At 53.9% G+C, this 114877-nt stretch carries 116 protein-coding genes, 3 tRNA genes and 1 pseudogene (2 of these 120 only partly in view); 45 read left to right on the plus strand and 75 right to left on the minus strand.

The annotated features are described in order from the left end of the window. A protein-coding gene (gene pyk / locus QMG44_RS09790; protein WP_020883399.1) for a pyruvate kinase crosses the window boundary here: on the plus strand, positions 1–1306 show its 3' portion. The gene continues 137 nt to the left of window position 1, outside the view; the window shows 1306 of its 1443 coding nt (coding positions 138–1443); its start codon lies beyond the left edge, outside the window; it ends in the stop codon at positions 1304–1306. A 55-nt stretch (positions 1307–1361) separates the two neighbouring features. Here pyk and lpxM read toward each other — a convergent pair whose 3' ends face one another. The 3 genes from lpxM to znuA all read right to left on the minus strand — a co-directional run bounded on the left by lpxM (position 1362) and on the right by znuA (position 4732). Next, on the minus strand, positions 1362–2333 hold the full coding sequence (lpxM, locus tag QMG44_RS09795) for a lauroyl-Kdo(2)-lipid IV(A) myristoyltransferase (protein WP_086532363.1): 972 nt from the start codon (positions 2331–2333) through the stop codon (positions 1362–1364). Positions 2334–2452: 119 nt separating this feature from the next. Then, positions 2453–3772: a murein DD-endopeptidase MepM gene (gene mepM, locus QMG44_RS09800; RefSeq protein WP_086532362.1), complete on the minus strand. Its 1320-nt coding sequence runs from the start codon at positions 3770–3772 to the stop codon at positions 2453–2455. Positions 3773–3787: 15 nt separating this feature from the next. Continuing rightward, positions 3788–4732: a zinc ABC transporter substrate-binding protein ZnuA gene (gene znuA, locus QMG44_RS09805; protein WP_123266850.1), complete on the minus strand. Its 945-nt coding sequence runs from the start codon at positions 4730–4732 to the stop codon at positions 3788–3790. A 77-nt stretch (positions 4733–4809) separates the two neighbouring features. Between znuA and znuC the strand changes: the two genes are divergently transcribed. Both znuC and znuB read left to right on the plus strand, forming a co-directional pair. Next, positions 4810–5565 (plus strand): zinc ABC transporter ATP-binding protein ZnuC, encoded by a 756-nt coding sequence (gene znuC / locus QMG44_RS09810; RefSeq protein ID WP_014170638.1) that lies wholly within the window; start codon positions 4810–4812, stop codon positions 5563–5565. Continuing rightward, positions 5562–6347, plus strand: a complete 786-nt coding sequence (gene znuB / locus QMG44_RS09815; protein WP_014170639.1) for a zinc ABC transporter permease subunit ZnuB — start codon at positions 5562–5564, stop codon at positions 6345–6347. The genes znuC and znuB overlap by 4 nt, the downstream gene beginning before the upstream one ends. 39 nt (positions 6348–6386) lie before the next feature. Here znuB and ruvB read toward each other — a convergent pair whose 3' ends face one another. The 6 genes from ruvB to aspS form a co-directional block, all read right to left on the minus strand. Beyond that, positions 6387–7397 carry a Holliday junction branch migration DNA helicase RuvB gene (gene ruvB / locus QMG44_RS09820; RefSeq protein ID WP_014170640.1) on the minus strand — a complete coding sequence of 337 codons (1011 nt, stop codon included), beginning with the start codon at positions 7395–7397 and terminating at the stop codon, positions 6387–6389. A gap of 8 nt (positions 7398–7405) precedes the next feature. Then, positions 7406–8017, minus strand: coding sequence for a Holliday junction branch migration protein RuvA (gene ruvA / locus QMG44_RS09825; protein WP_020883395.1), 612 nt, complete (start codon positions 8015–8017; stop codon positions 7406–7408). An 80-nt stretch (positions 8018–8097) separates the two neighbouring features. After that, positions 8098–8619, minus strand: coding sequence for a crossover junction endodeoxyribonuclease RuvC (gene ruvC, locus QMG44_RS09830; RefSeq protein ID WP_025203848.1), 522 nt, complete (start codon positions 8617–8619; stop codon positions 8098–8100). Between the two features lie 34 nt (positions 8620–8653). Then, positions 8654–9394, minus strand: a complete 741-nt coding sequence (locus QMG44_RS09835; RefSeq protein ID WP_014170643.1) for a YebC/PmpR family DNA-binding transcriptional regulator — start codon at positions 9392–9394, stop codon at positions 8654–8656. Positions 9395–9421: 27 nt separating this feature from the next. Beyond that, a complete protein-coding gene (gene nudB, locus QMG44_RS09840; RefSeq protein ID WP_014170644.1) occupies positions 9422–9865 on the minus strand; it encodes a dihydroneopterin triphosphate diphosphatase in 444 nt (147 codons plus the stop codon). 1 nt (position 9866) lies between these two features. Beyond that, a complete protein-coding gene (gene aspS / locus QMG44_RS09845; protein WP_086532360.1) occupies positions 9867–11654 on the minus strand; it encodes an aspartate--tRNA ligase in 1788 nt (595 codons plus the stop codon). Between the two features lie 264 nt (positions 11655–11918). On the opposite strand from aspS, the gene QMG44_RS09850 reads away from it, so the two are divergent. Genes QMG44_RS09850 through cmoB form a run of 5 tightly spaced genes read left to right on the plus strand, consistent with a single transcriptional unit; the run spans position 11919 to position 15499 of the window. After that, a complete protein-coding gene (locus QMG44_RS09850; protein ID WP_032678431.1) occupies positions 11919–12485 on the plus strand; it encodes a hydrolase in 567 nt (188 codons plus the stop codon). Further along, complete coding sequence (locus QMG44_RS09855) at positions 12482–13300, plus strand: DUF72 domain-containing protein (protein WP_040017790.1); 819 nt, start codon at positions 12482–12484, stop codon at positions 13298–13300. Before QMG44_RS09850 ends, QMG44_RS09855 begins: the two co-directional genes overlap by 4 nt. Positions 13301–13351: 51 nt before the next feature. After that, positions 13352–13747 carry an MAPEG family protein gene (locus QMG44_RS09860; RefSeq protein ID WP_020883391.1) on the plus strand — a complete coding sequence of 132 codons (396 nt, stop codon included), beginning with the start codon at positions 13352–13354 and terminating at the stop codon, positions 13745–13747. A gap of 40 nt (positions 13748–13787) precedes the next feature. After that, positions 13788–14531 carry a carboxy-S-adenosyl-L-methionine synthase CmoA gene (gene cmoA, locus QMG44_RS09865; RefSeq protein ID WP_020883390.1) on the plus strand — a complete coding sequence of 248 codons (744 nt, stop codon included), beginning with the start codon at positions 13788–13790 and terminating at the stop codon, positions 14529–14531. Beyond that, positions 14528–15499: a tRNA 5-methoxyuridine(34)/uridine 5-oxyacetic acid(34) synthase CmoB gene (gene cmoB / locus QMG44_RS09870; protein WP_020883389.1), complete on the plus strand. Its 972-nt coding sequence runs from the start codon at positions 14528–14530 to the stop codon at positions 15497–15499. The genes cmoA and cmoB overlap by 4 nt, the downstream gene beginning before the upstream one ends. Positions 15500–15684: 185 nt before the next feature. On the opposite strand, the gene cutC is transcribed toward cmoB, so the two are convergent. Together cutC and QMG44_RS09880 are read right to left on the minus strand one after the other, a co-directional pair. Continuing rightward, positions 15685–16428 (minus strand): copper homeostasis protein CutC, encoded by a 744-nt coding sequence (cutC, locus tag QMG44_RS09875; RefSeq protein WP_032680773.1) that lies wholly within the window; start codon positions 16426–16428, stop codon positions 15685–15687. A 76-nt stretch (positions 16429–16504) separates the two neighbouring features. Then, complete coding sequence (locus QMG44_RS09880; protein WP_086532359.1) at positions 16505–17065, minus strand: VOC family protein; 561 nt, start codon at positions 17063–17065, stop codon at positions 16505–16507. A 239-nt stretch (positions 17066–17304) separates the two neighbouring features. Here QMG44_RS09880 and argS point away from each other — a divergent pair, with 239 nt between their 5' ends. Next, entirely contained in the window at positions 17305–19038 is a 1734-nt protein-coding gene (gene argS / locus QMG44_RS09885) for an arginine--tRNA ligase (RefSeq protein WP_014170653.1), read from the plus strand. A 34-nt stretch (positions 19039–19072) separates the two neighbouring features. Here argS and QMG44_RS09890 read toward each other — a convergent pair whose 3' ends face one another. From QMG44_RS09890 to QMG44_RS09965, 16 genes are all read right to left on the minus strand, one after another. Further along, the gene (locus QMG44_RS09890) at positions 19073–20212 is read right to left on the minus strand and encodes a glycoside hydrolase family 105 protein (RefSeq protein WP_086532358.1); all 1140 of its coding nucleotides are present in this window, start codon (positions 20210–20212) and stop codon (positions 19073–19075) included. A gap of 4 nt (positions 20213–20216) precedes the next feature. Further along, positions 20217–21800, minus strand: a complete 1584-nt coding sequence (locus QMG44_RS09895) for an MFS transporter (protein ID WP_025203842.1) — start codon at positions 21798–21800, stop codon at positions 20217–20219. 264 nt (positions 21801–22064) lie between these two features. Further along, on the minus strand, positions 22065–22460 hold the full coding sequence (locus tag QMG44_RS09900; RefSeq protein WP_123266835.1) for a flagellar protein FlhE: 396 nt from the start codon (positions 22458–22460) through the stop codon (positions 22065–22067). Continuing rightward, positions 22457–24535 (minus strand): flagellar biosynthesis protein FlhA, encoded by a 2079-nt coding sequence (flhA, locus tag QMG44_RS09905; RefSeq protein ID WP_014170658.1) that lies wholly within the window; start codon positions 24533–24535, stop codon positions 22457–22459. Before flhA ends, QMG44_RS09900 begins: the two co-directional genes overlap by 4 nt. Continuing rightward, positions 24528–25676, minus strand: a complete 1149-nt coding sequence (gene flhB / locus QMG44_RS09910) for a flagellar biosynthesis protein FlhB (protein WP_014170659.1) — start codon at positions 25674–25676, stop codon at positions 24528–24530. The genes flhA and flhB overlap by 8 nt, the downstream gene beginning before the upstream one ends. 276 nt (positions 25677–25952) lie before the next feature. Further along, positions 25953–26597 (minus strand): protein phosphatase CheZ, encoded by a 645-nt coding sequence (gene cheZ, locus QMG44_RS09915; RefSeq protein WP_013096065.1) that lies wholly within the window; start codon positions 26595–26597, stop codon positions 25953–25955. Between the two features lie 13 nt (positions 26598–26610). Then, positions 26611–27000, minus strand: a complete 390-nt coding sequence (cheY, locus tag QMG44_RS09920; protein WP_000763862.1) for a chemotaxis response regulator CheY — start codon at positions 26998–27000, stop codon at positions 26611–26613. Positions 27001–27017: 17 nt separating this feature from the next. Beyond that, positions 27018–28067 carry a chemotaxis response regulator protein-glutamate methylesterase gene (locus QMG44_RS09925; protein WP_014170663.1) on the minus strand — a complete coding sequence of 350 codons (1050 nt, stop codon included), beginning with the start codon at positions 28065–28067 and terminating at the stop codon, positions 27018–27020. Beyond that, positions 28064–28930, minus strand: a complete 867-nt coding sequence (gene cheR, locus QMG44_RS09930) for a protein-glutamate O-methyltransferase CheR (protein ID WP_014170664.1) — start codon at positions 28928–28930, stop codon at positions 28064–28066. The genes QMG44_RS09925 and cheR overlap by 4 nt, the downstream gene beginning before the upstream one ends. A 19-nt stretch (positions 28931–28949) precedes the next feature. Further along, entirely contained in the window at positions 28950–30551 is a 1602-nt protein-coding gene (tap, locus tag QMG44_RS09935; protein ID WP_086532357.1) for a methyl-accepting chemotaxis protein IV, read from the minus strand. Between the two features lie 44 nt (positions 30552–30595). Then, positions 30596–32260, minus strand: coding sequence for a methyl-accepting chemotaxis protein II (tar, locus tag QMG44_RS09940; RefSeq protein ID WP_020883382.1), 1665 nt, complete (start codon positions 32258–32260; stop codon positions 30596–30598). A gap of 84 nt (positions 32261–32344) precedes the next feature. Beyond that, a complete protein-coding gene (locus tag QMG44_RS09945) occupies positions 32345–33307 on the minus strand; it encodes a spore coat U domain-containing protein (protein ID WP_032680768.1) in 963 nt (320 codons plus the stop codon). Next, the gene (locus QMG44_RS09950) at positions 33304–35688 is read right to left on the minus strand and encodes a fimbria/pilus outer membrane usher protein (RefSeq protein ID WP_086532356.1); all 2385 of its coding nucleotides are present in this window, start codon (positions 35686–35688) and stop codon (positions 33304–33306) included. Before QMG44_RS09950 ends, QMG44_RS09945 begins: the two co-directional genes overlap by 4 nt. Continuing rightward, positions 35664–36425 (minus strand): molecular chaperone, encoded by a 762-nt coding sequence (locus QMG44_RS09955; RefSeq protein ID WP_047356872.1) that lies wholly within the window; start codon positions 36423–36425, stop codon positions 35664–35666. The genes QMG44_RS09950 and QMG44_RS09955 overlap by 25 nt, the downstream gene beginning before the upstream one ends. A gap of 16 nt (positions 36426–36441) precedes the next feature. Next, positions 36442–36990 (minus strand): spore coat U domain-containing protein, encoded by a 549-nt coding sequence (locus tag QMG44_RS09960; protein ID WP_059306609.1) that lies wholly within the window; start codon positions 36988–36990, stop codon positions 36442–36444. A gap of 12 nt (positions 36991–37002) precedes the next feature. Further along, complete coding sequence (locus tag QMG44_RS09965; RefSeq protein WP_020883378.1) at positions 37003–37575, minus strand: spore coat protein U domain-containing protein; 573 nt, start codon at positions 37573–37575, stop codon at positions 37003–37005. Positions 37576–38005: 430 nt separating this feature from the next. Between QMG44_RS09965 and QMG44_RS09970 the strand changes: the two genes are divergently transcribed. Continuing rightward, positions 38006–39265: a dicarboxylate/amino acid:cation symporter gene (locus tag QMG44_RS09970; RefSeq protein WP_086532355.1), complete on the plus strand. Its 1260-nt coding sequence runs from the start codon at positions 38006–38008 to the stop codon at positions 39263–39265. Positions 39266–39454: 189 nt separating this feature from the next. On the opposite strand, the gene cheW is transcribed toward QMG44_RS09970, so the two are convergent. The 6 genes from cheW to flhD all read right to left on the minus strand — a co-directional run bounded on the left by cheW (position 39455) and on the right by flhD (position 44884). Continuing rightward, the gene (cheW, locus tag QMG44_RS09975; protein WP_020883376.1) at positions 39455–39958 is read right to left on the minus strand and encodes a chemotaxis protein CheW; all 504 of its coding nucleotides are present in this window, start codon (positions 39956–39958) and stop codon (positions 39455–39457) included. Between the two features lie 19 nt (positions 39959–39977). Then, positions 39978–42011, minus strand: a complete 2034-nt coding sequence (cheA, locus tag QMG44_RS09980) for a chemotaxis protein CheA (protein WP_014170675.1) — start codon at positions 42009–42011, stop codon at positions 39978–39980. Between the two features lie 4 nt (positions 42012–42015). Then, a complete protein-coding gene (motB, locus tag QMG44_RS09985) occupies positions 42016–42945 on the minus strand; it encodes a flagellar motor protein MotB (RefSeq protein WP_014170676.1) in 930 nt (309 codons plus the stop codon). Then, positions 42942–43829: a flagellar motor stator protein MotA gene (motA, locus tag QMG44_RS09990; RefSeq protein ID WP_008500417.1), complete on the minus strand. Its 888-nt coding sequence runs from the start codon at positions 43827–43829 to the stop codon at positions 42942–42944. The genes motB and motA overlap by 4 nt, the downstream gene beginning before the upstream one ends. Before the next feature lie 123 nt (positions 43830–43952). Next, positions 43953–44531, minus strand: coding sequence for a flagellar transcriptional regulator FlhC (gene flhC, locus QMG44_RS09995; RefSeq protein WP_014170677.1), 579 nt, complete (start codon positions 44529–44531; stop codon positions 43953–43955). A gap of 2 nt (positions 44532–44533) precedes the next feature. Continuing rightward, positions 44534–44884 (minus strand): flagellar transcriptional regulator FlhD, encoded by a 351-nt coding sequence (gene flhD / locus QMG44_RS10000; RefSeq protein ID WP_020883374.1) that lies wholly within the window; start codon positions 44882–44884, stop codon positions 44534–44536. A 796-nt stretch (positions 44885–45680) separates the two neighbouring features. Here flhD and uspC point away from each other — a divergent pair. Further along, positions 45681–46109 carry a universal stress protein UspC gene (gene uspC, locus QMG44_RS10005; protein WP_014170679.1) on the plus strand — a complete coding sequence of 143 codons (429 nt, stop codon included), beginning with the start codon at positions 45681–45683 and terminating at the stop codon, positions 46107–46109. A gap of 15 nt (positions 46110–46124) precedes the next feature. On the opposite strand, the gene otsA is transcribed toward uspC, so the two are convergent. The 6 genes from otsA to QMG44_RS10035 form a co-directional block, all read right to left on the minus strand. Continuing rightward, positions 46125–47549 carry an alpha,alpha-trehalose-phosphate synthase gene (otsA, locus tag QMG44_RS10010; RefSeq protein ID WP_014170680.1) on the minus strand — a complete coding sequence of 475 codons (1425 nt, stop codon included), beginning with the start codon at positions 47547–47549 and terminating at the stop codon, positions 46125–46127. Further along, on the minus strand, positions 47524–48327 hold the full coding sequence (gene otsB, locus QMG44_RS10015; RefSeq protein WP_014170681.1) for a trehalose-phosphatase: 804 nt from the start codon (positions 48325–48327) through the stop codon (positions 47524–47526). Before otsB ends, otsA begins: the two co-directional genes overlap by 26 nt. A 176-nt stretch (positions 48328–48503) precedes the next feature. Further along, positions 48504–49484 carry an arabinose ABC transporter permease AraH gene (gene araH / locus QMG44_RS10020; protein ID WP_014884358.1) on the minus strand — a complete coding sequence of 327 codons (981 nt, stop codon included), beginning with the start codon at positions 49482–49484 and terminating at the stop codon, positions 48504–48506. Between the two features lie 14 nt (positions 49485–49498). Then, positions 49499–51013, minus strand: a complete 1515-nt coding sequence (gene araG, locus QMG44_RS10025) for an L-arabinose ABC transporter ATP-binding protein AraG (protein ID WP_020883372.1) — start codon at positions 51011–51013, stop codon at positions 49499–49501. 71 nt (positions 51014–51084) lie between these two features. Next, a complete protein-coding gene (gene araF / locus QMG44_RS10030; protein ID WP_020883371.1) occupies positions 51085–52074 on the minus strand; it encodes an arabinose ABC transporter substrate-binding protein AraF in 990 nt (329 codons plus the stop codon). Between the two features lie 316 nt (positions 52075–52390). Continuing rightward, positions 52391–52948, minus strand: coding sequence for a DJ-1 family glyoxalase III (locus QMG44_RS10035; protein ID WP_032679709.1), 558 nt, complete (start codon positions 52946–52948; stop codon positions 52391–52393). Positions 52949–53454: 506 nt separating this feature from the next. Here QMG44_RS10035 and QMG44_RS10040 point away from each other — a divergent pair. Continuing rightward, complete coding sequence (locus QMG44_RS10040) at positions 53455–53958, plus strand: non-heme ferritin-like protein (protein ID WP_020883369.1); 504 nt, start codon at positions 53455–53457, stop codon at positions 53956–53958. A gap of 176 nt (positions 53959–54134) precedes the next feature. Continuing rightward, the gene (locus tag QMG44_RS10045; RefSeq protein WP_020883368.1) at positions 54135–55478 is read left to right on the plus strand and encodes an anaerobic C4-dicarboxylate transporter; all 1344 of its coding nucleotides are present in this window, start codon (positions 54135–54137) and stop codon (positions 55476–55478) included. A 49-nt stretch (positions 55479–55527) separates the two neighbouring features. On the opposite strand, the gene QMG44_RS10050 is transcribed toward QMG44_RS10045, so the two are convergent. The 3 genes from QMG44_RS10050 to QMG44_RS10060 all read right to left on the minus strand — a co-directional run bounded on the left by QMG44_RS10050 (position 55528) and on the right by QMG44_RS10060 (position 56761). Further along, positions 55528–55779, minus strand: coding sequence for a DUF2766 family protein (locus QMG44_RS10050; protein WP_014170688.1), 252 nt, complete (start codon positions 55777–55779; stop codon positions 55528–55530). Positions 55780–55888: 109 nt separating this feature from the next. After that, entirely contained in the window at positions 55889–55972 is an 84-nt protein-coding gene (gene azuC / locus QMG44_RS10055; protein ID WP_014832437.1) for a stress response protein AzuC, read from the minus strand. 150 nt (positions 55973–56122) lie between these two features. Continuing rightward, positions 56123–56761: an RpiB/LacA/LacB family sugar-phosphate isomerase gene (locus QMG44_RS10060; protein WP_020883367.1), complete on the minus strand. Its 639-nt coding sequence runs from the start codon at positions 56759–56761 to the stop codon at positions 56123–56125. Between the two features lie 248 nt (positions 56762–57009). Between QMG44_RS10060 and QMG44_RS10065 the strand changes: the two genes are divergently transcribed. The 3 genes from QMG44_RS10065 (at position 57010) to ftnA (ending at position 60304) form a co-directional block, all read left to right on the plus strand. Further along, on the plus strand, positions 57010–59163 hold the full coding sequence (locus QMG44_RS10065; protein ID WP_232937560.1) for an HD domain-containing phosphohydrolase: 2154 nt from the start codon (positions 57010–57012) through the stop codon (positions 59161–59163). Between the two features lie 103 nt (positions 59164–59266). Continuing rightward, the gene (gene yecR, locus QMG44_RS10070; RefSeq protein WP_086532353.1) at positions 59267–59605 is read left to right on the plus strand and encodes a YecR family lipoprotein; all 339 of its coding nucleotides are present in this window, start codon (positions 59267–59269) and stop codon (positions 59603–59605) included. Positions 59606–59806: 201 nt separating this feature from the next. Continuing rightward, positions 59807–60304, plus strand: coding sequence for a non-heme ferritin (gene ftnA / locus QMG44_RS10075; RefSeq protein ID WP_014170693.1), 498 nt, complete (start codon positions 59807–59809; stop codon positions 60302–60304). Between the two features lie 53 nt (positions 60305–60357). On the opposite strand, the gene QMG44_RS10080 is transcribed toward ftnA, so the two are convergent. Beyond that, positions 60358–60699, minus strand: a complete 342-nt coding sequence (locus QMG44_RS10080) for a hypothetical protein (RefSeq protein WP_025203830.1) — start codon at positions 60697–60699, stop codon at positions 60358–60360. Between the two features lie 247 nt (positions 60700–60946). Here QMG44_RS10080 and tyrP point away from each other — a divergent pair, with 247 nt between their 5' ends. After that, positions 60947–62158, plus strand: coding sequence for a tyrosine transporter TyrP (gene tyrP / locus QMG44_RS10085; protein ID WP_086532352.1), 1212 nt, complete (start codon positions 60947–60949; stop codon positions 62156–62158). A gap of 31 nt (positions 62159–62189) precedes the next feature. On the opposite strand, the gene QMG44_RS10090 is transcribed toward tyrP, so the two are convergent. Further along, positions 62190–62858, minus strand: a complete 669-nt coding sequence (locus QMG44_RS10090; protein ID WP_020883362.1) for a YecA family protein — start codon at positions 62856–62858, stop codon at positions 62190–62192. 424 nt (positions 62859–63282) lie between these two features. Here QMG44_RS10090 and QMG44_RS10095 point away from each other — a divergent pair, with 424 nt between their 5' ends. From QMG44_RS10095 to QMG44_RS10115, 5 genes are all read left to right on the plus strand, one after another. Further along, entirely contained in the window at positions 63283–64422 is a 1140-nt protein-coding gene (locus tag QMG44_RS10095) for a branched-chain amino acid ABC transporter substrate-binding protein (protein ID WP_281853078.1), read from the plus strand. Positions 64423–64522: 100 nt separating this feature from the next. After that, a complete protein-coding gene (locus QMG44_RS10100; RefSeq protein WP_025203827.1) occupies positions 64523–65437 on the plus strand; it encodes an ABC transporter permease subunit in 915 nt (304 codons plus the stop codon). An 11-nt stretch (positions 65438–65448) separates the two neighbouring features. Continuing rightward, positions 65449–66723: a high-affinity branched-chain amino acid ABC transporter permease LivM gene (gene livM, locus QMG44_RS10105; RefSeq protein ID WP_020883360.1), complete on the plus strand. Its 1275-nt coding sequence runs from the start codon at positions 65449–65451 to the stop codon at positions 66721–66723. Further along, on the plus strand, positions 66720–67595 hold the full coding sequence (locus QMG44_RS10110; RefSeq protein ID WP_014170700.1) for an ABC transporter ATP-binding protein: 876 nt from the start codon (positions 66720–66722) through the stop codon (positions 67593–67595). Before livM ends, QMG44_RS10110 begins: the two co-directional genes overlap by 4 nt. Continuing rightward, positions 67592–68308 carry an ABC transporter ATP-binding protein gene (locus QMG44_RS10115; RefSeq protein ID WP_014170701.1) on the plus strand — a complete coding sequence of 239 codons (717 nt, stop codon included), beginning with the start codon at positions 67592–67594 and terminating at the stop codon, positions 68306–68308. The genes QMG44_RS10110 and QMG44_RS10115 overlap by 4 nt, the downstream gene beginning before the upstream one ends. Positions 68309–68411: 103 nt before the next feature. On the opposite strand, the gene cspF is transcribed toward QMG44_RS10115, so the two are convergent. Then, positions 68412–68624: a cold shock-like protein CspF gene (gene cspF, locus QMG44_RS10120; RefSeq protein ID WP_025203826.1), complete on the minus strand. Its 213-nt coding sequence runs from the start codon at positions 68622–68624 to the stop codon at positions 68412–68414. Between the two features lie 285 nt (positions 68625–68909). Here cspF and QMG44_RS10125 point away from each other — a divergent pair, with 285 nt between their 5' ends. Next, the gene (locus QMG44_RS10125; RefSeq protein ID WP_014170702.1) at positions 68910–69128 is read left to right on the plus strand and encodes a cold shock domain-containing protein; all 219 of its coding nucleotides are present in this window, start codon (positions 68910–68912) and stop codon (positions 69126–69128) included. Positions 69129–69425: 297 nt separating this feature from the next. Here the strand turns inward: QMG44_RS10125 and QMG44_RS10130 are convergent, their stop codons facing one another. Then, positions 69426–69596 (minus strand): YnfU family zinc-binding protein, encoded by a 171-nt coding sequence (locus tag QMG44_RS10130; protein ID WP_305961753.1) that lies wholly within the window; start codon positions 69594–69596, stop codon positions 69426–69428. Between the two features lie 125 nt (positions 69597–69721). On the opposite strand from QMG44_RS10130, the gene QMG44_RS10135 reads away from it, so the two are divergent. Together QMG44_RS10135 and QMG44_RS10140 are read left to right on the plus strand one after the other, a co-directional pair. Then, positions 69722–69916 (plus strand): cold-shock protein, encoded by a 195-nt coding sequence (locus QMG44_RS10135; RefSeq protein ID WP_086532351.1) that lies wholly within the window; start codon positions 69722–69724, stop codon positions 69914–69916. Positions 69917–69973: 57 nt separating this feature from the next. Further along, positions 69974–70201, plus strand: a complete 228-nt coding sequence (locus QMG44_RS10140; protein ID WP_014170703.1) for a hypothetical protein — start codon at positions 69974–69976, stop codon at positions 70199–70201. Between the two features lie 195 nt (positions 70202–70396). On the opposite strand, the gene fucR is transcribed toward QMG44_RS10140, so the two are convergent. From fucR to fucP, 5 genes are all read right to left on the minus strand, one after another. Then, positions 70397–71125, minus strand: coding sequence for an L-fucose operon activator (gene fucR / locus QMG44_RS10145; protein WP_032678450.1), 729 nt, complete (start codon positions 71123–71125; stop codon positions 70397–70399). A 56-nt stretch (positions 71126–71181) separates the two neighbouring features. After that, positions 71182–71604, minus strand: coding sequence for an L-fucose mutarotase (gene fucU / locus QMG44_RS10150; RefSeq protein ID WP_086532350.1), 423 nt, complete (start codon positions 71602–71604; stop codon positions 71182–71184). Between the two features lies 1 nt (position 71605). After that, a complete protein-coding gene (fucK, locus tag QMG44_RS10155; RefSeq protein ID WP_086532349.1) occupies positions 71606–73024 on the minus strand; it encodes an L-fuculokinase in 1419 nt (472 codons plus the stop codon). Positions 73025–73125: 101 nt separating this feature from the next. After that, positions 73126–74901 (minus strand): L-fucose isomerase, encoded by a 1776-nt coding sequence (gene fucI / locus QMG44_RS10160; protein WP_020883355.1) that lies wholly within the window; start codon positions 74899–74901, stop codon positions 73126–73128. Positions 74902–74931: 30 nt separating this feature from the next. Further along, complete coding sequence (gene fucP, locus QMG44_RS10165; protein WP_044867021.1) at positions 74932–76242, minus strand: L-fucose:H+ symporter permease; 1311 nt, start codon at positions 76240–76242, stop codon at positions 74932–74934. 543 nt (positions 76243–76785) lie between these two features. Between fucP and fucA the strand changes: the two genes are divergently transcribed. Both fucA and fucO read left to right on the plus strand, forming a co-directional pair. Continuing rightward, positions 76786–77433, plus strand: coding sequence for an L-fuculose-phosphate aldolase (gene fucA / locus QMG44_RS10170; RefSeq protein ID WP_020883353.1), 648 nt, complete (start codon positions 76786–76788; stop codon positions 77431–77433). A gap of 27 nt (positions 77434–77460) precedes the next feature. Further along, a complete protein-coding gene (gene fucO, locus QMG44_RS10175; RefSeq protein WP_232937558.1) occupies positions 77461–78609 on the plus strand; it encodes a lactaldehyde reductase in 1149 nt (382 codons plus the stop codon). A 269-nt stretch (positions 78610–78878) separates the two neighbouring features. Here the strand turns inward: fucO and QMG44_RS10180 are convergent. The 6 genes from QMG44_RS10180 to uvrY form a co-directional block, all read right to left on the minus strand. After that, positions 78879–78965, minus strand: a tRNA-Leu gene (locus QMG44_RS10180). An 11-nt stretch (positions 78966–78976) separates the two neighbouring features. Continuing rightward, positions 78977–79050: transfer RNA gene (locus QMG44_RS10185), tRNA-Cys, on the minus strand. 46 nt (positions 79051–79096) lie between these two features. Next, positions 79097–79172, minus strand: a tRNA-Gly gene (locus QMG44_RS10190). A 152-nt stretch (positions 79173–79324) separates the two neighbouring features. Next, positions 79325–79873: a CDP-diacylglycerol--glycerol-3-phosphate 3-phosphatidyltransferase gene (gene pgsA, locus QMG44_RS10195; protein ID WP_014170706.1), complete on the minus strand. Its 549-nt coding sequence runs from the start codon at positions 79871–79873 to the stop codon at positions 79325–79327. A 56-nt stretch (positions 79874–79929) separates the two neighbouring features. Beyond that, positions 79930–81762 (minus strand): excinuclease ABC subunit UvrC, encoded by a 1833-nt coding sequence (gene uvrC / locus QMG44_RS10200; RefSeq protein ID WP_014170707.1) that lies wholly within the window; start codon positions 81760–81762, stop codon positions 79930–79932. After that, entirely contained in the window at positions 81759–82415 is a 657-nt protein-coding gene (uvrY, locus tag QMG44_RS10205; RefSeq protein WP_013096026.1) for a UvrY/SirA/GacA family response regulator transcription factor, read from the minus strand. The genes uvrC and uvrY overlap by 4 nt, the downstream gene beginning before the upstream one ends. A gap of 466 nt (positions 82416–82881) precedes the next feature. Here uvrY and QMG44_RS10210 point away from each other — a divergent pair, with 466 nt between their 5' ends. After that, positions 82882–83106 carry a DUF2594 family protein gene (locus QMG44_RS10210; RefSeq protein ID WP_003859644.1) on the plus strand — a complete coding sequence of 75 codons (225 nt, stop codon included), beginning with the start codon at positions 82882–82884 and terminating at the stop codon, positions 83104–83106. A 66-nt stretch (positions 83107–83172) separates the two neighbouring features. Here the strand turns inward: QMG44_RS10210 and sdiA are convergent, their stop codons facing one another. The 16 genes from sdiA to QMG44_RS10290 all read right to left on the minus strand — a co-directional run bounded on the left by sdiA (position 83173) and on the right by QMG44_RS10290 (position 99766). Next, positions 83173–83895 (minus strand): transcriptional regulator SdiA, encoded by a 723-nt coding sequence (sdiA, locus tag QMG44_RS10215; protein WP_014170708.1) that lies wholly within the window; start codon positions 83893–83895, stop codon positions 83173–83175. A 221-nt stretch (positions 83896–84116) separates the two neighbouring features. Continuing rightward, on the minus strand, positions 84117–84869 hold the full coding sequence (gene tcyN / locus QMG44_RS10220; RefSeq protein ID WP_014170709.1) for an L-cystine ABC transporter ATP-binding protein TcyN: 753 nt from the start codon (positions 84867–84869) through the stop codon (positions 84117–84119). Further along, positions 84866–85534, minus strand: coding sequence for a cystine ABC transporter permease (gene tcyL / locus QMG44_RS10225; RefSeq protein ID WP_014170710.1), 669 nt, complete (start codon positions 85532–85534; stop codon positions 84866–84868). Before tcyL ends, tcyN begins: the two co-directional genes overlap by 4 nt. A gap of 20 nt (positions 85535–85554) precedes the next feature. Next, on the minus strand, positions 85555–86541 hold the full coding sequence (gene dcyD / locus QMG44_RS10230) for a D-cysteine desulfhydrase (protein ID WP_086532347.1): 987 nt from the start codon (positions 86539–86541) through the stop codon (positions 85555–85557). A gap of 107 nt (positions 86542–86648) precedes the next feature. After that, positions 86649–87449: a cystine ABC transporter substrate-binding protein gene (gene tcyJ / locus QMG44_RS10235; RefSeq protein ID WP_020883350.1), complete on the minus strand. Its 801-nt coding sequence runs from the start codon at positions 87447–87449 to the stop codon at positions 86649–86651. Between the two features lie 86 nt (positions 87450–87535). Next, positions 87536–88087, minus strand: a complete 552-nt coding sequence (gene fliZ / locus QMG44_RS10240; RefSeq protein ID WP_014170713.1) for a flagella biosynthesis regulatory protein FliZ — start codon at positions 88085–88087, stop codon at positions 87536–87538. A 54-nt stretch (positions 88088–88141) separates the two neighbouring features. Further along, a complete protein-coding gene (locus tag QMG44_RS10245; RefSeq protein ID WP_014170714.1) occupies positions 88142–88861 on the minus strand; it encodes an RNA polymerase sigma factor FliA in 720 nt (239 codons plus the stop codon). 148 nt (positions 88862–89009) lie between these two features. Next, on the minus strand, positions 89010–89747 hold the full coding sequence (locus QMG44_RS10250) for a bifunctional 2-polyprenyl-6-hydroxyphenol methylase/3-demethylubiquinol 3-O-methyltransferase UbiG (protein ID WP_032680753.1): 738 nt from the start codon (positions 89745–89747) through the stop codon (positions 89010–89012). Continuing rightward, the gene (locus tag QMG44_RS10255; protein ID WP_086532346.1) at positions 89744–90196 is read right to left on the minus strand and encodes an N-acetyltransferase; all 453 of its coding nucleotides are present in this window, start codon (positions 90194–90196) and stop codon (positions 89744–89746) included. The genes QMG44_RS10250 and QMG44_RS10255 overlap by 4 nt, the downstream gene beginning before the upstream one ends. Next, positions 90193–91158: a hypothetical protein gene (locus QMG44_RS10260; RefSeq protein WP_040017822.1), complete on the minus strand. Its 966-nt coding sequence runs from the start codon at positions 91156–91158 to the stop codon at positions 90193–90195. Before QMG44_RS10260 ends, QMG44_RS10255 begins: the two co-directional genes overlap by 4 nt. After that, on the minus strand, positions 91152–92114 hold the full coding sequence (locus QMG44_RS10265) for a glycosylase (protein WP_032680750.1): 963 nt from the start codon (positions 92112–92114) through the stop codon (positions 91152–91154). Before QMG44_RS10265 ends, QMG44_RS10260 begins: the two co-directional genes overlap by 7 nt. A gap of 1 nt (position 92115) precedes the next feature. Then, positions 92116–92814, minus strand: coding sequence for a WbqC family protein (locus QMG44_RS10270; RefSeq protein WP_032680749.1), 699 nt, complete (start codon positions 92812–92814; stop codon positions 92116–92118). Between the two features lie 12 nt (positions 92815–92826). Further along, on the minus strand, positions 92827–93981 hold the full coding sequence (locus tag QMG44_RS10275) for a DegT/DnrJ/EryC1/StrS aminotransferase family protein (protein ID WP_032680748.1): 1155 nt from the start codon (positions 93979–93981) through the stop codon (positions 92827–92829). Positions 93982–93984: 3 nt separating this feature from the next. After that, positions 93985–97320, minus strand: a complete 3336-nt coding sequence (locus QMG44_RS10280; RefSeq protein WP_086532345.1) for a bifunctional class I SAM-dependent methyltransferase/glycosyltransferase — start codon at positions 97318–97320, stop codon at positions 93985–93987. 27 nt (positions 97321–97347) lie between these two features. Continuing rightward, positions 97348–98766, minus strand: coding sequence for a hypothetical protein (locus QMG44_RS10285; RefSeq protein ID WP_086532344.1), 1419 nt, complete (start codon positions 98764–98766; stop codon positions 97348–97350). A 163-nt stretch (positions 98767–98929) separates the two neighbouring features. Next, positions 98930–99766 (minus strand): flagellin, encoded by an 837-nt coding sequence (locus QMG44_RS10290; protein WP_028013689.1) that lies wholly within the window; start codon positions 99764–99766, stop codon positions 98930–98932. Between the two features lie 365 nt (positions 99767–100131). Here QMG44_RS10290 and fliD point away from each other — a divergent pair, with 365 nt between their 5' ends. The 4 genes from fliD to amyA all read left to right on the plus strand — a co-directional run bounded on the left by fliD (position 100132) and on the right by amyA (position 103888). Continuing rightward, a complete protein-coding gene (gene fliD / locus QMG44_RS10295; RefSeq protein ID WP_086532343.1) occupies positions 100132–101550 on the plus strand; it encodes a flagellar filament capping protein FliD in 1419 nt (472 codons plus the stop codon). Positions 101551–101563: 13 nt separating this feature from the next. Continuing rightward, entirely contained in the window at positions 101564–101968 is a 405-nt protein-coding gene (fliS, locus tag QMG44_RS10300) for a flagellar export chaperone FliS (protein ID WP_014170724.1), read from the plus strand. A gap of 5 nt (positions 101969–101973) precedes the next feature. Then, positions 101974–102336 (plus strand): flagella biosynthesis regulatory protein FliT, encoded by a 363-nt coding sequence (gene fliT, locus QMG44_RS10305; protein WP_014170725.1) that lies wholly within the window; start codon positions 101974–101976, stop codon positions 102334–102336. A 64-nt stretch (positions 102337–102400) separates the two neighbouring features. After that, a complete protein-coding gene (gene amyA / locus QMG44_RS10310; RefSeq protein WP_020883341.1) occupies positions 102401–103888 on the plus strand; it encodes an alpha-amylase in 1488 nt (495 codons plus the stop codon). A gap of 64 nt (positions 103889–103952) precedes the next feature. Here the strand turns inward: amyA and yedD are convergent, their stop codons facing one another. Further along, positions 103953–104366, minus strand: a complete 414-nt coding sequence (yedD, locus tag QMG44_RS10315; protein ID WP_020883340.1) for a lipoprotein YedD — start codon at positions 104364–104366, stop codon at positions 103953–103955. A 74-nt stretch (positions 104367–104440) separates the two neighbouring features. After that, positions 104441–104752, minus strand: coding sequence for a flagellar hook-basal body complex protein FliE (gene fliE, locus QMG44_RS10320; RefSeq protein WP_014170728.1), 312 nt, complete (start codon positions 104750–104752; stop codon positions 104441–104443). Between the two features lie 228 nt (positions 104753–104980). Here fliE and fliF point away from each other — a divergent pair, with 228 nt between their 5' ends. The 13 genes and pseudogenes from fliF to fliR all read left to right on the plus strand — a co-directional run. Beyond that, positions 104981–106660, plus strand: a complete 1680-nt coding sequence (gene fliF / locus QMG44_RS10325) for a flagellar basal-body MS-ring/collar protein FliF (protein WP_086532342.1) — start codon at positions 104981–104983, stop codon at positions 106658–106660. Further along, on the plus strand, positions 106653–107651 hold the full coding sequence (gene fliG / locus QMG44_RS10330; RefSeq protein WP_014170730.1) for a flagellar motor switch protein FliG: 999 nt from the start codon (positions 106653–106655) through the stop codon (positions 107649–107651). Before fliF ends, fliG begins: the two co-directional genes overlap by 8 nt. After that, complete coding sequence (gene fliH / locus QMG44_RS10335) at positions 107644–108351, plus strand: flagellar assembly protein FliH (protein ID WP_079231917.1); 708 nt, start codon at positions 107644–107646, stop codon at positions 108349–108351. The genes fliG and fliH overlap by 8 nt, the downstream gene beginning before the upstream one ends. After that, positions 108351–109721, plus strand: a complete 1371-nt coding sequence (gene fliI, locus QMG44_RS10340) for a flagellar protein export ATPase FliI (protein WP_032680683.1) — start codon at positions 108351–108353, stop codon at positions 109719–109721. Before fliH ends, fliI begins: the two co-directional genes overlap by 1 nt. 21 nt (positions 109722–109742) lie before the next feature. Continuing rightward, entirely contained in the window at positions 109743–110186 is a 444-nt protein-coding gene (gene fliJ, locus QMG44_RS10345; RefSeq protein ID WP_014170734.1) for a flagellar export protein FliJ, read from the plus strand. Then, complete coding sequence (fliK, locus tag QMG44_RS10350) at positions 110183–111427, plus strand: flagellar hook length control protein FliK (RefSeq protein ID WP_086532340.1); 1245 nt, start codon at positions 110183–110185, stop codon at positions 111425–111427. The genes fliJ and fliK overlap by 4 nt, the downstream gene beginning before the upstream one ends. A 106-nt stretch (positions 111428–111533) precedes the next feature. After that, the gene (gene fliL / locus QMG44_RS10355) at positions 111534–112004 is read left to right on the plus strand and encodes a flagellar basal body-associated protein FliL (protein ID WP_020883336.1); all 471 of its coding nucleotides are present in this window, start codon (positions 111534–111536) and stop codon (positions 112002–112004) included. Positions 112005–112008: 4 nt separating this feature from the next. Next, on the plus strand, positions 112009–113013 hold the full coding sequence (gene fliM, locus QMG44_RS10360) for a flagellar motor switch protein FliM (protein WP_014170737.1): 1005 nt from the start codon (positions 112009–112011) through the stop codon (positions 113011–113013). After that, positions 113010–113423: a flagellar motor switch protein FliN gene (fliN, locus tag QMG44_RS10365; protein ID WP_014170738.1), complete on the plus strand. Its 414-nt coding sequence runs from the start codon at positions 113010–113012 to the stop codon at positions 113421–113423. The genes fliM and fliN overlap by 4 nt, the downstream gene beginning before the upstream one ends. 2 nt (positions 113424–113425) lie before the next feature. After that, positions 113426–113800, plus strand: coding sequence for a flagellar biosynthetic protein FliO (fliO, locus tag QMG44_RS10370; RefSeq protein ID WP_025203802.1), 375 nt, complete (start codon positions 113426–113428; stop codon positions 113798–113800). Beyond that, positions 113800–114537: a flagellar type III secretion system pore protein FliP gene (fliP, locus tag QMG44_RS10375; protein ID WP_008500316.1), complete on the plus strand. Its 738-nt coding sequence runs from the start codon at positions 113800–113802 to the stop codon at positions 114535–114537. The genes fliO and fliP overlap by 1 nt, the downstream gene beginning before the upstream one ends. Before the next feature lie 9 nt (positions 114538–114546). Then, on the plus strand, positions 114547–114816 hold the full coding sequence (gene fliQ, locus QMG44_RS10380) for a flagellar biosynthesis protein FliQ (RefSeq protein ID WP_008500315.1): 270 nt from the start codon (positions 114547–114549) through the stop codon (positions 114814–114816). Positions 114817–114823: 7 nt separating this feature from the next. After that, a pseudogene (gene fliR, locus QMG44_RS10385) lies at positions 114824–114877 on the plus strand (flagellar biosynthetic protein FliR) (it continues 748 nt past the right edge of the window).

Raw genomic sequence — 114877 nt, forward strand, 5'->3', positions numbered from 1 at the left:
CCATAAATTACGTGCCGACAAAGTGCGTGAAATTGCGGCCAAACTTGGCCGTCATGTTGCTATCCTCGGGGACCTGCAGGGTCCAAAAATTCGTGTTTCAACCTTCAAAGAAGGTAAAGTCTTCCTCAATATCGGCGACAAATTCCTGCTCGATGCCAACCTGGGTAAAGGCGAAGGCGATAAAGAAAAAGTTGGGATCGACTATAAAGGTCTGCCGGCTGACGTTGTGCCTGGCGATATCCTGCTGCTCGATGACGGTCGCGTTCAGCTGAAAGTGCTGGAAGTTCAGGGGATGAAAGTGTTCACCGAAGTCACCGTCGGCGGCCCGCTCTCAAACAACAAAGGCATTAACAAACTTGGCGGTGGCCTCTCAGCCGAAGCGCTGACCGATAAAGACAAAGCGGATATCGTGACCGCTGCGCTGATTGGCGTTGACTACCTGGCCGTCTCCTTCCCGCGCTGTGGCGAAGACCTGAACTACGCGCGCCGTCTGGCACGTGATGCGGGCTGTGATGCCAAAATCGTTGCTAAAGTGGAACGTGCGGAAGCCGTTTGCGATCAGGACGCGATGGATGACGTGATTCTGGCGTCTGACGTGGTGATGGTTGCTCGTGGCGATCTGGGCGTGGAAATTGGCGACCCTGAGCTGGTGGGGATCCAGAAAGCCCTGATCCGCCGTGCACGTCAGCTTAACCGCGCCGTGATCACCGCAACCCAGATGATGGAATCCATGATCACCAACCCAATGCCGACCCGTGCAGAGGTGATGGACGTGGCTAACGCCGTGCTGGACGGTACCGATGCCGTAATGCTTTCTGCAGAAACCGCAGCCGGCCAGTACCCTGCTGAAACCGTAGCCGCGATGGCACGCGTTTGCCTGGGTGCTGAAAAGATCCCAAGCATCAATGTCTCTAAACACCGTCTGGACGTGCAGTTCGACAACGTGGAAGAAGCGATTGCGATGTCTGCCATGTACGCCGCTAACCACCTGAAAGGCGTAACGGCGATTATCACCATGACCGAATCTGGCCGTACCGCGCTGATGACCTCCCGTATCAGTTCCGGTCTGCCCATCTTCGCCATGTCTCGCCACGAGCGTACGCTGAACCTGACGGCGCTGTATCGCGGTGTCACGCCGGTTCACTTCGACAGCACCAACGACGGTGTCGCAGCTGCCCACGACGCCGTGAACCTGCTGCGCGACAAAGGCTATCTGGTCTCCGGTGATATCGTGATTGTGACTCAGGGTGACGTGATGAGCACCATCGGCTCGACCAATACCACTCGCGTATTGACCGTCGAGTAAGCACGCCCCTGTTAAAAAGCCCGCTCTTTTCGGAGCGGGCTTTTTTTATTTCTGCTTATTTCTTCGGGAAAAGCTCTTTGCGTTTGTACGGCTCTGTTTCACCGGGCTTACGCGTTTTGAGCAACTTCAGTATCCACGTGTATTGCTCAGCATGCGGTCCCACCAGAATCTCGACCTCTTCGTTCATTCGACGCGCAATGGTGTGATCGTCCGCCGTCAGTAAATCATCCATCGGTGGACGCACTTCAATGCTCAGGCGATGGGTTTTCCCGTCGTATACCGGAAACAGCGGAATGACGCGCGCACGGCAGACTTTCATCAGGCGGCCAATCGCCGGCAACGTGGCTTTATACGTCGCGAAGAAATCCACAAACTCACTGTGCTCGGGGCCGTGGTCCTGATCCGGCAGATAGTAACCCCAGTAGCCCTGACGCACGGACTGTATAAACGGTTTAATGCCATCATTACGCGCATGCAGACGGCCACCAAAACGGCGACGCACGGTGTTCCAGACGTAATCAAAGATCTTATTGCCCTGGTTATGGAACATTGCCGCCATTTTCTGCCCCTGTGACGCCATCAGCATTGCAGGAATATCCACACCCCAGCCGTGAGGAACGAGGAAAATCACCTTCTCGTTGTTGCGGCGCATCTCTTCGATGATTTCCAGCCCTTTCCAGTCAACACGCGTCTGAACTTTCTCCGGCCCTTTGAGCGCCAGTTCGGCCATCATTGCCATGGCCTGAGGCGCGGTCGTATACATGTCGTCAATCAGCGTTTCGCGCTCGGCGTCACTCTTCTCCGGGAAACAGTACAGGAGGTTAATCTGCGCACGGCGACGGGCACTTTTACCAAACCGGCCCGCCAGGCGGCCTATTTTTCCCAGTACCGGATCGCGAACCGAGGCAGGTAACATCGCAATCCCCGCAAATGCGTAAACGCCAAGCCAGGCACTCCAGTTGCGCGGGTGGCGAAAAGATTTTTCAAACTCAGGAATGTACTCAATATTGTTTTTTTGGGTTTCCATGCTGGTTCCAGGGTCTGGTGACGCAAAATTTCATTCAGATAGTGTAGCGAGGCAGCCGCTCGCGCACAAAACAAAAAGCCGGCACATACTGAGGCCGGCTTTTTCACAAAACAGAGGGCTTAATCAAAGCGCAGCTGCGGAATCACCTCTTTCACCTGCGCCAGGTAATCGGAACGATCTTTACCTGTCAGGCCTTCGGTACGCGGCAGTTTCGCCGTAAGCGGGTTCACTGCCTGTTGGTTAATCCACACCTCATAGTGCAAATGCGGCCCGGTAGAGCGCCCGGTATTCCCGGAGAGCGCGATACGGTCGCCACGTTTCACTTTCTGTCCCGGCTTAACCAGCAGCTTACGCAGGTGCATATAGCGGGTGGTATAGGTACGACCATGACGCACCGCGACATAATACCCGGCTGCACCGCTACGTTTTGCAATAACCACTTCGCCATCACCCACAGCCAGCACAGGTGTCCCCTGCGGCATGGCAAAGTCAACGCCACGGTGCGGCGCAACACGCCCGGTGACCGGGTTCAGGCGGCGCGGGTTAAAGTTGGATGAAACACGGAATTGTTTAGCCGTCGGGAAGCGCAGGAAGCCCTTCGCAAGCCCGGTACCGCTGCGGTCGTAGAACTTACCGTCTTCAGCACGAATGGCGTAGTAATCTTTGCCATCAGAGCGCAGACGCACGCCCACCAGTTGGCTCTGCTCACGCTTGCCGTCAAGCATTTCACGGGACATGAGAACGGAGAATTCATCGCCTCTCTTCAGTTTGCGGAAGTCCATTTGCCACTGCATGGCTTTGATTACCGAGCTGATCTCGACGCTGGTCAGCCCCGCATCGCGCGCGCTGGAGACAAAGCTTGCGCCTACGGTCCCTTTCATCACGCTGTTCACCCAGTCGCCTTTCTGCATTTCACTGGTCATTTTGAAACCGTTTGCAGTGCGATCGTAGGTGCGGGTTTCGCGACGGGACATTTCCCAGGTCAGGCGTTGCAGATCGCCATCAGCGGTTAACGTCCAGGAGAGCTGTTGACCAATTTTCAGGTTACGAAGATCTTTATCCGCCGCCGCCAGCTGGCTGATGTTTCCCATGTCGATACCGTACTGGTTCAGAACGCTGCTTAACGTATCACCCGTCGAAACGACATATTCGTGGATCCCCGCTTCATTCTCGGTTTTATCGTCCAGCTCATCCTGCGGGATGGCTTCATCTTCCTGAGCCGCCTGGTCGATAGGTTCACTGGCCTCAGGGAGGAGAGAGCGGATCTCGCTCTTCTCAAGCTCGATGGTTTTGATGATTGGGGCAGAACTCGGATGGTAAACATAGGGCCGCCAAACGGCGACCGCTAACGTGAGAACTGTAAGAGACCCCAGCATAACGCGATGGGGTCGAGGCAGATTGTTAAATGCCAGGGCGACAGAGCGGGCTATCTGTTGCACGTATTCACTTCCTCGTTAATCTCCTTTCAGGCAGCTCGCATACTGGTTCGCCAGTTGGCTGAGAAACTGCGAATAGCTCGCTTTGCTCAACTGGATATTCGTTCCTAGCGGGTCAAGGGTTCCCATGCGCACGGATGTTCCCCTGGCCACGGCTTCTACGACCGCTGGCCTGAACTGTGGCTCAGCAAAAACGCATGTCGCTTTCTGCTCAACCAACTGTGTTCTGATTTCATGTAAACGCTGCGCACCAGGTTGAATTTCAGGGTTGACGGTAAAGTGCCCCAGCGGGGTCAGGCCGTAGTGTTTCTCGTAGTAGCCATAGGCGTCATGAAAAACGAAATACCCTTTTCCTTTCAACGGTGCGAGCTCATTACCCACCTGCTTATCGGTTGCGGCTAATTGTGCCTCAAAATCCTTCAGGTTGGCGTCTAGTTTGGCTCGACTTTGCGGCATAAGTTCCACTAATTTGTCATGGATTGCAACCGCCGAAAGCCGCGCTATCTCTGGGGATAGCCAAAGGTGCATGTTGTACTCGCCGTGATGGTGATCCCCATCACCTTTTTCGCCGTCGGCGTGTCCGGCATCATGTTCATCATCGTCGTCGTCAGCCCCTTTCATGAGCAACGGTTTCACGCCCGGGAGTTCGGCAATGGCAACCTGTTTTTCGCCCGGCACCTGTTTTGCCGACTTCTGCATAAACGCTTCCATCTCTGGACCAATCCAGACAACTAAGTCCGCGTTTTGTAAGCGTTTTACATCAGATGGACGCAGGGAATAATCATGCTCGGAAGCCCCATCAGGGAGCAGAACCTGGGTGTCAGTAACCCCATCTGCAATCGCGGAAGCAATGAAACCGAGCGGTTTAAGCGAAGCGACAACAGCAGCGTTAACATCTTGTGCTGTTGAACCCCAAAGGGCAGCGGATAATGCTGCGAAAAGAAGCGTATTTTTATGTAACATAATGCGACTAATCATCGTAATGAATGCGTGGGATGTGATATTATAACATTCGTTGACTTCTGCAAGCTTAAATTGACATGACGACTTTGGTTTCTCTCGACAATATTTCGGTCTCATTTGGCCAACGCCGCGTCCTCTCTGACGTGTCGCTGGATCTGAAACCCGGCAAAATTCTGACGCTGCTCGGCCCCAATGGCGCAGGGAAATCCACCCTGGTGCGCGTGGTGCTGGGTCTGGTAACACCTGACGAAGGGGTTATCCGCCGTGAGGAAAAATTACGCATCGGCTATGTGCCGCAAAAACTCCACCTCGACGCCACACTGCCGCTGACGGTTAGCCGCTTCCTGCGTCTGCGCCCCGGGACACATAAAGCCGATATTCTTCCGGCGCTGAAACGCGTGCAGGCAGGCCATCTGATTGATGCCCCGCTGCAGAAACTGTCCGGCGGTGAAACCCAGCGCGTATTGCTTGCCCGCGCCCTGTTGAGCAGCCCACAGCTTCTGGTGTTGGATGAGCCGACGCAGGGTGTGGACGTCAATGGTCAGGTCGCACTTTATGATTTAATCGACCAGCTACGCCGCGAACTCAACTGTGCGGTGCTGATGGTATCCCACGATCTCCATCTGGTGATGGCCAAGACCGACGAAGTCTTGTGCCTTAACCATCACATCTGCTGTTCCGGCACGCCGGAAGTGGTGTCAATGCACCCTGAATTCATCTCCATGTTCGGCCCTCGCGGCGCTGAGCAACTGGGAATTTATCGCCATCATCACAATCACCGCCATGATTTACAGGGACGAATTGTCCTGCGCCGGGGAAATGGACACTCATGATTGAACTTTTATTGCCCGGCTGGCTGGCCGGGATTATGCTTGCCTGTGCCGCGGGCCCACTGGGCTCGTTTGTGGTGTGGCGCAGAATGTCCTATTTTGGCGATACGCTGGCGCACGCGTCTCTGCTGGGCGTTGCCTTTGGCCTGTTACTGGACGTGAATCCCTTCTACGCGGTGATTGTGGTTACGCTGCTGCTGGCCGCAGGGCTGGTATGGCTGGAAAAACGCCCTCACCTCGCCATCGATACGCTGCTTGGTATTATGGCCCACAGCGCCCTGTCGCTGGGTCTGGTGGTCGTGAGCCTGATGTCGAACATTCGTGTTGATCTGATGGCCTACCTGTTCGGTGACCTGCTGGCCGTGACGCCTGAAGATCTGATCTCCATCGCCGCTGGTGTGGTGGTCGTGCTGGGTATTCTGCTCTGGCAGTGGCGTAATTTGCTGGCGATGACCGTCAGCCCGGATCTGGCGTTTGTCGACGGCGTGAAGCTGCAACGCGTGAAGCTGTTGCTGATGCTGGTGACGGCGTTAACCATTGGTGTGGCGATGAAATTCGTCGGCGCGCTGATCATCACTTCCCTGCTGATTATCCCCGCGGCCACTGCGCGTCGTTTTGCCCGTACGCCGGAGCAAATGGCCGGTGTCGCGGTTATCATCGGGATGATTGCGGTAACGGGAGGGTTAACCTTCTCGGCGTTCTACGATACCCCTGCCGGCCCGTCTGTGGTGCTGTGTGCGGCGCTACTGTTTATCTTCAGTATGATGAAGAAGCCTGCAAGCTGATCGCCTCTCCCCTCTCCCACCCGGGAGAGGGAACCTCTGCTACGGCATCGCTGGCGGGGTAATACCAAAATGGTTCCACGCCCGCACCGTTGCCATACGACCGCGCGGGGTACGTTGCAAGAAACCCTGCTGGATCAGATACGGCTCAAGCACATCTTCAATTGTCTCGCGCTCTTCACCAATCGCTGCCGCCAGGTTATCCAGTCCGACCGGACCGCCAAAGAACTTATCCAGTACCGCCAGCAACAGCTTACGGTCCATGTAGTCAAAGCCTTCAGCATCCACATTCAGCATATCCAGCGCCTGCGCTGCAATCTCAGCCGAGATCGTGCCATCGTGCTTTACTTCGGAAAAGTCACGTACGCGACGCAACAGGCGGTTCGCAATACGCGGCGTCCCCCGGGAGCGCTTCGCTACCTCAAACGCCCCTTCCTCGCTCATCTCCAGCCCCATATAGCGGGCACTGCGGCCAACGATATGCTGAAGATCCGCAACCTGATAGAACTCCAGACGCTGAACGATACCAAAACGATCGCGAAGCGGAGAGGTCAATGACCCGGCGCGCGTCGTCGCGCCAATCAGGGTAAACGGAGGCAGATCGATTTTGATGGAACGTGCTGCCGGACCTTCACCGATCATGATGTCCAGCTGGTAATCTTCCATCGCCGGATAGAGCACCTCTTCCACAACCGGCGACAGACGGTGGATCTCATCGATAAACAGCACGTCATGCGGCTCAAGGTTGGTCAACATTGCCGCCAGATCGCCCGCTTTTTCCAGCACCGGGCCAGAGGTTGTGCGCAGGTTAACGCCCATTTCATTGGCGACAATGTTCGCCAGCGTGGTTTTCCCCAGACCGGGGGGGCCAAAAATGAGCAGGTGATCGAGTGCATCGCCGCGCAGTTTTGCCGCCTGGATGAAGATCTCCATCTGAGAACGAACCTGCGGCTGGCCAATATACTCATCAAGCAGTTTCGGGCGGATGGCGCGATCCACCACGTCTTCTGCCTGAAGGGTGCCTGCCGATACCAGGCGATCTGCTTCAATCATCCTTTACCTCACAATGCCGCGCGTAGCGCTTCACGAATCAGGGTTTCACTGCTGGCATCCGGTTTGGCAATTTTGCTCACCATCCGGCTGGCCTCCTGAGGTTTATATCCCAGCGCCACCAGCGCAGCAACCGCTTCCTGTTCTGCATCGTCAGAGGCCTGTGCGCCCGGCGAGGTAAGCACCAGATCAGCGGCTGGCGTAAACAGATCGCCATGCAGACCTTTAAAGCGGTCTTTCATCTCGACAATCAGACGCTCCGCGGTTTTCTTGCCGATACCCGGGAGTTTAATCAGCGCAGCAGGATCTTCGCGCTCAACGGCATTGACGAACTGTGGAGCGGACATGCCGGACAAAATAGCCAGCGCCAGCTTCGGCCCGACGCCGTTGGTTTTGATCAGCTCGCGAAACAGCATCCGTTCCTGTTTGTTATTGAAGCCATACAGCAACTGGGCATCTTCACGCACCACAAACTGGGTAAAGACAATCGCCTCTTTGCCCGCGTCCGGCAACTCATAGAAGCAGGTCATCGGCATATGGACTTCATAGCCCACGCCACCGACTTCCAGCAGCACTAACGGGGGTTGTTTTTCAATGATGATGCCTCTGAGTCTGCCTATCACGTGACGCTCCTGCGTTCTGGAAGAAATTAACTGCCGACATAATAAAAAAAGGCTGGATAAACATCCAGCCTGATTTGTCATTATCGTAACCTGCCTCGCGCCAGATTAAGCCGCGATTCGCTCATCTGAACCGCGTTCTGGCTTATATGACAGTGGGTAATGGCTATCGCCAGCGCATCGGCGGCGTCTGCCTGCGGGTTCGCGGGAAGCTTCAGGAGCGTGCGCACCATATGCTGCACCTGACTTTTCTCCGCGCTACCAATCCCCACGACGGTCTGTTTGACCTGTCTGGCTGCGTATTCGAACACCGGAAGATCCTGATTCACCGCCGCCACAATGGCAACGCCCCGTGCCTGACCCAGTTTTAACGCTGAATCGGCGTTTTTCGCCATAAAGACCTGCTCGATGGCAAAAAAGTCGGGCTGAAACTGGGTGATGATCTCCGACACGCCAGCATAGATTAGCTTCAGGCGCGACGGCAGATCGTCCACTTTGGTCCGAATACAGCCGCTGCCAAGGTAGGTTAACTGGCGCCCTACCTGCCGGATGACGCCATAACCGGTGACGCGCGAGCCGGGGTCAATCCCGAGGATAATCGACATCACGCGTCTCCCGTAAACGGTTTATACGCTCTCATCAGAGAGTCGCTGCAACCTCATCAGAGATTTCACCGTTATGATACACTTCCTGCACGTCGTCGCAGTCTTCGAGCATGTCGATCAGACGCAGCAGTTTAGGTGCCGTTTCCGCATCCATGTCCGCTTTGGTTGACGGGATCATGGAGACTTCAGCGTTGTCTGCTTTCAGACCCGCCGCTTCCAGCGCGTCACGTACTGCGCCCATCTCTTCCCACGCGGTGTAGACGTCGATTGCGCCATCATCATAGGTCACAACGTCTTCTGCACCGGCTTCCAGCGCCGCTTCCATGATTACGTCTTCGTCTCCTTTCTCGAAGGAGATGACACCTTTTTTGCTGAACAGATAGGCCACTGAGCCGTCAGTGCCCAGGTTACCACCGCATTTGCTGAAGGCATGACGCACTTCCGCTACGGTACGGTTACGGTTGTCGGACAGACATTCAACCATCACCGCCGTACCGCCCGGACCGTAACCTTCATAAATGATGGTTTCCATGTTCGCGTCTTCATCACCGCCTACGCCACGTGCGATAGCACGGTTCAGGGTGTCACGCGTCATGTTGTTGGACAGGGCTTTATCCACTGCCGCGCGCAGACGCGGGTTAGACGCCGCATCGCCGCCGCCCAGACGTGCCGCTGTAACCAGCTCACGAATAATTTTGGTGAAGATCTTACCGCGCTTGGCATCCTGTGCCGCTTTGCGGTGTTTGGTGTTGGCCCACTTACTATGACCTGCCATAAAAATTTCCTCAAAGAGCGCGCCTTTTCAGGCTACGTTAATTACAAATTCTTCAATCGCCTGCCGGTTGCTCCACGATTTGGTCAGTGCAGCGGCATCCGCCGCATCCACCCAGCGGTAGGTCAGGTGTTCGGTAAACACGATCTCCCGTTCATGGGGGAGCGCGAGACAGAACCACGATTCCGTATTGCGCTCAATACCCGGCGCATAGCGATGACGTAAATGGCTAAAAATTTCAAACTCCACCGTGCGCTGACAGTCCTTCAGGGTCAGTTGCTCGCAAGCAACGTCAATGGTGACCTCTTCCTTTACTTCGCGCGCGGCGGCCTGCGACGCGGTCTCCCCCTCTTCCAGGCTGCCGGTAACCGACTGCCAGAAATCAGGGTCATCGCGCCGCTGCAACATCAGCACCCGTTTCGTATCTTCTGCATAAATGACAACCAGAACCGAAACGGGACGCTTATACTGCATATTATTCGTTCTCCGAAATCTCTTTTGAAGCTTTCGGAAGCACCTGAATGCCCAGCTCAGCCAGCGCGGCCGGGTTGGCAAAGCTTGGGGCTTCCGTCATCAGACAGGCCGCAGCCGTGGTTTTCGGGAAGGCGATAACATCACGAATGTTGTCGGTGCCGGTCAGCAGCATGGTCAAACGGTCAAGACCGAATGCCAGACCCGCGTGTGGCGGCGTACCGTATTTCAGGGCGTCCAGCAGGAAGCCGAATTTCTCGCGCTGTTCGTGCTCGTTGATTCCCAGAATACCAAACACGGTTTGCTGCATTTCGCCGCTGTGAATACGCACGGAACCGCCACCCACTTCGTAGCCGTTGATAACCATGTCATACGCGTTTGCTACCGCATCTTCCGGTGCCGCTTTCAGCTCTGCCGCCGTCATGTCTTTTGGCGAGGTGAACGGGTGGTGCATTGCGGTCAGGCCGCCTTCACCGTCGTCTTCGAACATTGGGAAGTCGATTACCCACAGCGGAGCCCATTTGCTCTCGTCCGTCAGGCTCAGGTCTTTACCCAGCTTCAGACGCAGCGCGCCCATCGCGTCAGCAACGATTTTCTTGTTGTCTGCGCCAAAGAAGATCATGTCGCCATCCTGTGCGCCGGTACGCTCGAGGATCGCTTCCACGATTTCCGCGTTCAGGAATTTCGCCACCGGGCTGGTAATGCCTTCCAGACCTTTCGCACGTTCGGTCACTTTAATATAGGCCAGACCTTTCGCGCCGTAGATCTTGATGAAGTTGCCGTAATCGTCAGTCTGCTTACGGCTCAGCGCCGCACCGCCCGGTACACGCAGGGCAGCCACGCGACCTTTTGGATCGTTAGCCGGGCCGGCAAATACCGCGAACTCAACGGATTTCACCAGGTCTGCAACGTCCACCAGCTCCATCGGGTTACGCAGGTCTGGTTTGTCAGAGCCGTAGCGACGTTCAGCTTCAGCGAAGGTCATGATGGGGAAATCACCCAGTTCCACGCCTTTCACGTCATTCCACAGACTGCGCACCAGGGCTTCCATCACTTCACGCACCTGCTCGGCCGTCATGAAGGAGGTTTCCACATCGATCTGGGTAAATTCTGGCTGACGGTCAGCACGCAGGTCTTCGTCGCGGAAGCATTTTACAATCTGATAGTAGCGATCGAAGCCGGACATCATCAGCAGCTGTTTGAACAGCTGAGGAGACTGTGGCAGCGCGTAGAATTTGCCTTTGTGTACACGGGATGGAACCAGGTAATCTCGCGCGCCTTCCGGCGTGGCTTTGGTCAGCATCGGGGTTTCGATGTCGAGGAAACCGTGGTCATCCATAAAGCGACGCACCAGGCTGGTGATTTTCGCACGGGTTTTCAGGCGCTGAGCCATTTCCGGACGACGCAGGTCCAGATAGCGGTATTTCAGACGCGCTTCTTCAGTGTTGACGTGGTTGGAGTCCAGCGGCAGCGCTTCAGCACGGTTGATGATAACCAGATCCGACGCCAGCACTTCAACTGCGCCGGTCGCCATGTCTGCGTTAACGTTTTTCTCGTCACGCGCACGTACGGTGCCGGTGACCTGAATGCAGAACTCATTACGCAGCTCAGAAGCCAGCTTCAACGCATCTGCGCGATCTGGGTCGAAGAACACCTGAACGATACCTTCGCGGTCGCGCATATCGATGAAGATAAGGCTCCCAAGATCACGACGACGATTGACCCAACCACACAGGGTTACCTGCTGTCCAACGTGGGACTGACGCAGCTGCCCGCAATATTCTGTACGCATGAGATATCCCTTAATTAGCCGCAGGCTAAATGTCGCCTGGAATGCAGGCTACTATGTCGCAGCTTTCTGTATGTCACAACTGGATGAAAAAAGGCGGCTATTATACTGGAAATTCCGCCGGACGATAAGAGCGAACCACGGCCAGACGGTCGTTTGCTGCGCGCTTATTGCGTATTCTCACAAAAATTAACAAAATTATCCGACCGATAACAGGTCATTACGTCGTAAGGTGTAGCGGAAGCGACTCATTTCACTGGAGTTACCATGTTAACACTTAATGCCCGCAAAACCGCGCTTGTGGTGATTGATTTACAGGAAGGGATCCTGCCGTTTGCTGGAGGCCCGCACAGCGCCGAAGATGTTGTCAGCCGCGCCGCGCGTCTGGCAGAAAAATGCCGTGCCAGCGGTGCCCCTGTGATCATGGTGCGCGTTGGCTGGTCAGCGGATTTCGCTGAGGCCTTAAAACAGCCTGTCGATGCTCAGGTTGCAGCACATTCACTACCTGAAAACTGGTGGACCTATCCGGTTTCGCTCGGCAAACGGGACAGCGATATCGAAGTGACCAAACGCCAGTGGGGCGCATTCTACGGCACCGATCTTGAGCTGCAGCTGCGTCGGCGCGGTATCGACACCCTGATTCTCTGTGGGATCTCCACCAACATTGGCGTGGAATCCACCGCCCGAAACGCCTGGGAACTGGGCTTTAACCTGGTGATTGCTGAAGATGCATGCAGCGCAGCGTCTGCGGAGCAGCACCAGGGCAGTATGACCCACATCTTCCCGCGCATTGGCCGCGTGCGTAGCACGGACGACATTATAAGCGCCCTATGATCTACCTTGGCCTGCCCCAGTGGTCGCACCCGAAATGGGTGCGCCTGGGTATTACCAGCCTTGAAGAATATGCCCGTCATTTCAACTGCGTCGAGGGCAATACCACCCTCTACGCGCTACCCAGAGCAGAGATTGTTGAGCGCTGGCGCGACCAGACGACCGATGATTTCCGCTTCTGCTTCAAGTTTCCGGCGACGATCTCCCACACCGCTGCGCTGCGAAACTGCGGTGATTTGACCCACGAGTTCTTTGGCCGGATGTCACCGCTGGCGAACCGCATCGGTCAGTACTGGTTGCAGCTTCCGGCCACCTTTAGCCCACGTGACCTGCCTGCGCTATGGCAGTTCCTTGATACCCTGCCCAAGGACTTTACCTATGGCGTTGAGGTGAGACATGCGGCGTTTTTTGCCAAGGGAGAGGCTGAAACGGCCCTTAACCGTGGCTTACATGCGCGCGGGGTGAACCGGGTGATTCTCGACAGCCGTCCCGTGCACAGCGCCATCCCACATAACGAGGCCATCATTGATGCCCAGCGTAAAAAGCCCAGAGTGCCTGTTCACGCCGTGGTCACCGCGCAAAACCCGATGGTCAGGTTTATCGGCAGCGATAATATGCAGCAAAACCAGGAGATGTTCGCCGTCTGGCTGCAAAAATTAGCGAAATGGGAGCAAACCACCACGCCGTATCTCTTTCTCCATACGCCGGATATCGCTCACGCCCCCGAACTGGTCGATGTTCTCTGGCAGGCCTTGCAGGCTGCGGTTCCGTCTGTAGGCAGCGCCCCTTCTATCCCACAACAATCTTCTCTTTTCTGATATCAGCCCCTATCATAGGAAGGTGCCATCTGCCAAAAACAGGGAGTTAGTATGGTCAGCGCGCTGTATGCGGTGTTAGGTGCATTACTGCTGATTAAGTTTTCATTTGATGTTGTGCGCCTGCGAATGCAGTACCGTGTTTCTTACGGTGACGGCGGTTTTTCGGAGTTACAGAGCGCTATCCGCATTCACGGTAACGCGGTTGAGTACATCCCCGTTGCGTTAATTTTGCTGCTGTTTATGGAAATGAACGGCGCGGAAACCTGGATGGTGCACGTCTGCGGCCTGCTTCTGATTGCCGGCCGGTTAATGCATTATTACGGCTTTCACCATCGCTTATTCCGCTGGCGCCGTTCCGGCATGAGCGCGACCTGGTGTTCGCTTTTGCTGATGGTGCTGGCTAACCTTTGGTATATGCCGTGGGAGTTGGTTTTCTCCTTCCATTAGCGCACAATACGCCACTTTATTTTTCCCGGATTTTTACGTTATGTCAGATCGCGACACGCTTTTTTCCGCGCCTATCGCCAGCCTGGGCGACTGGACCTTCGATGAACGGGTAGCCGAAGTCTTCCCGGATATGATCCAGCGCTCTGTTCCCGGTTATTCCAATATCATCTCTATGATCGGCATGCTGGCTGAGCGTTTCGTTCAACCCGGCACGCAGGTGTATGATCTGGGCTGCTCGCTCGGCGCGGCAACGCTGTCTGTTCGTCGTAACGTTCACCATGAAGGCTGCAAAATCATTGCCGTCGATAACTCCCCGGCCATGGTGGAACGCTGCCGTCGCCACATCGACGCGTATAAAGCCCCGACGCCAGTCGAGGTTGTGGAAGGTGATATCCGTGATATCGACATCAATAACGCGTCGCTGGTGGTTCTGAATTTTACTCTGCAGTTCCTGGTGCCTGAAGACCGTCAGCTGTTGCTGGACAAAATTTATAAAGGCCTGAAACCCGGTGGCGCGCTGGTGCTGTCCGAGAAATTCAGCTTTGAAGATGCCGAAGTGGGTGAGCTGCTGTTCAATATGCACCACGACTTCAAACGGGCCAACGGCTATAGCGAACTGGAAATTAGCCAGAAACGTAGCATGCTCGAAAACGTGATGCTGACGGACTCCGTCGAAACCCATAAAGCACGCCTGCGTCAGGCAGGCTTCGAGCACAGCGAACTGTGGTTCCAGTGCTTCAACTTCGGCTCGCTGGTGGCGCTGAAAGGTGGGGACATCGCATGATCGAGTTCAGTAATTTCTATCAGCTGATTGCCAAAAACCACCTCTCCCACTGGCTGGAGACACTGCCTGCACAAATTGCTGCCTGGCAGCGGGATCAGCAGCATGGTCTGTTAAAGCAGTGGTCCAACGCGGTGGAGTTTCTGCCGGAACTGACCCCACACCGTCTGGATCTGCTCCACAGCGTTACCGCACAAAGCGAAACGCCGCTTCCGCCCGGGCAGATAAACCGCATTGAAACGCTGATGCGTAACCTGATGCCGTGGCGCAAAGGTCCGTTCTCACTCTACGGCGTTAACATTAATACTGAATGGCGTTCTGACTGGAAATGGGATCGCGTGCTGCCTCACCTTTCCGACCTCACCGGGCGAACCATTCTGGATGTTGGCTGCGGCAGCGGGTACCACATGTGGCGCATGATTGGCGCAGGGGCACATCTGGCGGTGGGGATTGACCCTATGCAGCTGTTCCTGTGCCAGTTTGAAGCGGTGCGTAAATTGCTGGGTAACGACCAGCGCGCGCACCTGCTGCCGTTGGGTATTGAACAGCTCCCTGCCCTGAAGGCGTTTGACACCGTGTTTTCGATGGGTGTCCTGTACCACCGCCGCTCCCCACTCGAACATCTGTGGCAGTTGAAAGATCAGCTGGTCAGCGGCGGCGAACTGGTGCTGGAAACGCTGGTGGTAGAGGGTGATGAAAATACCGTTCTGGTGCCGGGCGATCGCTATGCGCAGATGCGGAACGTTTACTTTATTCCTTCCGCGCCGGCGCTGAAAAACTGGCTGGAGAAGTGCGGTTTTGTGGATGTCCGTATTGCCGATGTTTGCGTAACGTCAACTGAAGAACAGCGTCGCACCGACTGGATGATCACCGAATCGCTGGCGGAATTCCTCGACCCGGCAGACCACAGCAAGACTGTCGAAGGGTATCCTGCGCCAATGCGCGCGGTGTTGATCGCGACGAAACCGTAGATTCCCCCCCGGCCCTCTTCCCAAAGGGCGAGGGAGAAAAGACCGCACCGTACAGTTCCCTCTCCTCTTTGGGGAGAGGGTTAGGGTGAGGGGCATAAAAAAAGGCCCCTGTTGAAATTGCAGGGGCCTGGTACAAGCAAGCATCATATTGGGCGACATGATGCGCGGTAAAAATCGGTACGTTGCTACACGTGATGACGTTCAATCATCGATTTCATTACCGCAACCGACTCTCCCTCTACACCGTAGCGTGAGTACTCATCCGCTTCAGCATCCGTCGACATTGACAACCCTGTGTTGCGATAACGCATGGGCGATGGCATCCATTTGCCCGCAGAGCTGTGAAGCTCCTCTACCCCGGCGTTTAAAAACAGTTCCATATTGCTGGCACGCACTCCCGCACCCGCCATTATTATTGGAACACCGGAATGTGCTTTTAGTTCCGTAATTAATTGCAGTCCTTTTTCAGCAGAGGACTGCTGACCCGATGTCAGGACCCGCGCCACGCCAAGTTCAGCAAGAATATCAAAGGATTGCAGGGGATCTTTACACATATCAAACGCGCGATGAAAAGTGACCGCCATCCCTTTTGCCGCGTTCATGACCTGACGCATGCGCGGCAGATCGACATTGCCGTCTTCATCAAGCAACCCAATAACCAGGCCGGGGAATCCCAGATCGCGAACGAGAGTGATATCTTCAAGCATGGCACTGAACTCGCCCGGCGTGTAACAGAAATCGCCGCCGCGAGGACGAATAATCGGGTGTACCGGAACGGTGACAGCCTGACGGGCAGACTTCAGCATCCCGTATGAAGGCGTTAACCCACCCTCTTTGGGTGCGGCGCACAGTTCAATGCGGTCTGCCCCGTGCTGTTGCGCGGTGACGGCACACTCCACGCTGTAACAACAAATCTCCAGCAGCGCCATTACATCCTCCTTAATATCCACTTAACGCGCCATCATGACACGCAGGCTACGCCCGGTCTCAGCGTACGGTCACATCTTATGCTTCGCTGGCAACAATCTGTTCAATCGTCCAGGGATGGAACTTCACGGTAACCTGTCCGTCAGTGACGGCCAGAGTAGGATTAGGCAGACGCTCACGTTCGCCTTTCGGGGAACTTATTTTCACAAAAATGCCAGGCTTGCTCAGACCCTCATCAGACAACAGCGCCAGTGCACGGGCATTCAGCGTTTCGGGTTCACCCGGCAGGACAATTTCGATATGCTCCCAGCCTTCATGCGGATAGCGTTTCTCGCCCGGCCAGGGCAATTCGACCACACTGAACTGCCAGTGAGCCACGCACACCGGTTCATGCAGTTTGAACAGGCAGATGGGGCGACCGTTGATGATGTTCTCTGAGAGTAACTCGCCACACTGTTCAAACCCGCGACGCCAGCGCTCGGCGGTTGCGTTCTGATGACAGCGCAAGGAGATGTGATCGGCCTCAAGCGGCGCAATATCCAGACCAAGGCGGGTGGCAAGTTCTGTGAACGCCTGGGTGAAGCGCGGTAAATCTGCGGAAATATCATGCAGTTCGTCAATGGAGTGCCAGTTCGCCATACGTCAGTCTCTTATCGTGTCGCAAAGCCGCTAATTTACTCTGTTGCCCTCTTTCGACCAACCTCTGAATAGCGGTTTTTACGACTGCATGTTTATGCATGCTTTCTTAGCCTGGATTCTGAGCAATCTTCGGCCCCCGCAATGCTGACGCCAGAAGGCATTTGCAGTATACTCCCGCCCTAAATTCTTTAACTGGCGCGGGCGGTTATTTGCCCGCATCAAAAATGTAAGGTATCCAGGTGAATATTCAGGCTCTTCTCTCCGAAAAAGTCAGTCAGGCACTGATTGCCGCAGGTGCGCCTGCGGATTGCGAACCGCAGGTTCGTCAGTCAGCAAAAGTACAGTTTGGCGACTATCAGGCTAATGGCGTGATGGCAGTGGCTAAAAAACTGGGTATGCCGCCGCGACAACTCGCCGAGCAGGTGCTGACTCATCTGGATCTCACCGGTATTGCCAGCAAAACTGAAATCGCCGGCCCTGGATTTATCAACATCTTCCTTGAGCCTGCTTTCCTGGCACGCCACGTTGACGCGGCGCTGAAATCTGACCGTCTGGGTGTCTCCCAGCCAGAAGCGCAGACCGTGGTGATTGACTACTCAGCGCCAAACGTGGCGAAGGAGATGCACGTAGGGCACCTGCGTTCCACCATTATCGGTGACGCAGCCGTGCGTACCCTGGAGTTCCTCGGACACAAAGTGATCCGCGCGAACCACGTGGGCGACTGGGGTACCCAGTTCGGGATGCTGATTGCTTACCTGGAAAAACAGCAGCAGGAAAACGCGGGTGAGATGGCCCTGGCAGACCTGGAAGGGTTCTACCGCGAAGCTAAAAAACACTACGACGAAGACGACGCTTTTGCCGAGCGCGCGCGCAGTTACGTGGTAAAACTGCAGGGCGGTGACCCGTACTTCCTCGAGATGTGGCGTAAACTGGTTGACATCACCATGTCCCAGAACCAGCTCACCTATAATCGTCTGAACGTTACCCTGACCCGTGACGATGTGATGGGTGAAAGCCTCTATAACCCGATGCTGCCTGGCATTGTGGCCGACCTGAAAGCCAAAAACCTGGCGGTTGAGAGCGAAGGCGCTACGGTCGTGTTCCTTGATGAGTATAAAAACAAGGAAGGTGAACCGATGGGCGTGATCATCCAGAAAAAGGATGGCGGCTATCTCTACACCACCACCGATATCGCCTGTGCGAAATACCGTTACGAAACGCTGCATGCGGACCGCGTGCTGTACTACATCGACTCCCGTCAGCACCAGCACCTGATGCAGGCGTGGACTATCGTGCGCAAAGCAGGCTACGTGCCGGATTCCGTGCCGCTTGAACACCATATGTTCGGCATGATGCTGGGTAAAGACGGTAAGCCGTTCAAAACCCGTGCAGGCGGTACCGTGAAGCTGTCCGACCTGCTGGACGAAGCGCTGGAACGCGCCCGCCGTCTGGTGGCCGAGAAGAATCCGGATATGCCTGCCGATGAGCTGGAAAAACTCGCCAACGCCGTGGGTATCGGTGCAGTGAAGTACGCGGATCTCTCCAAGAACCGTACCACCGACTATATCTTCGACTGGGATAACATGCTGGCCTTTGAAGGTAATACTGCGCCGTATATGCAGTATGCCTACACCCGCGTGCTCTCCGTGTTCCGTAAAGCCAGTATCGATGAAAGCGCGCTGGCCAATGCTGAGGTGATCATTTCCGAAGATCGCGAAGCCCAGCTGGCGGCACGTCTGCTGCAGTTTGAAGAGACGCTGGCCGTTGTCGCACGTGACGGTACCCCGCACGTGATGTGCTCTTACCTGTACGATCTGGCAGGTCTGTTCTCCGGTTTCTACGAACACTGCCCTATCCTGTCTGCGGAAAGCGAAGCGGTCCGCAACAGCCGCCTGAAGCTGGCTCAGCTGACGGCGAAGACCCTGAAGCTGGGTCTGGATACCCTGGGTATCGAAACCGTAGAGCGCATGTAATAAACAAACCCGGCCATCGCCGGGTTTTTTATGTTCAAAAATATTTGCGCAGGTATTCCGTTAAACACAGGATTGCCATGGCCTGTCCATAGGGCATCGACGTGAGTGGGATCTGGCGATAGAACGCCAGATCGCTGCCCATCCCCGTACCGAACGACGTCTGCAGTAACTCCCCTTCCGGCGAGATATTTTCCACAATGCCGCGAATCGCTTTCTCCGCCACCTCAGCATATTCCGCGCCGACATAGCGTTTACGCACCGCTTTCAGAATACCGTAGGCAAAGCCTGCCGTGGCTGACGCCTCAAGGTAGGAATGCGGATCGTCGAGCAGCGTATGCCACAGGCCGCTATCGTCCTGACATTTGGCGAGGGCCGCAATCTGCGCGTTCAGCACCTGCACAAGGTAGCGACGAACGGCGTTATGTTCAGGCAAATCCACCAGTTCAAGGAAATCCGGGATCACGATGGTCAGCCAGCTGTTGCCTCGTGCCCAGCGTGCCTTCGCAAAGTTATGGTGGCCTTCGTAATTCCAGCCGTGGAACCACAGGCCGGTTTCGCGATCCATCAGGTTCTGCACGTGCAGCAGAAACTGATACACCGCCTCTTCAATGTACTCCGGTTTATTAAGGAGCTTGCCGATTTTCGCCAGCGGCAGAACCGTCATCATCAGCGTGTCATCCCACATCTGCTGAGAATTCTCTTCCGCCAGGGTGATGTGCTGCATGCCGCCATGGTCGGTGCGCGGCATCTCATTCATGGCCCACTCCGCCCAACTTTCCAGCCACGGCAGCCAGGCCGGGTTTCTGGTCTCTTCGTAACGATAAGCCAGCGTCAGGAACGGTGACATGGTATTCACGTTTTTGGTGGTCGCCCCTTCCCTGAAACGATCGGCAAACCAGCGGTCAATGATGTCACGCATCGCTTCGTCGCCCGTCTGGCAGTAATACTGCCAGATACCGTATAACCCCACGCCGTGGGTCCACTCCCAGCCTGCCCATCCTTTGGTGTCAATGACCCGCCCGTCGTCCAGGCGCAGTAAAAACTCACCTGTTGTATCGTGGATATTAACGAGGTTATGCGTCACCTTTTCAATCAGCGATTTTAGCTCGTCCCGGGCGATGAAATGCGCAGGCTGACGCAGGAGTGGACTGTGTTTGACCGGCCAAACTTTCATTATCTTAACCTCTGTTGTATGTCGAATTCAGTACCGCGCGCCCCTTCAGCGAAGGTGCCGCAGGCTTATTACGATTCAGATAACCGATGTTGTTATTGCCCCAAAGCGACGCATAAGGCATACCGGCCAGCATCTCCACGGTGGCGCGGGCTTCTGGTGTCGCACTCTCAGGAATGGCGCGACCAGACGCGCGCATTTTGGCGGTCTCTTCACGCAGCGTGGTGTGGGTGTGCAAATTGAGTTTGAAACGCAGCGAAACCAGGAAGCCGCAGAACAGCACCAGAAGCGTTCCCACGCTCAGGATCAGCAGAATGGTGTGGCTCACTTCCGCGGGCTGGGTCTTCTGTCCGCTGACAAAGCCAGACATCTGCATCACAATACCCACCAGCATTACCGCCCCTGCCTGCGAGGCTTTACGGGTCAGCGTCATGATGCCGGCGAAAATCCCTTCGCGGCGCTGGCCGGTGATCACTTCATCGACATCAGCAATGTAGGTGTAGGTATTCCACGGCACATAGTTGATCCCACCGCGTCCCAGACCGGCAACTGCAGAGACCAGCAATAACAGAGAGTAGATATCACTCAGGCCCGCGTAATACAGCACGGCGTAGGAAAGCGATGCCAGGCCAAACAGCACCACGACCATTCGATAGGACGGCGCGGGTCCGAAGCGAATGCACAGCGGGATCATGGCGATAACCGCAATAAACTGGAAGATGGCCATCGTGCCGAGCAGGCTGGAGGCCATGGATGCTTCCTGCATCAGCACGAAAACCACGTAGTAGGTAAACACGGCATTAAAGACGTCCTGGGCGATATACCCGCCAAGGTACATCCCCAGATGCTGACGGAAAATTCTCACGCGCAGCGTAGAGCTCAACTCCACAAACAGGCGGTTGAGGCTCTGCCCGAGCGACAGTTTCTTCTTCTCCTCTTCGGCACGCAGGGCGGCTTCGCTCCACTCTTCCCGCGGTCGCTCCCAGGTGAAGAACCAGACGAGCATCAGCATCAGCGCGCACAGCACGGAGAAGACCAGGCTTGCATAGAAAAAGGAGACCGCGTTGTCTTTGCCGAAATGCGTGAGCAGGATCCCCGGCAGGAATGAGGCCAGGATGGCAGACATTTGCGCCATCGAGATACGGGCACCTGAGAAGCGGGTTTTCTGTTTGAAGTCATCGGTCATTTCCGGCACCAGCGTTTCATACGGCACCAGAATCATGGTGTAGACGATATCGAACACCAGATAGGTCAGCAGGTAATACCAGAAACTCATCTCCCCCACCCACATCAGGGAGTAGCTGAACACGCACGGGATCCCCAGCAGAATAAAGAACTTACGCCGACCGAAGCGCTTACCGAGCCATGTCGTGCCAAAGTTATCGGTCAAAAAGCCCATCAAAGGGCTGACGACGGCATCCAGTACCCTTGCGGCGGCAAAGATGAAGGTTGCTTCAATCGGGGAGAGTCCACAGAACGTTGTATAAAAATACAAAAGCCAGGCCGCCGTCAGGGCGGTGGTTCCCGCCCCGAGGAAATCGCCTGACCCGTAAGCAAGATAATTTGCGAGTCCAATTTTTCGTGTTTTCATTGCCGTCAACCCTACTCAGTTTTGGGAGACTCCCTGTAAGCAAAATCTGATCCGGGAGTTATTACACGGCTACAGTAAGAGTATCGACCTGGTGATACCTTTCTGTTTTTGCCATCACCGGCAAGCGGCTGGCAAAAATGCAAAGAGTGTCGTTACGCGTGTCACTGATTTATAAAACAGCGTTTCTTTTACATCAAAAGAGGAGGTCATTTTTTGCGAGCCAGCCATCAGAAATGGCTGATGGCGGGCGTAGAAAGCGGGGTATTAGCGGTAGTTGACGATAACGGAATTACGCTGAACTTTCAGCGCAGGGATCAGGCGTCCGCCGCCCGGCACTTCCCAGATAAAGCGCAAAGGTTCGACAGCAGGCACGCCGTTGAAGGCCTGAGTGGTGCCATTCTCTCCGTCAATTTCCGTACAGCGTGTCTGGGAGCACAGCCGTACCCGAAGCCCGGCAGGCGTTGGGCCAATAAGCGTGTAGTTCCAGACCACCAGGGTCATCAGACCGGACACCGGCTCAGTCGGTGATAGCGGTCGCGAAGACATGGCGACACCGCGGTTGCTGAGGGTCACGCCAATGCTGCTGGCCTGCCAGGTCCCTTCCCCGGCGGCCTGGGCCACCAGCGGAAAAAGTAAGATCCATAACCACTTACGCATTATTTTCCTCCGATCGTCGCCGTCATACGGATATGACGGTTATCCGACAACTCCATATTCGACAGCACGACCAGCTGGTTCAGGCTACGGCGCAGGAAGCGCGACAGCAGCGGACGCAGCGCATGGTTCACCAGCAGAACCGGTGGCGCACCCAGCATCTCCTGACGCGCCAGCGCCTCTTGTGTTTGCTCCAGCAGACGGTCGGCCAGGCCAGGTTCCAGCCCTCCACCGCCCTGCAGAGCCTGCAGCAGCAGACGTTCAAGCGGCGTATCGAGGCCGATAACCTGCACTTCCCCGGTGCCCGGGAACCACTGCTGCGTGATCGCCCGTCCCAGTGCCACGCGCACCACCGCCGTGAGCTCGTGTGGATCGCTTTGCAACGGTGCATGCTCGGCGAGGGTTTCCAGAATGGTACGCATATCGCGGATCGGCACTTTTTCCTCGAGCAGATTTTGCAGCACCTTGTGCAGCGTGGTCAGCGTCACGACGCCTGGCACGAGATCTTCCGTCAGCTTCGGCATCTCCTGCGTGACGCGATCGAGCAGTTGCTGGGCTTCCTGACGACCAAACAACTCGGCCGAGAATTGTCCAATCAGATGGTTCAGATGAGTCGCCACCACGGTACTCGCCTCCACCACGGTGTAGCCCTGAATTTGCGCCTGCTCTTTCAGCGCGCTTTCAATCCAGATGGCAGCCAGGCCAAAGGCCGGGTCGATGGTTTGCTCGCCCGGCAGCGTACCCGCCGCGGTGCCCGGGTTAATAGCCAGCCAGCGGCCTGGATAAGCATCACCGCTGCCAATCTCTACGCCTTTCATCAGAATTCGATAGCGCGCAGGCGGCAGATCCATATTGTCGCGGATGTGAACCACCGGCGGCAGGAAGCCCATGTCCTGGGCGAATTTTTTACGGATGCTGCGGATTCGGCCCAACAGTTCGCCATCCTGCTGGAAATCGACCATCGGGATGAGGCGATACCCCACTTCCATTCCCAGCGAATCTTCCAGTTGAACGTCGTTCCAGGTCGCTTCCACGGCCTGCGTGTTCTCCGGCATTTTTACCGGAGCAGGTTCCGCTGCCGGGGTCATCTCACGGCCACGCATCCACCAGGCAAGGCCCAGCAATGCCGCAGTGAACAGCAGGAACACCAGGTTTGGCATTCCCGGCACCAGACCGAGCAGGCCCAGTACCGCGGCGGCCAGCAGCATCACGCGCGGGTTGCTGAAGAGCTGCCCGACCATCTGCTCGCCAACATCCTGATCGGTACTGACGCGGGTCACGATAACCCCCGCCGCCGTTGAGATGACCAGCGCCGGGATCTGAGCCACCAGACCGTCACCAATGGTCAGCAGCGTATAGCTTTCCGCCGCGTGGCCCATGTCCATGCCGTGCTGCAGCACGCCCACCAGCAGGCCGCCGACCACGTTAATCACCATGATCAGGATGCCCGCAATGGCATCACCGCGAACAAACTTACTCGCACCGTCCATTGAGCCATAGAAGTCAGCTTCCTGCGTCACTTCCGAGCGGCGCTTTTTGGCTTCATCTTCGGCAATAAGCCCGGCGTTCAGATCCGCGTCGATGGCCATCTGCTTGCCCGGCATCCCGTCAAGCACAAAACGCGCGCCCACTTCCGCGATACGTCCGGCACCTTTGGTGATAACCATAAAGTTAATGATGACGAGAATGACGAACACCACGATACCGATGGCAAAGTTACCGCCGACCAGGAAGTGGCCGAATGCCTCAACCACTTTACCCGCCGCGGCAGCACCGGTGTGGCCTTCCATCAGAATGATACGGGTTGACGCCACGTTCAGCGCCAGCCTTAACAAGGTGGTAAACAGCAGAATGGTCGGGAATGCGGCGAACTCAAGGGTGCGCTGGGTGAACATCGCCACCAGCAAAACCATAATGGACAACGCAATGTTGAATGTGAAAAGCAGGTCGAGGATGAACGCCGGAAGCGGCAAAACCATCATCGACAGAATTAGCAGGATGAGAATCGGTCCGGCAAGGATCTGCCATTGCGTCGATTTCAGGTTGCCGGGCAGGCGCAACATTGCCACCAGATTAGCCATCAGTGTCCTTCTCGTTCATAAAATCCAGCGCGTCAGGCACCGGAAGGTTCTCAGGTTTCACAGGCCGTTGACCGCCAGCCAGACGCCAGCGTTTCAACTGCCATACCCAGGCCAGCACTTCCGCCACCGCGGCGTAGAGTTGTCCTGGGATCTGTTGTCCAATTTCCGCATGGCGATACAGCGCTCGCGCCAGCGGAGGCGCTTCGAGTATGGGCACCCGGTTTTCGGTACCAATTTCACGAATACGCAGAGCGATGAGCCCCGCCCCTTTCGCCACCACTTTCGGCGCGCTCATTTTGTTTTCGTCGTACTGCAGCGCAACGGAATAGTGTGTCGGGTTAGTCACAATGACGTCGGCTTTTGGCACATCTTCCATCATCCGCCGACGGGCGGCAGCACGCTGCATCTGGCGGATACGCCCTTTCACGTGCGGGTCACCTTCCATCTGCTTATATTCATCCCGAATATCCTGACGAGACATGCGCAGTTTCTTGAAGTGGCTGTAAAGCTGGAAGATAACGTCAAAACCCACCATGGGAATAATGCTGAGCACCACCAGCAGGGCACAGAGCCCGGCCAGGTTCAGCGCATTGCTCATCGCGGTTAACGGCGATTCGCTGATAAGGCGCATCATTTCCGGCCAGTGGTGCCACAGAAAAAAACCGCCGGTACTGCCCATCAGGACCGATTTCAGAATCGCTTTAAGCAACTCCGCACCGGTTTGCGCCGAGAACATTTTCGCAATCCCCGGCAGCGGGTTCAGTTTCGAAAACTTGGGTTGCAGCGATTTCCCGCTAAACACCAGACCGCCCAGCATCACGGGCGAGACCAGCGCCACCAGCACGACGCCGGTAATCAGGGGCAACAGCGCAAGCATGGCATCTTTAACGAGCAGGATTATCTGGCTGAGGATCAGGTTAGGGTCGTTGACCATACTGTGGTCAAAACGTAGGCCAGCCGAGAGCATTCCCGCCAGTTTGCGGGCGAGCGCCTCCCCACCCCACCAGATAATGCACACGCCTACGATGAGGATCAGCAGGGATGTCAGTTCTCGGGATCGGGGGACCTGCCCTTCCTCACGCGCTTTTTCTAGTCGGTGGGGTGTGGGGGCTTCCGTTTTGTCGTCGTTCTCTTCTGCCACAGTGCCTGCTCGCAGCCCATTTAGTCACGGGTATCATGCCAGCCTGACCTTTCATCAATGGGTTGAAAAAACCCAATAACCGGGTTCTTTTAGCCAGTTCAGCGTCGGAGCAATCGGGTGATGAGTAAAAAACGGCAAAAAAAAATTTGAGATAGCGTTTGGCAACACTGTCAGCAAGCAGGGCGTGAGCAAGGGCCAGCCACCCCAGCGTTATGCACTCAAAATTAAGCGGCATACCCTCAGGTTGCGCACGCAACCTGAGGGTCATCACCTCAATCAGAAACCAAGGCTGTCCAGCAGATCGTCTACCTGATCCTGACTTGCCACAACGCCCGCTTTGGTGGCGTCGAGCTGTGGACCGTTGAGCAGGCTTTCGTTCTCGCGTTTTGGACGAGCGGCCGGTTCCGGAATGTTCTCCAGCAGCACCATCAGCAGCTGACGTTCAATTTCCTGAATCACATCCATCATGCGTTTGATAACCTGGCCCGTGAGGTCCTGGAAATCCTGCGCCATCATGATGTCCAGCAGCTGCGCGTTGGTAAAGCTGGTGTGGCCCGGCACATCGCCCAGGAACTGACGGGTATCCGTGACCAGCTCGCGGGCATCCGCCAGCTCGATTGGATTCTCAAACCACTCATCCCAGCGTTTGGTCAGCGCTTTCGCGCCTTTCTCCATCGCATCCTGATGCGGTTGTGACGCTTCAACGCTGTTCAGCGCACGTTCAGCCGCCTGAGCGGTCATCTGCACAACGTAGTCCAGACGATCGCGGGCATCCGGAATGGCTTCCGCCGCTTCGGCAATTGCCTGGTCCAGCCCCAGTTCACGCAAGCTGTCACGCAGCATGCGTGTCAGGCTGCCGATGCGGGCAATGATATCGCTGGGCGAGTGTTCTTCAACGGGTTTCATAGCAGGTTGCATCATCATAACCAACACCTCACATGCCGAGTTTCTCGAAGATCTTACCGAGCTTCTCTTCCAGGGTGGCCGCAGTGAACGGCTTCACGACATAGCCACTAGCGCCCGCCTGTGCTGCGGCAATAATGTTCTCTTTTTTCGCTTCTGCGGTCACCATCAAAACCGGCAATGACGCCATTCCCGCGTCCGCACGGATGGTTTTCAGCAGTTCCAGACCGTCCATGTTTGGCATGTTCCAGTCGGAGATAACAAAACCAAACCCGCCCGCCTGCAGTTTGTTCAGCGCATCAACGCCGTCTTCTGCTTCTTCAACGTTGTTGAAGCCCAGCTCTTTCAGCAGGTTGCGTACGATACGACGCATGGTGGAAAAGTCATCCACAACCAAAAACTTAAGCTCTTTATCCGCCATAAAATAATACTCCTGAGTCAAATACGTATTGCCTGTCCGGCACTGATTTTCGCCAGCATCTGCTGGCTTACCTGGCTAAGATCGACCACTTCGCTCACGCCACCCATATTGATGGCCTCGCGCGGCATGCCGAACACCACACAACTTGCTTCATTCTGCGCAATCGTCCAGGCGCCAGCCTGGTGCATTGCAAGCATTCCGGCGGCACCGTCGTTACCCATCCCCGTCAGGATCACCCCAACGGCGTTGCGCCCCGCATGTTTCGCCACCGAATGAAACAGCACATCCACCGACGGACGGTGCCGGTTTACCGGCGGCCCGTCATGAATTTTGATTTGATAGTTAGCGCCACTGCGCGCCAGCTCCATATGCTTGTCACCCGGTGCGATATACGCATGGCCGGGGAGTACGCGCTCACCGTCTTCCGCCTCTTTCACGCTGATCTGACACAGCTTGTTCAGACGCTCGGCGAACGAGCGGGTAAAGCCTGGCGGCATATGCTGCGTGATCAGAATACCCGGACTTGAAAGCGGCAATGGCTGGAGTACATGACGAATTGCCTCTGTTCCCCCGGTTGACGCCCCAATCACCAGCAGTTTTTCCGAACTGAGTAAAGGACCGGCCTTCAGCGTTACCGGTGCATCCATCGGTTTGTGCGCGGCAAGCTTCGCACGTGACGCGGTGCGGATCTTCTCGGCGATCATTTCGCTGTACGCCAGCATCCCTTCACGAATGCCAAGCTGAGGTTTGGTGACAAAATCCACCGCCCCTAACTCCAGCGCACGCAGGGTAATTTCAGATCCTTTTCCGGTCAGGGATGAGACCATCACCACTGGCATGGGCCGCAGGCGCATCAATTTTTCCAGGAAATCAATGCCATCCATGCGCGGCATTTCGACATCCAGCGTTAACACGTCGGGGTTATATTTTTTAATTAAATCCCGCGCTACCAGCGGATCAGGCGCTGTCGCCACCATCTCCATATCGCTGTGGCTATTGATAATTTCAGTCATGATCTGGCGCATCAGCGCAGAATCGTCGACAGACAACACCCTGATTTTACTCATGCTTTTTCCTTACTCAGCGCATATACCGTTTGCCCACGCAGGCTAAACTCACGCACGAGGTTGCTGAAGTTTTCCGAGTGCCCGGCAAACAGTAAACCGTCAGGCTTGAGCAACGGAACAAACCGACGCAGAATGTCCTGTTGCGTCGTTTTATCAAAATAGATCATGACGTTACGGCAAAAAATAGCGTCGAATGGCCCCGGCACGTTGTACTGCTTATCCAGCAGGTTAACGGGCGCGAATTCGACACAGTTCGCCAGCTCCTGGCGCACGCGCACCAGGCCTTCATGCGGGCCGGTTCCGCGCATGAAGTAACGCTGCAACTGCTGAGGTGACAGCGTTTTCAGTTCATCCTGGCGATACACGCCGTTGCGTGCCTTCTCCAGCACTTCGGTATCAATATCACTGGCGTAGACTTTCCAGCGTCCAGGCGCCATGCCCAGCGTGTCGGCAAGGGTGATCGCCAGCGAGTACGGCTCTTCCCCGGTTGAGGCGGCCGCACTCCAGACGCGATACTCCCCGCTGCGGCGACGCGCGTGCTCCGCCAGGACCGGGAAGTGGTGAGCTTCACGGAAAAATGCGGTCAGGTTGGTGGTTAACGAGTTAATAAAAGCCTGCCACTCTGCGCTGTTCTGGTTCGCTTCGAGCATGCTCAGATAGCGACCAAAATCGTCCAGCCCAAGCGTACGCAAGCGCCGCACCAGACGGTTGTAGACCATGTCTCGCTTATGATCGGCAAGCACAATCCCCGCACGCTGGTAGATTAACTGACATATCCGACGAAAATGCGCGTCGGACAGCGCGAGGCGCTGTGTCATCTGCAACAGTAATGACGTTTGCCCTGGGGGCATTGGTGATGTCATAGCGCCTTCTTAATTACATTCAGGATACAACTGGCACGGCCTGCGACCGCCCGACTTCTGTTACTGCTTCAACGTGCTCTTTCACATTAAATACCGCGACCAGCCCGGTCAGATGATCCGCCTGGCTGGCCAGCTGATCGGTTGCCGCTGCCGCTTCCTCAACTAACGAGGCGTTTTGTTGCGTGACCTGATCCATCTGGCTTACCGCCTGGGCCACCTGCTCAATTCCGCGACGCTGTTCATCGGACGCAGAAGCAATCTCGCCCATGATGTCGTTAACCCGCGTAACGGAGGTGACGATTTCGTGCATGGTTTTCGCCGCCGTGTCCACCAGGGCAGAACCTTGCTGGACGCGCGAGACGGACTCTTCAATCAGCCCTTTAATTTCTTTCGCGGCGTTGGCGCTGCGGCTCGCCAGATTACGGACTTCACCGGCCACAACCGCAAAACCACGCCCCTGTTCACCGGCTCGTGCCGCTTCAACGGCCGCGTTCAGCGCCAGAATGTTGGTCTGGAACGCAATACCGTCAATCACGCTGATGATGTCGCCAATTTTCTGTGAACTGGCGGCAATGTCCTGCATGGTACTGGCCACGTGAGAGGCCTGATCGCCCCCCTTCTTCGCCGTCATCGCCGCCTGTCTGGACAGGTCAGACGCCTGACGCGCGTTATCCGCGTTCTGGCTTACCGTCGCGGTGAGCTGCTCCATGCTGGCAGCCGTTTGCGCCAGCGAAGCTGCCTGCTGCTCGGTGCGCGATGAGAGATCGTTATTGCCTGCCGCAATCTCCGAGATCCCGGTGTGCATGGCATAACTGCCCTGTCGCACATCGGAGACCGTTTCCCGCAGGGCGCCCTGCATCGCCTTCAGGCTGGCAAAAATCGCCGAAATTTCGTTCTTGCCGTACACCGCCACCGGACGCGCCAGGTTACCCTTCGCAATACTGTCGAAGTGGCTGCTGACGATCGCCAGCGGTTGCACAATCATTCTGCGCGACCAGTACAGGGCACCGCCGGTCAGCAGCACCGCCAGAATCACCACCACGGCAAAAATCACGCCTGACATATGGTAGTTTTTACGGCTGTCATTCCCGGCGCGTTGGACAAACTGGTTAATGTTCTGCTGCCAGGCATTAAAGCTCGCGTCAAACGCCGCCTGGGACACCTGGACTGGCGCGGTCATAAAGTCCGAGAGCTGGTTGTTCTCAAGCCAGGTCGCCTGGTGATCCAGGTCGCTGTGCCACTGATCAAAACGCTTCTTCATCGCGACTTTCAGCGCCTTCACTTCCGCGCTGCCGGCGTCCTGTGCCGCGAAGGCGTTAAACTGCGCGTCAGCCTGCTTCAGGCTGTCGCGCGCGGTCACCATCAATGCCTTGATGTCATCCGGCGGATAACTCAGGGCGGTTAAGGTTCCCGCTTTGTTCAGCGCCGTGCTTGCCTGCAACAGTACGGCGCGCGTCTGTGCCACGGCGGCGCGCTGCTGGTTACTCGCCTCAACTTCCTGCAAATTCTGATAGCCATCGCGAAACGCCCAAAAAGACAACCCGTTACTGCCAACCTGCAACACACCGCAAAGGATCAGAATCAAAAACAGTGTGGTCGAGATACGAATACGATTTAACATCCACGCTCCCATCATGCGGCAAGCAGCCGCGGTTTAAATGTCAGTCAAAATGTTTCCCAGTTTTCATGTCCGGTCGTCGCTGCAGGTTTACGGGTCGCTGCCGCTGCTGCGGCAGGCGCGAGATACGTTGCTTGCGGGGTGACCGTGTTTCCAGCGAGTGAAGCGAGACGAAACGCCGAGACGGCCATCTTCAGACGGCTTGCCTGGTCTTCCAGCGCAGCGGCCGCCGCAGCGGACTCCTGCACCAGCGCGGCGTTTTGTTGTGTCACGCGATCCATTTCCGATACCGCCAGAGCAACCTGGTCGATACCACGACTCTGCTCATCCGACGCAGAGGCGATTTCACCCATGATGTCCGTTACGCGGGTAACGGCATTCACGATGTCATTCATGGTTTCCCCTGCGCTTTCTACCAGCACGGAGCCGGTATCGACGCGGGAAACGGAGTCTTCAATCAGGGCCTTGATCTCTTTCGCCGCGTTGGCACTGCGGCTGGCAAGGTTGCGCACTTCCCCGGCCACCACGGCAAACCCGCGCCCCTGCTCGCCCGCACGTGCGGCTTCGACGGCGGCGTTGAGGGCGAGGATATTGGTCTGGAAAGCGATGCCGTCGATAACGCTAATGATGTCGGCGATTTTCTTCGAACTGTCGGCGATTTCGTGCATGGTTTTCACCACGCCGTCCACCACGCGACCGCCTCGCTGCGCCGTTTCGGACGCGCTTTCCGCCAGCTGTGAGGCCTGACGGGCGTTGTCCGCGTTCTGCTTCACGGTCGCGGTAAGTTGCTCCATGCTGGCGGCGGTCTCTTCGAGCGCCGACGCCTGCTGTTCGGTGCGCGACGACAGATCGTTGTTGCCCATCGCAATTTCGCTGGTACCGGTATAAATGGCTTCCGATCCGTTACGCACGTTGGCGACGGTCTCAATTAGCGAGCGCTGCATATGATCAACGCTGTTTGCCAGCTCGGTAATTTCATTGCGCCCGGAGACGGTCAGCGTTTTGGTCAGGTCACCACCGGCAATCTCGCGAATGTGGGCAATGACGCGACCGAGAGGATTAAGCAGGATGTGGCGAATGCCGTACCACACGCCCACCAGCACGATGACCAGCGCCAGCGCCATGACGGCCATCTGCCATTTGGCAAAGCGGTAATCATTCTGGCTTTGCGTAAAGGCCGAGTGATACAGGTCGCCACTGGCTTTGGCATATTCCCCGAGTGCCGCACCGAGGGCGTTTTGCATCCCCTGGGTAGGCTGCGCGAAATACGCGTCCATGTTGCCGCTTTCCAGGAACTGAATAAGCTCCGTCAGACCGGCATAGTAGGCGTTGTACTTTTCATCGATATTCTGGCTCACCTGCGCCATGGCAGGCTGTGGCGTGATTTTCTTAAAGGCGTCGTAGTGTTTCGCGGCGTCAGCAAGGGTCGCCCGCGCATTTTTCAGCAGTTCCGTTTTCGCACTGCTCTGCTGATTATTCGGATCCATCATCATGCGGGCGGAAGAGCGGCTCAGGTTGATACGCGTTTGCAGCATCAGATCCCACGTCGACGTCAGTTCACTCTGCTGTACGCGGAGATCGTTCGAGGCGGCGAAACTGTCCTGGTTTTGTTTAAGTGACGAGAAAAAAAGCCCGCCGGAGGTAAGCTGAAGAAGTGCGAAAATGACCAGCACCATCATAAGCATTGTGACAACGCGGATACGGTTCAACATACAACACCTTCTCATAGATTTATTAACGGTGTTATCGGCACTGACTACAGGAACTTTACATTTGAGAAAGGGAAAAGCGCGGGGTTAAAACGCAACGTCAACGATCAGCGTATCGGTATAGGTGCCGGCAGGCGGCGTAGACTGGCTGGTAAGGACTTTGGCAGTGTAGTTGTAGGTTCGCAATAAACCGTCGGTACTGACCTGCGAGGAGGTTGCGCTGGTCCAGCGCTCGGTACCGCTGCCACCCCAGCGGTTGGTCGTGGCTTCTTTATAAATGTCGTAACTCATGTAGTTACTGCCGCTCACCATGCGGCGAACATTATTCAGCGCGTTGGCACCATTATTAATTCCGATAGTGTAAGTGCTTCCTTTGGTACAGGTGACGGCAATCGCCTGCGAGACGGTGGGGAAACTTTGCACCAGCGGCGCACTGTTGAAGTTGACGTCCGGCGTGGTCATGGCGCTGCAGTCGTTGGTAACGGTCATGTTGAGAAGAATACTGGTGGTCGCCGTGCCTGTCTGCGGAACGGTGCAAAGGCCCAGCACGCCCACGGAACAGACGCTGTAGTTGATGCTGAAGGTGAGCAGCACCTGATAGGGCCCGGCCGTGACGTTTTGTCCGGCAACGGTGCGGAAATAAAGCGGAATGCTGTACTGTTTTGACCCCAGTAATCCCAGCAGGGTGTTGCCGCTCCAGGTATAAGCTTTGCTGATTTGCACTTCGCTGTTCCCCGAACACCCCGTTAACCCGCACAACCGGGTGGGGATCACATCCGTGATGGCCGCATTGTCGGTGCGTTTCATCGTGGCACGGCTGTTGCCTGAAACCGACGCGGCGGTGTAGTTCAGCGTCACCGAGTCGTTGGTCAGAAGATTGAGCACGGCGTCGCATGCCACGATCAGCCTGCCGGTGGTTTCGACCTCCCCGGTTCCGCTGAGCGCGAACGAGGTGACGCTACCAAATGACGCATTTACCGTACTGACGGTACACGCCGCCCAGCCGCCGCCAGAAAACAGCAGCAGCATCAACAGCAGTAAGCGCTTCACCGTTCCTCCTGGCAAATCAGCGGTCCGTATGTCTGCAGCTTATGTTCCGGATTGGCCCCCACGGTCAGCGTGGCCGAGCAGTGTTTTCCGTCTGGTGTAATCACCTCAAGCGGGTTTACATCGTTGAGATTTTCCAGCCAGGCGATGCCGTCATACCCCACCACCGCATTGTTGCGCGAGGCGCGTCGAACCTGGCTTCCCACCGGAATAGCCTGCCCCTGCTTGTCATGCAGAATGACGCTTGCCACCCGCTCCTGCTCCATCGGGAAATCGACCAGATAACCGCTGTGGCGGCGAATAGCGATCCGCCGCTCTGTCTCTTTCAGCCGGGTATCCGCGGGCAGATTCAGGGTATCAATGCGATAACTGGCCGGGTAATAAGCCGATACCCCGCTGACCAGCAGGTAGCCGTTATTGTTCGTTTTGCCGACCGGCTGGTTCTCATAGCTGACGGGAACGTCCGGGTGACCGTCGGTGCTGATCACCACAAACGCATCGTTGATTTTGTTTGCCGCAAACAGCTCGCCGTCCATCAGCACAACCGCGCCCATCGCCTCTCCCCACCAGGTCATCATGTCCCTTTCGCCATAACCACCGCCCTGAAGTTCGATGTTGTTATTGCGCCAGCCCAGCGTTCCCTGCTGATAATCATTGGCTTTCGACTGGTTGGCCCATGCCATGTTCCAGCTAAATCCACCGTCGGAAGGCATGGAGTGGTTGTAGTTGATACGCTGCGTGCTGCCGGCATCTGGCGTGTTTTCATAGGTTACGGCGGCACTGTCACGCGCTCCCAGCGGCACCTGAAGCGACATGGCCACCGTCCAGTCTCCCCGCTGCTGATCGCGGCTTGCGGCCAGATAAATACTGCTCGCCCCCCACAGATTGCGGCTCCAGGAGAGATTCAGCAGTTCGGTTTTTTGGTTGTCAAAGCTCTCCACGCCGATCCAGGCAGCACCGAGACTGCCATATTCGCCCAGGTTAAAGGTGAGAGAGTACTGGTCGGTGTTGCGACTAAAACTGGCGATGGGCCGGTCATTTTCGTCATAGACCGTCGGTTGGTCGTAGAGGGCGAGGTTGCCAAAGTCGCGATCGCGCCGCGTATGCTGTGTCGCTACACTAAATTCACTGGTACTGTACTGATAGCCCCAGTTGATTTGCCCGCCATTATCTCCGCGCATGCGGCTTTGAGAGTACGCGGTATTCACGACGCCAAACCGACCCAATTTAACCACCGTCCCCATCCCGCCCAGCGCCAGCGTTTCTGCCCCTTCGGCATGGCCCTCCAGCGTCAGCCAGTCCGTAACGCCATAGCGATACGACCCACTACCCGCCGCCGGGCCGTAGTCAAAATTCTTGATGCCGTAATTACGCCGCAGGCTGCCGAGCGTCACCGCCCCGTCGCTCAGGCCTTGTTTCAGCAATTCGCTGGTGACGTAAAACGGCAGCGTGGTACTCACCTGGCGGCCCAGCGCATCGGTGGTGACCAGTACCGCGTCCCCTGCTCCGTTGATATAGGGCAGATTGGTCAGGGTGAACGGTCCCGGCTGAAGCTGGGTCGAGCCGGAACGATAGCCATTGATAAAGAGATCCACCGAGGTGGGAACCGCCGCTTCGCCCGAGAACTCTGGGAGTGGCCAGGTCACGAGGTCAGGACGCAGGGAGAAATCCCGCCCGTAGCTGATCCCGCCCATACGCACACTGGTGCTCCAGCTCAGGGCATCGCTGATCACATCCCCGACGGTCCAGGTCGTTGCCTCGTCCTCGTTCGTCATCAGAAGCGTCGTGTCATAGCGCACATACCCTTCCTGCTGACCGTCGTTTCCGGTGAAATTTTCCCGGGCATAGCCGGTTGAAGAAAAGGAGCCGTTCTCATTGAAGTAGCGGAATTCATGCCAGAGCGAGGCCTGTCCGCCGACATGTTCTGTATGGTTGGTGTAGAGATCGTAATTAAGCAGTGCTCCCCGCCCGAAGTGCGGTTTGCTTTGTGACATTTGTCCGCTGAAAGGGGTCACGCGTGAGGCGACCCAGTCGGCCGGAACGCCCAACAGCAGACGCTGCGCGGCGCTGTCGTACTCTACGCGCACCTGCGGCAGGGTAGAAAGGTTCACGTCTCCGGCAGGCACATGCTCCGGCGGAAGCCCTGCCCGCAGCAGGTCGGCGCTGGAAATAAAGAATGCCCCCTCGCGCTGCGTCACGGGCACCACCATACCGGTGTCGTAGTGATTCAACACAATCGAGAGCTGAAAGACCGCTTCGCCGTTCAACGCCTGAGCCTGCGGCGGCGGCGGTAAACTGTCATCGCCGGGCTCAGCCCAGGTGCTGGTACTGACGCAGAGCAGGATCATCATCGCCGGTTTCAGTTGACGGGCGTCGACTGCCATTGCGTATCCCTGGCATTAATCTGCGCGCTCAGCCGGTCTGGCTGACCTATTCCGGCCGGGATTGACCAGGTGCGGGTGCTGCCCGCAAGCACATACCCGAGTAATCCGTCTGCAACCGTCCGCTTCTGCCCGCCCTGCTCCAGCGCCACCTGGCTGAGTTTGACGTGCACATCCCCCTGATTACGGACCTCCAGGGCAGGATGTCCCTTCTCCTGCGTCACCCGCCAGCTCAGATTTTTGGTCTCCACCAGCGCATGATGCGCCCCCTCTTTTAGGGTCGGGATCCCCTGTCCATAAACGAACAAAGGAATGGAGTAGCGCATTTGCAATTTCAGGCCAATGGCCGGCTCGGCTTTGGCATCCGGCTGGGGGATTTCATCCACAATAATGCGGTAGGCCTGTTCGACGCCGAGCGGCACCGTACCCTGCTTAATCAGACGAATAAGCTGCTTACTGCCTTTGCCAATGGTGACGATGGGCGGGCTGGCCACCACGTCCTGCTGTGCGGAGTAGCGTTCATAACCGCCCTCCTGCTTCCAGCGCACAATGCGGACCTGCATTGTCGTTGCGCTGTTCCCCTGATTCTGGATCCATAATTCAGTGGCTTTGGCATCCGCTGACAGCCACGGATCGATGGGCCACAACAGAATGGTTGCCGCCGCCTGCACCTGGCCTGTCGCCGCAGCCATTCCCCCCAACAAACTCACCAGACAAAGGTGTCTGAAAAATGGCTTCATCGACTGTCTCCCTTTATCACCATGACAAGGTCACGGTGAGCTGATCAGAATACGTTCCTGCCGGGCTAAACCCGGTCAGCAGCGCCACGCCAAAAAGCGGCAGCGCAATGTTATTACTGTTGGTATAGGTCACCGGTATTGCCTGATTGACGCCAATTTCGCTGTTCGCCGCCAGCGAACTGCTGCTGTAAAGGCGATATCCCACCACTTCCGTTCCCCCTGAGCGCTTCATACGCCGAACGGAGGAGTAATTCTGTCCGCCGTTAATGCTCATACTCAGCGCCACGCCGGGCGTGCAGGCGATGGACAAGGCCCCGTTAGGCACAAAACTGGTGCTCACCGGGGCACTCTCCACCCCGTTGTGGGTACCGAAATCGAGCGTACCGAAAAGTCCTCCGCTGCCCGTGGATACCGCGCACCCGGGCACAATGGTCGCGCTGACCTTAAATGACTGTGACGTCACAGCCCCCGCCGCAGGCACCAGCATCAGGCAGACGATCAGCGCGTACAAAGGCTGCACGATCCCCTCCGCGCTGTTGCGCAGACGCAAAATGGATGCCTTCATGGCTGCGTGAAACTAGTAGGTGACGCTGACGTTAATCGTGTCGGTGTAGGTACCCGGAACGACCGTAACGCTGTTACCGCCCCCGGTAATGCGCCCGTAAAGTGTGTAACTGTCGATGCCCCCGGCGGTTGACGCTATTGGCAGTGCCGCGTTGTTGGCAACGACGTTGTTAAATCCGCTGTCGCTATACAGGCTGTAAGCCACACCCTGTGCAGCATTTGTGGTGTTGACCAGATAGCGCGCAGGCGTGCCTGGCGTCCCCACAACGGTACCCGGCGCGGTGGAGTTGGTATTCCCGGTGATCGCCACCGTATAGCTGGCGGTCGTACATTGAATGGTGAACGTGTTACCGCCGCTGGCACCGGTCAGCTGCGTCGTCAGGGTGGAAAACGTTGCGGGATGGGTGCCGAAATCCAGGGTCCCGAAGTTAATGCCATTTTGCGTGGGCGAGCCGTTTATCAGACAACCGTTCGTTAGGGTTAACGTCGCGCCAATAGTACCGCTGCTGGTCACCGCCAGCGCCTGTTGGGCTGTTGTCGCCGTCAGCAACGTGCCTGCACAGATCAAAAGGAGTTTTCTTTTCATTTACCACCCTCCAGAAGACATTTCCGTTCGCTTGCCACATTTTATTTTTGCTGTTCAAGATGTTAGCCCCACTTAACGTTCCTCTTCCGGGGGTTATTGAGAATTTAGTTTATGGATACCGCTTCGACCACCCGCGCCGCGGAGGGCAAGACTAATGGCTTATTGACTGAATATTTATTTATAAAACAGGATGTTAATACTTTGTAAATGCCTTATTTCTCGTATACGCAGAGGATATATCCATCGAAATGTGATCTGCATCACAATATATCGTCGAGGCGTTAACAACAAAATTAATAAAAATTAAAAACTAGTTGTATCTCCCTCCGCTTTACTTCAATTTATGTGCCGAATAATTTCCTGCGTCGTAATAAAAAATCTATATACATCGGCGCAGACGGCAACCAAAGCGCATAGAGGGTCTTTTTTCGTGGCAAGTGCAAACAAACTCACACTCTTCATCGTGATATTCATGCTGGCGGGTATTCTTTCAGGGGCGGCGATTCATGAGTACGCCTCTGCGGATGCCATCAAAGCATGGTCGGATAACATCACGCTGCTGACCGATATTTTCCTGCGTCTGATTAAAATGGTTATTGCGCCACTGGTCTTCAGCACGCTGACCGTGGGCATTATGAAACTGGGTGAAACCTCCACCATTGGTCGCGTGGGCGGCAAAGCGATGGTGTGGTTTATTAGCTCATCCGTGCTTTCCATTCTGGTGGGACTGTTTATCGTCACGCTGGAGCGCCCGGGCAGCGGCCTGAACCTGGCTATCCCGAAAGAGGCGGTAGACACCGGCCTTGCGGTGGGGGGGATGACGCTGAAAGCGTTCTTGTCCCATACCATTCCGACCAGTATCGCCGGTGCGATGGCGAACAATGAAATCCTGCAGATTGTGGTCTTCTCTATGTTCTTCGGCATCGCCGGCGCGTCGCTGGGGCAAAAATTCAATGCCCCGCTGGTGGCCGCGCTGGATGTGGTCTCCCATATCATGCTGAAGGTGACGGGTTACGTAATGTACGTCGCCCCGCTGGCCATTTTCGCCGCCATCTCCTCAGTTATTGCCACTCAGGGTCTGGGCATTCTGCTGAACTACGCCTCCTTTATTGGCGGCTACTACGTGGCAATCCTTCTCACCTGCATGGTGCTGCTGGCCGTCGGCTATATGGTGCTGAAGAAAGAGGTGTTCCGCCTGGTCAGCATGCTGAAGGACCCGGTGCTGGTGGCGTTTACCACCAGCAGTTCAGAAGCGGCGTATCCAAAAACGCTGGAGCAGCTTGAGCGTTTTGGTTGCTCGCGCAATATCGCCTCTTTCGTTCTGCCGATCGGTTACTCCTTTAACCTGGTGGGCTCTATGGTGTATTGCTCTTTCGCCTCGATGTTTATCGCCCAGGCGTATAATATTCACCTGAGCTTCACCGAAGTGACCGTGCTGATGCTGACGCTGATGCTGGCTTCAAAAGGGATTGCGGGGGTGCCTCGTTCGTCGCTGGTGGTGCTGGCGGCAACCGTCCCGAGTTTCAATATTCCGGTGGCGGGTATTTTGCTGCTGATGGGGATCGATCATTTCCTGGATATGGGACGTTCAGCGATTAACGTGCTGGGTAACGGTATTGCGACTGCGATGCTGTCACAAAATGAAGGGGCGCGCGAAGCGGAGACTGAGCTGGTAGAGCAGGAAGCGTAACGGGTTGGCGGCATGGTTTCGTTCACCTTAAGACCAGCAGAAAATACTACGTCTGCAGTAAGTGAATAAGATAAGGGGGCTGCAATAGCCCCCTTAATACGTTCACCGCAGCGGGCGAATCAGATAACCGAAATGCCCGACTGAACGAAACGGTTCCACGAAAGCCTCACAGAACCGTTTAGAGAAACATTACGCCACGTGATTCGTCGCGATATCCAGCAGCGCCATCTCATCACTGTTCAGCAGCTTCTCAATATTCACCAGAATCAGCATACGCTCACCCAGCGCTCCCAGCCCCGTCAGATACTCGGTAGACAGCGTGACCGCAAACTCCGGTGCCGGACGGATTTGATCGGACGTCAGGGACAGCACATCAGATACGCCATCCACCACGATCCCAACCACGCGCTGCCCCAGATTCAGGACAATCACCACGGTGTTCTCGTTATAGTCCACGTCGCCCTGGCTGAACTTCACGCGCAGGTCAACGATAGGCACAATCACACCGCGCAGGTTGGTGACACCTTTAATAAAGGCAGGCGTGTTCGCGATGCGGGTAACCTGGTCGTAACCACGAATTTCCTGCACTTTCAGGATATCGATGCCGTACTCCTCATCGCCTAAAGTGAATACCAGGAATTCCTGCCCTGATGGCTCGCCCGCCAGTTTCGTTACATTACTCATACCGGTCATGTTATTACCTTCTACTTAATCAGGCGGCTGTGTACGCCACACGTTGTTCACGATTTAATCCCTGAAGCGCCGACACATCAACGATCAGCGCCACGCTACCGTCACCCAGAATAGTGGCGGCAGAAATACCTGGCACTTTGCGGTAGTTGCTTTCGAGGTTCTTCACGACCACCTGGTGCTGGCCAATCAGCTGATCAACCAGCAGCGCGTAGCGGCGACCCGCACTTTGCAGGATCACCACGATCCCCTGCGTGGCCTCGGTTTTCGCGCCATCCACTTCGAACACTTTCCACAATTCGACCAGCGGCAGGTACTCACCGCGCACTTCAAGAACGCGCTCACCACCCGCCAGCGGATGCAGATCTTCTTCACGCGGCTGCAGCGATTCCATCACCGCGTTCAGCGGCAGAATAAAGACTTCGTCCGCCACTTTCACCGACATGCCGTCGAGGATTGCCAGCGTCAGCGGCAGCAGGATACGAATGGTGGTGCCGGAACCTTGCTTAGACTTGATCTCAACGTGGCCGCCCATCTCCTGAATGTTACGCTTCACCACGTCCATTCCCACGCCGCGGCCGGAAACGTCCGTCACCTGCTCTGCGGTCGAGAAGCCTGGCGCGAAGATCAGCATGCCCACTTCTTCGTCAGTCATGTTTTCGTTGACCGCCATTCCCTGCGAAATGGCTTTCGCCAGAATGCGCTCACGGTTCAGGCCCGCACCGTCATCGGTCACTTCGATGCAGATGTTCCCGCCCTGGTGTTCGGCGGAGAGGATCAGATTCCCGACCGGGGATTTTCCGGCGGCAATGCGGTTTTCCGGCAGCTCGATACCGTGGTCGAGGCTGTTACGCACCAGGTGCGTTAACGGGTCGATAATGCGTTCGATCAGGCTTTTATCCAGCTCGGTGGAGCTGCCCATCAGCGTCAGTTCAATCTGTTTATTCAGTTTACTGGCCAGGTCACGCACCAGACGCGGGAAGCGGCTGAAGACATATTCCATCGGCATCATACGGATGGACATCACCGATTCCTGCAGGTCGCGGGCATTACGTTGCAACTGCCCCATGCTGGTAATCAGATCGCCGTGGGTCACCGGATCCAGTTCGTTAGACCGCTGTGCCAGCATCGACTGGGTAATCACCAGTTCACCCACCAGGTTAATCAGTTGGTCAACTTTCTCGACGGCGACGCGGATGCTGGTGGATTCACTGGAGCGCGCGGCCGGTTTGTCACCACGGCCTGGCGCGGCGGCATCTTTTGGCACCGCTTTCAATACCGGCGCCGCAGGCGCAACGGCAGGCGCGGCCGCCTGAGGAACAACCGCCACCTCTTCCACTGCCGCTGGCACGTCCACCGCCGCCGTTTCGGTTTCAAACGCGATCTGGTCGGCTTCGATAACAAAGCACAGGACCGCCACGATATCGTCCTGGCTAATCCCCTCTTCCAGCGTCGCACTCAGGCTGTCTTTGCCTTTCACCACGTTGCTTAATTTCGCCAGGTTACTCAGCTCTTCTTCAAGCAGGTCAACTTCGTTCTCTTTGAGGCGAGACAGCACCACGCGCACTTTACTCGCAGCGGCGGCCGGGGCCGCCTCTTGTGCGGTAACGGCATCGACAACGCTCAGTTTGGCTGCCGGAACAACGGCTGCGGCTGCGTCACCTTTGGCTTCCAGCGCGAGCTGGCGCAGCGCATTGCAGATGTATTCAAAGCTGGCGGCATCAGGCTCTGCCGAGCTTTTATAGGCGTCGAGCTGTTCCTGCATAATATCTTTGGTTTCCAAAAACAGGTTGATAATGTCGGTATTGAGCTGCATCTCACCGCGTCGTGCTTCATCCAGCAGGTTTTCCATTAAATGGGTCGTTTCCTGCAGGATGGTAAATCCAAACGTTCCGGCTCCGCCTTTAATCGAGTGCGCCGCACGGAAGATGGCATTGAGCTGCTCGGAGTCCGGTGCTTCAGGCACCAAATCCAGCAAATGTTGCTCCATATCGGCCAACAATTCGTCGGCTTCATCAAAGAATGTCTGGTAAAAATCGCTAATATCCATGCTCACGCTATCACCTCGGATTGGCTGGTGGCGATGTTGGAACGGCAGCCGAAGGAACGGCCCCAGGCTGTTTTAAATCGTCCAGTGACTCATTCTGACTTTCGGCGTTTTCGTGCAGGATGGCCTGCTCCGCCTGCTGGTTCAGCACTAAAAGACTGATACGACGGTTGATGGCGTCATCCGGCCCGCGGTCAGTGACACGCATAGTTGATGCCATGCCGACCACGCGCAGTACCTTGCCATCATCAAGCCCACCTGCCACCAGCTCGCGACGCGAGGCGTTGGCACGATCGGCAGAAAGCTCCCAGTTGCTGTATCCCTTCTCACCCGTGGCGTACGGGAAGTCATCCGTGTGTCCAGACAGGCTGATACGGTTAGGAATACCGTTCAGCACTGGCGCAATGCCGCGCAAAATATCGCGCATGTATGGCTCAACTTCCGCGCTGCCCGTTTTGAACATCGGGCGGTTCTGGCTATCAATAATCTGTATACGTAAACCTTCCTGCACCAGATCGATCTTCAGGTGTGGTCGCAGGGCACGCAGTTTAGGATCCGCCTCAATCAGTTGATCGAGATCGCCGCGCAGTTTCTTCAGGCGCGCTTGCTCCATGCGTTTTTTCAGCTCATCGATGTTCGGCTCTTTCTTCACCTCACCCTTCTGCTGGGTGTAATCATCGCCGCCGCCAGGGATCGGGCTGTCGCTGTTAGAGATTCGCTGCCCACCGGTCACGGCGGTCGCCAGCGGCGTTCGGAAATACTCGGCAATTTGGATCAACTCTTTCGGGCTGGAGATGGAGATGAGCCACATCACCAGAAAGAATGCCATCATTGCGGTCATAAAATCGGCGTACGCGATTTTCCAGGAGCCATGCGCGCCGTGCCCATGCCCCTTGTGCTTGCGTTTTTTTACGATGACGATCGGATGGGACTGATTTTTCATGCGTCCTCAGTTGTCGTCTGTTGGTTTGGGTTTTTCACCGCACGCACGTGTTCTTCAAGCTCGATAAACGACGGGCGCTCGCTGGAATAAAGCGTTTTACGGCCGAATTCAACTGCGATAGGTGGCGCATAACCGTTGAGGTTAGAGAGCAGCGTGATCTTCACGCACTGCATCATTTTGGTCGTTTCCGCGCTCTTCTGACGCAGAACGCTGGCCAGCGGAGAGATAAAACCATACGCCAGCAAAATACCGAGGAAGGTGCCCACCATCGCATGCGCAATCAGCGCGCCCAGCTCTGCCGCAGGACGATCCGCCGAGGCCAGCGCGTGTACCACGCCCATCACCGCCGCGACGATACCGAACGCAGGGAGGGAATCGCCCACCAGCGCCAGGCTGTTTGCCGGCACTTCGGATTCGCTTTCATGCGTTTCAATCTCTTCGTCCATCAGCGCTTCGATTTCGAAGGTGTTCATGTTGCCGCTGATGATCAGTCGCAGGTAATCGACGATGAAATCCAGCATCATTGCGTCAGCGAGAATGCGCGGGTAGCTGGCAAAAATTTCGCTCTCTTTCGGGTTTTCAATATCCCGCTCAAGCGAGAACATACCCTGCTGACGCGACTTCGCCATCAGACGATAGAGCAGCGCAAGCAGATCCATATACATGCTTTTGGTGTATTTAGAGCGACGGAACAGCAGTGGAATAGCTTTCAGCGTGCCCTTGATCGATTTACCGTTATTACCAACGATAAAAGCCCCTACCCCTGCGCCGCCGATGATAATAAGTTCAGCCGGTTGATAGAGTGCTCCAAGGTGCCCGCCGGTCATCATGTAACCGCCGAAAACTGTACCGAGAACTACCAGGTAACCTAATAAGATAAGCACGACATCATCCTTCCGCTAGTGACTATGGCAAGGATGTTCAGCTCGCAGCGTTTACCGTTTGCGGGGTAAAAAAAAGCAGCGGTAATTGCTTACCGCTGCTGGAATCTTGCCCACACGTTCGGGTTAAACAGCTTGTTCGATCTGTTCATCCAGCAGTTGTGGAATAATATCGGCAGCTTCCCGGGAAAGTTTACGTCTTTTTACTGCTCGGGATGGAGGCTGGCATAAACTACAGGCGAAGCTGCCTGCAGGCTGATGCGCATGGGTAATAAAATTGCCATCGCAGCAGTTACAGCGCGACAGCTCAAGCATTCCGCTTTCAACAAAACGCACCAGCGTCCATGCGCGGGTGAGCGCCAGCAAAGGACCCTCGTCCTGCTGCGGGCATTGTTCAAGGTAAAGTTTATACGCTTTGATCACGGCATCAACGCCGCTACACAAACCGGTTTTGAGAAGATACTGCCAGGCATTACAGAACATGGAGGCATGAATGTTCTGTTCCCAGGTCATAAACCAGTCCGTTGAAAACGGCAGCATTCCTTTCGGCGGGGGACTACCACGTAACTCTTTATACAATTTGATGAGGCGACCACGACTCAGCTGAGTCTCGCTTTCCAGCATTTGTAAACGAGCACCGAGCGTAATCAGCTCCATTGCTAACTGTATGTCACGCGCTTCCTGAACAATGCTTTTCTCGCTCATTGCTAGGCCCTTTTCTTACGGGCTGCGTCATCAGGCTGGCTGATTTCGGTAAGCAAGCGAGTGGAAAGAAGAATACCGGTATGGATCTGTTGAAGATCGTCAACACGGGAATCCTGCGTCAGACGCGTGATAGTCTGAGGATTGTCAAAACGGAACTGGCAAACCAGTTGGTTTGTTTCCGCCAGTTTAACCATTTGAGGAAGGGTTAACCCACCCAGCATGGTTGCCATTTCTTCATTAATACCCAGACGAAACATCGCGGACGCCTTGTCCTGACTAATCAAACGCTGCGCGAGCAGTAAATACGACAAATTGATGTCATAGATATGTTTTAGCAACTCGGATGTATGCATTGTTCCCATCCCGAATAACCAACTATTATTTTTATGCGGAAAGACCGCACCCCGTGATGTCGCCGGGAAATCACCCGGTATAAAAAAGAAAAGGCTAAATGCATAGTCGAATTTAGGTTTGTATTCATTGAAACGCGCAACAGCTGAAACGCGGTTACGTCTCTTACACGTTTTATCATTTCTTACAAATAACTAAGATTTTTCCTAATTCGACGCAAACTCTACTCGTCAGTTTTGACACATACAATGCAGCCACCCCCAAATTTAAAAAAAATGTGATCTACGTCACACAATTTAAGTGAATATCTCCCATAAATCCATCAGTATGACTTGTAAATTGGTTGTTTTTTGAACGATCGACACTGTTTTCTATTCTTTATGGGCGAATACTCATGCAGGAGTATGAGCAGAAGTGGCATGACATGTGCTGTTCGAAACGTGTCAGCGACCGGATGCGCGTCACAGCGAATCCATCGTAAGGTCACATTTTCATTACCTATAAAAAACATGTAGTTATGCAAAACGTCCATAACAATTGTTTCACATGGTAATCATTAGAAATGTGTTTATAACGCATTAAAACGATTTAACACCGGAAACGTAAAAAAGTGTGATTCAGGTTAAGTTGTTAATTTTTTTCATTTAGGCACGTTTTCCCGTTATTCTTCTTATAAGAATAATTAATGAATAATTATGATTAGCTTCACACTTATGTCGTATTCACCTCTTGCAGATCCGGTGAAATCGCGGTAATGGTGACTAAGACGCTGTCTTTCAGACACCTAAGGAGTGCGTTATGAGTTACTCCCATCTTCTTGTTTCTGTTGCGGTTTCGCCCGAAAGCCATGAACTCATCGCCCGGGCGGTTTCCATTGCCAGACCGCATAATGCCCGTATCAGCCTGATCACCCTCGCGGCCGAGCCTGAGATGTATAATCAACTGGCTGCCCCCATGCTGGAAGATATTCGTGAGGTTTTACAGGAAGAAACGCAGCAATTTATGCGCGAGCTGGTAGAAAAGGCGCAATATCCTATATATGACACCATTATTGCGACCGGGGAGCTTAATGCGCATATTCTCAGCATATGCAGTAAGCAGAATATTGATTTAGTAATATGCGGGAATCATAACCACAGCTTTTTTTCTCGCGCAGCCTGTGCGGCGAAATCGATTGTGGCGTCAAGCCAGGTGGATGTGTTGTTAGTGCCTCTTGGGGGTCGTTAAACCCCCAGAGGAAAATCAGGCGAGTTTAGGGAATGTCGCGATCTTTTTTTGCAGATGGCCTTCATTACTCTGCGGCGCAATATCACGAAGATCGCGAATAAAACGCGCCTGCCAGTGGTTAATATCGTTCTTACGGATCGTTTCCATCATCTCGGCATGGCGGGAAATACGCTCCGTGAGCGGCATCGTCAGCGCACGGTTGAGGGCATTCGCCACGTCGTCACGATCGTAAGGGTTGACGATAAGCGCAGACGTCAATTCATTGGCGGCCCCGGCAAACTGGGAAAGCACCAGCACACCCGGATCGGCGGGGTCCTGGGCGGCGACGTACTCTTTCGCGACCAGGTTCATCCCGTCCCGCAATGGCGTAACCAGCCCGACATCCGCATAGCGGAACACTTTCATCAGGATCTTACGGTCAAAGTGTTGATTGAGATAAAAGAGCGGCGTCCAGCCCAACTGACCGTAGCGGCCATTAATGCGCCCTGCTTCCGTCTCCAGCTGGTGACGAATATCCTGATAAGCCTGCACTTCACCGCGCGAGGTGGGCGCTATCTGCGTATAGCGGATTTTACCGTGATGCTGCGGGTACTTTTCCAGCAGCGTTTCATACGCCAGGAAACGTTCCGGCAGCCCTTTGGAATAATCAAGACGTTCCACCGAGAAGATATTCTTCACGTGCTTGAGTTCATTCTTAAGCTGCGCCAGTTTGGGCGGCAGCGGACCGGAAGCCTGCTCGGCAATCTCTTCAGGTTCAATACCGATGGGATACACTTCAGTGTGGAATGTCTTGCCCCAGGCCGTATGGGTTTTCCCCCCTTTGGTTACCACTCGCGTTTTGCCGGACACAGAATCGAGGAACGCAAGTCGATCATTCTCGGTCTGGAAGCCCAGCAGATCGTAGTCACACAGCGCATCCAGCAACTCTTCATGCGGCGGCAGCGCGGTAAAGATTTCTGGCGTCGGGAACGGAATATGCAGGAAAAAACCAATCCGGTTATTCACTCCCCTTTTACGCAGCTCTCTGGCGAAGGGCAGCAGGTGATAATCGTGGATCCATAAAATATCGTCTTCCTCGATTAAAGGCAGCAGTTTATCCGCCAGCAGCGAATTCACCCGCGTGTAGCCTTCAAAGGACTCGCGCTGGAATTTAACCAGATCCAGACGATAGTGAAACGCTGGCCACAGCACAGCATTGGAGAACTGCGAGTAATACTCGTCATAATCTTTTTCGTTTAACGCAAACGACGCCCACGTAATATTTCCGCGCGTCACTTTCTTGAGCGGTTTCTGTTCTTCACTGATTTCACCATTCCAGCCAAACCACAGCCCACCGGCGGCTTTTAAGGCACCTAATACCCCAACCGCCAGGCCACCTGCACTGGATTTTTTATCATCAGGCGGTGCAATTCGGTTAGAGACGACGACTAAGCGACCCATAATGGTTTCCCCCTTTGTTTTGCGCTATTTGTTGTTGTTGCTGGTTAGCGATGTCAGATATCCACTGCCAGACGCTGGCGACATCCGCCAGACGCCATTCGGCGACAGTCTCACCAGGCCCGACCTTGATGGCGATCCCTCCGGCCTGATTCACCACACGAAACCCTGCCTCATCGGTCAGGTCATCCCCAATAAAAACGGGCGTCCTGCCGTTAAAAGGCGGTGTCGCCATAAACGCAGCAATCGCCGCGCCTTTATTGATCCCTTTAGGTTTAAGCTCCACCACACATTTACCCGGCTGCAGCGCCAGCTCCGGATGTGCATTTGCTATAGCGGTCGCAAGCGCAAGCACAGCCGCTTCATGCTGCGGCGCCTGGCGATAATGCAGGGCAAAGGCCATCCCTTTGGCTTCAAGCTCCGTACCGGGCAGTTCTGCCAGCGCAGACGAGAGTTGAACCTGTAGCGCCTGGATTAATGCGTCGGGGAGTGAAACGATATGCGTTTGATCATGGATGTCGCGGCGCTCCGCTCCGTGTACACCGGCCAGCGGAAAGCGATAAGGCCTGGCAAGCTGGTCCAGTTCGGCCATCGAGCGCCCTGATATCAATGCCACTGCTCCCTCAGTCATCTGCGAGAGCTGATGCAACTTCTGAAGAACCGTGGCGGGGATCGCCACCAGGTCAGGATGCGGCTTTATCTCGGCGAGCGTACCGTCGAGATCAAAAAAGAAAGCATAGTGTCCGGGCAGTACAGGCGGTGCAGTTAACAAGTCAGCCACCCTATTCCTCCTTACGGTTTACGAGAGGTAAACGCCTTTACCTCTTTCATAGCCATGTAAGTATAGACAGTGTGACGTCGCTCGCCATTTGACAACCGCCCCGCCAGCAAAACTGGCGAGGCGGTTCGGGGGTCAGCTAAGGTTATTAGTTGAGCAATATAAAGATAGGAAAAACCTCAAACGGTACGCTTCGCTTTTTGCTTGTAACGGTCGAATATCACCGCTGCCAGCAGGATCAGGCCACGAACGACGTACTGAGAGAACGGCGAAATATTGAGCAGGTTCATGGCGTTCTCTACCGTCCCCAGGATCAGGATACCGGCCACCACATATGAGATTTTTCCGATGCCGCCTTTCAGGGAAACGCCCCCCAAAACACAGGCTGAAATGACGATCAGCTCATAACCGATAGAGGTCATTGGCTGGCCACTGGTCATTCGCGACGCCAGAATAATCCCTGCGGCTGCAGAGACCAGCCCGGAAAGAACAAAGATAATAATCTTGGTACGCACCACCGGCACACCGGCCAGACGTGCGGCTTCTTCATTGCCCCCGATAGCCAGGGTATTACGGCCAAACGTGGTCCGGTTGAGCAGGAACCCGAACAGGATAAGACAGGCCACGGTCAGCCAGATTGGCGCTGGCAGCCCCAGCCAGTTAGCGTAACCGAGGGTAAAGAAGCGCTCGTCTTCAATCCCCACCGCTTTACCGTCAGAAATGATATAGGCAAGACCTCGCACAATTTGCATGGTCGCAAGCGTTGTGATCAGGGCGTTAATCTTCAGACGAGCAATGACAAAGCCGTTCACCAGACCGCTGAGCACGCCCAGTAACAGACCCGCCAGCACACCAATCCACAGGCTCTCCGTCATGTTGATTACCACAGCCGTGGTGACACCGGCACAGGCAATAACCGAGGCCACCGACAGGTCAAAATCGCCCGAGGCCAGACAGAACAGCATACCGCAGGCCACCATGCCGGACATGGAAATGGCCAGCCCCAGCCCTTTCATATTAATAAAGGTGGCAAAATTAGGAACGAAGATCGCACAGGCGACAAACAGGGCGGCAAAGACCACCAGCATGCCGTACTGATCCCAGATTCGGCCAAAACTGAACGCCGACTTTGGCGCTCCGGATGTAGTAACAGAGGACATCATTAACTCCTTACTCAGGCGACAGCCTGGCTGACTTTAGGCATGGCGAGATTCAACGCCTGTTGTTCATTCGCCTGTTCATGAAGCAATTCACCGGCAATTTCACCTTCACGCATGACGACAATGCGATCGGCGACGCCAAGCACTTCAGGCAGATCGCTGGAGGCGAAAAGCACCGCCACGCCGCGTTTTGCCAGTTCATAGATCACGTTATAAATCTCGTGTTTTGCCCCCACATCGATACCGCGCGTCGGTTCGTCCAGCAAAATGACCTTCATATCCTCCGACAGCCAGCGGCCCAGAATGGCCTTCTGCTGGTTGCCCCCGGAAAGATTCATGATCAGCTGTTCCGGTCCCGGCGTTTTGATATTGAGTGAACGAATGTGGTGATCGGCATTGCTCGATTCCCAGCTATCGTTGATCAGGCATCCTGCGCGGATAAATTTGCGACGGGCGGAGATATTGATGTTGTCACGCACCGAATGCACCGGAATAATCCCCTCCGCTTTGCGATCTTCCGGGCAGAGCATCATGCCTGCCTTAATCGCGTGGGCGGGCTTCTGAATATCCACCGCTGCGCCGTCAATAGACACCACGCCTTCGGTAATGCGCGTGCCGCCGAACAACCCTTTCATTAACTCGCTACGCCCTGCGCCCACCAGGCCGAACAGCCCGACGATTTCACCGCTGCGTACCGATAACGAAACCGGCATGCGTACTCCCGGCGCTTTTACATTATCCAGTCGCAGGCGTTCAGGGCCGTACTCACGCGGTTTCCAGTGGTAAATGTCCCCCAGATCGCGTCCGACCATCGCCTGGACAAGCTGGTCATGGTTCACCTGCGCCATATCGCTAAAGGTGCGCACATAGCGGCCATCTTTAAACACGGTGATGGCGTCGCTCAGGGCAAATATCTCTTCCATACGGTGCGAAACATACAAAATCGTGCGGCCTTCCTGGCGTAACTCCCGGATCACGCGGAACAGGTTTTCGATTTCACGTGCGGAAAGCGAACTGGTGGGTTCATCAAAGGCAATAATTCTGGCGTTACGCGCCAGAGCCTTGGCAATTTCAACCATCTGCCACTGGCCGATGGAGAGGTATTTCAGCGGCGTCTGAGGATCGACGTCCAGCCCAAGATGTTTAAGCTGCAGCCCTGCTTCATAATTAAGTAGCGAACGATTAACCACGCCGCTTTTGTGCGGGAGCTGTCCTAAATAGATGTTCTCGGCCACGGTCATCTCTGGGATCAGGTGCAGTTCCTGATAGATAATGGCCACCCCGGCATTAAGCGCCGCCGTGGTATCAGCAAAAGCCACCTCTTCGCCACGAATGGCCAGTGTGCCGGTCGTAGGGGAATAGTTGCCGCTGAGGATTTTCAACAGCGTGGATTTCCCCGCGCCGTTTTCACCCATCAGGGCATGAACCTGGCCGGCATAGCAGTCGAAACTGATATCGGTCAGCGCGTTAACACCGGGGAACGTTTTCCCGATGCCGCGAAATGAGAGATACGGATCAGACTGTCGCATAACGTCTCCGTGATTCCTGTAGTGTGTACGTCTGGCCCCTCATGGTGAATGAGGGGCGCAATCACAGCGTATTACTTACCGCCCAGTCCTTTTTTCGCCAGTTCCTCCTTGAAGTTGTCGCGGGTAATCAGCACCACGTCGGTCACTTCAGTAAATTTCGGCGGTTCAGCCCCTTTGGTCACCCAGTTGTAGAGCATTTCACTGGATTTGTAGCCGTGTACGTCCGGGCTTGGCAGCAGAGAGCCGTAGAAGCCGGTCGCCTGCGCTTTGGACAGTTCGCTGACGGCGTCAACGCCGTTGATGCCAATACCGATAACATCCGGAGCTTTAAAGCCCTGACCTTCTGTCGCACGCACGCCACCCAGCACGGTGTTGTCGTTCATACCGACCACCAGCCAGTGTTTAACTTCCGGGTGTTGAACCAGCATTGAGTTCGCGGCGTCGAACGCGCCGGGGATATCGTTGGATTTGGTAGGAACTTTATAGATCTGTTTTTCCGGGAAGCCGGCGGCTTTCAGAGCGTCCATGGAACCGGTAGTACGACGACGTGCAGTATCCAGCTCATCAGCCGTGATGGCCATGACGCCCGTCTCTTTTACATCCCAGCCGCGCTTTTGCATCTCTTTATAGAGTTCCTGACCCTGGCGCTCACCAATTTTGGTCGCGGCCATCATTACCAGCGGCACGGTGTCCATTGGCTTGCCTTTGGCATTGACGAACTGATCGTCAACGGCAATAACCTTCATGTCGTAACCGCGCGCTTTAGCCGCAATTGCCGATCCCAGTTTTGGATCGGGTGTACAGATAACGAAACCTTTCGCACCGCTGGCCGCCAGGCTGTCGATGGCGTTCAGGGTTTTTTCACCGTCAGGGACGGCGATTTTAATGACGTCAAAACCTAAATCTTTTCCGGCTTTATCGGCGAATTTCCACTCAGTCTGGAACCACGGCTCTTCTGGCTGTTTTACCAAAAAACCGAGTTTTAAATTCTCTGCGATAGCGGATTGTGACATAACAGCAGCCAGACCAACGGCCGCCAGCGCTTTAGTAAATTTGTGCATGGTAAACTCCAGCTTTAGCATTCTTTTCTGTAGGGAATATTTGCGTGCTTCTTATTTAATCGGACTTAAAACAAGGCATTAGCGCTTACCTCGTCATAAGCGTTATTGCTGGTGATAGTTTTAGCGGGAAATTAATCATCCATAAGAGAGCGCCATCACACCGCAGAATTACAGTAATTGCGTACATAAATTCAGCGGAAAATGACATAAAAACGGCAGGAATTGTCGGACAAATGAAACGGGGTTAAGCAGAATTATCCATAAGATCAGCTAAGAAGTCCCTGAGCGCCGGACGCTCTAGCATCCGGCGGGAAATTTACCAGGCGTAATAGATGTGGTCAGCGTGATCGCGAACGGGCGTTTCGTCACCCAACAGTCGAGCAGCCAGGGCCAGCGCAAAGTCAAACGCATGACCAAGACCTTTGCCGCTGAGCAGGTTTTTATCCTGAACGACCGGTGCATCCACATATTCACCGTCTTTTACCGTCTCCCATAAATCCCCGGAGCAGACGTAGCGACGCCCCCGAAGCAGCCCATTTCCCCCCAGCACGCGCGCCGCTGCTGAACAAATAGGGCAAATCAGTTTTCCGCGCGCGTCATGTGCAGAAATAAAACGGATAACCTGCGGATCCGCGGCCAGATTTGCGCTGCCCTGGGGTCCCCCGGGTAGAACAATCGCATCGTAAAGCGAATCGCTGCGTTCTGATAAGGTGCTGTCTGCCACCATGGGAATGTTATGGTAACTGACCACTGCACGCGACTGCGCGCAGGCCAGAGTTTCCACGTCGATGTTCAGCCGGCGCAAAATATCAATGGTGATAATCGCCTCTGCTTCCTCAAAACCGGGTGCCAACAGCACCGCAACCTTTGCCATCATAAACCTCAATGATTGAAACAAGATAAAACAGTGTTTCATTTTTACATAATCATTAAGAACAATCTTGCACGGCGATCACACACTCATCTTTTAGCGATAAATTGATTTAGCGCAATTTTATTCCTCAAAATATATCCTGATTGATTGATCTGTTTTTCACATCGTCACAGAAGATTCTGTTGCCTTAATATTTTCACTCTTGAAAAAACGAGACAAACAATACACAAACACATAAAAATCAATTAGTTATCAATATGTTAATTTATATCCACCTGTTTTCATTTCTGTACTATATTAAATTTTGTAATGTATGGTAAACACAGCCTAATTAAGAGTTTTCTTAGACAGAATACAAGGGTATGCTTATTTATATCGAACACAGGAAGTGAATATTCGATCGACTTTTGTCGCCGCAGAAATGCCATTTCTGCATTCCATTATATGTGCCTGCCGGGTCAGGTTAGCCGCGGACATCACGTCCCACAGTCAATAAGGATATGAGTATGACTACCCAAACGATGATGCAAAAACTCAATGCCCAGTTGAACCTCGAGTTCTATGCCTCGAATCTGCACCTGCATATCAGCTCGTGGTGTTCCGAAAACAGTCTCAATGGCTCTGCCACTTTTTTTCGCAGCCAGGCGCAAAGCAACGTTACCCATATGATGCGTGTTTTTAACTTCATGAAAGCCGCAGGGGCGAACCCAACCGTAAAAGCGCTTGATACGATCGACGATAACTACTCTTCTCTGGAAGAATTGTTTGAGAAAACGCTGGAACAGTACGAACAGCGTTGCAGCACGCTTAACAAGCTGGCCGATGAAGCCAGAGCACAACACGACACCAAAACCCTTAAATTCTTACGCGATATGGATAAAGCGCAACAGCAGGACGGCATGCTGCTCAAAACGCTGGCGGACGAAATCCATAACGCGCAGCAGGCGGGTTTATGTCCGGAACAAACCGACCGTCATCTGCTTGACCTTGTGACGGTACAGCACCACTGATCATTTTTCCTGCTCCCTGCCAGGCGCGCTTTTCGGCCTACCGGGAGCAGGTTCCCCCTCTCGTCGCCAACCTTCTGCTTTTGCTAAGATTTAACAAATCAGATCTCGCTCTCAATGATTAACCACACAACATGTAATGATTTATTTAATTACATTATCATTGACGAGGGAGCATCATGATCACCATTGAGTTTATTGTCATCCTCCTCTGCCTGCTGACAGGTACGCGTTTCGGCGGCATGGGGCTTGGGTTGATAAGCGGTATTGGCCTTTTTATTTTATGTTTTGTCTTTGGTCTGCAACCCGGCAAACCGCCGGTTGACGTGATGCTGACCATTCTCGCCGTCATTGGGTGTGCCGCAACGCTTCAGACCGCAGGCGGCCTGAACGTCATGATGCAATTTGCTGAGCGCCTGCTGCGCAAACATCCTCAACACATCACGCTTCTCGCCCCTTTTACCACCTGGATGCTGACCTTTCTCTGCGGGACCGGACACGTGGTGTACACCATGTTTCCCATCATTGCGGATATCGCCCTGAAAAAAGGGATCCGCCCGGAACGCCCAATGGCCGTGGCATCAGTGGCATCGCAGATGGCAATTACGGCCTCGCCGGTCTCCGTGGCCGTTGTGTCACTGGTCTCCATTCTGGGCGCGCAGCATGGGCTCGGCCACGCGTGGGGAATACTGGAAATTCTCGCCGTCTCGGTTCCTGCCTCACTGTTCGGTGTGGCGATTGCTGCGCTGTGGAGTTTGCGTCGTGGGAAAGCGTTAGCGGACGATAAGGAGTTTCAGGAAAAGCTCAAAGATCCGAAGCAGCGTGAATTCATCTACGGCGGGACGGAAACGTTAATGAATCAACGTTTTCCAAAACAGGCCTACTGGTCCACGTGGATTTTCTTCGCCGGCATTGCCGTGGTTGTCCTGCTGGGGGCATTCCCTGACCTGCGCCCTGCATTTGAGATAAAAGGAAAAATGACGGCGTTGTCGATGAACCTTGTCATCCAGATGATGATGTTAATTGCCGGTGCCGTAATGCTGATGGCCTGCAAGGTCAATGCGTCTGCCATTTCTAACGGCGCGGTGTTTAAGGCGGGTATGGTCGCGATCTTCTCGGTGTTCGGGGTGGCGTGGATGAGCGATACCTTTTTCCAGGCGCATCTTGATGAGTTAAAGCTGGCGCTGGAAGGCGTGGTGAAAAGCCATCCGTGGACCTACGCGATTGTGCTGTTCCTGGTATCAAAGCTGGTGAACAGCCAGGCGGCAGCCCTGACGGCCGTTGCGCCTATGGGGCTGATGCTGGGAATCGACCCGAAAATGCTGATCGCCTTTTTCCCGGCCTCTTACGGCTATTTTGTCCTGCCGACCTACCCAAGCGATTTAGCCTGCATCGGCTTTGACCGTTCGGGCACAACCCGCATCGGCAAATTTATCATTAACCACAGCTTTATTCTGCCGGGATTAATTGGCGTTAGCTGCGCGTGTGCGGCGAGCTATCTGCTGGTACAGACGTTCTTTTAAGGTGAGCGAAGGGCGACAAACGGTCGCCCTTTTTAGCGTCAGGCGGGCTTTAGTGAGACTCGCCCTGCGGCGTGAATCGCAGTTCAATCAGCGCGATAGCTTTCTGAATAGCGCGAAGCGTGACCGGGTCAGCCGCAGCGGGATGGCTGTTGAAATCGATATTTTTCAGCTGCGTGGACATCTTCTCGCGCACTTCAACCGGCGCAATAACGTCCAGGACATCAAGGATTTGTTTGATAACTAACTGACAGGCGACAACGTCAGACACCAGTTCCTGATCGGCGCTCAGGTTTTGTGACATGGGGCTTTCTCCTTATTTAAAGGCCGCCATAGTAACAAAACGCAGGCCCATTCATCTCCCTCTCGTCGCTTACGGGCACAAAAAAACCCGCCGAAGCAGGTTTTTTTCATCAGAACATTGCGCCCGGTGGCACATCTTTAAAAGTGTTGCAGTAGTTAGCCCACATACTTTTCAGGATTTTGCGAAGTTTCATCAGGTAGCTCCATTAACTTGTTATACAACTTTATCGTCAATGTGCTTATAATATGACCATCGTCACAAAAATCAATATTTTTGTGACGCGCATCACAATTTTATTCTTCGTGCCAAACCTGAAAAGTGGGGCTCACGGCACCTGAAAGCGTCAGCCTACGATCCCGCGAACAAAAGCTTCAATCTCTTTGTCCTGGCAATTCTCAAAGAAGCACTGCTGGAAACGTTGACCCGAAACGGCCGTCTTCACCAGCTCGGGATCGATTGCGCGCAGCGTATCCAGATAGTTTTCTTTCACGACCGCCGCTTTAACCTGGTTCAGAATACCGGCGTTACGCACCTGCGGCTCTTTGCGCTCGGGCGGATAACCTTCACCGTTTCGACCAGTGAACGCTTTTTCAAAGATAAACCGAACGTTCAGTTCAGCCCCCCAACCGAAGCCTTTGGCAAACGGCAGGGAGAGCGCGTTACCGTTGTTGATCTGAGCAAACAGGAACGCATCCGCAGGATCAATGCAATAGCCGCAGATGACGCCCGGGTGGATGTTCAGCGACATCAATGCTCCCTGCCCCGTACCGCAGCCGGTCACAACAAAATCAACGGCTTTCGCATTCAGTAAAATGCTCGCCATAATCCCCAGATGGATATAGGTCAGGTGATGGTCATTCTCGTCGCTCATGCCCACGTTATAAACCGGGAACCCTTTTTCATCGGCTACCGTTTTCAACTCTTTCAGTATCACTGGGTTTTTCGCGGCCTGGCTGTTTTCCATCATCAGTGCAATTTTCATTTCATCTCTCCTGAATGCGTGGCGGGAGATCCCGCTATGGATACCTTTACCTGTTCACCCTACTATCAAACAAACAACCTTTCAAATTAAATGAAAGGTTGTTTTAAAAAAACAAAGACAGGTTCACAATTTAGCGAGAATGAGACCGTACGCCAAACATGCATTAAAAAGTTAAAGCAAACCTGTTGCCGCTTCAGCCCGTTAGCTAGACTGCAAAAGTACACGCTAAAACCGTATGGGGTTGACCTGTGAATCAGCGCTGCCGGATGCTTCGCTCCCTCTTTCTACTCGCGTTGACGGGTCTGTTGCTTGTTTGCCCCCCTGCCCGGGCAGAAGAGCCTGTACCGGTCTGGATCTTTGATGCTAACAACTTCGAATTCTGGCGCACACCGCAAGGAGAGTGGCAGGGTTTTTATCCTGAATTGATTAAGGCCATCAATAAACAGGCGGGTACGCAGCTGCAGCTGCGGCCGCTCTCCGGAGCCGATATTAGCCAGCGTTTTGCACAAAATGAGTATGGCGTGTATGCCGGGGTATTGCGCACGGAGAAGCGAGCCAGAACCAAAATTCTCTCAGCACGTTTATTTGATAACGACGTGGTGGCCGCCAGTCCATCGATGACGGTGACAACCGCCGGGCAGCTCAGTCATGCCCGGGTGCTGTTCCGTAAAGACGACGCGACGCTCGACAGCGTGCAACAACGTTATCCCGACCTTAAATTTCGTTCTCTGCGCCTCGTCGCCACCAGCGACGAGGCTTTTCGCTTACTGAGCGACAACCAGGCTGATTTCTATATTAATGACGCTCCGGAGATGGAAAATACCCAGCGCTATTATCTGGTCTCCCGGCCCTTTCCTGAGCTACGCATTCCTGTCGTCCTCGCCTTCAGCCCTGACCTGCTTCCCCTGCGGGATAAAATCAATGCGCTAATTGGCACCTGGTATCGCAACGGCGAAATCAACACGATGCTGGAGGAGAGCAAGCGCAATTACCTGCTAAGCCGTATCACCCTGTCAGAGGAGGAGCGAACCTGGATCGCGCATAACCGCCTGCAGATCAACCTGCCCAAAAACGAGAATTTTGCCCCGCTTATCTGGCGGGACAGCAAGGGCTACCACGGCACAGCCATTGATATGATTAACGACATGCGCGATTTACTGGGCATGAAGGTTGATGTCAATTTTATCGATCACTATTCGAGTCTTCCGCGACAGCAGTGGGCGGTTCGATTGATTGATATCGTTGATCGAAGCGACAGTGCGCATGCACAGGGTCGTATCGGCCCCGACATCGCCTGGCACAACGCCTATTACAATCGCAGCAGTCAGCCCTTCTTGTGGAACGAAGAGAGTATTCGCAGCCAGCGCGTCGGCGTAATCGACGGTTCGTTTGCCGCAGCCTATTTACGCCAGCGTTTTGGCAGCGATGTGATCATCGTGACCCGGCCAACCATTGACGGTCTTATCGACGCGATTGAGAACGATGAGATTGACTATATTCTGGGCGACCTCAGTTCGCTGGAGTCCACGCTTCGCGGCAACGAGTTGTTTCGCGGGGTGCTGAAAGTCGCGGGGGTCACCCGCTCTGAGTTTATTATTGGCCCGTGGGTGGATCCGCAGCATCCGCTCTTTCATCTGCTGACTCAGGTTCATCGCCTGTCAGAATACCGCACGCAAATAGAACGTCAGGATGAGCAGAGTTACTTACCCGATTTTTCTAAAAACACGCTGAAGATTATCAGCGTGATTTTGCTGATCGTGGCCCTGTTCAGCATCGGTATGCTGATCATGATGCGTCGCCATTTACGCCAGAACCGGATGGTTAACCGCAATATGGTGCAGGCGCTGGAGAAGGTAAACCGCGCGCACGATGACGAGACCGGCAGCCATATTCAGCGCGTCGCCCGATATTGCGGCTTGATGGCGCGTGAGCTGGGGCTTTCGCGCAAAATGACCCGTGAGATAGAACATTTTGCCTCACTTCACGATGTCGGAAAAATTGCCGTGCCGGAGCGTATTCTGCGTAAGCAAGGCCCGCTGACCCAGGACGAGTTTGCCGAGATGAAACTTCATACCGTGAAAGGGTGGCGGATTATTCAGGGCTTAGAGCTGGGCGCAGTTGCGGAGAATATTATCCATTTCCATCATGAAAAATGGGATGGCAGCGGATATCCGCAGGGGCTGCGGGGAGAACAGATCCCGCTGGAAGCCCGCATTCTGGCGCTGGCCGATGTGTATGATGCCCTGAGGCAAAAGCGGGTCTATAAGCCGGGATTCACACACGAGCAAGCCTGCAAAATCATTCTGGAGGGTGACGGCCGCCATTTTGACCCGCAGCTTATTGCGCTGTTTCGCCTGCATCATCTTAAGTTTAAAACCATTTTTGACAGCCTGGCCGACTAAACGGCCCGTCGCAAAGAGAAAGCGCAGATTGCCCGGCTATTCCTCGCATTGCGACTCACATCTGCAGGTACGATAACGTATTTCCACTCACTCAGAGCGAACCATGAAAAGAGTCTTCGTCGCCGGTACGATCCTGCTGCTGGCGGGCTGTAGCATTAATCGCCAGGCTGAGGTCAGCACCCTGGACGCGCCAAACGGCATCGTCCGCCTCGACTACGGGCAAGCAATGCTGCAAAACGCCTATTCCGATGAGTATGTTAATAACGGCACCGCAGCTAAAGCGTGTCAGAGCATGGGGTATGCCACCGCCTCTGCCTATGGCCAGCCCATTAAAACCTGCACCCTGACCAGCGGCTCTCTGTGTCTCAATGAGAGCGTGACGATCCAGTATAAATGCATGGGCTTTGCCGTAAACCCTAAGGCAAATAACCCGTGGTATTAATCTGTGCTGCCAGTATTGACTGGCAGTGTATTTCACTACGAACAAAAACAATTCTCATTAATAAAATATAAATCGGCAATGCGTTTTATTCCCATTCGTATTTTAAATAAAGAAATAATTATTTTACGTTTTGCAAATAATTAAATAACAAATTATAGTGTCGCTCATTGTGAACCAGAATTAATAACCCGGAGCGTCACCATGCTGAAAACTGAAATGATCGACAAGCTCAATGCGCAAATGAACCTTGAGCTTTTTTCATCCCTTCTCTACCAGCAGATGAGCGCCTGGTGCAGCTACCACAGTTTTGAAGGCGCTGCCGCCTTCCTGCGCCGCCACGCGCAGGAAGAGATGACCCACATGCAGCGTCTGTTTGATTATCTGACTGACACGGGCAGCCTGCCGCGCATCGATAACGTTGCGTCCCCGTTTGCCGAGTATAATTCGCTTGATGAGCTCTTCCGTGCGACCTATGAGCACGAGCAGCTGATTACGCAAAAAATTAACGAACTTGTTCATGCGGCAATGATCGGCCAGGATTATCCGACCTTTAATTTCCTGCAGTGGTACGTGGCAGAGCAACACGAAGAAGAGAAACTGTTTAAATCCGTGCTGGATAAATTGTCTCTGGTGGGGAAAACAGGCGAAGGTCTTTACTTTATCGATAAAGAACTTTCTACCCTCGATACACAGAAATAATATTGCTGCGGTGCTGTTTTCAGCGCCGCACTTTTTATTCTCCGCGCACAGATTTACATACACCCCGCACAGCTTGTACACCGCCAGTCCTGCGTATTGACCGCCTGGTAAAAATACCGGTAGTTAGCCGTCTCCAGCGGAATACCGGCGTCAAAAAAAACATCTGTCAGCCAGTCTACGTTTTCGATGATCCACTCATCTTCTTTTAGCCCCTGCGCAAAGGTGTCGTCCTCAGGATCGATGATCGAATAAATGGCCCAGGTGCCCATATCCTTTTCACGACGCGATTCAGGAAGCTGCAGGGCCTGGTTCTGCCAGCTGATTATCCAGTGACCATGGCACAGTAAATTACCGCCCCGGCTCCACGCCGCGGTAAAGGGATTATTTCCCGCCATCTGACCTCACTTTATTTGAAAACTTATAGTTATTGTTTAAGTTACGCCTGATTTTTCGGCAAAAATAGTGCCCTTACGAAGTAGGTATCCCCTCCCAAAGGGGCAGGTCCGGGTAAATTACTTAAAGTCGAAAAATATCGTAAATAATTCATTACACCCACTGTAACGGTCATTTGACGAAGCGGGGCTTTTCCCTTACTCTGCGCCGCAGAATTTGTCGCGATTACGAATCGTTGTAGAGGAATGCGTGAAAAACAGAACCCTGGGAAGTATTTTTATCGTCGCCGGAACGACGATTGGCGCAGGAATGCTGGCGATGCCTCTGGCTGCCGCAGGCGTTGGATTTGGAATGACACTGCTGCTCCTTGGCACACTCTGGGCGTTGATGTGCTACACCGCCCTGCTGTTGCTTGAGGTTTATCAGCATGTGCCCGCGGATACCGGCCTGGGTTCTCTTGCGGCACGCTACCTGGGACGCTATGGCCAGTGGATAACCGGCTTTAGCATGATGTTTCTGATGTACGCCCTGACCGCGGCCTATATCAGCGGCGCCGGCGAGTTAATCGCCTCCAGCGTTAACGACTGGTTCGACGCTGATATCACGCCTTCAACGGGCGTTATCTTCTTTGCGCTTATTGGCGGGGGGGTGGTCTGTGTGGGGACTTCGCTGGTCGATCTGTTTAACCGTTTTCTGTTCAGCGCCAAAATACTGTTCCTGATTGTGATGCTGGTTTTGCTGGCACCGCATGTTCACAAGGTTAATCTGCTGACGCTGCCGCTGGAAAAAGGGCTTGCGCTGTCCGCGATCCCGGTTATTTTCACCTCGTTTGGCTTCCACGGTAGCGTACCCAGCATCGTGAGCTATATGAACGGCGATATCCGTAAGCTACGCCGCGTCTTTATGGTGGGGAGCGCTATCCCGTTGATTGCTTATATTTTCTGGCAACTGGTGACGCTGGGAAGCATTGACGCGTCGACCTTTACCGGGCTGATGGCGGAACACGCTGGCCTGAACGGCTTTCTGCTGGCACTGCGCGAGGTAGTCACCTCCCCGCACGTTGAGCTGGCGGTCCATCTGTTTGCCGACCTGGCGCTGGCCACCTCATTCCTGGGCGTGGCGCTCGGCCTGTTTGATTACCTGGCCGATCTGTTCCAGCGTCGTAATACTGCCGCAGGACGCTTACAGACGGGGGCAGTCACCTTCCTGCCTCCTCTCGCGTTCGCGCTGTTTTACCCGCGTGGGTTCGTGATGGCGCTGGGGTATGCAGGTGTGGCGTTATCCGTGCTGGCCCTGCTGCTCCCTTCCCTGCTGGCCTGGAAGAGCCGCCAGCAGCATCCTCAGCAAGGGTACCGCGTAATGGGCGGCAAACCGCTGCTCCTCATTGTGTTTGCCTGCGGAGTGATGATTATTCTGGTGCAGTGCTTGATTGCCGCAGGGATGCTACCGGAAGTGGGTTAACAAAAAAGGGGCTGAAATCAGCCCCTTTTTATTAGTGCAAACAGCAGCTCTTAAACTTCTTCCCGCTGCCGCACGGACACGGATCGTTACGCCCGACCTTTGTGCCGTTAACAATCGGTTTTTTTGCTTCCGGCTGCTGTGGGTTGTCCACCCAGTAATTGTACAAACGCAGAGCCGCAGGCTGAATGCTCTCAATGCTGGCTTTATATTCGTCTTCGCTCAGCTCATCCAGCTTCTCGCTGTTCTCGTCTGTACCGTGCAGCGCAATCGCATCAAGATCGGCCTTCAGTGCTTCCGGTAAGGCTGACCAGTCCGTCAGCGCCACACCGCGCATATAGCCATAACACCACTCTTCAACAACGGTATAGCTCTCGCCGTCGACATCGTTGTAACCAAACATCGGCTCAAACTGATCCGGGTATTCGCTCAGGCGCTCAGCAATGTCGTTCATATGCTTAAAGCAGAGATCGATAAAACGGTGCATTTCACGATCGTTTTTCCAGCGCGGAATGTATTTCTCGCCACCCCACACCGCCACCAGCCAGGTATCTGGCTCAACGACAACAGGGCCGGAAAGGACTGCGGTAAGCATGCCGTCCAGTTCGGACACGTCAATCACGGACGCATCGTCATGACCGTAAGACATTAATGTCTCTTCCAGCCACGCCATTTCGCTTTCATTCAATGGGCCTTCAGTCATCGCTGACACTCCTGATAAAAAAGGAAAAGATCCTGACACATATCTCACGGCTTTCCTATCTGAAGTTTAGGTCTTTATTGCTGCAAAAACGTGCAAATCGTGACCATTGCACAACTTATGGGCTTTGTTGTTAACGATATGTGATCTCCGCTGTAATTTCATCGCGTCCCACAAGGTGCCATATCACCGCACTCTATACTCAAACATGTCACAACCCGCTCAATGGGTTAACCATTCTGGCAACGATTTTGCTTAATGTTCTTCGCGCGAACCTGCGCAGGGAAACCTCGCCGTATTACGCAGGCGTTGTCTGGATCTTGTTCGTTTAGTGCATTTTGTTCTTGCTCGTGTTTTGGATTGGCTGCGCCGTCGGCGTCCGGGTTTACGCCGTGGTGCAAAAACCTCTTTGCTAAGGAACATAATAATGTCGCTGAAATTTATCAGAACTCCCCTTTCTCTCGTGCTGGCCGGTTGTCTGGTGACGGCATTTTCTGCGCATGCAGATATTGTCATTGGTGTGGCCGGGCCGTTTACTGGCCCAAACGCCACCTATGGCGATCAGTACTGGCACGGTGCAACGCAGGCCGCTGAAGACATTAACGCCGCAGGCGGCATTAACGGCGCAGGCGGCATTAACGGCGAGAAGATTAAGCTGGTTCAGGGGGATGATGCCTGCGAGCCGAAACAAGCCGTGGCCGTCGCCAACCGCCTGGTCGACCAGGATAAAGTCAACGCGGTGGTCGGCCATTTCTGCTCTTCTTCCACAATGCCCGCTTCCGAGGTGTACAGCGACGCGGGGATCCTTGCCATTACCCCCGGCTCCACCAACCCGCTCATTACCGAACGAGGCATGACCGACATGTTCCGCATGTGTGGTCGCGATGACCAGCAGGGCCAGGTCGCCAGCGATTTCATTATCGATAAGCTGAAAGCCAAACGTGTGGTCATCATCCATGACAAAGACACCTACGGTCAGGGGCTGGCAGACGCTACCAAAGCTGCGCTGGCGAAGCGCGGGGTTCAGGATGTGATGTATGAGGGCTTATCCCGTGGTGAGAAAGACTTTAACGCGCTGGTGACAAAAATCGGCGCGCAAAAGCCGGATGTGGTGTTCTTCGGCGGTTGTCACCCTGAAGCCGGCCCGCTGGTTCGCCAGATGCGTGAACAGGGCGTGCAGGCGAAATTCTTCTCCGGCGACTGTATCGTCAACGAAGAGATGGTGACCGCGGCGGGTGGGCCACAATATACCAAGGGGATTTATATGACCTTTGGTAAGGACCCGCGTCTGATCCCGGATGGGAAAGCGGTCATTGAGAAATTCCGCGCCGGAAAATTCGAGCCTGAAGGTTACACCCTCTACTCTTATGCCTCCGTTCAGGCCATTGCCACGGCCTTCAAGGCTACGGGCGGTAAAGACTCGGCCAAAGCCAGCGAATGGCTGAAAGCCAATGCCGTCGACACGGTTATGGGCAAAAAAGCCTGGGACAGCAAAGGCGATCTGAAAGTGTCTGACTACGTGGTGTATCAGTGGGACGATAACGGAAAATATAAGGAAGTTCAGTAACGGGACGGAGTCACGCTCAACGCCGGCAGGTTCGCCTGTCGGCGCGTAATAAACATCAGGCTGCGCGTGCCGCGCAGCTTAAAATAACGAGCGCGCTATGATGAGTACATTCTTCCTGCAACAGTTAATAAATGGCTTAACGCTGGGCTCCGTGTATGGATTAATCGCCATCGGCTACACCATGGTGTATGGCATCATTGGTATGATTAATTTCGCCCACGGCGAAGTGTATATGATCTCCGCCTACCTCTGCGCCATTGGCCTGGCGCTGCTCTCCTTCTTCGGCCTGCAGTCGTTCCCGTTGCTTATCCTCGGTACGCTGATCTTCACGATTGTGGTGACCGGTGTTTACGGCTGGACTATCGAGCGCATTGCCTATAAGCCGCTACGCAACTCTACCCGTCTGGCACCACTTATCTCCGCCATCGGGATGTCTCTGATTTTGCAAAACTACGCGCAGCTGAGCCAGGGGCCACGTCAGCAAGGGGTGCCCACGATGCTGGATGGCGTACTTCGTCTGCATATCGGTGAGGGGTTCGTTCAGATAACCTACACCAAAGTGTTTATTCTGGTTGCCTCGTTCGCCGGCATGCTGTTGCTGACATGGATAATCAACAATACCCGGCTTGGGCGGATGTGCCGCGCGGTGCAACAGGACCGCAAAATGGCCTCCATTCTGGGCATTAACACCGACAGAATCATTTCGCTGGTCTTTGTGATTGGCGCGGCGATGGCCGGTCTGGCGGGTGTGCTCATCACCATGAATTACGGCACCTTCGATTTCTACGTCGGATTTGTCATTGGCATCAAGGCGTTTACCGCAGCGGTGCTCGGCGGGATTGGCTCCCTGCCCGGTGCGATGCTCGGCGGGTTGATCCTGGGCGTCGCCGAGGCGCAATTTTCCGGCATGGTGAACTCAGATTATAAAGATGTGTTCTCGTTTGGCTTGCTGGTCTTGATCCTGATTTTTCGTCCTCAGGGTCTGCTTGGCCGCCCGATTGTCGCCAAAGTGTGAAGGAGAATACGATGACCTCTCACGGCTTTTCGCTTAAGCGCTGCATTCTGGACGCCATTTTTTCCGGGCTGATTGCGTTAATAATTTTTGGCCCGATTGCCGGCGTGGTGCTGGACGGATACAGCTTTAATTTCGCCGGACAGCGGCTCGCATGGATAGTCGGCATCGTGATGCTGGGCCGTTTTCTGCTGAGCGCTTTTTTAGGCACCGCTCCGGGTGCACGTTTCCAGGCACGTTTTGAAGCCGACAGCGCGGGGGTTTATGTCCGGCCGCCGGAATACAAAAGCCGCATGCGCTGGATAATCCCGCTGATTATCGCCCTTGCGATCTGCTTTCCCTTTGTTGCCACCAAGTACGTGCTCACCGTCGCCATTCTTGGGCTTATCTACGTGCTTCTCGGTCTCGGGCTGAATATTGTGGTCGGTCTGGCCGGGCTTCTGGATCTCGGTTATGTCGCTTTTTATGCCATCGGCGCTTACGGGCTGGCGCTGGGGTATCAGTATCTGGGATTAGGATTCTGGAGCATGCTGCCGCTGGCGGCAATTATGGCTGCCGCGGCCGGCGCCCTGCTCGGCTTTCCGGTGCTGCGCATGCACGGTGATTACCTGGCGATCGTCACGCTTGGCTTTGGGGAGATTATTCGCCTGATCCTCAACAACTGGCTGACCTTCACCGGTGGCCCGAACGGCGTTTCTGCCCCGCCTCCCACCTTTTTCGGACTGGAGTTTGGCCGCCGTGCCAAAGAAGGAGGCGTACCCTTTCACGAATTTTTCCATCTGACCTACAACCCGAACATGAAGTTTATCTTTATCTACACGGTCCTGTTCCTGGTGGTGATGCTGGTGCTGTATATCAAGCATCGTCTGACGCGGATGCCGATTGGTCGGGCATGGGAAGCCCTGCGGGAGGATGAAATCGCCTGTCGCTCAATGGGATTAAATCATGTGCTGGTCAAGCTCTCGGCCTTTACGCTGGGTGCGTCGACTGCCGGCATCGCCGGGGTGTTTTTTGCCACTTATCAGGGCTTTGTCAACCCGACATCGTTTACCTTTTTTGAATCGGCGCTGATCCTGGCGATTGTGGTGCTCGGCGGTATGGGCTCAACGCTTGGCGTGGTGCTGGCGGCGTTTGTGCTCACGGTGACGCCGGAGCTGCTGCGCAGTTTTGCCGAGTACCGGGTTTTACTGTTTGGCATGCTGATGGTGGTGATGATGATCTGGCGTCCACGCGGGTTGATCCGCATTAACCGCAGCGGGTTTGCCGTGCGTAAGGGCGTAGCGCCATGAACGGAACGATATTAAGCGTTGAACATCTGATGATGCATTTCGGCGGGATCAAGGCGTTAAACGACGTCAACCTGGACGTGCAGCGCGGTTCAATTACTGCGCTTATTGGCCCAAACGGCGCGGGAAAAACCACCGTCTTCAACTGCCTGACCGGTTTCTATAAGGCTTCCGGCGGCAATATTTTCTTCAATACGCGCAATAAGACGACCAACGTCATTCAGATCCTCGGGCAAAAATTCCAGCCAGGGGACTGGATCCACCCTGCGCAGTTTGGGCAACGCCTGTTCTACAAAATGTTCGGCGGCACTCACCTGGTGAACCGCGCCGGACTTGCGCGCACCTTTCAAAATATTCGTCTTTTTCGCGAGATGTCGGTCGTGGAAAACCTGCTCGTGGCACAGCACATGCGCGTCAATCGCAACCTGCTGGCCGGCGTATTCAATACGCCAGCGTACCGACGGGCGGAAAACGACGCGCTGGACAGGGCCTTTTACTGGCTGGAGGTGGTCGATCTTGTGGAGTGCGCCAACCGCCTGGCGGGCGAGATGTCGTACGGTCAACAACGGCGCCTGGAGATCGCGCGGGCCATGTGCACCGGCCCGGAAATGATCTGTCTGGATGAACCCGCCGCCGGGCTGAACCCGGTAGAGACACATAAGCTGAGTAACATTATTCGTTTTCTGCGCGACAACCACGGCATAACGGTATTACTGATTGAGCACGACATGGGGATGGTGATGGAAATATCGGACGACATTATTGTGCTCGACCATGGCGATGTGATTGCCCGGGGGAAACCTGAGCAGATCCAGCATGACGAAAAGGTGATTGCCGCCTATCTGGGCACCGATGAAAGCGAGGTCACCCTATGAATGAGCCGCTGCTGGCATTTCGCGAGGTGGATGTGTTCTATGGCGTGATCCAGGCGCTGAAGCAGGTATCCCTTGAAGTGCATAAAGGGGAAACGGTGGCGCTTATCGGCGCGAATGGCGCGGGTAAATCGACATTGCTGATGTCTATTTTTGGCCAACCGCGTATTCGTAACGGGCAGATCCTGTTTTGCGGCGAAGACATCAGCCATAAATCTACCCACTATGTGGCCTCCGGCGGCATAGCGCAGGCACCCGAGGGGCGGCGTATTTTTCCGGATATGACGGTTGAAGAGAACCTGCTGATGGGGACCATTCCTGTCGGCAATCAATTTGCCGCCGACGATATGCAGAGCATGTTTGAACTGTTCCCGCGCCTCAAAGAACGCCGTAAACAGCGAGCCATGACCATGTCCGGCGGAGAACAGCAAATGCTTGCCATCGCCCGCGCGCTAATGAGCCGCCCTAAACTGCTACTGCTGGATGAACCCAGCCTGGGTCTGGCGCCCATAGTGGTTAAGCAGATCTTCCAGACGCTGCGCGAGCTGGCTCGCAACGGCATGACCATTTTTCTGGTAGAGCAAAATGCGCATCATGCTCTGAAGCTTTCTGACCGTGGCTACGTCATGGTCAACGGGCAAATTCGCCTCAGCGGCAGCGGCGAGGAGTTGCTGGGAAACCAGGAGGTAAGAAAAGCCTATTTAGGCGGAGTGTAATTCATATGCGTGTCATACGCATGTCGCGCATAAATGTAACTATATGTCAGGCGATACGACGCGGGTGATTCAATTTACCGCTATTAACATCTTCGCTGATTATTTATGAAAGATAGACATTTGCGGCCATCGGTCCGCTGAGTCCGTTGATACGACAGAACTCAACGCGAATCCCGGGAAGGAGCGTTTCTTTTTCGTTGTTATTAAAGGCTGAAATGTGGAGAAAAACGTCCTTTCGACCATCTGAAGGGATGATTAGGCCTTTACCACTGTGCATATCAAAACTTTTGACAATTCCTGTCATTTTACGAGACAAATAAGATCCTCTTAGAAAACATGCATTAACTATACACACAAATTAATTTTAAGCTAATGCAGCGTGACACTTTTTATGTGAGCCTTCCGGAAGGCTAAAATAAAAATTGCTAATTCTCCCGCCTCATGCATTAATGAAGTCGTTGGTTTAATCCACACACGAGCGTAAAAAATTTTACCCGGCAGTCCTCATAACCAGGCGCTATCGCTGATATCCCCTCCTTTTGAGTCCATACGTTTAATATTATACGTTTCTTAGCATTTCAAATACTCACAAGGAGTCTGCATGTCTTCAAGAATTATAGGTTTGGTTAAGTGGTTTAACGAAGATAAAGGTTTCGGATTTATCTCTCCTGTCGATGGTAGCAAAGATGTGTTTGTGCATTTTTCTGCTCTGCAGGGCGATGATTTTAAAACTCTCTTTGAAGGCCAGAAGGTCGAATTTGCTATCCAGAGTGGCGAAAAAGGCCCTGCTGCTGCAAGCGTAATACTTTGCGATAGATAAAGTTATCACGGACCCGCGATCACGATGATGGATTTTTCCTGAGTAGACGGGTCCTGGATTAGAAGGCTTTTTCTGAGCAACAGGTCAGCATATTTTTCTCGTAGAAAGAGTGTGCTGACCGATGTGATGAAGTGCAGGTCTGCTGCACGAAGAGTCTTAAAGCAGAAGCGAGCTGCTTGTAAAATATCAAAGTGCGTAAGAGGTCAGGCAACCTCCAAAAGCATCACTTCTTCAATGTTGCTTTGCCAAATGAGATCGTCTTTAAAGACGCAAATTCATCATCTGGCAAATGCATTTTTAGAATTTTTGAGCGGTTTTGAAAAGAGTGCTGCAGTGTGGGCAGACAAGTTGAGCCCCTTTTTGTACACGGCTGAAACTATGCTCAGAGTCTTTTGAACAGTTTGGACATGGACATTTAACTAAGTAATTGCGACGGAATTGTGTATTTTTACGTCCTGACATAGGCATCTCCTGATTTAAACGACTGTCACCATACACGTTCACGAAGATGATTGCTTGCTTTTATTTCCGAATGATTGCAAAAACCAAAGAAAGTACAAATGCAACGCTTTTTCGAAAATTAAATACCGCTAATGTTAAAAAAGGTAAATGATATCAACTTAAATATTCACTTCAGATGCCCATGTTGTCATGGCTCCCAATACAGAACGTCGATTTTTGATGTGTCTGAAAAAAATCCTTATGGCGTTAAATGCATTTTCTGCAAATCGACGATGACATTCGCAGACAGACCTGACAGCCAGACAAAAATTTTCGCGCCGTCCTGATTCCCCTCACCTTCATAGAGAAGGTGCTTAAGCAGATAACGACCAACAAGGTGAGATATGAAGAAAGTCATCGTCTTTTTCAATGGTAAACCGAGCAATGTTGTCACCGTGCTTAAGGGTATTACATCCATACGGCAGGAATATCCGAATGGTGAAGCGATAAACCTGCAGATAATGTCCGCAGGTTTTCCTTCTCTGACCGGCGATCATGAAGTGGTTTATGTGGCGTCGGACAGGGAGCTGACTTCTCAGGAAATTCTGGATGCGGCTAAAAAATATTTATAATTATTCTGAATGTATGGCTGTTCTTGTAGATGCCCTTTTTCAAGGGTAATCCCCTTCTTATTTGTACTGCTAACATCTTTTGTTTACCCTCCCCCCCCACGTTAAAAACCTTATACGGAATGTATAATACGTTAACGCTATTGCCAATAAACACATCCCTAATTGACTTAATTGCGTCATAATATGTCAGGTGGCTTATTGTCTCAGCCCTGACTCATTCAGTTGTGTGTCAGACACAATATGCGTTACCTCATCCAGGTGCCCAATTCGGGCCTCCCCTGAACGGTTAAACTTACTCTTATCTATCAACAATAAAGACTGAGAAGCGCGCTTGAGTAGCAGCGATTTGAAGCCGGCGTTGACCCTGTTGGAATCCCACAACCCTCCATGACTGTCTATCCCTTCGCAGGAGAAGATAAACAGGTCGATGTCCAGCAGTTTGAGTTGTGAAATCAACGAGGGGTTAACGTAGCAGCCATACTTACGCTCGAGTTTACCGCCGGAGCTAATAAGTTGAATCTGTTCACGTTTGCCCAGTTCCAGGCAGATGGGGTGACTGTTAGTAAAGACCTGAATATCGATGTCAGGCAGTTGACGCGCAAGATACCAGCAGGTTGAGCTGGCATCCAGAGCAATGACCATCCCGGCTTCAATCCACTCCAGCGCTTCTCTGGCGATATCCGCTTTATGCGTGAAGTGGCTCTTAAGGCGAATATGAAAAGGATCACCGCTGTCCTGGTTTTCCCGGTGAATATATTTCGCCCGACCGTGGTTGCGCAGCACTTTTCCCTGCGCCTGCAGTTCGCTGAGATCCCGGCGAATGGTCTCTTTACTGACGTTAAGCTGGGTGGATAAAACGTCCGTCGTCAGACTATGATGCTGAATCAACAGGTCGATTATCGTTTGCTGACGTGCCTCTTTCATTTTTTCTCACCCATCATTCGATACACGCCCGCGCTGGCGGGCGCACCGGCATGAGATTACGGCGTTACCCCCTTTTTTAAAAGAATATTCCCGTATTTAGCACACTCCCCTGTGACAACGATCGCAAAGGATTTTTTGGCACGTGCGTAAAACGCATAGCGGTCAATGCGGGTAATTGCCGGACAGGGTGCCTGACGTGAAAGCGCATCGCGATAGCGAGCCTCAACACGGGGATCGAGGGAGTCACCCTCAACTGCAGCCATCATCACCAGTGGCGGCGCGTAGCTGTCGAGCTCAAACAGCGGGATAATTGCATGCAGCAATTCGCTGACCTTTAGCCCATCGGCGCGTATAACCTGCGGTCCCATACTGTGGGCGGGGAAATGGGCATCAGAAAAAATAATCTCATCGCCGTGGCCCATTTCGGCCATGACTTTCAGTAGTTCAGGTGATATTAACGGTGAAATCGTTTTTAACATCTCAAACTCCCTCGATCGGTGCAGATTCGGTTTCCGGAAAGAAGTAGCGGTACTGATAATGCATCTGCGCTCTGGCGTGTTCCGGGCTCGTAAATTCTCCGACCCCGTACCAGCCAAACAGGGCTGCCCCCGCGACAGTGGTTTCTGCATCATCAAGTACCTTGATGGGGATGCCGAGCATATTGGCTTTGATCTGGTTCCACAGCATGTTACGGCTGCCACCGCCGACCAGCAGCAGTTCAGTCGCATTGAAGTGACCGATCTTTTCCAGCGTGCGCAGATTCTGCGCCAGCTGCCCGGTGAGGCCCTCCAGCGCAGCGCGATAAAAATGACCGCGTGTGGTGTTGAGTGTGACGCCCTCCCAGCCTGCATGCTGACAGCCGAGGAGATCACAGTGCATTTTCACCCCTTCGGACCCCATGGGTATGCGGCGGGCTGTCTCAATCAGCGTTTGCCAGGGCGTCTCTTCGGTCCAAAGCAGTTTACGTACCCATTCAAGTACGCCCGATGCCAGCCACTGCATGCCAGGGTTATACAGCCCTGGCTGGCTGTCCAGTTCGCAGGTAGAGCCGACGTAGCGACTGAGCAGCGGCGTGTTGACCTGTGCACTGCGCACCATCAGGATCTCCCATGTTCCCGAGGAAAGGACGGGTTCATCCGGCGCGGCACCTGCACCAAACAGCGCAAACTGGGTATCGTGTCCGGTGGAAATCACCGGGATACCGGCGGGTAGATCAAGCCATTGGGCAGCATCAGACTGTAAATTACCGACGAGCTCACCGGCTTCCACCAGACGTGGGAAGAGCCGACGCGGCAAACCCGCCGCCTGCAAAATTTCATGGCTGAAATCGCGCTGTTGAATATCCAGCATCTGGCTGGTCCCTGCCATAGTAACGTCGGTGGTGAATTCGCCGGTCAGACGGTGGTTAATCAGCGACGAGATAAACAGCCAGGCGTGTGCCTGTTCCAACAGCTGCGGGTGATTTTCTTTTAGCCACACCAGCTTATACAGCGTATTGAAGCCAAATGCCCCCACGCCGGAAATGTCCTGAAGCCGCTGAGGTGACAGCAAGCGGTCAATATTTTTCATCACTTCGGTGGTGCGTGGGCATTTCCAGCTGATGATTGGGTAGAGCAGCCTGCCGTGCTCATCGACCAGCGCGCCATCAACGCCGAAGGTGGTCACCGTGACGCCGCGAACGCGACAGTTTGCCAGACTCGTCTTCAGCGAGCGGCAACAGTCCGCGAAGCGTTGCATAATGGCCTCGAGAGACCACTGGTGCCAGGCGCTATTTTCTATGGCGATGTCGCTGGCATTGGCCGTAGCGGCACGGGCGATAATTTTGCCCTGCCGGTCAACGGCAATGGCCCGGATATTGGTCGCTCCGCAGTCGAGAACCAGAATAACCTCTTGTTTCATAGCACCTCCTGAAACGTCGCCGGCTAACGTGTCGCTTATCGGGCCTGCAATTCGGTGTTTTACAGGCCCGGTAAACATACGCTACCGGGCAAAGACGTTACTCAACGTTTGTACAGCGGGCCATAGTTTTGACAGGCGCGGTAATCCTGGCCTTCGCTATCCATGCCGTGCGCAGCCCAGGCGGAAGGACGATAGACCTTCGACTCTTCCACATTATGCATGCAGACCGGAATTCGCAGCATTGATGCCAGGGTGATGAAGTCAGCGCCGACGTGGCCGATGGTCAGCACGCCATGGTTTGCCCCCCAGTTCGCCATCACGGAATAAACGTCGGTAAAGGGACCTTTACCCGTCAGACGTGGTGCAAACCAGGTGGTCGGCCAGGTTGAGTTGGTACGGGCGTCAAGCTGATCGTGCATCTCTTTCGGCAGTTCCACGCTCCAGCCTTCTGCAATCTGCAGAACCGGGCCAAGACCTTTGATGATATTCACGCGGGTCATGGTGAACGGCACGCCGCCTTCGGTCAGGAAGCGAGAAGAGAAACCGCCGCCGCGGAAATATTCATGTATCGCCGGACACCATTCGGTGGCCGCCAGGCAGGCATCAACCTCCTGCTGGCTAATGTCCCAGAATGGTTTCATTGTTGGCTTGCCATCGCTGCCGCGCTGTTTGCATGAGCCATCGAGAGCCGCAGAGCCGGAGTTGATCAGGTGGATAATACCCTTCTCAGCCAGACCGCTGAGCGGTTGACCGGTCACGCGCGCTACCGCGTCTGGAGACCAGTAGGTGCGCACGTCGGCGAACACCTGTGCTGTGCCGGTCAACTGGTGGCCCATTAGCATCGCCACGCCGTTGAGGCTGTCATTTTCGGTCGCGACGACAAAGGGTTCACGCACGCCATTCCAGTCAAAGGAGCTGTTAAGCAACGCTTCGGCGGTATCGCCGTTCGGGTATTGATCGGTCCAGTGACGCTGGCCCTGGAAGCCTGCCGCAATGGCGTTGTAGCCCAGCGATTCTTCCACCCGCCCTTTTTCCGCCAGTGCTGGGTTGCCCTGCATCATGTCGCGGATACACATCGCCATCAGCAGACTCTCTTTCAGCACCTCGCGGTTCTGCGCTTCGTTACGCTTATACTGCTGCGCGTTCTGGTCTTCGCCGTAGCGGAAGTTTTTGTCCGCCCAAGCCAGCGCCATTTCCAGTTCGGTTTCATCGAAGATTTTCTGATCAATGCGGCGGCGCAGTTCAGTCATATCAACTGCCTGTACCTTCATCCCCAGCCAGGATTCGAAGAAGTTAGGGTCGACGATGGAACCGGCAATCCCCATCGACACCCCCCCAATGGAGAGATAGCTTTTCCCTTTCATACTGGCGACGGCTAAACCGGCACGCGCAAAGCGCAGCAGTTTTTCCTCAACATCTTCGGGAATCGAGGTGTCGTCGGCGTCCTGGACATCATGACCATAAATAGAGAATGCCGGGATCCCTTTCTGGCTGTGTGCAGCCAGCGCGGCGGCCAGATAAACGGCACCCGGACGTTCAGTCCCGTTAAAACCCCAGATGGCTTTCGGACGCATGGGGTCCATATCGATCGTTTCGCTCCCGTAGCACCAGCACGGCGTCACGGTGATGGTCACGCCGACGTTCTGGCTGCTGAATTTTTCTTCACAGGCGGCAGATTCGGCCATCCCCGCAATGCAACCGTCAGCAATGACGCATTCAATTTGCTCGCCGTTGGGGTGACGAAGCTTTTCAGTGAGCAGCGCGGCGGTGGCGTTGGCCATATTCAGGGTTTGCTCCTCCAGAGACTCACGAACCCCCATACGACGACCATCAATCACCGGACGGATACCTATTTTCGGTAAGCTGATTTTTTTCATGACAGATCCCTCACGTTTTCGGATACAGGTTTAATTCGTTGCCGCTTGCGAACGGAAACGGGCAAAGATGAAGATGACGGCAAAACACACTGCCGGAACCAGTTCTGCTGTTGGGATATTGCCTGCAGCATCGCTGACAAAGCCCATGACCGGCGTCACAATCCCGCCGCCGATAATGGTCATGACGATGAATGACGAGCCGTATTTGGTGTCCTGACCCAGGTTCTTAATCCCAAGGGAGAAAATGGTTGGGTACTGAATAGACATAAATGCACTGCACAGCGTTAGCGCCAGTAGACCGAAATGGCCGCCGAATACGGCGGAGACCAGGCATAGCACCATGGCAAGCAGGGCATAAGCGGCCAGTACTTTATGCGGTGCGAAGCGGCTGATTAGCCATGTACCGGTAAAACGACCGATGAAGAAGCACACCATGGTGCCGGTCAGGTAGTTGGCGGCGAAACCTGGCGTCATACCGGGGATCTCTTCAATAGCGTACCGGATCAGATAACTCCAGCAGGCAGTTTGCGCGCCGACATAGCAGAATTGCGCCAGCACCGCCCAGCGCCAGTGGCGAATACGGACCAGACGGGAAAGAGAGGCAGAAAATGTGCTTTGTGTGCCGTCGACGTGATTATCGCTCTGAAGGACCGGAAATTTGGTCAACATAATCAGCAGGGCGACCAACAATACAATTGCCACGATAATCATATAAGGCGTTTGTACGGATAACACCAGGCTGTGCTTATAAATGCTTAGCTGTTCTGGCGTCATTTTATCGAGTACCGACTGAGAGTGATGGGGCACGTTAGACAAAATTAGGCTTTGTCCAAACACAACGGCAATAATCGCGCCAAAAGAATTAAAAGTTTGCGCCAGATTAAGACGGAAATGACCACCACTCTCTGGCCCCAGCACTGTCACAAAGGGGTTAGCAGCAGTTTCAAGGCAACCTAACCCCGCCGCTATAATAAAAAGACCGACAAGAAACAATGTATAATTCATTAACTCAGCCGCAGGCCAGAATAATGCAGCACCAATAGCATATAAAAACAGCCCGGTAATGATACCTGCCTTATAGCTGAGTTTTTTCATCAGTATCCCGGCAGGAACTGGAATGACAAAGTAGCCGAAATAGAACGCAGATTGTATTAGGCCAGCCTGGAAGTTTGTCAGGGTAAAGGCTTGCTGAAACTGTGGGAGTAAAATGTCATTCAGGTTATTAGCGACTGCCCAAAGAAAGAACAGTGAGCAGAGTAATGCGAAAGGAATAATGTAACGCTGGGCTTGCCCGGCATTGACCGCACGAAAACTCTGCGTTGGTATTGTTGTATTTCCCATAACACCCTCGTTAGTCAGAAGCGTCAGAATGTGACTTTCCTTTCTTGCCAGACGGTAAAAATAAAAAGGTGCTTTACTCTTACTGGCGCGAATCTGGCGATCGGAATGATCTCGTGAATGCATTTTCATGTAAAAAAGGGGGGCGAATATGATGACAATCACATTTAACGGCAACGCGATATCTTTATGTGATCGTTATCACTTTAAATTTAATAAAAACGCCCCCCGCCGGGGAAAATAAACATTAAAAACCACAACCCCAGTGACCGATTTAATGTATTACTCCGAAAACGGGCATTTTCACGGTAAAAATCATCAAAACGACTGTTTGAATAAAAATCTTCTGAATCGGTCATTTTTACCGAAATGAATTAATCGAATAAGGATCAATTCCCGACTATTAATTGATGGCGATCACAAAGTGAAACCACCGTAATTCTTTTAGCGTTATTCCCTATAAAGATGGTGCGCAAATATACGGTTAATTCATCAGGACAACAGGCTTGTTCTGCTGGTGCTTTAGATCATCAAGAGAGGTAAAAAATGGAACGAAATAGACTGGCGCGGCAGATTATTGATACCTGCCTGGAAATGACCCGCCTGGGGCTAAATCAGGGCACGGCTGGCAACGTCAGCGTGCGCTATCAGGACGGGATATTGATAACGCCAACGGGGATCCCCTATGAAAAACTGACGGAATCACACATCGTTTATATTGATGCCGACGGTCAGCATGAACAGGGCAAACTGCCTTCCAGCGAGTGGCGTTTCCATATGGCCGCCTACCAGACGCGTCCGGATGCGCAGGCGGTGGTGCATAACCATGCGGTGCACTGTACCGCCGTGTCTATTCTTAACCGCCCTATCCCGGCCATTCATTACATGATTGCCGCCGCAGGTGGTAATTCCATACCCTGCGCGCCATATGCCACATTTGGGACACGCGAGCTGTCCGATTATGTCGCCTTTGCCCTCAGGAACCGCAAAGCAACGCTGTTACAGCACCACGGCTTAATTGCCTGTGAAGCAAATCTGGAAAAAGCCCTGTGGCTGGCGCATGAAGTTGAAGTACTGGCACAACTGTACCTTTGCACGCTGGCAATAACGGATCCGGTCCCGGTACTGGATGACGATGCTATCGCCATTGTGCTGGAAAAATTCAAAACCTACGGACTGCGCATTGAAGAATGACATCGCATAGCAAACAGGAGAAATGCCATGGCGAAAAGAATGATTTTGAACGAAACGGCCTGGTTTGGCCGGGGCGCGACAGGGATGCTTTGCGATGAGGTAAAGCGTCGCGGCTATCAAAAAGCGCTGATTGTCACCGACAGGACGCTGATACAGTGTGGCGTGGTGGCGAAGGTCACGGATAAGCTGGACGAAGCGGGGTTGGCCTGGGAAATATACTCCGGCGTGCTTCCTAACCCGACAATCGGAATAGTACAGGAAGGGCTGGGTGTTTTTCAGAACAGCGGCGCAGATTACCTTATCGCTATCGGGGGCGGCTCGCCTCAGGATACCTGTAAGGCAATCGGTATTATCAGCAATAACCCGGCGTTTAAGGATGTTCGTAGCCTTGAAGGCCTGTCCCCAACCCGTAACCCCAGCGTACCCGTTCTGGCCATTCCCACTACAGCCGGAACAGCGGCTGAAGTGACCATTAACTACGTGATCACTGATGAAGAGAAGCGGTGTAAATTTGTTTGCGTCGATCCGCACGACATTCCGCAGGTCGCTTTTATCGATGCAGATATGATGGACGGTATGCCGCCAGTGCTGAAAGCAGCAACCGGCGTTGATGCGCTGACCCATGCGATTGAAGGGTATATTACCCGGGGTGCATGGGCCTTAACCGATGCGCTACACATCAAGGCGATTGAGATTATTGCCGGCGCGCTGCGCGATTCAGTCAAGGGCGATCGAGATGCCGTCGAGGCGATGTCGCTGGGCCAGTATGTTGCCGGCATGGGCTTTTCCAACGTTGGCCTGGGGCTGGTTCACGGTATGGCGCACCCGCTGGGGGCTTTTTATGACACACCGCACGGCGTGGCGAATGCCATTTTGCTGCCTCATATCATGCGTTACAACGCTGACTTTACCGGCGATAAATTCCGCGATATTGCACGGGCGATGGGCGTGAAGGTTGAAGGGCTGAGCCTTACGGACGCGCGCAATGCTGCCGTGGATGCCGTCTTCAGGCTTAATCACGATGTGGGCATCCCGCTCCATCTGCGTGAGGCTGGAGTACAAAAAGAAGATATCCCGATGCTGGCCCAGGCGGCATATGATGATGTCTGTACTGCCGGCAACCCACGGGAAGCGAGCCTGGCAGATATTAGCGAGCTGTACCATACCGCCTGGTAGTGCGACTGCGTTACCCGGTTTAGAGGACCCTTCTGGGCCGGGTGACGCAGAGAGACAGTGCCATCAGTATTTAAAACCGTGATTTCGCAGCTGACGACCGACGCCGACAGATCCTATCGCTAATGGCCATTGTTGGGCATGATTGCCCTCTTATTGTGGCGAAGTTGAAGGGTGAAACTAGGGTATACGGCGAAAAACAGGCACAAAAAAACCACCTTTCGGTGGTTTCACGACACTGCTTATTGCTTTGATTATTCTGCTTTTTCCCATGGTAGCCGGAGTGGGACTTGAACCCACACAGCGCGAACGCCGAGGGATTTTAAATCCCTTGTGTCTACCGATTCCACCATCCGGCCAGGGAAGAAAGTGGAGGCGCGTTCCGGAGTCGAACCGGACTAGACGGATTTGCAATCCGCTACATAACCGCTTTGCTAACGCGCCGTAAAACTTTTTTGCACGACACCCGCTATTGCGCATGTCTTTAATCTGGAGCGGGAAACGAGACTCGAACTCGCGACCCCGACCTTGGCAAGGTCGTGCTCTACCAACTGAGCTATTCCCGCATGTCATCAAGTTAACTTCTAACCACTTGATTTCATTATCGTCCGGCTAGCTGTGCCGCCGTTCGATGCGTTGCATTCTACTGATATGACGGTATGAGTCAACGTTATTTTTTGCATCCCCGGATCGTTTGCTGAAAATTACGTCGAAACGATCACTGATCAAGCAAATCGCCGCGGGCAGCGTTTAAATATTGCAGCATAGACCACAGCGTCAGTACTGCAGCAACCCACAGCAGCCCAATCCCCGCCCACTCAACCCAGGCGTTTGGACGCCAGAGCATCCAGACCAGCGAGGCCATTTGCGCGGTAGTTTTCACTTTACCAATCCACGATACCGCGACGCTGCTGCGCTTACCCAGCTCCGCCATCCACTCACGCAGCGCAGAGATGATGATCTCACGACCAATCATGGTTGCTGCAGGCAGCGTTACCCACCACGTGTGGTAGTGCTCAGCCACCAGCACCATCGCGATAGCGACCATGACCTTATCGGCGACCGGGTCGAGGAAGGCACCGAAGCGGGTGCTTTGGTTCCAGCGGCGTGCCAGATAACCGTCAAACCAGTCCGTAACCGCAGCCACCAGGAAAATCAGTGCACAGGCAAAAGGGGCCCAGACGACTGGCAGGTAAAACGCCAGTACAAAGAACGGGATAAGCACAACGCGAAAAAGAGTGAGCAACGTAGGGATATTAAATTGCATAATGACGGTAACTGTTTGTTGTCAGTAAAATTTAGCTCTATGTTGCTACAGAGCCCTCAATGTTTCAACGAGTAGTAGATCTTTTCTGCCAGCGCTTGCGAAATACCCGGCACTTTTGCAATTTCCTCCATGCTGGCATTGAGTAATCCTTGCAATCCGCCCATATATTTAAGCAACATCTGTCTGCGTTTTGGCCCTACGCCTTCAATGGTCTCAAGCGTACTGGTGTTTTTTACCTTCGCCCGTTTTTTTCGGTGCCCGCTGATGGCGTGATCGTGTGACTCATCGCGGATATGCTGGATAACATGCAGTGCCGGAGAATCCGGCGGCAGGCTGAAGCCCTCCCCTTCCGGTTCGAAGAAGAGCGTCTCCAGACCGGCTTTACGATCGGCCCCTTTTGCCACACCCAGCAGCAACGGATGGTTTTTATCCCAGCTCACATCAAGTGAGTCAAAGACGGCTTTCGCCTGCCCGAGCTGCCCTTTCCCGCCGTCAATCAGTATCACATCCGGGATTTTGCTCTCTTCGATGGCTTTACCGTAGCGACGGCGCAGCACCTGGTTCATGGCTGCATAGTCATCACCCGGCGTGATCCCGGTGATGTTATAGCGACGATATTCCGCGCGCAGCGGGCCGTTAGCATCAAACACCACGCAGGAGGCCACGGTCTGCTCGCCCATTGTGTGGCTGATGTCGAAGCACTCCATCCGTTTAACCTCCGGCAGCTTCAGGAGCGTAGCCAGTGCCGTTAAACGCTGGTGGACCGTCGATTGCTGGGACAGTTTTGTAGTAAGCGCCGTCGCCGCATTGGTCCGGGCAAGCTTCAGGTAACGCGCGCGGTCACCGCGCGGTTTGGTCTGCACGTTAACCCGACGACCAGCCAGTTCTGACAGCGAATCCGCCAAAAGCGTTTTATCATCGAGATTGAAATCAAGCAGGATCTCCGATGGCAGCGTGCGCATCTGACTCCCCTGAAGATAGAACTGGCCGACGAAGGTTTCAACCACCTCACCCAGCTCCGTCCCTCCCGGCACTTTCGGGAAATAGCTGCGGCTCCCGAGCACTTTACCCTGACGAATAAACAGCACATGCACGCAGGCCATGCCGGCGTCAAAGGCAACGCCGATCACGTCGAGATCGTCACCGGTGTTCGAGACGAACTGTTTCTCAGTGACTCTGCGCACCGCCTGGATTTGGTCGCGGATCCGCGCGGCCTCTTCGAACTCCAGCGCTGCACTGGCTTTCTCCATCCGGGCGATCAGCTGCGTTAATACCTGATCGTCTTTCCCGGCTAAAAACAGGCGCACATACTCGACCTGCTGCGCATACTCGTCTTCACTCACCAGCCCGGCAACGCATGGCCCCAGACAGCGGCCAATCTGGTACTGCAGACACGGGCGCGAGCGATTGCGATAGACACTGTTTTCACACTGGCGAACAGGGAAGATTTTTTGCAGCAGCGCCAGCGTCTCACGTACGGCATAGCCGTTGGGAAACGGGCCGAAATATTCACCCTTGGCATGTTTTGCACCGCGGTGCATAGCAAGCCGGGGGTGCGTATCGCCACTCAGGAAGATGAACGGATAGGATTTATCATCGCGTAACAGCACGTTGTAGCGCGGCTGATAGAGCTTAATATAGTTATGCTCAAGCAGCAGCGCCTCCGTCTCGGTATGCGTGACGGTAACATCAATATTCTGTATGAGTGCGACCAGTGCTTCGGTCTTGCGGGAGGCAAGGTTACTGCGAAAATAGCTGGAGAGGCGCTTTTTGAGATCTTTCGCTTTCCCCACGTAGATAACCGTACCGCCAGCGTCATACATACGATAGACGCCAGGCTGGCTGGTTACGGTTTTCAGAAATGCTTTTGAATCGAACACATCACTCACTGACTTAACAACGTCTCCGCATTACATAAACCATGCCGGATGGCCAGATGAGTCAGTTCAACATCACCATGAATGTTCAGTTTGCTGAACATGCGATAACGATAGCTGTTCACCGTTTTCGGGCTAAGATTCAGCTGTTCCGAGATCTCATTTACCTTCTGACCTTTGGTGATCATCAGCATAATCTGCAATTCACGCTCGGACAAACTGGCAAACGGCGATTCCGTTTTCTCGGGTTCGATCTGACTCAGGGCCATCTGCTGAGCAATGTCGGAAGCAATGTAACGCTGTCCGGCAAACACGGAACGGATAGCATTGACAACTTCCTGCGGCGCGGCACCTTTACTCAGGTAACCGGCAGCGCCCGCCTGCATCACTTTCGCGGGCAGCGGGTTTTCAGTATGCACGGTCAGCATGATGACTTTTGTATCAACAAAGGTACGCGCGATTTTGCGGGTTGCTTCAAGACCACCGATACCGGGCATGTTCATATCCATCAACACCACATCGGCCGAATTAGTGCGGCACCATTTTACGGCATCTTCGCCGCAACAAGCCTCACCAGCAACTTTAATACCTTTTATATCTTCAAGAATGCGTCGTATCCCTGCGCGCACCAGTTCGTGGTCATCAACAAGAAGGACGTTGATCAAAGGAAATGTCTCCAGAATAGGGATAACGCTACTGAGTGATAATTTGGTTTATATTAACGGTTTTCCTCACAAGATTAAAACGTTAAAAAATCGGCTATTCGATTTCGCTCTCGTTTTTGGAAATTAGGCTGTACAGAACGTGGAAAGAGAGCCCGCGCCACCAGGGCTTGTGCAGCTTTTTTTAAGCATCTGTATTCAAAAAGTTACAAAAAACCTGTCGCCTGAGTCCGTAAAAAAACAGTTCTTAAATTTTTGTAACAATAATTAACGGCAAGCGAACCGGGTATAAACAATTTGTCGCTATTAACGCCGCACAGTTTAGCGGCACGCGTTGTTTACGCAAATAAACATCCAGTGTAAAAGTACGAAAAACAACCGCTGCATTTTTTGCTGCGCCTTGTGGTATACTCCGCCGCCTTGACTTTCATCGTCGCGCACGAGCGCCGTTTTATAATGAGGAAAATAAATGAGCACACCTGAATTTGCCACTGCGGAGAATAACCAGGAACTGGCACAGGAAGTAAACTGCCTGAAATCGCTGCTAACGCTGATGCTACAGGCGATGGGCCAGGCTGACGCCGGTCGTGTGATCATTAAAATGGAAAAACAAATCGCGCAGATGGAAGACCAGGCTGAATCCGCGGTATTTGCCAACACCGTTAAGCAAATTAAACAAGCCTACCGCCAGTAATAAAAAACGGCTGGATGCGGTGCATTCAGCCGTTGCCTCGTCTGACACGCAGAACGTACTCTCTACTCAAATAAGCCCGGTCGCCGCCGCGTAACACGCGATCTGCGTCTTGTTAGGCGCATTGAATTTCTTCTGCATATTCTTCTGATGAAAGTTAACCGTATTCTCTGAGATGGAGAGAATGATCGCAATTTCCGCCGACGTCTTCCCTTCCGCGGTCCATTTAAGAATTTCCCGTTCACGTTTGCTGAATTTCATCTCAGGCGGCATCACCATCTCATCTTCAAATCGAATCAACGATGTTAAGGCCACTTGCACCAGCAGTTGTAACCGCAGCTCTATTTCCTCATGGTCTAGCGGGCTCTCCAGCATGCTAGTACGAGAAACCGACAGAAAACCGAGTGCATGATTCGGCAGCATCAGACACTGCGTTATTCCTGTACGTAAGCCGTGCTCCCGTGCGCTATGCCATAATTCCTCAGCATCCGCGAATAATTCGTCAGTCCAGGGTAAATGCCCCTGGATGAAATTCTCCGGTTTTAACACCGGGTCAATGGCGAAATAATTCTTCGACTGATATTGCGCCTGCCACTGTGGCGGATAAGTGGTATGCACAGAAATCTTAGGCCGCGTAAAAGGCACGGGATGGCGTACGCAGAGTGCGTAATAATCGAATTCTAGCGCCTGAGTTTGTCGCTGAAGTTCCTGATATACCTCGTCGGCACAGGTCAATTTCTGAAACCGGAGGGAGCATTCCCGTCGCCAGGTGAAAAAGTCTGAATCCTTCATACTTACTAAATGAAGCCTCTGAAATGATATTCATTATTATGGTGAATATAACCTAACACATAAAACTTATTTCTAACTACAAAATATCGGCAACAGCACAATTAACTTTACGTTTGATAAGGTTTATTGGGCCTGAGCGGAATAAAAAAACACGGTGTCGGGCGCAGGGGGAGAATAATTTGCCCCAGATGAATTTTCTGGAGCAAATTAGTGCAAAAATTCTACTGCATAAGGAATTTTTCAAGGAACTGACGGGTTCGCGGCTGCTGTGGGTTGGCAAATAAGTGTTTTGCCGGCCCCTGCTCCACAATCCTTCCCTGATCCATGAAAATGGCGCGGTCCGCCACATCACGAGCGAAGCTCATCTCGTGGGTAACGATAACCATTGTGCGTTTCTCCTGTGCCAACTGGCGGATGGTGTTCAGCACCTCGCCCACCAGCTCAGGGTCGAGCGCAGAGGTCGGTTCATCAAAGAGGATCACATCCGGGCGCATCGCCAGCGCGCGGGCAATCGCCACACGCTGCTGCTGACCACCTGACAGGCGGCGCGGGTAGCTGGTTTCTTTACCGGCCAGCCCGACTTTTGCGAGCAACTCGCGCGCGCGAACCGTCGCGTCCTCTTTGGCTTCCCCTTTTACAATGACCGGGCCTTCAATGATGTTCTCCAGCACCGTCCGGTGTGGGAAGAGATTGAAGTTCTGGAAAACAAAGCCCACATGCTGGCGCAACTGGCGAATCAGACCTTTTTGCTGGCTGATGGATTTGCCGGTATCAATCGTAATATTCCCCACCCGAATCGTGCCTTCTTCAGGCTGTTCAAGCAGGTTGATGCTGCGCAGCAACGTTGTTTTCCCGGAACCACTCGGGCCGATAATGGCGACCACTTCGCCCTGCTCTACCTCCAGATCAATCCCGTGGAGCACCGTTTGACCGTGGAATTTTTTCACCAGGTTTTTAACGTCGATAGCACTCATTTTGGATCACGCTCCTGGCGGTTAAGCTGGTTTTCGAAATAGTTTTGCAAGGCGGATAACACCGTCGCCATTACCCAGTAAATCAGCGAGGCCGCCAGATACATGGTGAACACTTCCAGGGTGCGCGAGGTAATAAGCTGCGCCTGACGGAACAGTTCCGGTACCTGAATGGTGGCCGCCAGCGACGTGTCTTTCACCAGGCTGATAAAGCTGTTGCTGAGCGGCGGAAGCGCCACACGCGCCGCCTGAGGCAGAATGGCTCTGCGCAGCGTTTGCCAGGGCGTCATACCGATACTAGCCGCCGCTTCCCACTGCCCTTTATCAATGGACGAGATTGCCGCACGCAGCGTTTCAGAGGTGTATGCCGCCGTATTGAGCGACAAACCAATCATCGCCGCCGGGATCGGATCCAGCTCAATACCAAACTGCGGTAAACCGTAGTAGATCATAAAGAGCTGCGCGATAAGCGGCGTGCCGCGAAACACAGAGATATAAAAACGCGCCACCCAGCGTACTGGTAAGACGGGTGACATACGCATTAAGGCCAGCACAAACCCGAGTACCAGACCGAAGAACATCCCGCCAATACTGAGCTGTAACGTAAATACCGCACCTTTAAGCAGGTACGGCAGGGAATCAATAACCAGTTGAATACTTTCTTGCATTATTATTTTTCGACCTGATTTTAGACATGAGGATGGTAGGCAAACAGCGCAGGTGCCCCGCCAGTGTGAACAAACAAAATCGGCCCTTCATCCTTAAAGCGCTTCTGTTCAATGCCATCGATAAGACCGGCCATCGCTTTGCCCGTATACACGGGATCAAGCAGTATACCCTCGAGGCGCGCCAGCAATTTCACCGCGTCCATCCCCTCTTCATTAGGCGTGCCGTAGCCTGGTGCAAAATAGTCGTCCCAGAGCTGGATATCAGCCGTTGCCTTCAACGCCAGTTGCTCTGCCACCGCCTGCTGTAAGGTGACCACTTTCGGCTTCTGGTCCGCGACGCTACGCGATACCGTCACGCCAATAAGCTCGACATCGGGTAATAATTGCTCCAGACCTACGGCCAGCCCTGCGTGGGTACCTGCACTGCCGGAAGCAACAACGACAGAAGAGAGGCTGACCGCCCCCTCGCATTGCTGGGCAATCTCCAGCGCACTTTCCACATACCCCAGCGCGCCCAGCGCATTCGAGCCGCCGACAGAAATAACGTAGGGACGAAAACCCTGCGCTTCCAGACGCGTCGCCAGTTCATCAAGTTGTGCGGTCGGGTCGGTTAATGCCTCGACCATTTCGACTTGTACGTTAAACAGATCCAGCAGCAGACGGTTGCCGTTAGTCAGATAGTTTTCTGCGTGCGTTCCAATTGGGTTTTCCAGCAATGCCACACAGTGGAGACCCAGCTTTGCGGCCACCGCGGCAGTCTGGCGGACATGGTTAGACTGAATGGCACCTGCGGTAATGAGCGTATCCGCGCCTTCACGCAGGGCGTCAGCGGCCAGAAACTCCAGCTTACGCAGCTTATTGCCCCCCATCGCCATCGGCGTTACGTCATCGCGCTTGATAAAAATATCGCGTCCTAAATAGTCAGAAAATCGCGGCAGATACTCCAGCGGAGTCGGCGCGCCGATAAACTCCAGGCGGGGAAAGCGCGTTAAATTCTGTAGTGACATGGGTTCTCCGGTAACACAGACTCAAGGTGATATTTTTCATTATGCACGCAGACGCGTAAGAAATAAAAAAGGCGCTTTTAAAAGCGCCTTTTTTTAACGTCAAAGACTTATTTCGTGACGTCTGCCCCGAACCACTTCTCAGAAAGGGCTTTCAGGCTGCCATCTTTTTGCATGTCAGCAATCGCGGAGTCAATCGCTTTAACCAGGTCGTCGTTGCCTTTACGAACGGCTACACCGGATTCCTGACGAGAGAACGCATCACCGGCTACCGCCAGGGTATTGTTGGTTTTCTTCACCAGATCCAGCGCGGCCAGACGGTCAACCAGAATCGCATCAATACGACCTACGCGGAGATCCTGGTATTTTGTCGGGTCATCATCGTAAGTGCGGATATCCACACCCTGAACGTTCTGGCGCAGCCACTCTTCATAGTTGGTTCCCAGACCGACACCGACTTTTTTGCCTTTCAGGTCAGCGGCCGTTTTGATGGTGCCTTCGTTACCTTTCTTCACCAGCGCCTGGATACCGGACACGGTGTACGGCGTGGAGAAGTCATACTTCTTCTTACGCTCGTCAGAAATGGTCACCTGGTTAATCACCACATCAATACGTTTGGAATCCAGCGACGCCAGCATACCGTCCCATTTGGTCGGTTTGATGGAGGCTTTCACGCCAAGGTGTTTCGCCAGTTCCTGTGCAAATTCCACTTCAAAACCGGTGAGTTTACCGTCATCGCCCTGGAAGCTGAACGGAGGATAGGTTCCTTCCAGCCCGACCAGCAGCGTACCGCGCTCTTTCACTTTATTCAGCAGATTTTCTGCGGCGAACGTTTTCACGCTCATACCCGCGACCAGCGCGACTGCCATTACACCCATCAGCGCCTGACGACCCAGAAGTGCTAATTTCATAAATACCCCGATATAGTGGAATTTTTGAGTAGTGTAGAGAAATCACCTGCAAGGTCAAAGGCGACTGCGCTACATCTTATTCTTTTTTAATATATATCAGAAGTTGTTCCAGCGTGGGCTTTCTGCTTTATGACACCCGGCATTTGTACCTTATATTGTGCATACTTGCGCAGCGCAATGCGGTAGTTGTTGGTGCTGGTCGCAGGCAGCCACGGCTCAAGATTCTCATCCAGATAGCCGGTCTTCAGCAGATCGCGGGAGATGTTGTTCACGGTGAGATGTTGTCCGAGACGGCGCAGGCGGACGACATATTCGCGTACGGTTCCGTGGCTCATCTCCGTTTGTTCAAACAGGAATTGTTTGAAGCCGATAATGTCGAAGAAGTCGCTTTGCTCTTTGCAGTGGAGATCACCGCAGAAACGGCAAAGCGCCACCCACTCTTTTTGTTCTTCGAGCCATGCTGCTTCATCCATCAACGTGTCGAGGCGTGAAATCGCGATCTTATTAACGATTTCGCCTCGACGAACCAGCGTGATACGATCGAGTAACTTGTTACAGTGGGCGCAATGCGTCTGGCTGTGTTTAAAGTCTTTCAGGTAGCGGCTTAAAGGCCGTCTTTTAGATTGCTGCACCGTCATGATAACTCCTGGTTGTCAATACGTTGTGCGGCATTTTTCAGGTGAATCAATCACCTATAACTTACCCAGCTTTGTGCGTAAACGTTTAATGGCCTGGCTGTGCAACTGGCTCACCCGAGACTCCCCCACTTCCAGAACAGCGCCAATCTCTTTGAGATTAAGCTCTTCCTGATAATAGAGGGTCAACACCAGCTGTTCGCGCTCAGGTAAAGCCTCAATCGCTTCCATTACGCGCTGGCGTAAATTACCTTCCATTAAATGGTGTAACGGGTTTTCTTGCTGATGTTCATCCGTCACCAGCTCGATGCTATCGCCATGCTCTTCTCGCCACTCGTCATAAGAGAAGAGTTGGCTATTATTGGTATCGAGCAACATCTGACGATACTCTTCAACAGCAATGCCAAGACGTTCCGCCACTTCTGTTTCCGTTGCGTTACGTCCCAGTTCCTGTTCCAGCTGCCCCATCGCATGCGCCACTTCGCGCGCGTTGCGGCGAACACTGCGCGGCACCCAGTCGCGGCTGCGCAGCTCATCCAGCATCGCACCACGAATACGCTGAACTGCGTAAGTCGTAAATGCCGTTCCTTGCAGAGCGTCGTATCGGTCAACTGCATTCAATAACCCGATACCGCCCGCCTGTAGCAGATCGTCAAGTTCCACGCTCGCCGGCAAACGCACCTGGAGGCGCAATGCTTCGTGACGCACCAGTGGGACATAACGCTGCCACAGCGAGTGTTTATCCATTACACCTTCAGCGGTATAGAGTGAATTCACGATAAACAGCCCTGCGTTAGTTGAGTTATCGGCATGATTATCCGATTCTGCAGGGCGTTCAATTGGATGAATAGTGGGTAAAATAAGGGGTTATTTGGGGGTTACCGATGCATGCAGGGATAACATGCATCCTGTGGTAAGGATAACGTCAGCCTTTTTTACATAGCAAGAATATACTTGAACATAAATCAGGGTATTGATGGCCTAACTCGTAGCACCCCTCAAGATATTGCTTTGAGATGATATCTGTCTGTAAAAGTTTGTCCCACTGGAAATTAGCGAGCGCCTTGAAAAAAATACCCGTGCGATAAACAACGTTAAGTCCCGCAAGACGGGCATCTCTTTCAAGAGTATCCAGAGAATAAGTACAACGATGGCCATGCTGAAACTCAGCCTCCGTCACCGCACTGTTATGCGAGATTAAGTTCATTTTTACGGCAATCTGTCGGGAGGCGGCATGCGCATTTGGACAAACCAGAAAAAAGTGGCCTTCATCCGTTAACCATTCATTATTAATGCGTTTTAAGAGGTTAACGGGATCGTCAATATGCTCCAGCACATGGGTGAGAATAATATTGTCATAACGCTCCGGCAGTTCAACATCCTCAAAGCGGGAATGCACAAACGAGACATTTTCCCCCAGGCGCTTACTGGCGATATTCATCGCCTCTGCCGAGGCTTCCACGCAGGTGATGTCGCTGAATTTTTCGGTCAATCGTGCGGTAAAATCACCTTTAAAACTACCAAGTTCAAGTAAATTACCCGGCTTAAAAAATGGTGTGAACGCACGGATCATAAAAGGGTGCATCACATCAAAATCAAAGTTATAGGCATACTGATGATCGGCAGTATCTTTGATTTCCAGATTGTAATCACGAAGGGTCATGTTGTTATCTCACTGTGCAAAGTCATGGTTATCTTTGAAGCGTTTGATCTGCCGAAGATAAATCCATGCTTTAGATATAAATGTTGTGCCGACACGTTATTCTTATCGACTTCAAGATTAATTTCCGTCACACCCTGGGACTGTAGATGTTCAATGCTTTGAATTAATAGCTTGCTACCCACACCGCAATGCTGGGCGTCAGGCAAAACGGAAACATGAGTAATAAATCCCTGCTGACGCTGCGCGTTATAATAGGCTGCAACCAGTCCGGTGAGCGTGTTGTTATGCCAGGCTTCGGTTCGCCATGCCCGCTCCGCTATTTTTTTGGCATAGTCCTGCAACGCGATTATTTCGGTAATAGACGCGACAAAAAGCGGGTCACACTGATTAAAGTGTTCGACGATCTCCTCCGGTGAGGCACGGTTCTGGCAAAACGCCCAGCAATTCATAACACCAGTTCCGCCAGGCCAAATCCTGCTTTGCCAAACGCGTTACCGTTATAAAGCAAATAAACTTTCTCATCGCAGCGGAACAGATGGGGATAGCACTGCATTTCGCTGTCCCAGTCATTCACGGACGCGAGCGACGCCATCTGGCTGTCGTCACGATGCCAGTGGTGTAAATCATCAGACCAGGCATAGCCCAGACGATAGCCGCGCCCCTGCTCTGTGCGGAAATCGAAACACTCACGGAAGCAAAAGACCATATGATAACGGCCATTGATTTCAATCACCGTCGGCAGTGCCTGGCATTCATCGTCCCCCAGTACGGAAGGGATAATTTGCTGGCTGTCACGCTGCCAGTGGATGCCATCGTGTGATTCCGCATGAGCAATTTTATAGATGCGATCCGGAACCGAATCCGGTGTGCGCTTCTTCCAGCCCGTTCCAAAGATGTACCACATGTGGAAACGTTCACGGGTATGTATAACAAAGGCATCTCCCACTAAGTGTGGCTCGTGCAATGAGGGGCCCATCACGGGCCCAGTACCGAAACGGGTGAAGTGTTCGCCATTGTCTGTGCTTACCGCAAAACCAATGGCTGTATCAACCGAGACCGAAACGCGACGATTCCAGCCCGTCGTCCATGCCATGATTTTTCCTTCATGACGCAGAACGTTACAAGGGAAAATACCGTGCTCATCGAATGTGCCCAACTCAGCAGATGCTATCACCGGCTCGGGACTGATACGAAGCACCTCCCGCAAAGATTTATCCATATCCACATAGCAGACACGGCTAATAAACTTTGCTGAATTCGCCTCCCGCTCACGCGTGGAAAAGTAGATTCGGACAAAGTCATTAAACACCAGCGCTTGCGGAGACTGGGCAAAACCCACCCCATTTGCCAGAGGAGGAACCTGTGAAGGCGAATAGATAAGCCCGTGCTTACGCCATTTCAGGGTCAGCATAATTTGCCCTCAAGTTGTGCCAGGCCAAAGCCATAGCGGCCCACCTGATCCCCCAGATAAGCCATGTAAATATTGCCATCGAGTTCAAAAACGTGTGGGTAGCTGATCATTTCTGCATCCCATCCGGAAGCAGAAACGTCAATGCCAGCTTTGCTATCATCCCGGTGCCACGACATCATATCCAGACTCCACGCGTAGCCGATGCGGTAACCGTTCTGCTTTCCGCGGTAATGGGCGCTGTAGCGGTAGCAAAAAAACATATGGTATTTGCCGTTGGCGTAAAAGACATCCGGGCTGGCCTGTGCCTCGTCCTCTTCGATACGGCTGGGGATCAGATCTTTATTCAGCTTCGTCCAGTTGATGCCATCTTCAGATGTCGCCATGCGAATCTTGTAGACCGGCTCTGCGCGGCCATCCACCCATTTCCATTTGCGACCAGCAATATAAAAAAGCTGCCATTGGTTATTGAATCTTCGAATTTTCGGCCCACTCATTACAAACGGCTCATCCGGAGAGTAACCGATTGCTGGCCCCGGACCCGCTTTAACAAAGGTCTCCCCCTGGTCATGGCTTACTGCCATGCCAATTGCCACGTTGAACGGCACCGATTCGCAGCGAGTCCAGCCTGCATACCAGGCTTTTACCACATCCTTATCGCGCATCACGGAGACGGGATAGGTACCAAATTCGTCAAATTCTCCGTATCCACCCAGCGGGAGAATCGGTTCACGGGCAAAGCGCAATACCTGGAAGAGATCGTCACGAGCCAAATCCACCCAAGCGGAATAGCTGACATATTTCCCCTGTTCATCAGCAGGCGGGCGGCAGGAGAAATAGACGCGCACGAAATCATCAAAGATCAGCGTCGCAGGGGCCTGAGCAAACTCTTTAAGCCAAGGGAGATGAGTCACCTCCTGCGGGGTAAAGACCTTACCCAATTTTTTCCATGTAAACATATTAAATTAACTCATAACCAAGTTGCAGGCGACGAACCACCTCATCGCGAGAGTTAAACATCATGACGTCAATAATGGACAGCCAGGGAATAAACGCCGCGTCAGAATGCGGGTAGTGCCACGGTTGCGGCTGGATAAATTGCAGCTGAAGCCCGCGTTCGACAAAATCCTGCCGGGAATAGAGCGCCATGCCCCCCGGGGGGTTAATATACGTACGGACGTTCATCACCTGACAAATATCGATGACGCGATCCTGAGACTTTAACGCGTGATTCGCCGGTAACGAAGACGAGACAATTAGCTCACACGAGAAGCCAAAATAGTCCCGCAACCGGTTCAGGCCCAGCCACAGATAATTAAAAAGATTATCCTCCGGGTTCTGAATAATCTCCTCAACGATCGGCATTACCGCGGAAAATGAGGGTGCGTGGCGATACGCACCGACAATTTGATTGCACAGCTTATTGCGGTCAAATGCTGCTGAGAGCTGCCGCTCCCTGATATCCAGAAAGTCCGAGTCTTTTTTTAGTGGCAGCGAGATTAATGACTCCGCACCGCGAACCTGAATACGGTTACGGTTAATCCACCCTTTTTTCGTGTACTTGATGTTGTCATACACCACGAAAGCATCCACTGCCGCCATCAGTTGGAAATAGCCGCAATACGGGAAAAAATAGGGTTGCATGATCGCCAGCTTCATCGGTTTTCTTTCCTATCCATTGACCACAAGCGCAGGCTCTGCCGCACGGGCGGCATTGATAAAGAGTTCCTGGATAATCTCAATAATACGACGTTGATCGGCCACCAGTAGTCCGGGATAGATGGGCAGGCAGAGCACCGCATGAGAAATTTCATCGGCAACCGGGAGATGTTGTGCATTCGCCGTCGGGAAGTGGCGATACATCGGGAACGCGCTGATAAGCGGATAGAAATAACGGCGGGCATAGATATTATGCTTGCGTAATTCCGAATAGATAGCATCCCGGCTGACCGCCGAATCTTCGCGGATAAGTACCGGGAAGTAGGAGTAATTCCATTCAATATTACTGGCAGGTTTAATGTACTCCAGCGCCGGAAGAGCGGAATCGAGCAGTTCAACGTAACGTTGATAAATAACCGCGCGTTCCTGCAGCGCACTGTCAATATACTTTAACTGCAGCAGCCCCATGGCCGCCTGCACTTCATTCATTTTGGCGTTAATACCCGGCGCCATCACAATGGTTTCATCGGCAAAACCAAAGTTTTTAAGATAATCAATGCGCTGCTTGGTTTTGGCATCATGGCAAATAATGGCCCCCCCTTCGAAGGTATTAAACACCTTTGTGGCATGGAAGCTCAGTACGGACAGATCGCCATAATTGAGAATGCTGGCGTTATCCTGTTTGACGCCGAAACAGTGGGCCGCATCGTAAATCACCTTCAGTCCATAGGTATCGGCAATCTTCTGGATGCGTTCCATATCGCACGGAATACCATAGCAGTGGACTGGCATGATCGCCGTCGTTTTAGGCGTAATCAGTTCTTCAATGCGATCCGGATCGATATTAAAAGTGGCGGGGTCAATATCAGCAAACACCGGTGTTAAATCATTCCACAGCAGGCTGTGAGACGTGGCGACAAAAGAGTATGGCGTGGTGATCACTTCACCGGTTATACGCAATGTCTGAAGCGCCGTCAGCAACGCGAGCGTGCCGTTGGAGAACAGGCAGACATGTTTTACCCCAAGATACGCCGCCAGCGCCTCTTCCAGTTGCTGATGGAATTGCCCGCTGTTGGTCAAAATTTTACTTTCCCACAAGGTCTCCAGGTAAGGGATGAACTCCTCAAGGGGCGGAAGAAGTGGACTGGTAACGTAGACATTTTTCATAAATTAATCCTCAGTACCTGATACCTGGAAACTGCGGGGTGCTTCATCAGCACACCATTTTCGCCAGGCCCCGCGCAGGGCCTGCTGGAAAGGAATCGCCACATTGCTCTGGCTCTGGAGTGGGATTGTGCTCCGCATGCTCTGACGCAAAGCGCTGAGGGTTTCCAGTCGGGTTTGCCAGCTAACGGCCTTGTCGAAATAGTCTTGCTGACTTTCCGCCACAAACTCATCCAGCCCGTAGATATGCAAGATCTCCAGCCCCTGCCGCGCGGGATAGGTTGCGCCTGCCAGGGTAAGCGTCGGGACGCCCATCCATATGCCATGACTGGTGGTGGTTCCCCCGTTGTACGGGAAGGAATCAAGCAACATGTCTACCTCATGATGCATATGAAGATACGACTCCAGTCCCGTCGTTTTACGGAAGATAAGCTGCTCATCCGATACGCCCAGCGCATTGAGCTTTTTGCGGTAGCGGGCGATCATCGCATCGTCATCCATAAAACCAATCAGCAAACGTGACGTGGCGTTATGCAGCAGAATGCGCGCCCACAACGCAAAGACCTGGTCATTCAATTTTTTCGGGCGGTTGAAACTACCGTAGGTAAACCAGCCGTTCGTTAGGGCTGGCAAGGCATTGACGTCAGGGCTGGAAGCATCCGGCTCAAAGAAGTTATCGAGTGGAATCGCGATCAGCTTTTCAGTGAACTGAGCGTCTATCGCAGCATTCCTGACAAACCCGGTGCTGATAATGCGGTAATCCATCTGCCGCATCCCGGTCGTGCCCGGGTAACCGAGCCAGGTGATTTGCACCGGCGCAGGCTTAAAGGCAAACGCGGGTAAACGCGTCCCGGTGGTATGACCCGAGAGATCAAAAAGAATATCAATCCCGTCGCTGTGGATCTGTTTTGCCAGCTCAACGTTATTGAGATGGGTAACAGATAACCACTTCGTCGAGGTGTTACGGAAGTGCTCCGTGACGGCATCATCTTTATCCAGCGTACTATATCCGTAGAGGGAAAACCGCTCCCGATCCATGCCGTCCCAGAACGGGCGCAGGAAGCGGCTTACGGGATGGTTACGGAAGTCTCCGGAGACAAAGCCGACGCGCAACGGCCGCTCAGGATCCTTACTACCCTGCCACGGCAGCGCCAGGTCGAAGTTTGTCGCCCACTCGGTCACCAGTTCACCATAGGCAAGATGGCGATTGAAAAGCACTTCCGGCGAGACAGAAAAATCGTGGGTAAGAACAAACAGCAGGCTGGTGAAACAGTCAAAATCACCCGGCGCAAACTCGAGCGATTTCTCGAGGAAATAGCGTGCTTCCGTCAGTTTCTGATTATCACTGAGAATAATGCCCATCATCGCGAGATGCAGCGGATTCGTGGCGTTATAGCGCAACGATTCCCTGGCGCAGCGTTCAGCCATGGCCATATTGCGACGCGCATGATAAACCACCGCCAGCGTATTCCAGAATGACGCATTATGTTTATTCAACCGCAGCAGCGCCTGCAGGATCCGGGCGGCATAATGCAGCTCACCTTTTTTCTGCAGCACGGTTGCCAGGTCGAACCAGATATCCTGCCCGGCAGAGTAGCGGCTCATGAGCTGGCAGAGTGCCAACAGAGCCTCGTCCCAGTCGCCCATCAGCAGGCTTGCACGGGAAGAGCAGCGAAGCAGATGCAGATTATGAGGATCGTTTTCAATCTGTCCCGTAATGTAATCGCGCGCGTCTTTCGCCAGACCTGCGGCAATCAGCGCGTTTACGTTTTGGTAAATGAGATCGATGCCAGGATCCTGTTCATCCCTCTCCCCTGCCATAATCTGCGCGTCAACAAGTAAACCGCCCTGTTGCGATCCGACATTAAGCAGTAAAAGCGTATCAATGTTGCTTTTAAGGTAGTCGACATCCCCCAGACGCAAAAAACGCTGCAGTGCTTTGCGCCAAGCTTCAGGGGTACCTTTCAATAGTCCTTTCGCCTTCAGTGCAGAAAAGCACTCTCGGCTTCTGGCCTGATTCACATCCATGCCGGCAATCGCGAACTCCCGTTCGTCGTCACTGAGGGTCACACGCTCCCCCCAGAGATTAAGCATGATGTCAAAGTCTTGCCCTACCAGAAGAGGAGCAATTAACGTGAGTTCACTTTCAGGCTGAACATTGTAAGGCCCCGGTGAACCCGCCCAGTGGAGCCCCGGAATTTGGTTGAGAAAGAGATCTTTTAGAGATTCAAGTACGCTCTGGGAGACATCCCCCTCTTTTTCGGGAAGACGAGCGTTGCTCACCAGTTGATCAAATGACAGGCTCAGCGGCCATGCGCCGCCAAGCAGATCGAGAATATGCAGCGTCGTGGTATTTTGCGTCGAGAAAAATTTCCCTTCAGCGTTGGTGTGAGCATTGACGATCTCGCCGCGATCGTTGCGGCAACGTCTGAAATCACCGGCCCAGTGCAGCGTGTTTAACCGGGTAAAATCCAGCGCCGCCGCGTTAACAGTATCATCACGGGAAAGCAGGCTGACGCGCTCGCGACGGTTGACGGCAAAATCGAGATATTGCTGCGCGGCAATCGATGCCTGCCCAGATGAGACCAGTGCGTGCAGCTGATGAATTTGCTCGCTAAAGCTCTCACCCGTTTCGTACTGAGGCAGCGCATCCCCCACGTAGCGCAGCCCGCAGGATGAGAGAGTATCGGTGAACTGAAGGAACTGCCCGGAGATGTGCGTGGCGCTTGCCAGGCTCTCAATAAGGGTCGTGTCGTCAACGCGCTCCATCGCGAGCACATAGTCTTTGATCTCCCCTTCCGGCTGGGTCAATGCCAGATAGCTGAGCATACCACGAGCAAAAGCAACCTTCTCATCTGACCGGCCCGCAAGGCGTGCGTGGAAGGCCAACGCATCCTGAACGTATTGTGCCGCGGATTCAGGCGGGGTAAAAATCTGGTGGATGGCAATAATGCCATACGCCGACAGGTGGCGACGACACCACTGCAACAGCGCGTCACGCTCTGGCATGCCTGCAGGAATAAAGTCCCCGCGAATAAGAATGTAATCGAACTCACCCGGTGACACGCTCAGCACATCGTTAAGACCCGCCGCAACCAGTTCAATACTGACGATACCCAGACGCTGCGCCTGCCTCTGCCCCGCTGCAATAGCGTCTTCGTTAATATCAATACCTATCCCGACACAATCAGGCCAGGCCAGCGCAGCGGATAACAACACCTCGCCCTGTCCGCAACCTAAATCCAGGACGCGTGCATTCTCAGGTGCCCCGGCAGGAAACTGATACAGGGCAGCGGCGGCCTGCAGACCCGATAGCGTGAATCGATTATCTGGATACAACATACAGAGAAAGTTCCATGAGTTCAGTGGTTAGCCAAAATAGGTTTGTTGCATCGCAGCTTTGTAGTTCTGGTACGCTTCGCCGCCTGATTTTTGCGTGGTCACTGTCCAGCTGAACGTGGCGTCGGTGTAGCGAATATCGATCAGTTTCTCCAGCGGCTCGCGATGAATGGCCATCTGCTCAACCGCAGGCAGTGCATCCAGCGCGACAGAAAGTGCGACCTGGTCGAGGAACCACTCCGCATTGCCGCGGCGTAGATTCCAGTCAATAAATGTCGCAACAAGCGACAGGTATTTACGCGAAAGCGTCCCCGGAACCGTATAGACAAAGCCGGCGGGAACCTGCTCCCATGGCGGTGCGCCGTTACTGTAAGAGAGGACAATTTCCTTATCAGGAAGATGTTGCTTAATATCGGCCCAGTTCTTACGCACGAGACAATCTGCATCAAGAACAATAACTGGAGAGGTGAACACGCTCAGTGCATAGCTGAGGAAAACAAAACGTCTTGAGGCGTACCAGACATTGATACCAAAAACGGGCGCAATCTTTTCGGCTGTCACCGATATCACCATTCCCGGAAAATGCTGGTGCAGCGAATGAACGTGCGCCTTTGTCTCATCATCAGGGTTATAAAGATGCAGGTGAACGTTAAGCTGGTCGCCGTTGGTATGGAAGATCGAACCTAACAGCGTCAGGGCGTGATCGAAGTAATAGCGTTTGTCGCACGCTACCAGAACCGTTGTTTTTCCGTTTTCCTCTGCCGGAAGAAGCCACTCGTAGTGCGAAAAATCAGGCTCATAATCAGGCATGTTCAGGGCGGAGAAATCGATGAACGTTTCAGGGCAGCCACCCAGTTTATGAATCCCCGTGACGATCATTAGCATCGTTAACGCGTCTTCACCAATATGTTCAGGATCGGCGGTCAGCTGCTGGATAAGCGTCTGCATCTGATTAAAATCATCTTCCATCAGGCACACTAACAGCAATATTTTCATCACGGTTGGGGATGGACTCACCACCGCGTAGTAGTTTGAAATCAGGAATAAGGCGGCGTCAATTTCGTTAATACGGAAGAAAACCTGAATACCCGCCACCAGAAGATTTATGCTGTCGTCATGCTGAAGCGCCTCTACGACCCAACCGGTAATGGTTTCACTCAGCTCTTGCGAAAAGGGTGTTGGCTTGCCCTGGTTTTTAAAATCAAACGCGGCGTTTGCTGCAGCGATCGCGCACAGCATGCGCTTAACAGCGAGTTCTTTTTGTGCATCCAGATCGGTCGTTGCGTCCATGATCTGGGGTTCGAGCGTGGCAATATCAGAATTTTTATAGTGCAGGATTTCGGTTACAACATGCGCAGGCAATGCATCCGTTTCTGGCAAAAAGATTAGCCGTGAAAATTCATCACGGTAATACTGATGCAGCGATCGTGTACGCTCGAACTTGTTCATCCCGATTCTCTTAGTAAGATTGCGATTCTTACCCATCGTACAAGGGAATATTCGAGATAATGGAAGGAACACCCCCGGTAATAATGGCTTATTTCGGAGATTGTCTGGCGGGCAAAAAAAAAGGTTGCTGTCTCCAGCAACCTTTATGAAACAGACGCGGCGATTAACGCAGCAGAGACAGCATAGCCTGAGGAACCTGGTTTGCCTGAGACAGTACAGAAGTACCAGCCTGCTGCAGGATCTGCGCGCGAGACATGTTGGAAACTTCGGTAGCGTAGTCAGCGTCCTGGATACGGGACTGAGCAGCAGACAGGTTATTGATAGAGTTGTTCAGGTTGTTGATGGTAGATTCGAAACGGTTCTGAATCGCACCCATGTTAGAACGCGCGGTATCAATTTTCGCGATTGCAGCATCAGCAGCAGAGATAACAGCCTGTGCAGAGGCGTTATCGGAGATTGCAGTGCTCAGACCAGCGCTCAGGGTACCAGAGGTCGCGTTGATCAGCGCGTTGCTGTCTACAGAGATGGTGTCGTTAGCAGAAGTACCAGCACCAACCTGAATTTTCAGCGCGGTAGATACAGAGCCGTCCAGCAGTTTTTTACCGTTGAAGTTAGCTGAGCCCGCGATACGGTCGATTTCAGCCAGACGCTGTTTGATTTCAGTGTTGACGGAAGTCAGGTCAGAAGAACCGTTGGTGTCGGTAGCAGCCTGAACAGACAGCTCACGAATACGCTGTAAGTTGGTGTTGATTTCGTTCAGGTTACCTTCAGCAGTCTGAACCAGGGAGATGCCGTCGTTGGCGTTACGCGCCGCCTGGGTCATACCTTTAATCTGGGAGGTCATGCGGTTAGCAATCGCCTGGCCAGCAGCGTCATCTTTCGCGCTGTTGATACGCAGACCAGAGGACAGACGCTCGATAGCAGTGCCCAGAGAAGACTGAGATTTGTTCAGGTTGTTCTGAGTGGTCAGGGACAACAGGTTAGTATTGATAACTGCCATAATTTTAATTCCTTCAAAAATGGTTTCTAGGGTCGGTGCCTAACACTCACGGCGTCTCTCACCGTCAACAAGGTTATCGACGCTCGAACAGCAGACTTTAGAAAATATCGAAGAAAATATTTAATTACTTGTTTTATAAGGATTTATTTTGCGCTAAAGCGGCTGCAGAGTGCATGATGAATAAAAGATTAACGCAAAAAATCACCGTCTTATTCTCTTCGGTATATTTCTTCGTCATGCACCCTGTTGATTTAAAACGCGTCATTTAGGTCGCTTATTCAGCGATATATTTTTTAAGCTTGCCGTAAACTTTTCGTCGAACGGGCCGATAAACGACTGAAACATCCATTAAGAAGGAACACTACATGGCGACTATCAGTAATCTCGGGGTGGGCATGCCCGGCCTGTCAGATCTGTACGATAAGCTGCAGGCAGCAGAAGAAACAAAATTGACGGCTATTGCCAAGCAAAAAACCACCTACGACGCGCAGATTACCGGTTACGGCAAATTACAAAGCGCCCTGACGAATCTGCAAACCGCAGCTGCTAAGCTCGCAAAAACAGATACGTGGAACTCAACCTCCATTAGCAGCACCAATACTGCTTTTTCGGCTATCAGTACCTCCGGCGCTAACGTTGGTGATGTGACAGTCAACGTGAGCAAGATTGCTAAAGGCCAGGTGCTGACAACCACGCCAGGCACTATCGACAGCAATACTAAGCAGTTAGGTGGCACCACAGGCACCAACAGCCGAACCATTACCATTACCCAGGCAGGCGCTGACAGTAAACCACTGACGGTAACCCTGGCCGATGGCGATACCTCCCTGAACGGGATCGCTAAAGCCATTAATGCTGCCAACGGCAGTGTCTCGGCAAGTGTGGTGAAAGCGGATGATGGCGACTATCGTCTGATGCTGACCTCCAAAACCACCGGTACCGATTCTGATATGACGGTAACAGTGACCGGCGACGATATGCTGAAAGGCATCATTGGCAGTGGCACACTTACCGAACAGGTAAAATCACAAAATGCCGTCGTTAACGTCAACGGTATCCAGATTGTCCGCCAGACCAACACCATCACTGACGCCATTCCAGGGGTAACATTAACCCTGAAAGCACAGAGCACAGCCGATGAAACCCTGACCGTAACCCGCTCTACAGACGATAACAAAAAAGCCATTACAGAATGGGTAACTGCCTATAACTCTCTGCAGTCCACCATTGCCTCATTGACGAAATATGAGCCACCTGCGGTGGGTGCAACCGCCCAGTCTTCGAATAACGGCGTACTGATGGGTGACAGTACTATCCGCGGAGTACAATCCGATCTGCGTGCTTTATTGACCAATGTGCAGAGCGGTTCCTATGCCATTATGGCCCAACTTGGCATCACACAGGACCCGGTCAAAGGCGCGGACGGCGCGGTTGGCAACCTGAAAATTGATGATAAGAAATTAACCAAGATCCTCACGGACGATCCGGCTGGTGTACAGGCCTATTTTGTGGGGGACGGGAAAACGACCGGTTTCGCTACCCAGATGAATAACAAGCTAACCGATATGCTGAGCACGTCTGTCGGCAAAGAAGGCGTTATTCAGAATGCGAAGGACGGTATTAACGCCACGCTCAAATCCATCGGCAAACGTTACGACGCGATGGAATTGACGATTGAAGCCACGATGGCGCGCTATAAAAAGCAATTTAACGATTTAGATAAGCTGGTCACAAAATTCAACGGCACGGCCACTTATTTGACCCAACAGTTCAGCAGTAAGTAAGAAAGGAAACGATATGTATAGCAAATCTGGTGTACAAGCCTATCAGCAGGTAGGTCTTGAATCTGCTGTCTTGAGTGCCAGCCCGCACCAGTTGGTTGTCATGTTGTTCGACGGTATCCATAGCGCGCTTATCCGGGCGCGCCTTTTCCTTGAGCAGGGGGACATCCCGGCAAAAGGAGAGGCCCTGTCTAAGGCCATTAATATTATCGAAAATGGCCTTAAGGCTGGGTTAAATATGGATGTGGGAGGAGAACTCCCCCGCAACCTTTCTGCGCTTTACGACTATATGGTACGCCGTTTGTTACATGCCAATCTGCGCAATGACATCGAGGCTATTACCGAAGTCGAGGCTCTGCTGCTCAATATTTCCGACGCCTGGAAGCAAATCGGCCCGGGTTATACTCCCAAGCAGGATTAACTTTAATGAACGACTCCAGCTTATCCCTTAAAAAGTGGCATGCTCTTTATGCGCTTAGCAATACAATGCTGAGCCTTGCTCAATCCGGGAAATGGGATGAGCTCATCGAACAGGAGGTTGCATACGTTTCGCTGGTTGAAGAGATCAGCACGACTCCTTTTCCACCCGACAGCAAACACATCCAGGATCAGGCGATGGTGATACTGAATCAGGTGCTGCAGAATGAACTCCTCCTCAAGGATTTGTTGCAGGAAAGAATGAGTGAGTTGAGCGGTCTTATTGCCCAAACCAACAAGCAAAAAAACGTTAACGTTACCTACGGGAAGTTGTCAGGCAACATATTATTTCCCGGAGAGATGAATCATTAATTCACATTAGCGATTCTTGATCCATACTCCAGAAGTCTGCCAAACGGCTTCTGGAGCACGGACGATGAAAAACCCCACCCTGTTACAATGTTTTCACTGGTATTACCCTGCGGGCGGTGAATTGTGGCGAGAGGTCACGGCGTTAGCCCCCAATCTTAACGAAATCGGCATCAATATGATCTGGTTGCCGCCAGCCTGTAAAGGCGCATCCGGCGGGTACTCGGTTGGATACGACACTTACGATCTCTTCGACCTCGGTGAGTTTGACCAGAAAGGCAGCGTCGCCACCAAGTACGGTGACAAAGCTCAGCTGCTGGAGGCCATCGACGCACTCAAAAGTAATGAGATCGCCGTCCTCCTGGACGTGGTGGTTAACCACAAAATGGGCGCAGACGAGAAAGAACCCGTCCGCGTTCAGCGCGTCAACGAACAGGATCGCACGCAGATCGACGATGAGATCATTGAGTGTGAAGCCTGGACACGCTACACCTTCCCAGCCCGTGCCGGGCAATATTCGCAGTTTATCTGGGATTACAAATGCTTCAGCGGCGTCGACCATATTGAAAACCCCGATGAAGACGGCATTTTTAAAATCGTCAACGACTACACCGGTGAAGGCTGGAACGACCAGGTTGATGATGAGATGGGTAATTTTGATTACCTGATGGGCGAAAACATTGATTTTCGCAACCATGCCGTCACCGAGGAGATCAAATACTGGGCCCGCTGGGTCATGGAACAAACTGGCTGTGACGGTTTTCGTCTGGACGCCGTCAAACACATTCCCGCCTGGTTTTATAAGGAGTGGATTGAGCACGTTCAGGAAGTCGCAACGCAACCGTTGTTTATCGTGGCGGAATACTGGTCCCACGAAGTGGATAAACTGCAGGCCTATATTGACCAGGTCGATGGCAAGACGATGCTTTTCGATGCCCCCCTGCAGATGAAATTCCACGAAGCATCGCGCCAGGGTCGGGAATACGACATGAGCCAAATCTTTACCGGCACCCTGGTCGAAGCCGATCCGTTCCATGCAGTAACTCTGGTTGCCAACCATGACACTCAGCCTTTGCAGGCACTGGAAGCGCCGGTTGAAGCGTGGTTTAAACCGCTGGCCTATGCCCTGATCCTGCTGCGTGAAAACGGAGTGCCCAGCGTCTTTTATCCGGATTTATTCGGTGCCAGCTATGACGATACGGGCGGTGACGGCGAAACCTACCATATTGATATGCCGGTCATCGAGCAGCTTCACGAGCTGATCCTCGCCCGCCAGCGTTTTGCCCACGGCGTGCAGACGCTGTTCTTCGATCACCCAAACTGTATCGCCTTCAGCCGCAGCGGCACCGAAGACGATCCTGGCTGTGTGGTGGTGATGTCGAATGGCGATGACGGCGAGAAAGTGATTTGTCTGGGTGAAAACTACGGCAACAAAACGTGGCGTGATTTTCTCGGCAATCGCGAAGAAACGGTCACTACCGCAGCGGATGGCGAAGGCACCTTTACCTGCAAAGGTGGAAGCGTCAGCGTGTGGGTGATTGAGGATGCGTTGTAGTTGTAAAAGCATCTGACGTGAATTGAATGCCGGGTCAGGCGAAGCTGCCACCCGGCAACATGCACTACGGAAGTTTACTCTCAAGCGGATTTTTGCTCAGATAATCTGCGCACTCTACCGTCGGGCGATCGACCTTCTGTAGCTCCATACCATCATACTCAAGAACAGAGCCATCGCGCTCCAGCGGATAAATATCCAGCTTGCGGGTGACGTTATAATAACTGTCTGAACGCAGCATGATTTTACCCGGTACAGCGATCACGCGCTGCCACTGACGGCAGTCCAGCGTATCGCCCTCCTCCGTCACTACCAGCGTGGCAATCGCCTCTGGGCTCACCATTTTGCTCTGCGGCCCTTTTGACTGCCAGTACCCTGCCAGATGCGCCGGGACGGGGTGTTTGATCACTTCCTGATAGTTATCCACCTGAACGCACCCGGTCAGTGCCAGCAGCGCACCAGCAATTGCTATTTTTTTCATCATCTTTCCTGCATTCGAAGAAAAAAATATTGTGGCATTAAAGCGCTTGGGCTGCCAGCGAAGATCGACGGGTCTTAAACCTGCATCCCCATCACTTCCTGATAAGCAGACACAAGCTTGTTACGCACCTGAATCCCCATCTGCAGGGAAACCGAGGCTTTTTGCAAATCGGTCATCACATCATTCAGTGCCACGCCCGGCTCGCCGAGGGTGAACTTCTCCGCCTGAGTACGTGCGGCGGTCTGGGTATCGCTGATACGGTCAAGCGCGGCGTGCAGTTGTCCTGCAAAACTGATGCTCGGTTGTTCTGCCACATTCTGATTACGGGCCGTCATCGCCGTTGCCTGCAACTGACTGATCACCCCTTCAATACCCTGTATAGCCATGACTCTCCCCTGAATGGTTTTTTACGGGGTCAAGACTAACAGCTTGTCAATAAGATAATGGCGGTAAATAGCGTGAAAAAACCAGGTTATTTGACGCATAGAAAATCCTGAATCATCAAATAATGGCAGGGCCATCAATATGGAACTTTTGTCGTGTTTGCCGACCCGGGAGTCAGTTTTGTTTCTCTACACGAATAACGTAAACCACCAGGATTTAAGAGGTGCGCAATGAGTGCAACAGCATCGACAGCGCCACAAAATAAATCACTCGAGTGGATGAACCGCCTTCGCGCGAATCCTAAAATCCCGTTGATCGTGGCAGGCGCTGCCGCAATTGCGATCCTTGTAGCGATGGTCTTGTGGGCGAAAAGCCCTGATTACCGCACGCTTTACAGTAACCTTTCCGATCAGGATGGCGGTGCCATCGTCACCCAGCTTACCCAGATGAACATCCCTTATCGCTTTGCGGATAACGGCGGTGCGCTGGAGGTACCGGCTGATAAGGTGCACGAACTTCGTCTGCGCCTGGCGCAACAGGGACTGCCAAAGGGCGGTGCGGTAGGTTTTGAACTGCTGGATCAGGAAAAATTCGGTATCAGCCAGTTCAGCGAGCAGGTGAACTACCAGCGTGCGCTGGAAGGTGAGCTGGCCCGTACGATTGAAACATTGGGTCCGGTGAAGAGTGCCCGTGTGCACCTGGCCATGCCTAAACCCTCCCTGTTTGTCCGCGAGCAGAAATCCCCGTCGGCCTCCGTCACCGTTAACCTCCAGCCTGGCCGTGCAATGGATGAAGGACAAATCAGCGCGGTGACCCATCTGGTCTCCAGCGCTGTTGCCGGTCTCCCGCCGGGTAACGTGACGCTGGTTGATCAAAGTGGTCATCTGCTGACCCAGTCCAATACCGCAGGCCGCGATCTGAATGACGCGCAGCTGAAATATGCCGCGGACGTGGAAAGCCGCGTGCAGCGTCGCATCGAAGCCATCCTTGGCCCGGTCGTGGGTAACAGCAACGTGCATGCGCAGGTTACCGCGCAGATTGACTTCTCTAATAAAGAACAGACCGAAGAGCAATACAGCCCGAATGGCAACCCGGCTCAGGCGGTAATGCGCTCTCGTCAGGTCAATGAAAACGAACAGGTTGGCGGCGCATACCCAGGCGGTGTGCCAGGCGCATTGTCTAACCAGCCAGCACCGGCTAACGCGGCACCAATCTCAACGCCACCGGCTAATCAGCAGAACGGTCAGCAAACGAATCAGCAGACCACATCAACAGCCAGCACCGCCGGTCCGCGTACCAGCAGTCGTAACGAAACCACCAACTACGAAGTGGACCGTACTATCCGCCACACCAAACTGAACGTGGGCGATGTACAGCGTCTGTCGGTTGCGGTGGTGGTGAACTACAAGACGCTGGCGGATGGCAAGCCGTTGCCGTTGACCACCGAGCAGATGAAACAGATTGAAGACCTGACCCGTGAAGCGATGGGTTACTCCGAGAAGCGCGGCGACACGCTCAACGTGGTGAACTCACCGTTCAACTCGGTTGAAGAGTCAGGTGGCGAACTGCCGTTCTGGCAACAGCAGGCGTTTATCGATCAGCTGCTGTCCGCAGGTCGCTGGCTGCTGGTTCTGATTGTCGCGTGGCTGCTGTGGCGTAAGGGCATTCGTCCTCAGCTCCAGCGTCGTGCAGAAGCTGAAAAAGTGGCGCGCGAACAGGTCAGTACCCGTCAGGAAGTGGAAGATGCAGTTGAAGTTCGCCTCAGCAAAGACGAACAGATGCAGCAACGCCGTGCTAACCAGCGTATGGGCGCCGAGGTCATGAGCCAGCGCATTCGCGAAATGTCAGATAACGATCCGCGCGTCGTGGCGCTGGTCATCCGCCAGTGGATGGGTAACGAACATGAGTAACACGCTTTCAGGCACCGATAAAAGCGTCATCCTGCTGATGACCATTGGCGAAGACCGTGCGGCCGAGGTGTTCAAACACCTCTCGCAGCGCGAAGTACAGATTCTCAGTGCGGCAATGGCAAACGTACGCCAGATCTCTAACAAACAGCTGACGGAAGTGCTGTCTGAATTTGAGCAGGAAGCCGAACAGTTTGCCGCGCTCAACGTCAACGCCAACGACTATCTGCGCTCCGTGCTGGTCAAGGCGCTGGGCGAAGAGCGTGCTGCCAGCCTGCTGGAAGACATTCTGGAAACGCGCGATACCGCCAGCGGTATCGAGACGCTCAACTTTATGGAACCGCAGAGTGCCGCCGACCTTATCCGCGACGAGCACCCGCAGATTATCGCCACCATTCTTGTCCACCTCAAACGTGGCCAGGCGGCCGATATTCTGGCGTTGTTCGAAGAGCGCCTGCGTCACGATGTGATGCTGCGTATCGCGACCTTCGGTGGTGTCCAGCCAGCCGCGCTGGCGGAGCTGACCGAAGTGCTGAACAACCTGCTCGATGGCCAGAACCTCAAGCGCAGCAAAATGGGCGGCGTGAGAACGGCGGCAGAGATCATCAACCTGATGAAAACGCAGCAGGAAGAAGCGGTCATTACCGCCGTTCGCGAATTCGACGGCGAGCTGGCACAGAAAATTATCGACGAGATGTTCCTGTTCGAAAACCTGGTCGAAGTGGACGATCGCAGCATCCAGCGTCTCCTCCAGGAAGTGGACTCCGAGTCGCTGCTTATCGCCCTCAAAGGTGCCGAGCAGCCGCTGCGCGAGAAGTTCCTGCGCAACATGTCTCAGCGTGCGGCAGATATCCTGCGCGACGACCTTGCCAACCGTGGCCCGGTCCGTCTGTCTCAGGTGGAAAACGAACAGAAAGCCATCCTGCTTATCGTTCGTCGTCTGGCGGAAACCGGCGAGATGGTGATTGGCAGCGGAGACGACACCTATGTCTAATGAACTGCCGTGGAAGCGCTGGACGCCCGACGATCTGGCGCCTCCCCTGTCAGAGTTCACACCCGCCGTGCTGTCGCCCGAAGAGGGCTACCCGGATGTCGAGCAGCCTGAGCTGAGCGAAGAAGAGCAGCGCGCGCAGATGCTGGCCCAGTTGCAGATGCAGGCCCATGAGCAGGGCTACACGGCTGGCCTGAACGAAGGACGTCAGAAAGGCCACGATCAGGGGTATCAGGAAGGTCTGGCCAAAGGGTTAGAACACGGCATTGAACAGGCGCGCCAGCAACAGGCTCCGCTTCACGCCCGTATGCAGCAGCTGGTCAGCGAGTTTCAGCACACGCTGGATGCCCTGGACAGCGTCATTGCCTCAAGGCTGATGCAGATGGCGCTGGAAGCCGCCCGTCAGGTGATCGGCCACGCGCCGGCGGTGGACAACACCGCGCTGATTAAACAAATTCAGGGCCTGCTTCAGCAGGAGCCGCTGTTCAGTGGGAAACCGCAGCTGCGCGTGCATCCGGACGACCTCCAGCGCGTGGAAGAGAGTCTGGGCGCGACGCTGAGCCTGCACGGCTGGCGTCTGCGCGGCGACCCGTCGTTGCATCACGGAGGCTGCAAGGTCTCTGCCGATGAAGGTGACCTGGATGCCAGCGTTGCGACCCGCTGGCAGGAACTGTGCCGCCTGGCAGCACCGGGAGTCGTCTGATGACTGCACGCCTCACCCGCTGGCTCAACACGCTCGATAATTTTGAAGCGAAGATGACGCAGCTGCCGTCCGTTCGCCGTTACGGACGACTCACGCGTGCCACCGGCCTGGTGCTGGAAGCCACTGGCCTGCAGCTTCCGCTGGGAGCCACCTGCGTGATTGAGCGTCAGGATGGACTAGAGACGCGTGAAGTTGAGAGCGAAGTCGTCGGCTTTAATGGCCAGCGCCTGTTCCTGATGCCCCTTGAAGAAGTTGAAGGCATCCTGCCCGGTGCGCGCGTGTATGCGAAAAACATCAGCGGCGATGGACTGCAAAGCGGGAAACAGCTCCCGCTTGGCCCTGCCCTGCTTGGCCGCGTTCTGGACGGAAGCGGTAAACCGCTGGACGGCCTGCCCTCGCCGGACACCACCGAAACCGGCGCGCTGATCACCCAGCCGTTTAACCCCCTTCAGCGTACCGCCATCGAACATGTCCTCGACACCGGCGTGCGCCCGATTAACGCCCTGCTGACCGTAGGCCGCGGGCAGCGTATGGGCCTGTTTGCCGGCTCAGGGGTGGGCAAATCCGTCCTGCTTGGCATGATGGCACGCTACACCCAGGCCGATGTCATCGTCGTGGGTCTGATCGGTGAACGTGGTCGCGAAGTAAAAGACTTTATTGAAAATATTCTCGGTGCAGAAGGCCGTGCCCGCTCGGTGGTCATCGCCGCACCGGCGGATGTCTCACCGTTACTGCGTATGCAGGGTGCTGCGTATGCCACCCGTATCGCGGAAGATTTCCGTGACCGCGGCCAGCACGTGCTGCTGATTATGGACTCCCTGACCCGCTATGCGATGGCGCAGCGTGAAATCGCTCTCGCCATCGGAGAACCTCCGGCGACCAAAGGTTATCCGCCTTCGGTCTTTGCCAAGCTCCCGGCGCTGGTCGAACGTGCAGGAAACGGCATCAGCGGCGGCGGCTCAATCACCGCTTTTTATACGGTTCTGACCGAAGGCGATGACCAGCAGGACCCGATTGCCGACTCCGCGCGTGCGATCCTCGACGGTCATATTGTGTTATCGCGCCGTCTGGCCGAAGCCGGTCACTACCCGGCAATTGATATCGAAGCATCAATCAGCCGTGCAATGACGGCATTGATCACAGAGAAGCACTACGCCCGCGTGCGTAACTTCAAACAACTCCTCTCCAGCTTCCAGCGCAACCGCGATCTGGTGAGCGTGGGGGCGTATGCCAAAGGCAGCGACCCGATGCTCGACAAAGCGATTAGCCTGTGGCCGCAGCTGGAGGCGTTTTTGCAACAAGGTATTTTTGAACGCGCCGACTGGGAAGACTCACTCCAGGCACTGGAGCTGATTTTCCCGCAGGTGTAACACAGGTGGAGGGCGAAGGTCATGGCGCAAAACAGCGCGTTATCAACGCTGAAAGATCTGGCTGAGAAAGAAGTTGATGATGCCGCATTGCAGCTTGGCGCAATGCGACGCGGGTGCCAGCAGGCTGAAGAGCAGTTGAAGATGTTAATCGACTATCAGCATGAATATCGCACCAACCTCAATACCGATATGACACAGGGCATTGGAAGCCAGCGCTGGATTAACTATCAGCAGTTTATTCAGACGCTGGAAAAGGCGATAGAACAGCATCGCCAGCAGCTTAACCAGTGGACCCAGAAAGTCGACACCGCGCTGAATTTCTGGCGCGAGAAAAAGCAGCGACTGCAGGCCTGGCAGACCTTACAGGACCGACAGATCGCGGCAACGACCCTGGCGGAAAACCGTCTGGATCAGAAGAAAATGGATGAGTTTGCCCAGCGCGCATCAATGAGGAAACCGGAATGATCACATTGCAACAACTGCTGATGACCGACAGCGACCTGTCGGGCGGCATGCAAACAGGGAAAGGCACCGACGGTGCACAAGACTTTCTTTCTCTGCTGGCAGGCGCCCTGACTGACGCAACAGGCCAGGGCAACGATGCGCCGCTGACGCTGGCTGACCTGAAAGCAGCCGGCAGTAAGCTGTCAAAAGTTGCTCAGGAAGCCGGGGGAGAGAACACCCTGCAGGCCAAAATAGCCAACCTGCTCTCGCGTCAGCCAGCCCTGACAGGCGATGAACCGACAGCAGCCACCCCGCTGGACACCCTCGTTTCCGGGCTGGTGCCGGTTTCAAAAGGTGATGCCCTGAAGACCCTGAGCGCGGTGAAAACGCAGGATGACAGCAAAAGCGAGCTGAGCGAAGAAGAGCTGGCAGGGTTGAGCGCGCTGATGGCGATGCTGCCCCACCAGCAGACGGCAACGCCGGTGGCCTCTGGCGCGACAGGTATTGGCGTGACGGCGAAATCAACGCTGAACGCTGCCGCGCTTTCGCAAAATGGTGCAGGTCAACAGTCCATGAGCACCCTGCTGGCGGGCCATGAAAAAGCGCAACAAGCGTCGACTTATCAGGCGCAGGCGCAGGCGCAAAACGCCGATCCGTCTCAAGCGGTCAACGCACCGGCGACCCCGATCGTGGCCGCCGCCGCTGAGAAGCAGGATCTCGCCAGTTCACCCTCTTCAACAGCCCCGACCGCAACGCTTGCGCCCGTCATTTCCAGCAACGTCACCAGCCACGCTGCCGCAACCGTTGCCACGGCACCGGTATTGAGCCAGCCGCTGGGAACCCAGGAGTGGCAGCAATCCCTGAGTCAGCACATTACGTTGTTCACGAAACAGGGCCAGCAGACCGCAGAGTTGCGTCTGCACCCGGAAGATCTGGGCCAGGTCCAGATTACCCTGAAACTGGATGATAACCAGGCACAACTGCAAATGGTGTCGGCGCACAGCCACGTGCGTGCGGCCCTGGAAGCTGCACTGCCGGTCCTGCGCACGTCGCTTGCTGAGAGTGGCATTCAGCTCGCGCAAAGCAGTGTCAGCAGCGAGAGCTTTGCCGGACAGCAGCAGTCCTCCTCTCAACAGCAGCAACAGGCTTCACGTTCCGGTAATACCGGCGGTTTTAATGAGGAGAGCGATGAGTTACTGCCTGCCCCTGCCGCCCTGCAATCCGCGGCGCGTGGCAACAGTGCCGTAGACATCTTTGCCTAAACGCCAGAGGTAGCGTGATTATCCCCGTCTTTTCCACGCTTTGACGACAGCAGGACACGGGATAATCACCTTATTAAGCTGTACCGAAACAGGAAGCTCGTATCAGATGACTGACTCCGCGATCACCAAAAAAAGCAAGCGTTCCATCTGGATCCCGCTGCTGGTGTTAATCACGCTCGCCGCCTGCGCTACCGCGGGCTATAGTTACTGGCGTATGCAGCAGGAACCTTCTACCGCTGCGGCCAAAGCCGAACCGCCTCCTCCGCCGGCACCGGTATTCTTCCCACTGGATACCTTCACCGTGAATCTGGGTGATGCGGATCGTGTGCTGTATGTGGGTATTACGTTACGCCTGAAAGATGAAGCCACGCGTGCGCGCCTGAATGATTATCTTCCTGAAGTGCGTAGCCGTCTGCTGCTGCTGTTCTCTCGTCAGGATGCCTCAACGCTTGCTACCGATGACGGTAAGCAAAAGCTGGTCGACGCCATTAAACAGACGCTGGCGACCCCGCTGGTAAACGGTCAACCCAAGCAGGAAGTCACTGACGTTCTGTATACAGCCTTCATACTGCGGTAACGACATGGGCGACAGTATTCTTTCTCAGGCAGAAATCGACGCGCTTCTTAACGGCGACAGCGATAAGAACGATGATCCGCAACCGGGTATTGGCGGCGATAGCGATATTCGTCCCTATGATCCCAATACCCAGCGCCGCGTAGTACGTGAACGTCTGCAGGCGCTGGAGATCATTAACGAACGTTTTGCACGTCAGTTCCGTATGGGGCTGTTTAACCTGCTGCGTCGTAGCCCGGATATCACGGTCGGTGCGATCCGCATCCAGCCGTATCATGAGTTTGCCCGCAACCTGCCGGTGCCAACGAACCTTAACCTGATCCACCTGAAACCGCTGCGCGGCACAGGTCTGGTGGTGTTTTCGCCAAGCCTGGTGTTCATTGCGGTGGATAACCTGTTTGGTGGCGACGGGCGTTTCCCGACCAAAGTGGAAGGGCGTGAATTTACCCACACCGAGCAGCGCGTCATCAACCGCATGCTGAAGCTGGCGCTGGAATCTTACAGCGACGCGTGGAAAGCAATTAACCCGCTGGAAGTGGAGTACGTACGTTCTGAGATGCAGGTGAAATTTACCAATATCACCACCTCCCCGAACGATATCGTCGTTAATACCCCGTTCCATGTGGAGATCGGTAACCTGACCGGTGAGTTCAACATCTGCCTGCCGTTCAGCATGATCGAACCGCTGCGTGAACTGCTGGTCAACCCGCCGCTGGAGAACTCGCGCAACGAAGATCAGAACTGGCGTGAAAACCTGGTGCGTCAGGTTCAGCATTCTCAGCTTGAGCTGGTGGCGAGCTTCGCGGATATCCCGCTGCGCTTATCCCAGATCCTGAAATTACAACCCGGCGATGTTTTGCCGATAGAAAAACCCGACCGCATTATTGCCCATGTGGATGGTGTCCCCGTGCTGACAAGTCAGTACGGCACAATTAACGGTCAGTATGCGTTACGCGTTGAGCACTTGATCAACCCGATATTGAATTCGCTGAATGAGGAACAGCCCAAATGAGTGACATGAACAATCCGTCCGATGAAAACAGCGGAGCACTGGACGATCTGTGGGCTGACGCGTTAAACGAGCAAAAAACGACTCCGGCCAAAAGTGCAGCGGATGCTGTGTTCCAGCAGCTCGGCGGCGGCGATGTCAGCGGTACGCTGCAGGATATTGATCTGATTATGGATATCCCGGTTAAGCTGACCGTGGAACTGGGCCGCACCCGCATGACCATTAAAGAGCTGCTGCGTCTGACGCAGGGTTCCGTGGTGGCCCTTGACGGTCTCGCCGGCGAACCGCTGGATATTCTGATCAACGGTTATCTCATTGCCCAGGGTGAAGTCGTGGTGGTTGCCGATAAATACGGCGTGCGCATCACCGACATTATTACGCCATCTGAACGTATGCGTCGTCTGAGCCGTTAAGCATGAAAACCCAGGCAACAATATCACAGCCCTCTGCCGTTCCCGGCTCTCCGCTGCTCCAGGTGAGTGGCGCGTTGCTCGGTATTATTGCCTTTATTCTTATCGCCGCATGGCTGGCGAAGCGCTTCGGCCTGGCGGGTAAAACCGCCGGTACCCGCGGTCTGAAGGTCAGCGCCAGCACGACACTGGGGCCACGCGAGCGCGTGGTCGTTGTCGATGTGGAAGATGCACGGCTGGTGCTGGGCGTGACTGCCTCCAGCATCAACGTCTTGCATAAACTGCCGCCAGCCCCGGCAACGGGTGACGAGCGCGCAGAAGTCCCTGCGGATTTTCAGTCCGTCATGAAGAGTTTGCTTAAGCGTTCCGGGAGATCCTGATGCGCCGTTTGTTATCCCTTACGCTTGCGGGCGTCGGCCTGTTTGCCCCTGCGGTTTATGCACAACTGCCCGGTCTGGTCTCAACCCCTCTTGCAGGCGGCGGGCAAAGCTGGTCGCTGCCGGTGCAGACGCTGGTTTTCATCACCTCGCTGACGTTTATTCCGGCGATCCTGCTGATGATGACCAGCTTCACCCGAATCATCATCGTCTTTGGCCTGCTGCGCAATGCGCTGGGCACCCCGTCCGCGCCGCCTAACCAGGTACTGCTGGGCCTGGCGCTGTTTTTAACCTTTTTCATTATGTCGCCGGTTATCGACAAGATTTATACCGACGCATACCAGCCGTTTAGCGAAGATAAAATCTCCATGCAGGAGGCGCTCGATAAAGGGGCTCAGCCGCTGCGTGAGTTCATGCTCCGCCAGACCCGGGAAGCGGACCTGGCACTCTTCGCCCGCCTGTCCAATACCGGCGAGCTTCAGGGACCGGAAGCCGTTCCGATGCGTATTCTGCTGCCTGCGTATGTCACCAGTGAGCTGAAAACGGCCTTTCAGATTGGCTTTACCATCTTTATTCCGTTCCTGATTATCGATCTGGTGATCGCCAGCGTTCTGATGGCGCTCGGGATGATGATGGTGCCCCCGGCCACCATTGCCCTGCCCTTTAAGATCATGCTCTTTGTCCTGGTCGATGGCTGGCAACTGCTGGTCAGTTCGCTGGCGCAGAGTTTCTACAGTTAAGGAGCCGTAATGACGCCAGAATCGGTCATGATGATGGGCACGGAAGCGATGAAAATCGCGATAGCCGTTGCCGCGCCGTTACTGCTTGTCGCACTGGTGACCGGTCTGATTATCAGTATCCTGCAGGCCGCCACGCAGATTAACGAAATGACGCTGTCATTTATCCCAAAAATCATTGCCGTGTTCGTGGCGATTATCGTTGCCGGGCCGTGGATGCTGAACCTGTTGCTGGACTATATGCGCAACCTGTTTACCAATCTGCCGTACATCATCGGCTGACCCGACGATGCTGCACTTCACCAGTGACCAGTGGGTTCAATGGCTTGGCGTCTATTTCTGG

Source organism: Enterobacter sp. 200527-13 (assembly GCF_027924865.1).
Classification (GTDB): Bacteria; Pseudomonadota; Gammaproteobacteria; order Enterobacterales; family Enterobacteriaceae; genus Enterobacter; species Enterobacter ludwigii.

Coding starts and splice junctions, on each gene's coding strand:
- lpxM (WP_086532363.1), bottom strand. CDS start 2,333: ATGGAAACCCAAAAAAACAATATTGAGTACATTCCTGAGTTTGAAAAA.
- znuA (WP_123266850.1), bottom strand. CDS start 4,732: ATGTTACATAAAAATACGCTTCTTTTCGCAGCATTATCCGCTGCCCTT.
- znuC (WP_014170638.1), top strand. CDS start 4,810: ATGACGACTTTGGTTTCTCTCGACAATATTTCGGTCTCATTTGGCCAA.
- znuB (WP_014170639.1), top strand. CDS start 5,562: ATGATTGAACTTTTATTGCCCGGCTGGCTGGCCGGGATTATGCTTGCC.
- ruvB (WP_014170640.1), bottom strand. CDS start 7,397: ATGATTGAAGCAGATCGCCTGGTATCGGCAGGCACCCTTCAGGCAGAA.
- ruvC (WP_025203848.1), bottom strand. CDS start 8,619: ATGTCGATTATCCTCGGGATTGACCCCGGCTCGCGCGTCACCGGTTAT.
- QMG44_RS09835 (WP_014170643.1), bottom strand. CDS start 9,394: ATGGCAGGTCATAGTAAGTGGGCCAACACCAAACACCGCAAAGCGGCA.
- nudB (WP_014170644.1), bottom strand. CDS start 9,865: ATGCAGTATAAGCGTCCCGTTTCGGTTCTGGTTGTCATTTATGCAGAA.
- aspS (WP_086532360.1), bottom strand. CDS start 11,654: ATGCGTACAGAATATTGCGGGCAGCTGCGTCAGTCCCACGTTGGACAG.
- QMG44_RS09850 (WP_032678431.1), top strand. CDS start 11,919: ATGTTAACACTTAATGCCCGCAAAACCGCGCTTGTGGTGATTGATTTA.
- QMG44_RS09855 (WP_040017790.1), top strand. CDS start 12,482: ATGATCTACCTTGGCCTGCCCCAGTGGTCGCACCCGAAATGGGTGCGC.
- QMG44_RS09860 (WP_020883391.1), top strand. CDS start 13,352: ATGGTCAGCGCGCTGTATGCGGTGTTAGGTGCATTACTGCTGATTAAG.
- cmoA (WP_020883390.1), top strand. CDS start 13,788: ATGTCAGATCGCGACACGCTTTTTTCCGCGCCTATCGCCAGCCTGGGC.
- cmoB (WP_020883389.1), top strand. CDS start 14,528: ATGATCGAGTTCAGTAATTTCTATCAGCTGATTGCCAAAAACCACCTC.
- cutC (WP_032680773.1), bottom strand. CDS start 16,428: ATGGCGCTGCTGGAGATTTGTTGTTACAGCGTGGAGTGTGCCGTCACC.
- QMG44_RS09880 (WP_086532359.1), bottom strand. CDS start 17,065: ATGGCGAACTGGCACTCCATTGACGAACTGCATGATATTTCCGCAGAT.
- QMG44_RS09890 (WP_086532358.1), bottom strand. CDS start 20,212: ATGAAAGTTTGGCCGGTCAAACACAGTCCACTCCTGCGTCAGCCTGCG.
- QMG44_RS09895 (WP_025203842.1), bottom strand. CDS start 21,800: ATGAAAACACGAAAAATTGGACTCGCAAATTATCTTGCTTACGGGTCA.
- flhA (WP_014170658.1), bottom strand. CDS start 24,535: ATGGCTAATCTGGTGGCAATGTTGCGCCTGCCCGGCAACCTGAAATCG.
- cheZ (WP_013096065.1), bottom strand. CDS start 26,597: ATGATGCAACCTGCTATGAAACCCGTTGAAGAACACTCGCCCAGCGAT.
- cheY (WP_000763862.1), bottom strand. CDS start 27,000: ATGGCGGATAAAGAGCTTAAGTTTTTGGTTGTGGATGACTTTTCCACC.
- QMG44_RS09925 (WP_014170663.1), bottom strand. CDS start 28,067: ATGAGTAAAATCAGGGTGTTGTCTGTCGACGATTCTGCGCTGATGCGC.
- cheR (WP_014170664.1), bottom strand. CDS start 28,930: ATGACATCACCAATGCCCCCAGGGCAAACGTCATTACTGTTGCAGATG.
- tap (WP_086532357.1), bottom strand. CDS start 30,551: ATGTTAAATCGTATTCGTATCTCGACCACACTGTTTTTGATTCTGATC.
- tar (WP_020883382.1), bottom strand. CDS start 32,260: ATGTTGAACCGTATCCGCGTTGTCACAATGCTTATGATGGTGCTGGTC.
- QMG44_RS09950 (WP_086532356.1), bottom strand. CDS start 35,688: ATGGCAGTCGACGCCCGTCAACTGAAACCGGCGATGATGATCCTGCTC.
- QMG44_RS09955 (WP_047356872.1), bottom strand. CDS start 36,425: ATGAAGCCATTTTTCAGACACCTTTGTCTGGTGAGTTTGTTGGGGGGA.
- QMG44_RS09960 (WP_059306609.1), bottom strand. CDS start 36,990: ATGAAGGCATCCATTTTGCGTCTGCGCAACAGCGCGGAGGGGATCGTG.
- QMG44_RS09965 (WP_020883378.1), bottom strand. CDS start 37,575: ATGAAAAGAAAACTCCTTTTGATCTGTGCAGGCACGTTGCTGACGGCG.
- cheW (WP_020883376.1), bottom strand. CDS start 39,958: ATGACCGGTATGAGTAATGTAACGAAACTGGCGGGCGAGCCATCAGGG.
- motB (WP_014170676.1), bottom strand. CDS start 42,945: ATGAAAAATCAGTCCCATCCGATCGTCATCGTAAAAAAACGCAAGCAC.
- flhC (WP_014170677.1), bottom strand. CDS start 44,531: ATGAGCGAGAAAAGCATTGTTCAGGAAGCGCGTGACATACAGTTAGCA.
- flhD (WP_020883374.1), bottom strand. CDS start 44,884: ATGCATACATCCGAGTTGCTAAAACATATCTATGACATCAATTTGTCG.
- uspC (WP_014170679.1), top strand. CDS start 45,681: ATGAGTTACTCCCATCTTCTTGTTTCTGTTGCGGTTTCGCCCGAAAGC.
- otsA (WP_014170680.1), bottom strand. CDS start 47,549: ATGGGTCGCTTAGTCGTCGTCTCTAACCGAATTGCACCGCCTGATGAT.
- araH (WP_014884358.1), bottom strand. CDS start 49,484: ATGTCCTCTGTTACTACATCCGGAGCGCCAAAGTCGGCGTTCAGTTTT.
- araG (WP_020883372.1), bottom strand. CDS start 51,013: ATGCGACAGTCTGATCCGTATCTCTCATTTCGCGGCATCGGGAAAACG.
- araF (WP_020883371.1), bottom strand. CDS start 52,074: ATGCACAAATTTACTAAAGCGCTGGCGGCCGTTGGTCTGGCTGCTGTT.
- QMG44_RS10035 (WP_032679709.1), bottom strand. CDS start 52,948: ATGGCAAAGGTTGCGGTGCTGTTGGCACCCGGTTTTGAGGAAGCAGAG.
- QMG44_RS10040 (WP_020883369.1), top strand. CDS start 53,455: ATGACTACCCAAACGATGATGCAAAAACTCAATGCCCAGTTGAACCTC.
- QMG44_RS10045 (WP_020883368.1), top strand. CDS start 54,135: ATGATCACCATTGAGTTTATTGTCATCCTCCTCTGCCTGCTGACAGGT.
- QMG44_RS10050 (WP_014170688.1), bottom strand. CDS start 55,779: ATGTCACAAAACCTGAGCGCCGATCAGGAACTGGTGTCTGACGTTGTC.
- azuC (WP_014832437.1), bottom strand. CDS start 55,972: ATGAAACTTCGCAAAATCCTGAAAAGTATGTGGGCTAACTACTGCAAC.
- QMG44_RS10060 (WP_020883367.1), bottom strand. CDS start 56,761: ATGAAAATTGCACTGATGATGGAAAACAGCCAGGCCGCGAAAAACCCA.
- yecR (WP_086532353.1), top strand. CDS start 59,267: ATGAAAAGAGTCTTCGTCGCCGGTACGATCCTGCTGCTGGCGGGCTGT.
- ftnA (WP_014170693.1), top strand. CDS start 59,807: ATGCTGAAAACTGAAATGATCGACAAGCTCAATGCGCAAATGAACCTT.
- QMG44_RS10080 (WP_025203830.1), bottom strand. CDS start 60,699: ATGGCGGGAAATAATCCCTTTACCGCGGCGTGGAGCCGGGGCGGTAAT.
- QMG44_RS10090 (WP_020883362.1), bottom strand. CDS start 62,858: ATGACTGAAGGCCCATTGAATGAAAGCGAAATGGCGTGGCTGGAAGAG.
- QMG44_RS10095 (WP_281853078.1), top strand. CDS start 63,283: ATGTCGCTGAAATTTATCAGAACTCCCCTTTCTCTCGTGCTGGCCGGT.
- QMG44_RS10100 (WP_025203827.1), top strand. CDS start 64,523: ATGAGTACATTCTTCCTGCAACAGTTAATAAATGGCTTAACGCTGGGC.
- livM (WP_020883360.1), top strand. CDS start 65,449: ATGACCTCTCACGGCTTTTCGCTTAAGCGCTGCATTCTGGACGCCATT.
- QMG44_RS10110 (WP_014170700.1), top strand. CDS start 66,720: ATGAACGGAACGATATTAAGCGTTGAACATCTGATGATGCATTTCGGC.
- QMG44_RS10115 (WP_014170701.1), top strand. CDS start 67,592: ATGAATGAGCCGCTGCTGGCATTTCGCGAGGTGGATGTGTTCTATGGC.
- QMG44_RS10125 (WP_014170702.1), top strand. CDS start 68,910: ATGTCTTCAAGAATTATAGGTTTGGTTAAGTGGTTTAACGAAGATAAA.
- QMG44_RS10130 (WP_305961753.1), bottom strand. CDS start 69,596: ATGCCTATGTCAGGACGTAAAAATACACAATTCCGTCGCAATTACTTA.
- QMG44_RS10135 (WP_086532351.1), top strand. CDS start 69,722: ATGTTAAAAAAGGTAAATGATATCAACTTAAATATTCACTTCAGATGC.
- QMG44_RS10140 (WP_014170703.1), top strand. CDS start 69,974: ATGAAGAAAGTCATCGTCTTTTTCAATGGTAAACCGAGCAATGTTGTC.
- fucR (WP_032678450.1), bottom strand. CDS start 71,125: ATGAAAGAGGCACGTCAGCAAACGATAATCGACCTGTTGATTCAGCAT.
- fucU (WP_086532350.1), bottom strand. CDS start 71,604: ATGTTAAAAACGATTTCACCGTTAATATCACCTGAACTACTGAAAGTC.
- fucK (WP_086532349.1), bottom strand. CDS start 73,024: ATGAAACAAGAGGTTATTCTGGTTCTCGACTGCGGAGCGACCAATATC.
- fucI (WP_020883355.1), bottom strand. CDS start 74,901: ATGAAAAAAATCAGCTTACCGAAAATAGGTATCCGTCCGGTGATTGAT.
- fucP (WP_044867021.1), bottom strand. CDS start 76,242: ATGGGAAATACAACAATACCAACGCAGAGTTTTCGTGCGGTCAATGCC.
- fucA (WP_020883353.1), top strand. CDS start 76,786: ATGGAACGAAATAGACTGGCGCGGCAGATTATTGATACCTGCCTGGAA.
- fucO (WP_232937558.1), top strand. CDS start 77,461: ATGGCGAAAAGAATGATTTTGAACGAAACGGCCTGGTTTGGCCGGGGC.
- pgsA (WP_014170706.1), bottom strand. CDS start 79,873: ATGCAATTTAATATCCCTACGTTGCTCACTCTTTTTCGCGTTGTGCTT.
- QMG44_RS10210 (WP_003859644.1), top strand. CDS start 82,882: ATGAGCACACCTGAATTTGCCACTGCGGAGAATAACCAGGAACTGGCA.
- sdiA (WP_014170708.1), bottom strand. CDS start 83,895: ATGAAGGATTCAGACTTTTTCACCTGGCGACGGGAATGCTCCCTCCGG.
- tcyN (WP_014170709.1), bottom strand. CDS start 84,869: ATGAGTGCTATCGACGTTAAAAACCTGGTGAAAAAATTCCACGGTCAA.
- tcyL (WP_014170710.1), bottom strand. CDS start 85,534: ATGCAAGAAAGTATTCAACTGGTTATTGATTCCCTGCCGTACCTGCTT.
- dcyD (WP_086532347.1), bottom strand. CDS start 86,541: ATGTCACTACAGAATTTAACGCGCTTTCCCCGCCTGGAGTTTATCGGC.
- tcyJ (WP_020883350.1), bottom strand. CDS start 87,449: ATGAAATTAGCACTTCTGGGTCGTCAGGCGCTGATGGGTGTAATGGCA.
- fliZ (WP_014170713.1), bottom strand. CDS start 88,087: ATGACGGTGCAGCAATCTAAAAGACGGCCTTTAAGCCGCTACCTGAAA.
- QMG44_RS10250 (WP_032680753.1), bottom strand. CDS start 89,747: ATGACCCTTCGTGATTACAATCTGGAAATCAAAGATACTGCCGATCAT.
- QMG44_RS10255 (WP_086532346.1), bottom strand. CDS start 90,196: ATGAATTGCTGGGCGTTTTGCCAGAACCGTGCCTCACCGGAGGAGATC.
- QMG44_RS10260 (WP_040017822.1), bottom strand. CDS start 91,158: ATGCTGACCCTGAAATGGCGTAAGCACGGGCTTATCTATTCGCCTTCA.
- QMG44_RS10265 (WP_032680750.1), bottom strand. CDS start 92,114: ATGTTTACATGGAAAAAATTGGGTAAGGTCTTTACCCCGCAGGAGGTG.
- QMG44_RS10270 (WP_032680749.1), bottom strand. CDS start 92,814: ATGAAGCTGGCGATCATGCAACCCTATTTTTTCCCGTATTGCGGCTAT.
- QMG44_RS10275 (WP_032680748.1), bottom strand. CDS start 93,981: ATGAAAAATGTCTACGTTACCAGTCCACTTCTTCCGCCCCTTGAGGAG.
- QMG44_RS10280 (WP_086532345.1), bottom strand. CDS start 97,320: ATGTTGTATCCAGATAATCGATTCACGCTATCGGGTCTGCAGGCCGCC.
- QMG44_RS10285 (WP_086532344.1), bottom strand. CDS start 98,766: ATGAACAAGTTCGAGCGTACACGATCGCTGCATCAGTATTACCGTGAT.
- QMG44_RS10290 (WP_028013689.1), bottom strand. CDS start 99,766: ATGGCAGTTATCAATACTAACCTGTTGTCCCTGACCACTCAGAACAAC.
- fliD (WP_086532343.1), top strand. CDS start 100,132: ATGGCGACTATCAGTAATCTCGGGGTGGGCATGCCCGGCCTGTCAGAT.
- fliS (WP_014170724.1), top strand. CDS start 101,564: ATGTATAGCAAATCTGGTGTACAAGCCTATCAGCAGGTAGGTCTTGAA.
- fliT (WP_014170725.1), top strand. CDS start 101,974: ATGAACGACTCCAGCTTATCCCTTAAAAAGTGGCATGCTCTTTATGCG.
- amyA (WP_020883341.1), top strand. CDS start 102,401: ATGAAAAACCCCACCCTGTTACAATGTTTTCACTGGTATTACCCTGCG.
- yedD (WP_020883340.1), bottom strand. CDS start 104,366: ATGAAAAAAATAGCAATTGCTGGTGCGCTGCTGGCACTGACCGGGTGC.
- fliE (WP_014170728.1), bottom strand. CDS start 104,752: ATGGCTATACAGGGTATTGAAGGGGTGATCAGTCAGTTGCAGGCAACG.
- fliF (WP_086532342.1), top strand. CDS start 104,981: ATGAGTGCAACAGCATCGACAGCGCCACAAAATAAATCACTCGAGTGG.
- fliG (WP_014170730.1), top strand. CDS start 106,653: ATGAGTAACACGCTTTCAGGCACCGATAAAAGCGTCATCCTGCTGATG.
- fliH (WP_079231917.1), top strand. CDS start 107,644: ATGTCTAATGAACTGCCGTGGAAGCGCTGGACGCCCGACGATCTGGCG.
- fliI (WP_032680683.1), top strand. CDS start 108,351: ATGACTGCACGCCTCACCCGCTGGCTCAACACGCTCGATAATTTTGAA.
- fliJ (WP_014170734.1), top strand. CDS start 109,743: ATGGCGCAAAACAGCGCGTTATCAACGCTGAAAGATCTGGCTGAGAAA.
- fliK (WP_086532340.1), top strand. CDS start 110,183: ATGATCACATTGCAACAACTGCTGATGACCGACAGCGACCTGTCGGGC.
- fliL (WP_020883336.1), top strand. CDS start 111,534: ATGACTGACTCCGCGATCACCAAAAAAAGCAAGCGTTCCATCTGGATC.
- fliM (WP_014170737.1), top strand. CDS start 112,009: ATGGGCGACAGTATTCTTTCTCAGGCAGAAATCGACGCGCTTCTTAAC.
- fliN (WP_014170738.1), top strand. CDS start 113,010: ATGAGTGACATGAACAATCCGTCCGATGAAAACAGCGGAGCACTGGAC.
- fliO (WP_025203802.1), top strand. CDS start 113,426: ATGAAAACCCAGGCAACAATATCACAGCCCTCTGCCGTTCCCGGCTCT.
- fliP (WP_008500316.1), top strand. CDS start 113,800: ATGCGCCGTTTGTTATCCCTTACGCTTGCGGGCGTCGGCCTGTTTGCC.
- fliQ (WP_008500315.1), top strand. CDS start 114,547: ATGACGCCAGAATCGGTCATGATGATGGGCACGGAAGCGATGAAAATC.